General features: G+C 42.8%; 104 protein-coding genes, 1 rRNA gene and 1 pseudogene. 17 read left to right on the top strand and 89 right to left on the bottom strand.

Annotation, left to right across the window (positions count from 1 at the left end; translation table 11 throughout):
* Positions 1 to 72 precede the first annotated feature (72 nt).
* From OCV47_RS10720 to pcrA, 12 genes are all read right to left on the bottom strand, one after another.
* Positions 73 to 468 (bottom strand): recombinase family protein, encoded by a 396-nt coding sequence (locus OCV47_RS10720; RefSeq protein ID WP_331481293.1) that lies wholly within the window; start codon positions 466 to 468, stop codon positions 73 to 75.
* 449 nt (positions 469 to 917) lie between these two features.
* Positions 918 to 2,159 (bottom strand): relaxase/mobilization nuclease domain-containing protein, encoded by a 1,242-nt coding sequence (locus tag OCV47_RS10715; protein WP_262655083.1) that lies wholly within the window; start codon positions 2,157 to 2,159, stop codon positions 918 to 920.
* A complete protein-coding gene (locus OCV47_RS10710; protein ID WP_262655082.1) occupies positions 2,108 to 2,488 on the bottom strand; it encodes a MobC family plasmid mobilization relaxosome protein in 381 nt (126 codons plus the stop codon). The genes OCV47_RS10715 and OCV47_RS10710 overlap by 52 nt, the downstream gene beginning before the upstream one ends.
* A 509-nt stretch (positions 2,489 to 2,997) precedes the next feature.
* Entirely contained in the window at positions 2,998 to 3,198 is a 201-nt protein-coding gene (locus tag OCV47_RS10705) for a hypothetical protein (protein WP_262655081.1), read from the bottom strand.
* 81 nt (positions 3,199 to 3,279) lie between these two features.
* A complete protein-coding gene (locus OCV47_RS10700; protein WP_262655079.1) occupies positions 3,280 to 3,732 on the bottom strand; it encodes a hypothetical protein in 453 nt (150 codons plus the stop codon).
* Positions 3,729 to 4,673, bottom strand: a complete 945-nt coding sequence (locus OCV47_RS10695; RefSeq protein WP_262655078.1) for a ParM/StbA family protein — start codon at positions 4,671 to 4,673, stop codon at positions 3,729 to 3,731. Before OCV47_RS10695 ends, OCV47_RS10700 begins: the two co-directional genes overlap by 4 nt.
* Positions 4,674 to 4,924: 251 nt before the next feature.
* Positions 4,925 to 5,248, bottom strand: a complete 324-nt coding sequence (locus OCV47_RS10690; protein WP_262655077.1) for a helix-turn-helix domain-containing protein — start codon at positions 5,246 to 5,248, stop codon at positions 4,925 to 4,927.
* Positions 5,249 to 5,327: 79 nt separating this feature from the next.
* Positions 5,328 to 5,675, bottom strand: coding sequence for a TnpV protein (locus OCV47_RS10685; RefSeq protein ID WP_262655076.1), 348 nt, complete (start codon positions 5,673 to 5,675; stop codon positions 5,328 to 5,330).
* A gap of 97 nt (positions 5,676 to 5,772) precedes the next feature.
* Complete coding sequence (locus tag OCV47_RS10680) at positions 5,773 to 6,678, bottom strand: ParB/RepB/Spo0J family partition protein (protein ID WP_262655075.1); 906 nt, start codon at positions 6,676 to 6,678, stop codon at positions 5,773 to 5,775.
* A 252-nt stretch (positions 6,679 to 6,930) separates the two neighbouring features.
* Positions 6,931 to 8,316 carry a 23S rRNA (uracil(1939)-C(5))-methyltransferase RlmD gene (rlmD, locus tag OCV47_RS10675; RefSeq protein WP_262655073.1) on the bottom strand — a complete coding sequence of 462 codons (1,386 nt, stop codon included), beginning with the start codon at positions 8,314 to 8,316 and terminating at the stop codon, positions 6,931 to 6,933.
* A gap of 90 nt (positions 8,317 to 8,406) precedes the next feature.
* Positions 8,407 to 8,688: a hypothetical protein gene (locus OCV47_RS10670; protein ID WP_117449082.1), complete on the bottom strand. Its 282-nt coding sequence runs from the start codon at positions 8,686 to 8,688 to the stop codon at positions 8,407 to 8,409.
* 75 nt (positions 8,689 to 8,763) lie between these two features.
* Positions 8,764 to 10,983 (bottom strand): DNA helicase PcrA, encoded by a 2,220-nt coding sequence (pcrA, locus tag OCV47_RS10665; RefSeq protein WP_262655071.1) that lies wholly within the window; start codon positions 10,981 to 10,983, stop codon positions 8,764 to 8,766.
* Positions 10,984 to 11,058: 75 nt separating this feature from the next.
* On the opposite strand from pcrA, the gene OCV47_RS10660 reads away from it, so the two are divergent.
* Positions 11,059 to 11,649: a DUF1836 domain-containing protein gene (locus OCV47_RS10660; protein ID WP_117449084.1), complete on the top strand. Its 591-nt coding sequence runs from the start codon at positions 11,059 to 11,061 to the stop codon at positions 11,647 to 11,649.
* Here the strand turns inward: OCV47_RS10660 and OCV47_RS10655 are convergent.
* The 5 genes from OCV47_RS10655 to OCV47_RS10635 all read right to left on the bottom strand — a co-directional run bounded on the left by OCV47_RS10655 (position 11,624) and on the right by OCV47_RS10635 (position 13,973).
* Positions 11,624 to 11,917, bottom strand: coding sequence for a YerC/YecD family TrpR-related protein (locus OCV47_RS10655; RefSeq protein WP_117449085.1), 294 nt, complete (start codon positions 11,915 to 11,917; stop codon positions 11,624 to 11,626). The two genes, OCV47_RS10660 and OCV47_RS10655, sit on opposite strands and share 26 nt — an antisense overlap.
* 43 nt (positions 11,918 to 11,960) lie before the next feature.
* Positions 11,961 to 12,671, bottom strand: a complete 711-nt coding sequence (locus OCV47_RS10650) for a phosphatase (protein ID WP_262655069.1) — start codon at positions 12,669 to 12,671, stop codon at positions 11,961 to 11,963.
* Positions 12,672 to 13,067: 396 nt separating this feature from the next.
* Positions 13,068 to 13,337 carry a TIGR03905 family TSCPD domain-containing protein gene (locus tag OCV47_RS10645; protein WP_117449087.1) on the bottom strand — a complete coding sequence of 90 codons (270 nt, stop codon included), beginning with the start codon at positions 13,335 to 13,337 and terminating at the stop codon, positions 13,068 to 13,070.
* Between the two features lie 52 nt (positions 13,338 to 13,389).
* Complete coding sequence (locus OCV47_RS10640; RefSeq protein ID WP_262655068.1) at positions 13,390 to 13,572, bottom strand: hypothetical protein; 183 nt, start codon at positions 13,570 to 13,572, stop codon at positions 13,390 to 13,392.
* 89 nt (positions 13,573 to 13,661) lie between these two features.
* Positions 13,662 to 13,973 (bottom strand): hypothetical protein, encoded by a 312-nt coding sequence (locus OCV47_RS10635; protein WP_262655066.1) that lies wholly within the window; start codon positions 13,971 to 13,973, stop codon positions 13,662 to 13,664.
* Between the two features lie 66 nt (positions 13,974 to 14,039).
* Between OCV47_RS10635 and OCV47_RS10630 the strand changes: the two genes are divergently transcribed.
* Positions 14,040 to 14,426 carry a helix-turn-helix domain-containing protein gene (locus tag OCV47_RS10630; protein ID WP_262655065.1) on the top strand — a complete coding sequence of 129 codons (387 nt, stop codon included), beginning with the start codon at positions 14,040 to 14,042 and terminating at the stop codon, positions 14,424 to 14,426.
* 151 nt (positions 14,427 to 14,577) lie between these two features.
* Positions 14,578 to 15,579 carry an ABC transporter substrate-binding protein gene (locus OCV47_RS10625; protein ID WP_262655064.1) on the top strand — a complete coding sequence of 334 codons (1,002 nt, stop codon included), beginning with the start codon at positions 14,578 to 14,580 and terminating at the stop codon, positions 15,577 to 15,579.
* On the opposite strand, the gene OCV47_RS10620 is transcribed toward OCV47_RS10625, so the two are convergent.
* The 3 genes from OCV47_RS10620 to OCV47_RS10610 all read right to left on the bottom strand — a co-directional run bounded on the left by OCV47_RS10620 (position 15,567) and on the right by OCV47_RS10610 (position 18,858).
* Complete coding sequence (locus OCV47_RS10620; protein ID WP_262655062.1) at positions 15,567 to 16,733, bottom strand: FtsW/RodA/SpoVE family cell cycle protein; 1,167 nt, start codon at positions 16,731 to 16,733, stop codon at positions 15,567 to 15,569. The genes OCV47_RS10625 and OCV47_RS10620 overlap by 13 nt on opposite strands.
* A gap of 179 nt (positions 16,734 to 16,912) precedes the next feature.
* Entirely contained in the window at positions 16,913 to 17,599 is a 687-nt protein-coding gene (locus OCV47_RS10615) for a D-lyxose/D-mannose family sugar isomerase (RefSeq protein ID WP_117449089.1), read from the bottom strand.
* 89 nt (positions 17,600 to 17,688) lie between these two features.
* Complete coding sequence (locus tag OCV47_RS10610) at positions 17,689 to 18,858, bottom strand: ROK family transcriptional regulator (protein WP_262655061.1); 1,170 nt, start codon at positions 18,856 to 18,858, stop codon at positions 17,689 to 17,691.
* Between the two features lie 140 nt (positions 18,859 to 18,998).
* Here OCV47_RS10610 and OCV47_RS10605 point away from each other — a divergent pair, with 140 nt between their 5' ends.
* The 3 genes and pseudogenes from OCV47_RS10605 to OCV47_RS10595 all read left to right on the top strand — a co-directional run.
* Positions 18,999 to 19,196 (top strand): spore coat associated protein CotJA, encoded by a 198-nt coding sequence (locus tag OCV47_RS10605; protein ID WP_117449091.1) that lies wholly within the window; start codon positions 18,999 to 19,001, stop codon positions 19,194 to 19,196.
* Positions 19,193 to 19,525 (top strand): spore coat protein CotJB, encoded by a 333-nt coding sequence (locus OCV47_RS10600; protein ID WP_256301329.1) that lies wholly within the window; start codon positions 19,193 to 19,195, stop codon positions 19,523 to 19,525. The genes OCV47_RS10605 and OCV47_RS10600 overlap by 4 nt, the downstream gene beginning before the upstream one ends.
* A pseudogene (locus tag OCV47_RS10595) lies at positions 19,489 to 19,692 on the top strand (manganese catalase family protein); the annotation flags it as partial. The gene OCV47_RS10600 and the pseudogene OCV47_RS10595, both read left to right, overlap by 37 nt.
* 156 nt (positions 19,693 to 19,848) lie before the next feature.
* Here the strand turns inward: OCV47_RS10595 and OCV47_RS10590 are convergent.
* The 27 genes from OCV47_RS10590 to OCV47_RS10465 form a co-directional block, all read right to left on the bottom strand.
* Entirely contained in the window at positions 19,849 to 20,571 is a 723-nt protein-coding gene (locus tag OCV47_RS10590; protein WP_262655084.1) for an ORF6N domain-containing protein, read from the bottom strand.
* A gap of 110 nt (positions 20,572 to 20,681) precedes the next feature.
* Entirely contained in the window at positions 20,682 to 20,858 is a 177-nt protein-coding gene (locus OCV47_RS10585; protein WP_262655059.1) for a hypothetical protein, read from the bottom strand.
* Between the two features lie 710 nt (positions 20,859 to 21,568).
* Entirely contained in the window at positions 21,569 to 22,933 is a 1,365-nt protein-coding gene (locus tag OCV47_RS10580; RefSeq protein ID WP_262655058.1) for a phage tail tip lysozyme, read from the bottom strand.
* On the bottom strand, positions 22,930 to 23,064 hold the full coding sequence (locus tag OCV47_RS10575; RefSeq protein WP_262655057.1) for a hypothetical protein: 135 nt from the start codon (positions 23,062 to 23,064) through the stop codon (positions 22,930 to 22,932). Before OCV47_RS10575 ends, OCV47_RS10580 begins: the two co-directional genes overlap by 4 nt.
* A gap of 19 nt (positions 23,065 to 23,083) precedes the next feature.
* Positions 23,084 to 23,596, bottom strand: a complete 513-nt coding sequence (locus tag OCV47_RS10570) for a phage holin family protein (protein ID WP_262655055.1) — start codon at positions 23,594 to 23,596, stop codon at positions 23,084 to 23,086.
* Between the two features lie 744 nt (positions 23,597 to 24,340).
* Positions 24,341 to 25,333 carry a site-specific tyrosine recombinase/integron integrase gene (gene xerA, locus OCV47_RS10565; RefSeq protein ID WP_262655053.1) on the bottom strand — a complete coding sequence of 331 codons (993 nt, stop codon included), beginning with the start codon at positions 25,331 to 25,333 and terminating at the stop codon, positions 24,341 to 24,343.
* A gap of 389 nt (positions 25,334 to 25,722) precedes the next feature.
* A complete protein-coding gene (locus tag OCV47_RS10560) occupies positions 25,723 to 26,223 on the bottom strand; it encodes a hypothetical protein (protein ID WP_262655052.1) in 501 nt (166 codons plus the stop codon).
* A 1-nt stretch (position 26,224) separates the two neighbouring features.
* Positions 26,225 to 26,404 (bottom strand): hypothetical protein, encoded by a 180-nt coding sequence (locus OCV47_RS10555; protein WP_117449098.1) that lies wholly within the window; start codon positions 26,402 to 26,404, stop codon positions 26,225 to 26,227.
* 4 nt (positions 26,405 to 26,408) lie between these two features.
* Entirely contained in the window at positions 26,409 to 26,717 is a 309-nt protein-coding gene (locus OCV47_RS10550) for a hypothetical protein (RefSeq protein WP_262655051.1), read from the bottom strand.
* A gap of 16 nt (positions 26,718 to 26,733) precedes the next feature.
* Positions 26,734 to 27,063 (bottom strand): PF13754 domain-containing protein, encoded by a 330-nt coding sequence (locus OCV47_RS10545; protein WP_117449100.1) that lies wholly within the window; start codon positions 27,061 to 27,063, stop codon positions 26,734 to 26,736.
* Complete coding sequence (locus OCV47_RS10540) at positions 27,063 to 27,719, bottom strand: Ig-like domain-containing protein (protein ID WP_317244309.1); 657 nt, start codon at positions 27,717 to 27,719, stop codon at positions 27,063 to 27,065. The genes OCV47_RS10545 and OCV47_RS10540 overlap by 1 nt, the downstream gene beginning before the upstream one ends.
* Positions 27,716 to 27,964 carry a hypothetical protein gene (locus OCV47_RS15790; protein ID WP_317244308.1) on the bottom strand — a complete coding sequence of 83 codons (249 nt, stop codon included), beginning with the start codon at positions 27,962 to 27,964 and terminating at the stop codon, positions 27,716 to 27,718. Before OCV47_RS15790 ends, OCV47_RS10540 begins: the two co-directional genes overlap by 4 nt.
* A 16-nt stretch (positions 27,965 to 27,980) precedes the next feature.
* On the bottom strand, positions 27,981 to 28,175 hold the full coding sequence (locus OCV47_RS10535) for a hypothetical protein (protein ID WP_262655050.1): 195 nt from the start codon (positions 28,173 to 28,175) through the stop codon (positions 27,981 to 27,983).
* Positions 28,172 to 31,567, bottom strand: a complete 3,396-nt coding sequence (locus tag OCV47_RS10530) for a hypothetical protein (RefSeq protein ID WP_262655049.1) — start codon at positions 31,565 to 31,567, stop codon at positions 28,172 to 28,174. Before OCV47_RS10530 ends, OCV47_RS10535 begins: the two co-directional genes overlap by 4 nt.
* Positions 31,568 to 31,573: 6 nt before the next feature.
* Positions 31,574 to 31,933: a hypothetical protein gene (locus OCV47_RS10525; protein ID WP_262655048.1), complete on the bottom strand. Its 360-nt coding sequence runs from the start codon at positions 31,931 to 31,933 to the stop codon at positions 31,574 to 31,576.
* An 8-nt stretch (positions 31,934 to 31,941) separates the two neighbouring features.
* The gene (locus tag OCV47_RS10520; RefSeq protein ID WP_262655047.1) at positions 31,942 to 34,758 is read right to left on the bottom strand and encodes a phage tail family protein; all 2,817 of its coding nucleotides are present in this window, start codon (positions 34,756 to 34,758) and stop codon (positions 31,942 to 31,944) included.
* A gap of 194 nt (positions 34,759 to 34,952) precedes the next feature.
* Positions 34,953 to 35,360: a bacteriophage Gp15 family protein gene (locus tag OCV47_RS10515; protein WP_262655046.1), complete on the bottom strand. Its 408-nt coding sequence runs from the start codon at positions 35,358 to 35,360 to the stop codon at positions 34,953 to 34,955.
* Positions 35,305 to 35,613, bottom strand: coding sequence for a hypothetical protein (locus OCV47_RS10510; protein ID WP_262655045.1), 309 nt, complete (start codon positions 35,611 to 35,613; stop codon positions 35,305 to 35,307). Before OCV47_RS10510 ends, OCV47_RS10515 begins: the two co-directional genes overlap by 56 nt.
* Positions 35,614 to 35,631: 18 nt before the next feature.
* Positions 35,632 to 36,066 (bottom strand): phage tail tube protein, encoded by a 435-nt coding sequence (locus OCV47_RS10505; RefSeq protein WP_262655044.1) that lies wholly within the window; start codon positions 36,064 to 36,066, stop codon positions 35,632 to 35,634.
* 1 nt (position 36,067) lies between these two features.
* Positions 36,068 to 36,469, bottom strand: coding sequence for a phage tail terminator protein (locus tag OCV47_RS10500; protein ID WP_117449108.1), 402 nt, complete (start codon positions 36,467 to 36,469; stop codon positions 36,068 to 36,070).
* Positions 36,466 to 36,849, bottom strand: coding sequence for a hypothetical protein (locus OCV47_RS10495; RefSeq protein WP_262655043.1), 384 nt, complete (start codon positions 36,847 to 36,849; stop codon positions 36,466 to 36,468). Before OCV47_RS10495 ends, OCV47_RS10500 begins: the two co-directional genes overlap by 4 nt.
* Positions 36,846 to 37,184, bottom strand: coding sequence for a hypothetical protein (locus OCV47_RS10490; protein WP_262655041.1), 339 nt, complete (start codon positions 37,182 to 37,184; stop codon positions 36,846 to 36,848). Before OCV47_RS10490 ends, OCV47_RS10495 begins: the two co-directional genes overlap by 4 nt.
* Positions 37,185 to 37,188: 4 nt before the next feature.
* Entirely contained in the window at positions 37,189 to 37,575 is a 387-nt protein-coding gene (locus tag OCV47_RS10485) for a head-tail connector protein (RefSeq protein WP_262655040.1), read from the bottom strand.
* Between the two features lie 10 nt (positions 37,576 to 37,585).
* Positions 37,586 to 37,789, bottom strand: a complete 204-nt coding sequence (locus tag OCV47_RS10480) for a hypothetical protein (protein ID WP_262655038.1) — start codon at positions 37,787 to 37,789, stop codon at positions 37,586 to 37,588.
* A 9-nt stretch (positions 37,790 to 37,798) separates the two neighbouring features.
* A complete protein-coding gene (locus OCV47_RS10475; protein WP_262655036.1) occupies positions 37,799 to 38,752 on the bottom strand; it encodes a major capsid protein in 954 nt (317 codons plus the stop codon).
* Positions 38,753 to 38,754: 2 nt separating this feature from the next.
* Positions 38,755 to 39,351, bottom strand: coding sequence for a phage scaffolding protein (locus OCV47_RS10470; RefSeq protein WP_262655035.1), 597 nt, complete (start codon positions 39,349 to 39,351; stop codon positions 38,755 to 38,757).
* 99 nt (positions 39,352 to 39,450) lie between these two features.
* On the bottom strand, positions 39,451 to 39,612 hold the full coding sequence (locus OCV47_RS10465) for a hypothetical protein (RefSeq protein WP_262655034.1): 162 nt from the start codon (positions 39,610 to 39,612) through the stop codon (positions 39,451 to 39,453).
* Positions 39,613 to 39,700: 88 nt separating this feature from the next.
* Here OCV47_RS10465 and OCV47_RS10460 point away from each other — a divergent pair, with 88 nt between their 5' ends.
* Positions 39,701 to 40,066 carry a hypothetical protein gene (locus tag OCV47_RS10460; protein WP_262655033.1) on the top strand — a complete coding sequence of 122 codons (366 nt, stop codon included), beginning with the start codon at positions 39,701 to 39,703 and terminating at the stop codon, positions 40,064 to 40,066.
* A 116-nt stretch (positions 40,067 to 40,182) separates the two neighbouring features.
* On the opposite strand, the gene OCV47_RS10455 is transcribed toward OCV47_RS10460, so the two are convergent.
* The 23 genes from OCV47_RS10455 to OCV47_RS10345 form a co-directional block, all read right to left on the bottom strand.
* Complete coding sequence (locus tag OCV47_RS10455) at positions 40,183 to 40,335, bottom strand: hypothetical protein (protein WP_262655032.1); 153 nt, start codon at positions 40,333 to 40,335, stop codon at positions 40,183 to 40,185.
* On the bottom strand, positions 40,332 to 42,635 hold the full coding sequence (locus OCV47_RS10450) for a phage minor capsid protein (protein WP_262655031.1): 2,304 nt from the start codon (positions 42,633 to 42,635) through the stop codon (positions 40,332 to 40,334). The genes OCV47_RS10455 and OCV47_RS10450 overlap by 4 nt, the downstream gene beginning before the upstream one ends.
* Complete coding sequence (locus tag OCV47_RS10445; RefSeq protein ID WP_262655030.1) at positions 42,622 to 42,846, bottom strand: hypothetical protein; 225 nt, start codon at positions 42,844 to 42,846, stop codon at positions 42,622 to 42,624. Before OCV47_RS10445 ends, OCV47_RS10450 begins: the two co-directional genes overlap by 14 nt.
* Positions 42,803 to 44,338 (bottom strand): phage portal protein, encoded by a 1,536-nt coding sequence (locus tag OCV47_RS10440; RefSeq protein WP_262655029.1) that lies wholly within the window; start codon positions 44,336 to 44,338, stop codon positions 42,803 to 42,805. Before OCV47_RS10440 ends, OCV47_RS10445 begins: the two co-directional genes overlap by 44 nt.
* A 3-nt stretch (positions 44,339 to 44,341) precedes the next feature.
* Positions 44,342 to 45,730 (bottom strand): terminase, encoded by a 1,389-nt coding sequence (locus OCV47_RS10435; RefSeq protein WP_262655027.1) that lies wholly within the window; start codon positions 45,728 to 45,730, stop codon positions 44,342 to 44,344.
* The gene (locus OCV47_RS10430) at positions 45,730 to 46,233 is read right to left on the bottom strand and encodes a terminase small subunit (RefSeq protein WP_262655026.1); all 504 of its coding nucleotides are present in this window, start codon (positions 46,231 to 46,233) and stop codon (positions 45,730 to 45,732) included. Before OCV47_RS10430 ends, OCV47_RS10435 begins: the two co-directional genes overlap by 1 nt.
* A gap of 257 nt (positions 46,234 to 46,490) precedes the next feature.
* Entirely contained in the window at positions 46,491 to 46,901 is a 411-nt protein-coding gene (locus OCV47_RS10425) for a hypothetical protein (RefSeq protein ID WP_262655025.1), read from the bottom strand.
* Positions 46,902 to 46,924: 23 nt separating this feature from the next.
* Entirely contained in the window at positions 46,925 to 47,224 is a 300-nt protein-coding gene (locus OCV47_RS10420) for a hypothetical protein (RefSeq protein ID WP_262655024.1), read from the bottom strand.
* A 2-nt stretch (positions 47,225 to 47,226) separates the two neighbouring features.
* On the bottom strand, positions 47,227 to 47,574 hold the full coding sequence (locus tag OCV47_RS10415; RefSeq protein ID WP_262655022.1) for a hypothetical protein: 348 nt from the start codon (positions 47,572 to 47,574) through the stop codon (positions 47,227 to 47,229).
* Positions 47,571 to 48,143: a hypothetical protein gene (locus OCV47_RS10410; protein WP_262655021.1), complete on the bottom strand. Its 573-nt coding sequence runs from the start codon at positions 48,141 to 48,143 to the stop codon at positions 47,571 to 47,573. The genes OCV47_RS10415 and OCV47_RS10410 overlap by 4 nt, the downstream gene beginning before the upstream one ends.
* 11 nt (positions 48,144 to 48,154) lie before the next feature.
* A complete protein-coding gene (locus tag OCV47_RS10405; RefSeq protein ID WP_262655019.1) occupies positions 48,155 to 48,613 on the bottom strand; it encodes a single-stranded DNA-binding protein in 459 nt (152 codons plus the stop codon).
* Entirely contained in the window at positions 48,610 to 48,831 is a 222-nt protein-coding gene (locus OCV47_RS10400) for a hypothetical protein (RefSeq protein WP_262655018.1), read from the bottom strand. The genes OCV47_RS10405 and OCV47_RS10400 overlap by 4 nt, the downstream gene beginning before the upstream one ends.
* 136 nt (positions 48,832 to 48,967) lie before the next feature.
* Entirely contained in the window at positions 48,968 to 49,123 is a 156-nt protein-coding gene (locus tag OCV47_RS10395) for a hypothetical protein (RefSeq protein ID WP_262655017.1), read from the bottom strand.
* Positions 49,120 to 50,391, bottom strand: coding sequence for a hypothetical protein (locus OCV47_RS10390; protein ID WP_262655016.1), 1,272 nt, complete (start codon positions 50,389 to 50,391; stop codon positions 49,120 to 49,122). Before OCV47_RS10390 ends, OCV47_RS10395 begins: the two co-directional genes overlap by 4 nt.
* Before the next feature lie 10 nt (positions 50,392 to 50,401).
* On the bottom strand, positions 50,402 to 52,528 hold the full coding sequence (locus OCV47_RS10385; RefSeq protein ID WP_262655015.1) for a PcfJ domain-containing protein: 2,127 nt from the start codon (positions 52,526 to 52,528) through the stop codon (positions 50,402 to 50,404).
* Entirely contained in the window at positions 52,525 to 53,091 is a 567-nt protein-coding gene (locus OCV47_RS10380; RefSeq protein WP_262655013.1) for a DUF7666 domain-containing protein, read from the bottom strand. Before OCV47_RS10380 ends, OCV47_RS10385 begins: the two co-directional genes overlap by 4 nt.
* A gap of 16 nt (positions 53,092 to 53,107) precedes the next feature.
* Positions 53,108 to 53,587 (bottom strand): hypothetical protein, encoded by a 480-nt coding sequence (locus OCV47_RS10375; RefSeq protein WP_262655012.1) that lies wholly within the window; start codon positions 53,585 to 53,587, stop codon positions 53,108 to 53,110.
* Positions 53,577 to 54,014: a ribonuclease H family protein gene (locus OCV47_RS10370; protein ID WP_262655011.1), complete on the bottom strand. Its 438-nt coding sequence runs from the start codon at positions 54,012 to 54,014 to the stop codon at positions 53,577 to 53,579. The genes OCV47_RS10375 and OCV47_RS10370 overlap by 11 nt, the downstream gene beginning before the upstream one ends.
* Positions 53,984 to 54,796 carry a rolling circle replication-associated protein gene (locus OCV47_RS10365; protein WP_262655010.1) on the bottom strand — a complete coding sequence of 271 codons (813 nt, stop codon included), beginning with the start codon at positions 54,794 to 54,796 and terminating at the stop codon, positions 53,984 to 53,986. The genes OCV47_RS10370 and OCV47_RS10365 overlap by 31 nt, the downstream gene beginning before the upstream one ends.
* 155 nt (positions 54,797 to 54,951) lie before the next feature.
* The gene (locus tag OCV47_RS10360) at positions 54,952 to 55,173 is read right to left on the bottom strand and encodes a hypothetical protein (RefSeq protein WP_262655009.1); all 222 of its coding nucleotides are present in this window, start codon (positions 55,171 to 55,173) and stop codon (positions 54,952 to 54,954) included.
* A complete protein-coding gene (locus OCV47_RS10355) occupies positions 55,173 to 55,358 on the bottom strand; it encodes a hypothetical protein (protein WP_262655008.1) in 186 nt (61 codons plus the stop codon). Before OCV47_RS10355 ends, OCV47_RS10360 begins: the two co-directional genes overlap by 1 nt.
* Positions 55,359 to 55,374: 16 nt before the next feature.
* On the bottom strand, positions 55,375 to 55,518 hold the full coding sequence (locus OCV47_RS10350; RefSeq protein ID WP_262655007.1) for a hypothetical protein: 144 nt from the start codon (positions 55,516 to 55,518) through the stop codon (positions 55,375 to 55,377).
* A 29-nt stretch (positions 55,519 to 55,547) separates the two neighbouring features.
* Positions 55,548 to 55,859 carry a Rha family transcriptional regulator gene (locus OCV47_RS10345; protein ID WP_262655005.1) on the bottom strand — a complete coding sequence of 104 codons (312 nt, stop codon included), beginning with the start codon at positions 55,857 to 55,859 and terminating at the stop codon, positions 55,548 to 55,550.
* 110 nt (positions 55,860 to 55,969) lie between these two features.
* Between OCV47_RS10345 and OCV47_RS10340 the strand changes: the two genes are divergently transcribed.
* On the top strand, positions 55,970 to 56,179 hold the full coding sequence (locus OCV47_RS10340; protein WP_262655003.1) for a hypothetical protein: 210 nt from the start codon (positions 55,970 to 55,972) through the stop codon (positions 56,177 to 56,179).
* A 163-nt stretch (positions 56,180 to 56,342) separates the two neighbouring features.
* On the opposite strand, the gene OCV47_RS10335 is transcribed toward OCV47_RS10340, so the two are convergent.
* Both OCV47_RS10335 and OCV47_RS10330 read right to left on the bottom strand, forming a co-directional pair.
* Positions 56,343 to 56,867, bottom strand: a complete 525-nt coding sequence (locus OCV47_RS10335; protein WP_262655002.1) for a Rha family transcriptional regulator — start codon at positions 56,865 to 56,867, stop codon at positions 56,343 to 56,345.
* 46 nt (positions 56,868 to 56,913) lie between these two features.
* A complete protein-coding gene (locus tag OCV47_RS10330) occupies positions 56,914 to 57,114 on the bottom strand; it encodes a helix-turn-helix domain-containing protein (RefSeq protein ID WP_117449139.1) in 201 nt (66 codons plus the stop codon).
* 132 nt (positions 57,115 to 57,246) lie between these two features.
* On the opposite strand from OCV47_RS10330, the gene OCV47_RS10325 reads away from it, so the two are divergent.
* From OCV47_RS10325 to OCV47_RS10295, 7 genes are all read left to right on the top strand, one after another.
* Entirely contained in the window at positions 57,247 to 57,786 is a 540-nt protein-coding gene (locus OCV47_RS10325) for a helix-turn-helix domain-containing protein (protein ID WP_262655000.1), read from the top strand.
* A gap of 16 nt (positions 57,787 to 57,802) precedes the next feature.
* Complete coding sequence (locus OCV47_RS10320) at positions 57,803 to 58,075, top strand: hypothetical protein (RefSeq protein ID WP_117449141.1); 273 nt, start codon at positions 57,803 to 57,805, stop codon at positions 58,073 to 58,075.
* The gene (locus tag OCV47_RS10315; protein ID WP_117449142.1) at positions 58,059 to 58,337 is read left to right on the top strand and encodes a DUF4160 domain-containing protein; all 279 of its coding nucleotides are present in this window, start codon (positions 58,059 to 58,061) and stop codon (positions 58,335 to 58,337) included. Before OCV47_RS10320 ends, OCV47_RS10315 begins: the two co-directional genes overlap by 17 nt.
* Before the next feature lie 21 nt (positions 58,338 to 58,358).
* Entirely contained in the window at positions 58,359 to 58,820 is a 462-nt protein-coding gene (locus OCV47_RS10310; RefSeq protein WP_262654999.1) for an ImmA/IrrE family metallo-endopeptidase, read from the top strand.
* A 90-nt stretch (positions 58,821 to 58,910) separates the two neighbouring features.
* Positions 58,911 to 59,384, top strand: a complete 474-nt coding sequence (locus OCV47_RS10305) for a hypothetical protein (RefSeq protein WP_262654998.1) — start codon at positions 58,911 to 58,913, stop codon at positions 59,382 to 59,384.
* Positions 59,385 to 60,242: 858 nt separating this feature from the next.
* Positions 60,243 to 61,829 carry a recombinase family protein gene (locus OCV47_RS10300; protein WP_262654997.1) on the top strand — a complete coding sequence of 529 codons (1,587 nt, stop codon included), beginning with the start codon at positions 60,243 to 60,245 and terminating at the stop codon, positions 61,827 to 61,829.
* An 11-nt stretch (positions 61,830 to 61,840) separates the two neighbouring features.
* A complete protein-coding gene (locus OCV47_RS10295) occupies positions 61,841 to 62,314 on the top strand; it encodes a manganese catalase family protein (protein WP_262654996.1) in 474 nt (157 codons plus the stop codon).
* Positions 62,315 to 62,683: 369 nt separating this feature from the next.
* Here OCV47_RS10295 and tpiA read toward each other — a convergent pair whose 3' ends face one another.
* From tpiA to gap, 3 genes are all read right to left on the bottom strand, one after another.
* On the bottom strand, positions 62,684 to 63,436 hold the full coding sequence (gene tpiA, locus OCV47_RS10290; RefSeq protein ID WP_117449157.1) for a triose-phosphate isomerase: 753 nt from the start codon (positions 63,434 to 63,436) through the stop codon (positions 62,684 to 62,686).
* Between the two features lie 177 nt (positions 63,437 to 63,613).
* Positions 63,614 to 64,837 carry a phosphoglycerate kinase gene (locus tag OCV47_RS10285; RefSeq protein ID WP_117449145.1) on the bottom strand — a complete coding sequence of 408 codons (1,224 nt, stop codon included), beginning with the start codon at positions 64,835 to 64,837 and terminating at the stop codon, positions 63,614 to 63,616.
* 108 nt (positions 64,838 to 64,945) lie between these two features.
* Positions 64,946 to 65,959 (bottom strand): type I glyceraldehyde-3-phosphate dehydrogenase, encoded by a 1,014-nt coding sequence (gene gap, locus OCV47_RS10280; RefSeq protein WP_117449146.1) that lies wholly within the window; start codon positions 65,957 to 65,959, stop codon positions 64,946 to 64,948.
* Between the two features lie 267 nt (positions 65,960 to 66,226).
* Here gap and OCV47_RS10275 point away from each other — a divergent pair, with 267 nt between their 5' ends.
* Positions 66,227 to 67,036 (top strand): histidinol-phosphatase HisJ family protein, encoded by an 810-nt coding sequence (locus OCV47_RS10275; protein WP_262654995.1) that lies wholly within the window; start codon positions 66,227 to 66,229, stop codon positions 67,034 to 67,036.
* 60 nt (positions 67,037 to 67,096) lie between these two features.
* Here OCV47_RS10275 and mnmA read toward each other — a convergent pair whose 3' ends face one another.
* The 4 genes from mnmA to OCV47_RS10255 are packed head-to-tail and all read right to left on the bottom strand — an operon-like array spanning position 67,097 to position 70,324.
* Entirely contained in the window at positions 67,097 to 68,176 is a 1,080-nt protein-coding gene (gene mnmA, locus OCV47_RS10270) for a tRNA 2-thiouridine(34) synthase MnmA (RefSeq protein ID WP_256301338.1), read from the bottom strand.
* A 9-nt stretch (positions 68,177 to 68,185) separates the two neighbouring features.
* Positions 68,186 to 68,623 (bottom strand): Fe-S cluster assembly scaffold protein NifU, encoded by a 438-nt coding sequence (nifU, locus tag OCV47_RS10265; protein ID WP_117449149.1) that lies wholly within the window; start codon positions 68,621 to 68,623, stop codon positions 68,186 to 68,188.
* Between the two features lie 38 nt (positions 68,624 to 68,661).
* Entirely contained in the window at positions 68,662 to 69,855 is a 1,194-nt protein-coding gene (gene nifS, locus OCV47_RS10260) for a cysteine desulfurase NifS (protein ID WP_262654994.1), read from the bottom strand.
* 10 nt (positions 69,856 to 69,865) lie between these two features.
* Positions 69,866 to 70,324, bottom strand: a complete 459-nt coding sequence (locus OCV47_RS10255; protein WP_117449151.1) for an RrF2 family transcriptional regulator — start codon at positions 70,322 to 70,324, stop codon at positions 69,866 to 69,868.
* A gap of 138 nt (positions 70,325 to 70,462) precedes the next feature.
* Here OCV47_RS10255 and OCV47_RS10250 point away from each other — a divergent pair, with 138 nt between their 5' ends.
* Positions 70,463 to 71,833 carry a polysaccharide biosynthesis protein gene (locus OCV47_RS10250; RefSeq protein ID WP_262654993.1) on the top strand — a complete coding sequence of 457 codons (1,371 nt, stop codon included), beginning with the start codon at positions 70,463 to 70,465 and terminating at the stop codon, positions 71,831 to 71,833.
* Positions 71,834 to 71,871: 38 nt separating this feature from the next.
* Here OCV47_RS10250 and OCV47_RS10245 read toward each other — a convergent pair whose 3' ends face one another.
* The 10 genes from OCV47_RS10245 to OCV47_RS10200 form a co-directional block, all read right to left on the bottom strand.
* The gene (locus OCV47_RS10245) at positions 71,872 to 72,537 is read right to left on the bottom strand and encodes a hypothetical protein (RefSeq protein WP_262654992.1); all 666 of its coding nucleotides are present in this window, start codon (positions 72,535 to 72,537) and stop codon (positions 71,872 to 71,874) included.
* A 16-nt stretch (positions 72,538 to 72,553) separates the two neighbouring features.
* Entirely contained in the window at positions 72,554 to 73,990 is a 1,437-nt protein-coding gene (gene glgA / locus OCV47_RS10240) for a glycogen synthase GlgA (protein WP_262654991.1), read from the bottom strand.
* A gap of 81 nt (positions 73,991 to 74,071) precedes the next feature.
* Complete coding sequence (gene spo0A, locus OCV47_RS10235) at positions 74,072 to 74,869, bottom strand: sporulation transcription factor Spo0A (protein WP_117449985.1); 798 nt, start codon at positions 74,867 to 74,869, stop codon at positions 74,072 to 74,074.
* Positions 74,870 to 75,046: 177 nt separating this feature from the next.
* The gene (locus OCV47_RS10230; RefSeq protein WP_117449984.1) at positions 75,047 to 75,589 is read right to left on the bottom strand and encodes a beta-class carbonic anhydrase; all 543 of its coding nucleotides are present in this window, start codon (positions 75,587 to 75,589) and stop codon (positions 75,047 to 75,049) included.
* A gap of 34 nt (positions 75,590 to 75,623) precedes the next feature.
* Entirely contained in the window at positions 75,624 to 76,655 is a 1,032-nt protein-coding gene (locus OCV47_RS10225; RefSeq protein WP_256301350.1) for a threonine aldolase family protein, read from the bottom strand.
* On the bottom strand, positions 76,652 to 79,366 hold the full coding sequence (locus tag OCV47_RS10220; protein WP_256301352.1) for a translation factor GTPase family protein: 2,715 nt from the start codon (positions 79,364 to 79,366) through the stop codon (positions 76,652 to 76,654). Before OCV47_RS10220 ends, OCV47_RS10225 begins: the two co-directional genes overlap by 4 nt.
* 107 nt (positions 79,367 to 79,473) lie before the next feature.
* Positions 79,474 to 79,689: a DUF378 domain-containing protein gene (locus OCV47_RS10215; RefSeq protein WP_256301354.1), complete on the bottom strand. Its 216-nt coding sequence runs from the start codon at positions 79,687 to 79,689 to the stop codon at positions 79,474 to 79,476.
* Positions 79,690 to 79,741: 52 nt separating this feature from the next.
* Complete coding sequence (locus OCV47_RS10210) at positions 79,742 to 82,144, bottom strand: LTA synthase family protein (protein ID WP_262654989.1); 2,403 nt, start codon at positions 82,142 to 82,144, stop codon at positions 79,742 to 79,744.
* A 131-nt stretch (positions 82,145 to 82,275) separates the two neighbouring features.
* On the bottom strand, positions 82,276 to 82,617 hold the full coding sequence (locus OCV47_RS10205) for a hypothetical protein (RefSeq protein WP_262654988.1): 342 nt from the start codon (positions 82,615 to 82,617) through the stop codon (positions 82,276 to 82,278).
* A 155-nt stretch (positions 82,618 to 82,772) separates the two neighbouring features.
* Positions 82,773 to 85,340 (bottom strand): 23S ribosomal RNA (locus OCV47_RS10200); the annotation flags it as partial.

The following is an 85,340-nucleotide window of genomic DNA, read 5'->3' as shown; positions in this document are numbered from 1 at the left end:
AAGAACACCCTCTTCTGTTATCTGATTTATAGAAACTTGTTAATCAAGTAGTCTTCATTGACTACATCATTATTATACTAGGGAGTTGATCTTCTCCCGTTCAAAGTAAACCGCTATTCCCAGATTTTTCAGATGTCTGGTCGTGTTCAGGCAATCAACCGTGTCCCTGGCAAATCGGCTGATGCTCTTTACCAGCACCATGTCGATCTTTCCTGCATTGCAGTCTGCCACCAGGCGATTGAAACCATCTCGGTGTGCTGTACTTGTTCCGGTAATTCCCTGGTCAACATAGACCCCCGCATATTCCCATTCGGGGTTATTCTGAATGAGGGTGCTGTAGTAGCTGACCTGTGCTGACAGGGAATGCAGCAACACCTCACATTCCTCGGAGACACGGGCATAAGCAGCAACTCGCTTCTTGCGCTTTAGCTGCGTCACACCCGGCGTGATTTGTCTGATTCTTGGCATGAAACCACCTCCTTTCGCAGTGACATATTCCCGTAATAACCGCACTGTATCAAGTCTATATTGGAGAATAATGTGCCGAATATCGGACGGTATTTTTCTTGCATCCTCCGCAGCATCCGCACTTGATTCTGTTGGATAAAATACTCACGCCACTATACCGAACATTCTAAAGCACTGGCTTTTCCATAAACTCGTTACCAAATGAAAACAAATATAATGAATAGTAAGCAACAAATTAATAAACCTAACCACCCGAAATCTCGCTGTTTTTCTATCTCCATGGTTTTCTTTTTCATTTGTCTTTTTGTTTTTCAAGTTGACAGGCAGCATCTCTTCTTTCCATTTTCATCAGTAATTCCAATGAACACATCCGCTTTTCTGCTTCCTGTTGCTTTTTCAGTGCCTCTTCAACAGCCTCCACAGAAGACTGTACTACCATTTTCTCCAGTTTAGAGTTCCGGTCCTGTACGTCTCTTATTTTTTCTTCGAGCTGCTCTTGCTCTTTCCTGCTCAGCAGCCCGTTCCTGTTCCGCAGATCGTCGTTGCTTCTCTGCAGCGACAGATTGATATTCTGCGTTCTGGACAATTCGGTTTGCAGTTTCTGATTTTCCTCGGTTAGCTTCTGAAGCTCGTCTTGTAGCTTCTGATTTTCGGATGAGATCTTCTGAAGATTTTCTCGAAGCTCCCGCATCCGTTCCAGACATTTCTGGATATTTTCCTGATCCTTTCTTTGTATTTCCAGAAGTCTGTCCCTTTCTGTATTTACTTTCGACAATGCCTCCGCTTGTTCCTGCAACAGCTTCCTCCACTTGTCGATAGTATCGTGCAAGATCGGCATCTGCTGTGTCGTCTCTGCCGGTAATACACCTTTCTTTTTGCTCATTTCTGATAAATTCATCCTCTAATTCCCCTTTACTGATTTTAAGATGGAAAGTTTTAGAAAGATTACTGTCACGTACTTTCTTCCCTTCCGAATTTTGAAACGTAATATGCTTTCTATTTTCTGTCCAGTTTACGTTCCATCCCAAATTTCCCATTTCTTTGATAAATTGCTCCCGGCTGATGCAGGACTCCATAACAGTTAAAACCACCATTGCACAGTCTGCAACAAAGCTATCCTTTTTCTGTTGCCGGAACAGATTATATTTATCTTTACTCCATGCAATGACTTCCCCCGTCTCAATCTGGCTGCCATCAAAATGTTTTCCTTTTCCAGCAACAGTAAGCCCCCGTTCCCGGCACATCTGGTTCGTCAGCTGCTTCATCCGTTCCAGATCTTTTCTCGAATTATGCAATTTTTTCCCGTTTTCATAGCTCACAGAATTTGTAACCAAGTGACAGTGGATATGGTCTTTATCCTTATGGACACTGACCACCGTCTGGAAACCAGAAAACCATTTCTCCGCAAATGCAATGCCAAATTCCAATGCCTGTTCCGGTGTAATCTTTTCATCCTTATGCCAGGAAATCACATTATGGGCATACATCCTTCCCGAATCCTTTCCCCACAATCGTTTTTCTTCCAGAAATGACTGGTACACCAGATCATAATTCACTTCTTCGTAAGGATATGGACCAATGATATGGACAAGATGCTGATCTGTTTTTCCTTCCCGGAGGACATATTCAATACAGTTTCTCATTGCCCCATGGGAATTTGTCCGCTTATTAATTGTCTTATTGATCGCCATATCTTTTCACACTCCTTCCGATATCCTGATATATTTTCGTTGAGACTGTTAAAAACATCTGCTCTGGGATAAAAACCTCCTGCATTCATATGATGCGCAATCTGGTTAATATTTGTTGTGGCACCACGAAGCAACCGGTTTGTTTCTCCCAATCTCTGACTTAGTACTTTCAGTTCTTCTTCTACCTCCTCTGATACAAGCTCCACATTTTTAATTGCCGCAAGTACCACTGCCTGCTGTGTCTGACCGGATTCTTTTATCTTTTGCTGGAGCAGAGCATATTCTTTCTCATTCATCCGTATAGTAACGGTATGGTTTCTTTTTCTCATAATCATTTCACTCCTTCATTTTTACACTGCTATTTTCATATATATCATTCAGTAATCTTTCGGCTTGTAAGGGATTCCATAAGGGGTACTGATGCCCCTTTGGTGGGTGCAGGGCAAAGCCTATCTGGCCTGTTTCTATTGTTTCAGAATGTCCTGTGAACATTTTGAAACGACAGAAACATGAACAGCGGCTCAGGATTGTAAAGGATGAAATCCTTCCGGGGTCCTAGGGGCGGAGCCCTTTGGCAAGTTTAGGAACAGCCCAAAGGCTGGCTCCGGTGCAGAGTGGCTTGCCACTTTGCGAAACTTGCCTGTCATCTCTCCACCACTTAGCCAGCCCCTGCTAATCAGTTTTCTCCTCCATGCGATACCAAATTTTGATCGAGATGACAGTGGTTTTGTGGTGCAGAAGCAGACTGTAGAGGAAATAGAAAAGCTCCCCTTTCAACAAATTTTCTCTTTCCGAAGCAGGCTGATTATGCACCACTCCGATGCGGAGTATCGGACAATTATGTGCCGTATCCGGCACTCTTATCTTTTTCTCCCATGCTTATGCAGCGTTTCCCGGCTGCCAACGCTTTTCTGTCATAATTTCTCACTATTTCTGCTTCTTTTCTTCCAAACCATTCTCTTTTTCTGATGAAAGACATAAAAATAACAGCCATAAACATTTCCCCGATTCTCACCAACAGAAATGCTATCACTGCCATTGTTTTTTTCTTCTATTTTGTTTTCGCAAAACAATTTTGTACTGTCAGTCGGTTCTCCTGTTACTGCCATTTTGTAATTAGCTAAAAACTGTCTGCAAAATCCAATGCCGCATCCATATCTGCCTCCTGTTCCCAGTCCAGCGTATTATCTGTAGCCTCATTATCTGGTTTCTCCATCGTCATTGCCATATTCGGCAAATTATTATCTCCTACCGATTCCTTCACAAACGGTACAAGCATTTCCAGAAGATTCTTCGCCATAGCCATCGGGACGGATTCCTTCACACCATCCCGGATAGCTGTTTCCACTCTTTCCAGAAACGCATCTTCCTTTTCTCTGGTTTCCAGATACGGATCAGCTTCATTTCGATATATTCTGGAGAAGTAATCATTCAAAGCTACCACAACCGCTCTGGTATAGGACTTATACTTCTGCCTGTCCATTGTCTGCAAATATTCCCATGCCTGTCTGTCCTGTTCATCACAGAGGTTCAAGCGAATATTTGTATTAATGATTTTCCGTTCTTTTCTCATACAAGTACCCCTCCGTTTTTCTGAATTTTTCTTGCTGTCATGGCTTCATAGCCTTTGGCTGTAGCACAAATATCACGCACGATGGTCACTCGGTCTTTATCATAGTCACCAAAGTTCTGAATCATGCAGCCGCCTCCACCGACCACATACAGACGCATCAGTTCCGGGTTGTATTCCCGTTCTCTCAGCTTATGGAAAATCTCTTTTGTATACTCTCCGGCAGCTTTACGAATCACAGAGAGAGATTTTTCTCCAATATCGGCAGTTCCTGCACGGATCACCTGCTCAATCACCAGATCATCCACCACTGTTCCCAGCTCCTTCAGCAATGATTCCCTGACAGCAAGCACACACTGATGTGTTCGATATTTCTCTGTAAAGCATTTTTTCTCTACCGGGCGAGAATTGTTGATATACATAATATTCATAGTTCCATTTCCGATATCAGCCAGCATATTGATTCCTTTAAAGTCCTGTAATCGGTAAAAAGCTGCTGCAAATCCCTGTGGATAAATATCAGCTCCGACAAACTCCACATGATATTCTTTATTGCGGAATGTGAAGTCCACGCTATCATTCTGGAGAAGATACTTCTGGAAGTCTTCTTTCTGTGAAGCCACCCAAGTCAGTGGAAGTCCTGCCGCAAGATGCACCTTCACCTGATTCATTCCCTTTCCGTCTAATTCTCTGGCAATCGCAGCCAGCGTCAGCACATAATAGTCTAGATCCTGTGTTTTCTCTGCACAGAACTCTTTGTGTTCTTCACCGATCTGGTAATACAGCCCATTATAAACAAGAAGGTTATTCTGAAAGATGGGCTCCTTCTCGTATCTGACTACACCAGACGTAAAGCACCTGGTTGCTGTTTTCATGTTTCCATAACCGTGATCAATTCCAATCACCATAATTGTTTCATTTTTGTTGTTTTTCATCATTCTCATAATCATACCTCGTTCTTTCTTTTCTTATCCGATCCTATTAATACTTACGTGAATTGATAAGATGGATATTTTATTTACTGGTTCTTTAATAATTCATATTTGATAATATGGATTATTAATAGTGATGGATTTTCCAATATGGGATTACCCATATCTGGTTTTCCTGTTTTCTGATATCCGGAGATAGGAATTTCCTATGACCTGATTGTCCCAAATTGGACTATCCACCTTTAGGCTCTTCTCATCTCCATTCAATCATTTTCTTCTCCTAATGGAACTTCCCGGATAATATATTCGGTATCTCCATAAAAGCCATATTCGTTACGCAATCTGTGACGTTCCACATATCCATGATGCTCTAATTCCTTAATTGCGGAACGAACAGAATCAATTCCATCTCTGCTCAATGTTGCCAGTCCCTGCATGTTATAATTCCAATCGTCTGGTAGGCTTAACATCAGCGACAATAAGCCTTTCGCTTTCAATGTCAGATTCTTATTCTTGAAATGGTGATTACTCATTACCGTATAATTCTTAGTTCTCTCCACACGAAAAATCTGTGCCAAGCTCCTCACCTCCTTATGAAAAAAGACACAAATCAATTTTCATGACCTGTGCCTTTTCCTTCATTTATTCTGTTTATTTATTATTTCATTAAACGTAAATCAGTTCTTCTAAAATGATTTCCTCTGCGATTGCTCTGTGTTTGTTAGCAGCCCTTACCCAAGCCATCTGGTCAACCCCTTTCTCTGGCAACGGATCACTTTTTTCCATCTCTCTCAGGATAATCTCTTCCCGTTTTCTTGCCGCCTGGTCAATCTCCAGAAGATGTTCTCCTATCGTGTCCTGTAAAAGCATTACCTGATATTTCGCCCGTTTATGATTTTTCAGATAATCTCTGCGTAGGAATCCATATTTTCCAAGTTGTGTCATCTGTTCTCCGGATTTATACTCCAGTTCTGGAAGCAAATATCCGTTTACATTCCTATAATTCAGTTTCATAGCTTCTTCACACTCCATTTCGTAATCATATATTGCGTCACCATCGTCTGACGTTAACTTTCTCCCAAAAATGGGAAAAAGTCTTTCTCTATAATACCTAATGCACATTACTTTTCCTATTCTTCTGTGCCCACCCTTTGAGTAACTTTTCAATCAAGTCTGCCTGTTGAGCCGGCGTATAATCTGCCGGGAAATACTTTCCGATCCGCTCAAGTGGGATTTTGATTTGTTCCCTCTGGTTCGGCTTGATTTCCTCCAAAATTTCGTAAATCATATCCATATCAAGACATTTTTGTTGGCTCATCCGCTTTAACCGGTTCGCCTGCGAAATGTTTGGGACACACTGTTCCAGTTCCATCACAGCATGAAGTTCATACTGTTCTGCTTCCGTCAGGAAGGAAATTTCCACCGCTGAACGAATTGCAAGCAGCTCCCGGTCAACCATATCCAAAATCTTTGGAATCAATTTTGTCAGACGAATATATCTTTTAATCTGTGTCACACTTTCCCCCACCATCCGGGCAAGCTGTTCATTGCTGCGATTGTTTTCCATATACTTCGGTCCCAATGGGTCCGAAGTCATATCATCTACTCTGCCTTGATGTTTCATTGCTTCCAGTCGCATCTTATAGGCAAATGCTTTTTCACTCGGCAGAATTTTTTCTCTTTGGAGATTACTGTCTACCATCGCAATGATTGACTGGTCATCGTCCAAATCACGGATAATGGCTGGCACTTCTTCCATACCTGCCCATATGGCTGCCGCCTTTCTTCTGTGTCCTGCGATAATTTCATAACCGTCACCATCCGTATTATGGCGGATTAACAGCGGAACCAGAACCCCTTCCTTTTCCATGCTTTGGCGTAATTCAAACAATTCCTGATTTTGCTCCACCTTAAAAGGATGGTCTTTAAAATCATGAAGTTCTGAAACCTTTACCAGAACAATACCTTCACCCGACTCGTAATCCTTTGATGAACACACTACTCTTTTCTTTGACATTTCAATTATCCTCCATTTAATCTGAATAAAAGAAAAGGACTCTTACCTCTCAGAAATTCTGAAAAACAAGCGTCCTTTTGACTGTTTTAACGATATTCAAATAAAAATGAAATTTTCTTTTTCATGTGTCCACTCATACCAGATGCAGAACTACCGATACCTCGATTCCGTCCATAATCTGCTTTTTTCGTCCCTGTTTACCTGTAGGTGCGAAACTCATATATCTCGCAAAGTGCCTAAAACAAAGGACTTCTACGAATTCACCCGATGTAGACAACACACCGTCTCCACATGCACCGTTCCAGGAAACATATCTACACAGCATACCTTCTCCGGCACATACCCATGTGCCTGCAAGATCTCCAGGTCTCTGGCCAGTGAAGTTGGCTTGCAGGAGATGTACACCATCTGTTCTACTCCGAAATGGATGATTTTTTCCAGTGCCTTTGGATGAATACCGTCTCTCGGTGGATCCAGTACGATGAAGTCTGGTTTTTCCTCTACTAGATCAATGGCTTTTAACACATCTCCCGCAATGAACGTACAATTATCCAGTCCATTTAATTTTGCATTTTCTTTTGCTGCCTCTACAGCCTCTTCTACGATCTCGATACCGATCACATGCTTTGCCACCGGTGCCAGCATTTGCGCAATGGTTCCGGTTCCAGAATACAGATCAAAAATGGTTTTATCTTTTGTCTCTCCCACATAACTTCTTGCAGTATCATACAGTACTTCTGCCCCCAGCGAATTGGTCTGGAAGAAAGAGAACGGTGAAATGCGGAATTTCAATCCCAGCAATTCCTCAAAAAAATAATCCTGACCAGAAAGGATATCGGTATGATCGTTCTGAACCACATCTGCAAGACTGTCATTCTGAGTATGAAGAGTTCCTGCAATTTTTCCCTTCAGATTCAGGCTCTGAAGCAGTGCAGACAATTCTGTCAGCTGATTAGTTTCTTCCCCACCACAGAATTCTGTCTGAGTCGTTGTTACCAGATCAATCAGAATTTCCTCGGTCTTGACTGCCTTTCTCACCAGAAGGTGACGCAGATACCCCTGGTGACTCAGCTTGTGATAGTACTTTGCTCCCTGCTGCTGATAGAATTCCAGCACTGCTTCCAGAATCTTACGAAAGTCTTCATCAACGATCTGACAATCTTTTACTGTCACAATATCATAAAAGCTGCCACGCTTATGCATTCCCAGAGCCAGTGGTCCGTCCTTATATTCGTCTCCAAAGGAAAATTCCATCTTATTGCGGTATCCAAACTGACATGGACTTGCCTTGATTCCTTCAAATTCATAAGATTCACACACCGGATCCAGAAGTGCCTTCACCTGACTGGCCTTCAGCTCCAGCTGCTTCTCATATGGAAGATTCTGGTAGGTACATCCACCACAGTCCTGAAAATGTGGACATGCACTTTCGATCTCTTCCTGTGACTTTTCCAGCACTTCCAGGAGACGTCCTTCTGCCTTTCCTTTTCGAATCTTATTCACAGAAGCTCTTACCTTCTGTCCTGGAAGGACATTCTTGATAATCACCTTCCGCTCTTCCCCTTCGACTTCTACCATTCCCTTATTTGGGAACTGAATTTCTTTTACAATACCCTCTACTACCTGTCCTTTTTTCATCTATCTTTCTCCTGCTCTTCTTTTCTAAGTACACACTTTAACTTATAAAAGGCAGGTGCCATGTGGCATCTGCCTTATTCCTCTTGTGAATTATTCCTCTGTCTTTCCTTCTGTCTCGTCTACAAAGATCTCATCTTCTGCATCTTTCTCATCTTCCAGATCTTCGTCTTCAAAATAATCATCAAAGTCATCTTCAAAATCGTCTTCGAAATCTTCCAGATAATCAGGAGTTAAATATCTGTAAACGGCATATGCAATACCTGCAACTGCTGTCACAGCACCGATTACTGCCAGAACCCAAAGAATCGCATTTTTATGTTTTTCCTCTTCTTTTTTCTGCATTAATGCTAATAAATCCTCAATTCTATTCATATCGGTTCTTCCTTTCTTTCATGATTCGTATTTTCTCTAGTATATCACTAATGTCCTGTTTTTACCACCCAAAAATTACACTTTCTTGAGTTTTGCAAAAGCTGCAAACATTTTCTTTACACCAGCTTTTTCAAAATTCACTGTCACCTCGTAATCCTTGCCGCCATCGATAATATTCTCCACTGTTCCCACACCAAACTTGATGTGGCGTACCTGGTCTCCTACCCCATAGTCCAGACTGTCTGCCTTTTTCACCCTGAACTGGTCGGGATCAAAGGCTTTCGTCTGAAACGCTTTTCTGGCCTGCATATATGGGCTGTGTGGATCCGGCTTCTTTTTCACCGGTTGCTCCACTTTCACATGCTCGCCTCCTGTCTGTACCAGACGAATAGGGATCTCTCTTAAGAATCTGGAGATCGGATAGTACTGTGTCTCACCACGCATCATACGCTGCTTTGCGCAGGTAATAGTCAGATGCTTCATGGCACGGGTAATTCCCACATAACACAGACGTCTCTCTTCTTCCAGTTCATCAGGATCATCGGCATTGATGCTGGCATATCCCGGGAATACCCCTTCTTCCAGACCTGTCAGATAGACGTTCGGAAACTCCAGCCCTTTGGCACTGTGTAAGGTCATCAACACCACGTGGTTGGCATCTTCTTCCTGCTCATCCAAATCTGCTACCAGTGCCACTTCTTCCAGAAATCCGCTCAAGGAAGGCTCTTTGGTAGATTCTTCATAAGTCACGATTTTGGAAATCAATTCATCAATATTTTCGATACGGGCCTTGGCCTCATCTGTTCCTTCAGCCTGAAGCTCTGCCACATATCCTGTCATATCTATAATAGACTGAAGCAGCTCATGAACACTATAGAATTCAGCCTGACTGCGCAGTGTCTGAATAAAAGTCACAAATGGTTCAATCTTTGCGGCTGCCCTACCCAGCGAAACGATATTCTTTGCGTCCTGCAGTGCGGCATAAAAACTGATCTCCCGGTCTACCGCATAGTTCTGCACTTTCGCCAGTGAAGCTGCTCCGATGCCTCTTTTCGGGATGTTGATAATACGACGTACTGCCAGATCATCCCTTGCATTGTCTACGGTTTTCAGATAACACAGCAGATCCTTGATCTCTTTTCGCGCATAGAAATTGATGCCGCCCACCAGCTTATATGGAATATTCGCCATCAGCAGCTTTTCCTCAAACAGACGGGACTGGGCATTGGTACGATACAGAATTGCACAGTCTTTATAATCAAATTCGCCCTTATTCTTTCTTCTGTGAATATCTTCTGTCACGTAATCTGCTTCTTCAAAAGAAGTCATACACTGACGCACTGTGATCTGATCTCCTCGCTCATTTTCCGTCCACAGAGCTTTTTCCTTTCGTCCAATATTATGACTGATCACACCATTGGCTGCATCCAGAATGTTCTGTGTGGAACGATAATTCTGCTCCAGCTTGATCACTGTGGCATCCTCAAAGTCCTTCTCGAAATTCAGAATATTTCCGATATTGGCACCACGGAACTTGTAAATTGACTGATCATCATCACCGACCACGCAAAGATTTCGGTATTTTTCTGCCAGAATACTGACCAGCTTAAACTGTGCTGAGTTGGTATCCTGATATTCATCTACCATGATATATCGGAACCGATCCTGATAATATTCCAGCACATCCGGGCAGGTACGGAACAATTCTACTGTCTTCACAATCAAATCATCAAAGTCCATAGCATTATTTCGTTTTAAAGCAGCCTGATATTCCTTATATACATCACAAATTTTCCGCTTCGTGAAATCTCCGAATACCTGTGTCTCATATTCTGTCGGTCCTATCAGTTCATCTTTCTGATGAGAAATAGCCGACAGAAACATCTTTTCCTTGTATACCTTGGTATCGATCTCCAGGCGTTTGCAGATATCTTTCATCACCGTCTTCTGATCATCTCCGTCATAAATCGTGAAGTTCGTTCCATATCCCAGACGATCGGCAAATCTTCTTAGAATCCGCACACACATAGAATGAAAGGTAGACACCCACACTCCATCAGAACCGTATCCTACCAGCTGATCCACACGTTCCCGCATCTCCCCTGCTGCTTTATTCGTAAATGTAATCGCCAGAATATTCCATGGATTTACTTCTTTTTCTTCTATCAAATATGCAATTCTGTGGGTCAGTACTCTGGTTTTTCCAGATCCTGCACCTGCCAGCAGCAAAAGTGGTCCATCTGTATGGAATACCGCCTGCTTCTGGCATTCATTTAAGGTATCATAATTGCTCATTTTTTTCCTTTCCAGTAAAAAATACTTGCCACGTAGTTTTGAAAACTGTATAATCTAGTCAGGAGGCGTTAAATTATGAAACTCGATAAAGATGATATACTAAAAAGCATTCTTGAACATATATCTGATCTTGATTATATCAAGACTGCGGATATCCCCAACATTGAATTATACATGGATCAGGTGACTACTTTCATGGACTCTCAGATGGCATCTTCCAAGCGTTATCCAGATGACAAGGTTCTGACTAAGACCATGATCAATAATTACGCAAAAAATCACCTGCTTCCTTCTCCAAATAAAAAGAAATATTCCAAAGAACATGTCTTGATGCTGATTTTTATTTACTACTTCAAGAGTTTTTTGTCCATCTCCGACATTCAGGCTCTGCTCACTCCTCTGGCAGATCGTTACTTCCAGAAAGAGGATGGGCTGAATGTGGAAGATCTCTATAATGAAGTCTTTGGTATGGAAAAAGAACAGGTGGAATATTTAAAAAAAGATCTGATGGAAAAATATCAGACTGCCAGTCAGTCTTTTGCTGAGGCAGAGGAAAAAGACCGTGAATTTCTCACAATGTTTTCCTTTATCTGTCTGCTCAGCTTCGACGTCTATATGAAAAAACAACTGATTGAATCCATTATTGATTCTTTTCCATCCGACTGAATACCATCTGATATCCGTCATTGCCATAATTCAGTGACCGGTTGACCCTGCTTATGGTTGCAGTGGATGCGCCTGTCTGTTCAGCGATCTCCAGATAGGTCTTATTTTCCGTCAGCATCTTTGCAACCTCAAAGCGCTGGGACAGAGATAACAATTCATTGATGGTACACACATCCTCAAAAAACTGATAACATTCTTCTACATTTTCCAGTTGTAACACAGCTTCAAATAGATGCTTCACTGCCTCTGTATGGACGGTCTTGCTCATGTTCTACATCCTCCCTTTACATTCAATATGCCTTTTTCGGGCATTATTTTCTGACATATTTCAAGAATTCCTCAACAGAACGGTTCACCACCAGTTCCTCTGGAAACTTCATTTCTTCCATCAAAGCTATCGCCAGATCATGATTTCGTATATCCCAGATACAGTGTGCATCGCTGCCCATGATAATCGGCTGTTGATACTCCACGCAATACTTCAGCATCTGTATATCGTTTTCTCTGGCTCCCTGTCTGGTACCCGACGGATCCAACGAATGATTGTTCAACTCCAACAGCTTATGTTCTTCCTTTGCAGTATACACAATCTGCTCCATATCCACCGGATATCTGCCATCATCCGGGTGTCCGACAATATTCACATACGGATTCTTCAGTGCTGCTACGATAGCCTGTGTATTCTCTTCTCTGCTACCTGGCTTGATACATGGAATATGGAGACTTGCGATCACCACATCCAGCTTCTGCAATGTAGACTCAGGCAGATCCAGTCTCCCCTCAAAATCGCAAATATTTATTTCTGTACCGAACAGCAGCGGCATCCCGTCTATCTCTCTTGGCATCACCTTCAGATTATCGAAATAGAAACGGTGCGGTCCACCTGGCATCTCCGGTGCATGATCGGTAATTCCCAGCAGTTCCAGGCCCTTTTCTGACGCTGCATGAGCCATCTCCATAATGGTGTTATAAGCATGCCCACTTATTAGTGTGTGGGTATGTATATCCAAAACATCTCTCATTTTTTCACTCCTCATATCGTTCAGTATACCATATTATCATTCTGATAATCAACCACTTTCCTGTTTTAAAGCGTGAATATGTGAAAGCTGCCCGGGTCAAAAAGCCTGAAACCACGATGTGCTTGCACAAGAGTGGTTTTACGGCTTAATGACCCGCCCCAATATGAGCATGAAAGTGGAGCGTAAGCTTCACGATATGCGAATGTGGGGCAGGGTGCTATGTGCCGGTGGCACATGTTTAGCACCGACCGGAGTGAAACGGAGATGTGAGAGTACGAAGTACGAAACAATCCGAAAGGCAGCTTTTGTAGATATATCACAAAAATCCCATACCTGATTTCTCACTGTATGGGATTCCTGTTTCTTCTAAACGGATTTTGCAATCTGTGATCTGATTTACACCTGCTCCAAATATTCCTTTAATGCCTGTGCCAGCTGATCTGGACAGGATGTTGGACGCACACCACACTTGGTTCCTTCCAGACGATGCATCACATCTGCCACATCCATTCCTTCTACCAGGCGTCCGATTCCAGCAGTATTACCACTGCATCCGCCAATGAAATTCACATTTTTCAACTTGTTATCTTCTACTTCAAAGGTCACTGCTGAAGAACAGACACCTTTATTTTTATGAATATAAGTCGTATCTTCTTTTCTTAACATGGTACTTTCATTCCTTTCTGTGTTATTTCGTATTTTATCGCATCTGAGTATATCACAAAACTTTCTTCTCTGCAAATGGCAGCTTCTTCATCATCTGGTAATAACACGGTATCAGCAACACACATGCTCCAAACCATGCCATGGGACTTGCAATACAAACTGCCGTAAATCCTATTATTCTGGCTAATCCCACAGTTGCCGCTATTCGCATCACCAGTTCGATCATGCAGGCCATAAATGGTGCCCTGCCATTTTGCATACTCTGAATGGAAGTTCAATAAACAGCCAGCAACCCCAGTAAAAAGTAAAATGGAGCCTCTATCGTCAGGAACAGATCGGAATAGTGGTAGATCTCTGACGAATTCGTTCTCTTTTTCCTGCTCCAAAGTTCTGTGCCACATAATTAGATATAGCCGTCATCATGGCATTATTGACCAGTACCGATACCTGATCTGCCTTGGATGCTGCCCCTGCTACTCCCATTTGAAATGGAACAATACATAAAATATCCAGGAAAATATTCAGAACAGAAGAAAATACCAAAATCTGAACAATGCTGCTGTACCCTGTATCTTCCTTTCCCCGGATACGGAAAATAGTGCTGCCATTCTTGATCTCCTGAATCAGGTGGAACATAGCTTTGACCAGAAAGCCTACTGTTATGAGTTAAAAATAAAGGGGCTGCTCTGCGAAGCTTTTTCCATGATTCTGAGAGAACATCAGTCCGAGTTTCACACTTTTCTTCCATCCAATCAGGTAGAACTGGAACGCCTGGAACATATGCTGCACTTTTTACATACACATTTTGATTCCGTTTTTACTCTTCAGGCACTTGCTGATGATGTCCATCTCTCCCGTGAAGTATGCTGCCGCCTTTTTAAGAAAATGACCGGAAAAACCATTTCTTCTTATCTGGAAGAATATCGTGTAGCACAAAGTCTTTCACTGGTGCAAAGTGGTCAGTATTCCATGATGCAGATTGCTGATATAACCGGTTTTAGCAATGCGAGTCGATTTGCCAGTGCATTTTGCAGACAATTCGGTTGCAATCCTGGTGAATATCATTCTCAAAAACAGAAACTTTTGTAAGTTTTTTCTGGCCATTGCCTGCTATTATAAAATCGACGCCTGCAAAAAGCGATTCCTATATTGCTTTCGCTGATACAGATATTGATTTATTACACAACTTTTTTATTTTTGCATATAGTAATCTGATCATATTTTTGGAGTTCTTTTCTTTATGAAAAAGCATTTTCCCGTATTTTTTCTCTCTGCCAGTCTGCTGTTATCTTCTCTGACACCAATCAGTGCTCAGGCAGCCAATACCAGCGATCTGAAACCAGTTACCTTAAGTGAAGTAGCCCATTCTATTTTCTACGCCCCACAGTATGTGGCATATGAACAGGGATATTTCATCGATGAGGGGCTGGATGTGACCATCACCACGGCTTTTGGAGCCGATAAAGTCATGGCAGCCCTTCTTTCTGATTCTGCCCAGATTGGGCTGATGGGATGCGAGTCTACCATCTACGCCTACAACGAAGGAGTAACCGATACTGTACTGAACTTTGCTCAGCTGACACAACGTGCCGGTAATTTTCTGATTGCCCGAGAGGCTATGCCAGATTTTCAGTGGGAAGATCTGAAAGGGCAAACCGTACTTGGAGGACGTAAAGGTGGTATGCCTGAAATGGTATTTGAATATATTTTAAAAGAACAAGGGATCGATCCTGTCAATGATCTGACGATTGACCAAAGTATCGATTTTGGATCTACCGGAGCCGCATTTACAGGCGGTCTCGGAGACTTTACTGTTGAATTCGAACCATCCGCAACTGCACTGGAAAAGGAAGGCGTCGGATATGTGGTTGCCTCTCTTGGCATAGATTCCGGCTATGTTCCATACACATCTTACTGCTGCAAATCCAGCTATCTGGATGCACACTCTGATGTAGTACAAAAATTCACGAATGCATTACAAAAGGGTGTGGATTATGTCTTAACCCACACCCCTGAAGAAACTGCTTCTGTCATTGCTCCTCAGTTTTCTGAAAATGACCTGGAAACGATCACCACGATTGTAAATCGTTATCTTATACAAGATACCTGGAAGCCATCTTTGATTTTCGATCCGGATCATTTTTCCACGCTCCAGGATATTCTGGAATCCGCCGGTGAACTGACCAGCCGTGTTCCTTATGATGCACTGATCGTCACAGACTATGCTGATCAGGCTTCCTGATCCTTAAATCGGATCTGTCTTGATACACTGAGTGCCAGTGCCATCTCCGCCATCAGAAACATGATCGATGTTCCTCCATAACTGATGAACGGCAGGGTAATTCCTGTCGTAGGAATGGCATTGGTAACAACTGCAATATTCAATACTACCTGCAATGCAATATGAATAAAGATACCAGATGCTATCAATGAACCTAAAAGATCCGGTGCATTCTGTGCAACAAAGAATAGCCGGTACAACATAAATGCAAACAAGATCGTCAGCATAATTGCTCCAAATAATCCCAATTCTTCACAGATAATCGTAAAAATCATATCATTCTGCGCTTCTGGCACATAGTCCAGCTTTTGAAGGCTGTTTCCCAGCCCCTTTCCAAAAAAGCCACCGGAACCGATCGCATACAGTCCCTGCATAACCTGGTATCCGCCCAGGCTGGAATTCGCCTCCGGGTTCAGCCATACCAGAATACGCTTCAGACGGAAACTGCTTCCACTTGTCAGATTTCCCTTTACATACCATACTACGCCTGCTGCAAGCAGTGCAATCAGTATCACTCCAATCGCAAATGGTCTGCTATCTGGAAATACAATAAACAAAAGACCAACTGTAATCCCTGCAATGATAATTGCTGTACTCAGATTTTCTGTAAACGCAAAGGTCAGGAACGATGTCAGTCCCCCTGATAACAGCACTACCCAGAATGCCGGCCAGGATTTCATGTTCTTTCCCATCTTCACAATCAGGGTCGGAAGGAATAAAATAACTGCCACTTTTGCCATCTCTGCCGGCTGAAAAGACAATGGGCCAAGGTAAATCCATCGCTTTGCACCGTTCAGCTCAGTTCCCAGGAACTTTGTAAGAAACAACAATACATTTGCAATCAGATAAATCCATCCAGAAAACATTGCATAAACATGATAATCTACTCTGGAAGCTACAATCGCAATGATCAGACAACCTGCACTGATCGCTGCCTGCTTCTTGAAATAAAACATATCACTTCCGAATTTAATCTGTGCGGAATATGCACTGGAGCTGTACAGCATAATAAGACCAAAACAAGTCAGCAAAATTACACTTACCAGCAGATTGTAATCATAATACTGAGAACTCTGACGAAGATTTACTTTTATCTTACGCTTTTTTTTCGCCATGTATTGCTCCTTATGTTTTTTCTGTCGCACCCGTTTCTACTCTTTTACGGATGCGATGCCAGAACTCGTCTTCTGTCGCTGAAACATCAGACTTCACATTCTGGTCTACCTGTATAAGAATATCATCAGACCGATATTTATGCAAGTTTTTTGTACAGGAGCATCTACGTTTTCCTTATTTATTCGTCTTTTGCAGCCGGATATTCATTACACAGCAAACGATATGGCGGCTCATCTTCTTCGATTGCCGGGAAACGTCCTACTGCATCATGGAAACGATTATCTGTGGTATCATCATTGCACATGGACACTTCTCCAATCAGAATATCTCCACTTCCCGGTACTACAGCAAAGCTATGATACTGATGTGGCCACAGAGTAATACTTTCACCTGGTTTGATCTCTACTTCTGTTCCAGCCGGTACATAATAAGAGCGTCCATCAGAATTAACAAGTACATCTGTATCTGCATATCCACCATTCCCATCATCGTTATATACTTTTAACAACAGAGTTCCACCACCTCTGTTGATAATATCTTCACTTTTAATCCAGTGAAAATGAGATGGGAATGTCTGTCCGTCTTTCAGATAAATCAGCTTTTCTGCATATACTTTTTTATATTTTTCCAGCTTCTGGTTGCCATTTCGAATTGTGATCAGTGCAAATCCTACCTTATCAAAATTCTCCAGACCACAATCAGTAATATCCCAGCCCAACTGGTTATCACGAATCTCATCATATTCATGATTCTTATGTTCCCATTCTTCCGGTGTCCAGTTGCAGAATGGTGGTAACGATACATGATACTTTTTCAGCATAGCTTCCATTTCACGGATACTCTGATTAATTTTTGATCTTTTCATTTAAAAACCCTCCCCAATTATTATATAGTAAAAGAAAGTTACTATTTATATCTACATAGTAACACTCTTTTACTATTTGTCAATACCTTTTATACGATTCGACCTGCAAAAATTTCTGTCAAAAGACTGCAGGCGCATCCAATGATATGCGCATCTTCTCCAAAATAAGACTTTTCCACTCGGATCTGATGATAATCTGCCAGAAGTTTCTTCTCATTAATATAGTCCTCCAGATGACAGATATATCTATCTGGGATCCAATATCCTTCATGACCTATAATGACTTTCTGTGGGTTAAACAAATTTGTCAGATTCACAATCCCACAAGCCAGTTTTTCCATCATATCTTCCAACACCCGGTCTGTTTCTTTTGCATACTCTGACATATCTATCTGGCAGAACTCCCGAAAGCTTTTCTTCCATCCGGTAATCTGGCATAGCTGTCTGGCTATCACCGGACTGGAAACATAGGTTTCCATACATCCCTTTCGCCCACAGCTGCATCCTCTTCCATTCCAGTCAATACTCACATGTCCCAGTTCACTGGTAAATCCACTGTAATCCCGATATATATTTCCCTGAGAGATGATTCCAGATCCGATTCCATTTGCCAGACCAACAAACACAAAATCCTCCACATCTCTTCCATTTCCAAAAAATTTTTCTGCCAGAGCAGCTCCATCATACTGGCTGTCGAAAAATACCGGCATTTCATATCGTGCTTTCAATACAGATACAATATCAATATTTTTCATTCCATAAAAATTGGGCGGATTCAAAATTCTTCCCTTTCCAACATTCACCGGCCCTAACGCTCCGATTCCAATCCCACAGATCTCCGTTCGTGGTATCCTGTCCAGGATCTCATCAATTCTATGAAAAAGATGCTCCAGCAGTTGCCCGTGATTCTCTTCGGTCACTGGGAAACTTCTACGCTGTATAATATGAAGCTGAAAGTCACAGAGAATCACACTGCACTCTCCCCGGTAGATATGCACGCCAATCATCTTAGGCGCCTTAGAGGACAGACACAACTTAATCGGATTCCGTCCCTTTCCCTGAATACGGACACATTCTTTTTCCTCCACCAGATTCTGTTCCATGAATTCACTGATAATATTCGTGACTGCCATCTTCGATAACCCTGTTCTCTTTGCCAGTTCAATTCTGGATTCACATTCCCCGGTGACAATCAGCTTCAGTATCAGTCCACGGTTCTGCTGTTTTAATGTTGTATTGTTATATCCTGTATTCTGCACTTTTTCTACCTCTCATACGTCAACTGTTTTCATCATAGCACACCCAATCAGAATACTCTATCTTTTTTTCAGATAACACCGTATTCACCATCTTAGATTTTATTCATACTATAATTAATGAAATAACATTTGGAGGATATATGAAGTCAACCTGTAGAAACACCAAATCCACACAGATATGCCGCAGTGATCCACAGGCTTCTTTCCCGATTGCAATGGCCTATGTACCATGGCAGTCTTTTCATAAACTCTATAACTTCCACGAAGGCTTATCCCGGGGAACCATTTTCCCGGAACTGGATAAACCATTCTGTGGAAGAAGAGGAGGCTGTTCATGAATCAGTATAGTTCGTTTGAATCCATGACACAGACACAGCTGATGAATTGTATCAACGAAATAAGTTTTGCTCTGGATGACCTGCTTCTTTATCTGGATACACACCCATATGACTGTAATGCACTTCAATATGTGAATCAGTTTATCCGTCAGCGCAATACCGCTGTAGATATCTATTCCAGAAGATTTGCTCCGCTCACCATCGATCACGCAGAAGTCGCTCAGGATGGTGCCTGGAACTGGATTCTTCAGCCATGGCCATGGGAAATCACGGGAAAAGGAGGATGTTGTTCATGTGGAACTATGAAAAGAGACTGCAATACCCGATAAAAATAACTACGCCTAATGCCAAAATTGCCACCTTTATCATGAGTCAGTATGGTGGACCTGACGGAGAGATCGGTGCATCTATGCGATACCTGTCTCAGCGATTTACCATGGCTGATCGAAGAGTATGTGGTTTGTTGACAGATATTGGTACAGAGGAATCTGTACATGGATGTTAGACATAAGGAAAAAACCTTATTTTATGCGGGTTTCCGGGACATACCACAGTCTCACCTGTTTGTGCAGGCTAACTATATTCAGGATTTGAAAAACTGTTAAAAATGACATTTTTTCAAATGCCATTTTTGCAATTTTGTTCACATTTTTTAACATCTTTGTGCCTTTACATCTAACATATGTATCATCATGACTGCTGCCCGTTCTGCCTGTCCATTATAATCTTTCTCCAATGGGCTGTTTATTAGATTTCCATCTTTATGATGAATGCAATAGTGCGCCAGTTCATAGGCAATCTCATAAGTAACTCTCTCGAAAGACTGATTCTCTCTTACTGCGATCCGTTTATCGTACATCATACTGTTATGATGCTGTAAAGATTTCATTTTGATCTGGATTCCATTCACATCCGCAAATGCCATCAGATTCCGGAACACTGCAATTGGTTCTTTCATTACTGGTAGGATATCTTCCTCTTTGATCTTCTCTGTAGATGTAGTCGTTGGTACTACCTCGTTCTTCTCTTTTTCCTGCTTCTGTTCTCTGGCTCTGAAATAGAAATCAACCAGGTAATCATATGCTTGCCATGCTTTATCCGTATTAAGAGATTTTGCATTAAGGAGTGCTCCTTTTTCAGTCCAAAGATAAAGATGCGCACTAAATTTGTGGCAGTCTGGAATTTCCCGACTTGCTTTAAATTCTTTTAATTCAGTACCTTCAAGTTTAATATAATGTTTTCCCTCTATGTATTTTCGCTTATTATACGAAAAATTATAAGATATTGTTTTTGTATCTGTTTCATACATCTGCGCCACTTGTGCAGATGTTAACACCCTAATTCCATGGTATTCTGTAACTTTTAAATCATGTATTTATTTTTCCTTCAATTTAATTGCAGGAAATCCACATCTATGATAAAATATTTCACAGAGGAATTTCCTCGTTCTTAGAGGTTCGTGGTGCTTGGTCGTGCAGCGAATCTCTATTTTTCATTTTCAGCATAGACTTTTTTTATTCCATCCATAACAACCTCATACTGAGTCTTTCCTGTTATTTTGCAACAATTTTCCAGTAGAGTCTTGTCTTGTTTTGTCGCTCTAATCTTAATTTGTTCTGATTTAGGATTATCACTTTTAGGTCTACCTGTTCTTGGACTCATATTCCTCACCTCACTTTTTGAGTACACAATAAATATATTATGGTGTACCCAAAAAGTCAAGTACATATTTATAAAAATAGGAACGAATTTCTTCGTCCCCATACATATTATCTCTTTTTTCTCTTCTCTTATTCTGAAATAAAAGTCTACCAGATAATCATATACTTCCCAAACCTTATCTGTATTCAGGGACTTGGCATGAAGTAAGGGCACCTTTCTCTGTCCAAAGATGCAGGTTAGAAATCCTTGCATCAACCAGGTCGATATTTTCGACCAGGTAACAATTTGTTACCTGGTTCTTTTAATTCATCTCCAGTAAGAACTTTTATCTTTTCTTTTGATTCTTCTACATCCTTACATCCGTCAAGTATTTTATGCATATTGAAAAATAAAAATACATATGCTATAATGCCATTAGGCAAAGAGAAACAAGTAGTCCATATAGTTCGACTACAAACGAAAACCCCAGGATGGCCGTCCTGGGGTTTTCTATTCCCTGTTTATAAAATGGAAGGGCTTGAATCCATAGGCTGGTTACCGACTATTTATTTCCGTCCAACCATTTGATGATGTAATGGCAAATTACACCATCCATAACGGCAATAATAAGAGAAACAAGATTATCCATATAGTTCACCTCCCTCCTGTCACCAGTTTCGGAGGCGGTAACGTTGATATTTTAGCATAGTTGTCTTCTCTCTTCCAGTCTTTTATCTCAGCAGTATGCTCTTCCAGGTTGCATTACCGGCACAACCATCCACTTCCAGTTTTTTCTTTTTCTGGTACTCTTTAATGGCATACACGGTATTTGCACCGCAGGATCCATCAATAGACAAATTCTTGCCATCCTTGCCCTTGCATCCGTTGCTTTTCAGTAATCTCTGCAATAATTTTACATCATTTCCTGTGGAGCCGCTCTGGACTGTCTTTACTTTAAACATATATCCTGTTCCTCCTGTCTCTGTACTCACATTGTTTTCTTTCTTTGTATTTGTGACCTGACTATCTATATACTTCGGGCAGGCATATCCACGGATATATCCCCAGCCGATCGGGATGGTTCTTTCTCCTACTACTCCACCGGTCATATTGCCTTCGATCACTGTCAACGTTCTGTTCTTACTATCCACATATTCCACTACACCGATGTGATCCGCCCATCCATCATTAGGCTGTGTGCCATCATCCCAGTTATAGCAGATAATGTCTCCTGGCTTCGGTGTAATAGTTCCATCTTCATTCCAGATACCTTTTTTCTTAAACAGATTAATATGTTCTTCCACACCGCATTCTGTGCCACCGATCAGATCCACAGCGCTCAATTTGATAAAAGCTGCAGATACCGTGGTATCGCAATAATCATCTGTGTAACTGACTTTGTATCCTCTTGCCAGAGGATAATGGCTGTTGTACAGGTCGATGATAGGTTTGTGTGTTCCTTTCGCTCTGCTCAGGCCAATCCAGCTTTTCATTACATCAATAATCTGCTGTGCTGTTACTTTCACACTGTCTCCTCCATTCTGACATTTCAAATATTTTTCAAACAAATAGCCTCGATCTGCTCTGCCTTTTCGTACTGCTTCTCCGGTATTGGCCGGGGCTTCGAAATATACCAGGAAGTAATCTGATGCAGCCTTGATTGAGGTGGCTGTGGTCAACATATTCCAGACATTCTGATAGATGTTCTTCAGTTCCCAGATCAGGTATTCCAGCTGCATGGTTTCATCTGCAATCGATACGCCTTTCTGTCTGACCAGGTTATATAACCGCTCCTTCCTGCCCGGGCTTGTCCATTGTGCAAGTCCAAATCCGTACTGACATCCCGGTCTTGGATGGAGGAACTTCTCTTTGCTGATGCTTCCTTTATCAATGGCTGCAGTATAGCTCTCATCTGTATATGTGTAGCCATCTGCCTTCAGTCTGGCTTTCAAAAGATATTCCATTCTATTTGAATAAAAGCCATCCGACTCAGCTTCCAGATTGCCAATGGTCCCGATTGCTCCTGCATGAGTCATTCCCGCTTTTCTGAAATAGTAATATGCTTTCACTTCAGCCGTTCTATTAATTACTGTCATTCTTCGTCTGTCCTTTCTGTAAAATTTTCGGGGGATACATCCCGAATGTAGCCCCTGAACTCATTCCATAACATTCTCACTGCATTTCCGATCATAATAATCGCCACTCCTGCTGCCACAATCTTCTCCACGATGTGATCCCCCTTCGTTTTACATTTTCTTCTCTGCTGTTACTGCGTCTGCCAATGTGATTTCCTCCGACTGCAGGTTGTCCGTGTATTCCTTCAGCTTATCCTGAATCTCGTCAGAATCAGGCAGTTCATCCGTGTAATTACTAAGGAATTTCCGGACGGTACTCCATACCCGTTTCACCGGCAAGCCGCACAGGTACATATTTTTCAAAATGCTGACAATCTCATAGGCTATGTATAAGAGGCCAAAGAACTCAGCAGCTCCGATCGTCTCTACTCCGATCCACATCCTGATTTGCTCCGGCACAAATCCGATCAAATTGATCTTGACCAGATAATCCACGATCAGAAGTCCGCACAGGCTAACGATCATGGAAATCTTTCTGATAGCTCCATCGATGCCGAAGCAACTATTAAATTTTCTTTCCTTTGCCGCCCGGATCACGCCAAAAATCGTATCAAAAATAACTGCTGCCACTACCAGCTGAATAATCTTGTTGTGCATAAATAATTCAATAAGTTTTGCTAACATACCTTTTGTCCTTTCTTTTTCAAATTCTTTGTTTTCTGCTTTCTTCGAATCATGGTTTATCTCTAATCATCTTGGTCTCCCTTCATAAAAATAATGACCTGCGAGCGCCACTGAGTGGTGCTCATAGGTCATTATTCTCAAATTTCTTTTAAACACGAATTCAGTACAGAACCCAAGACTCCTTGATAACCTTTATGGAAAAACGTGGCAAGAAATTATAGATTCTGTTACAAGTTGGCAATATTGTGGTTATGGGTTTAAGGGGTGGAACGATCCAATTCCCCCTCCAAATGGGAATTCTTATATATTATATTCGCGTAGTAATATTATGGCTTTCAGTGACGCTGGTACAATACATATATACACAAGAGATAATCCAAATTGGAAGAAAATTTTTTGATGTTTTACATCTGTATCCAATTTAAGTTTCTACGTTCACATTTATACATTTTTCCACTAAGCGAAATACATATTATAGAATCTTTTGAGCACAAAAAAAATGAGTTATTTCCGTCTGGAACATATCTGCTTTCCCAGCCTCTATATGTGATAGCAAATGATGAATAATTTTCGACTTTATTCATAAGGGACAAATTGTCTATATTATCGGATATAATATATATCTTCGTGTTTATTGGACTTTTTACGCAATCCACTCCCCTGTTACAGAATTGCATAACAATATCTCCGGAGCATTTCCCCGGAGTATTTTCTATACGATATTTTTCCTACTATTTGACTTTATTACGCCGCGAATTTTCCAAATGCTGCTTTTACATTATTACGATCTACATAACAATATATCTGTGTAGTCTTCAGATCTGCGTGACCAAGTATCATTGCCACATCCTGAATATTCATGCCTCTATCCATAAGATTAGTGGCCAGAGTTCGCCTAAATCTATGAGGATGTGCTTTTTCTACTCCCGATTTCTTTCCAATCTTTCTCACCAATGTTTCTATTCCACTTTTGCTGATCCGTCTTCCTTTCCATCCATCAAAAAGATGCTCACCACTATCCTCTCTACTATCGAGATACTCTTGCAGATTCATAGCCGCAACTGGTGTAAGATATACAATTCGTTCTTTATTGCCCTTTCCTAGCACCTTGCACTCCATCCGCTCAAAGTCCACATCCGATATGTCCATCCTGGCTACTTCTGATACACGACATCCTGTACTATAGAGAAAATCCAGAAGTGCAAGATCTCGTATCGTTCTGCAGGACTTTCTCATTTTCTCCAAATCTACTGCTGAAAATGGTAATCGCACCTGTTTTCGTGACTTGATCTGTGCCACAACCGCACATGGATTTTTCTGTATAGCGCCTTCTGCTGCCAGCCATCCGAAAAAGCTACTATAGCATCTTCGTATTCCATCCAATGTACTATTTGACACTTTTTTAGTTTCTCGCCTATACGACAAATAGAATCGGATATCATATGCCGTAATCTCATCCAATGGTTTTCGCAGAAATTGTAATAATTTCAAATTTTGATCAGCATACCTTTCCAATGTGCTCTCTGCAATTCCTTCTATTCGCTTTGTGGCTATATATTTCTGAAGCATTCTCTCTGGTGTATTATCCTGAACAGCTATTTCTGTACATCGTTCCTGCATCTCATAATTATTTAACTCCAATACCAGTGCATCCTGGACTACATCTTGCACTTCCTGTGATGCTTTATTTCTAATTTTCTCCATAACATTTTGTATTATTTGCTCTCTAATATCCATAAAAACACCTCCCATCCTAGTGTAAGGCTAGAAGGTGTTTTCTGCAAAAAATCCAATAAACACGAATATGGAATGGAAATATTATAATCAATACGATTTGCAAATTGGTGGAGAGGTATCTATTCCACAAACCGCAGAAGAATTTTATATCAGAGTCGGAAGATTTGACAGGAATTCCTTTGTAATTTTCTACATACCGGTTAAAATAGATGGTTACATTAACAACAATGGATACTATTATGATTCAGCGAACTATTGTTTAGCATCAATTAAACTAAGTAATAATAAATTAATACTTGATAATTATAAATTAGTCTCTGGTGGAGAAATTTACAATGCTTGTACAATTCAATTTTTTTATCGGTAAGACAACAAAAGAAAAGAATCTACTATCCATTAGTTTTCCAACTCGTATAATTGTAGCCATTGTGTGAGCAATAATATCTTACATTAGATCCGATGTCCCATACTTCTATGGTTGCGTAACCGGCTTCGCATTTATTGACTGTGATTTCTTGTCTTGCTCCGGCTTGTGAAGTTAAATTTGGAAGGGAATCTTTCCATGCCGCGAACTTTACTCCAGATCCTCTAGGCAATGCCGTCAAAATATCATCCCACGATGCATTATTGGTGAGACCTATAGCAGTTATTGAATTATAGTAATGAAATTCACTATCCATATTCGTGTTTAACTCACTTATTGCCCCTTTTACTGTCCCATCCCCGATTCCTGATATATCTTTTGTTCCCAGAAATATTTCTTTCAGTTTTGCCAATGTCATGCGAAACAGTGTCCCTGTTTTTTCAGCTACTGGTACCAGATCTGTGTCTGTTGCTGTTGTTTTTTCTGTCAACTCAGTCAATAATTTTCCAACGTAATTATCTGCCATTTTATTTGTTCTCCTTTACTTTTATTGCCGTGTTCCCAGTTCCAATCAATATTGCATTGGCACTTGCTGCCAGCAATATGTCTTTGTTGATTATCTCTACGGATATCACGAATTTCTTTCCTACAGTGATTGGATTCGGAGTGAGCACTGCCCCTGCGATACGAATATTTGCTTCTGCCATGTGCTCACCCCTTAACTTTAATACTGAAGTTGTCTACCCAGATCTCGTCTGCTATGTGATAGACGTACCGCAGGCAATAAGATCCGGATCTTGTCGGTTCTATCAATGCATCCATTGTATGATTGTTGATATTCAGTTTTCCAGAGTCTTCCAGTATTTCCTGCTCTGTGTCTACGTCTATAAATATTAGTTCATATTCTGCAGATGTAATGGAAAAGGGAATTTCTGCTTCACACACTGGTTTTACTTTACTTCTGAAGCGGATCTTTTCTCCCAGATCCATTTCCACTTTCTCGACATATCTGATTGCCATTTAACCTTTCCCCTTTCTAACATACCTGCTGCCCCTCGTAGCATCTGGTAAACAGTTCTATCATAAGCTGATCTATCTCCAACAATGATTCAAACTCTACATTCTCTCTTCCGCCCTCGTATCCCCTCGGCACAAGTATTCCTTTCAGCTTGTGTCCAGATATCACAAACATAACAGTAGCGGCATAAGTTCCCATGCCGCTGCTGCTGTCTACATATATCTCTACTACAAATGTGCCATCCTCAGAGGCCGGAACGATTGCGTCCCAGATCTCCTGATCTGATCCATCCCGCCTCTGGAATTCTATATTGAATTCATTGCAAGATCCATACACCCTTGTAATCATCAGTCATCTACGATTGTGACAGAAATGATATAGGTCTTATTGGTATCGACTGGATTCGGGGATACGGACGCATCTGTGATCCTTTGCTGGTTAGGATCATACTTGACCGTTCTTGTGATGGTGGTTGTCTGTCCTGCACTGTCTTTAGTAATAATAGTAATACTATTATTACCAACAGTTTTTAACGCAACATCCTTGCTGAATTTTCCATCGGACGCAACTGTGGCAGCTTCTCCATTAATCGTTACCGTTACTGGGGATGATGTGATATCATTTGTTACTCCATATACAGTGATTGTCTGCTTATTCGTTACATATCCATCAATCTGGTTATCTACGCTCAATGATGGCGGTGTGGTATCAATCTTGAATGTCGTGCTTACCTGACTCGCTTCATTACCATCATAGTCGGATGCATCACACTTAATCGTGTGGGATCCATCGGTCAATGCTTTGGTTGGTGTATAGCTGCATGTATATCCGCCAGATACAGCCGTCTTCTTGATTTCGGATCCTGTGATTTTACTTCCTGAGTCTATTGTAAGAACAATTGTATCTGGATTCACACCAGAATCAGCATCCATCACTTTCCATTCAATTATTGGCTGATTATTCTTCAATGTCGCCTGGGATGTTGGATTTGTAATTGTGATCACAGGAGCAACTTTTCCTTAACAATCAGTTTCAACGCCGCTCCCAATGTGGTATCTGTCACATCCACAGTGGTTACATTACCGGCATCATCTGTTACTTTTAATGTGACACCATAATAATGCCCGCTCTGGTTATAACTGGACTTACTTGGTGCTGTAACTTCTGCTTCCCACTTACCAATGGAGCTGTTCAATGTAAGATCTATGGTCTGGCCATTCACAATATCCTGTGCCGATTTTACTGCCATGTTCTTTTTCTCCCCTCTAGTTTAACTTGTTTTCTGTGATATATTTGGAAATTTCATCAATGTGTTCTTTCAATTTTGAATCAACAATAATAAAATTTCCTTTGTTATTCTGTGAGATAAGATTTCCCTCTTTATCAATTTCTGAATATGTGAACGCAATTCTATCTCCCTCTCCAGTTACTAAATGAGCAAAACTTGTAAGTTTTTTCATTCCAAAATATTCTCCTTCGAAGTTATATAATCTTCAATTAATTGTGACATTTCGGTTTCATAATCAATAAATTCTATGTCAGATGAAATCTTGTTTTTTTCCAATCGTTCATATCCATAATCTATTTGTTTGGCCTTTACTTCCCAGTCAAAAGACATATTAGCTGTACCACATACAAGAAACCCTGCATTTTCTTTTTTGGTAACTTGCATCGTACCGCTTTCTGCCTGGATAAAAACATAATATTTTTGAAACGTTGCTATCGTTTCAGCAAAAATTGGATCGAAAGCTACATAGCATTCTCCATTTTCATCTGTTTTTCCTTCGCCAATATCTCCAAACATTGGTGAAGGCATTTCATAGCAGTATAGCAATCTTTCTCCATAAGATGTATCTATGATTCTACTTTTGCTGCCATGTGCATTAATTGTATCAGCTTCTAATCCTCCAATAAGATAATGCGGTCCATGGTGATGATAAGTCAGTCCTGTATCACTGGTATAGTTGCCATGTGAACCTATCTGCACTCCTCTGGTGCAATCTATGATTAACATTCCATCTTTTGATGTTAATGGCTGCACATCAACTGGATCTCCTCCGGTTCCTATCGTAAAAGAAGCCTCCCCTATTGCATTATTTTTTGTACCTTCTACATAGATACTTCCTGGATATATTCTTGTTACGTTTTCCCCTCTTGTATAATTAATGGGAGAACCAGCCATTTTTCCACCAACTCTTATCTGAGACTTTCCGTTATAATAATTATTCCAGATTCCAACACTTCCCATCAGTAACATATACGTATTTATCTGTGTTTCACCGAAAAATGCCGTTCCATCGCCACGCAGTTTAAATGTCTGGCTCCATGTTTCTTCTCCCGCTTTTTTCTTTGCGCAGAAAAGTATATATGTTCCAGCCGGATTATCCTTGTAAGGTGGCCTCAGTTTCACCCGATATGTATTCCCATCCGCATCGTCAATGTCTTTCACAATGCCATCTTCCGTGATGGACCATCCACCGATGGTTGCTCCGATCGCATACAGGTCATCTACACTGATGGCATCTGCTTTTACTGTTTTGGATTTGATATACTCACCGTTTAGATATATCTTGCCATTCATGCGATACAGCCCCTGGACTTCTCCATTGTTGGTGAGGATATTGAACATCTCTTCTCCGGTGAGTTCTTCCATTTTCTGTACATAGGAAATGGTTTTAGTCTGCAGTAATATGGTCTTCTCCTGATCCAGATACAATTCTATATTAATCATCTTGGTGCTTCTGGCTCCAGAAATGACCACATTATCTTTTCCCATGGCTGGATAGGTAGTATCTGCCATCAGAAAATCGTACAGGTGATATCTCAACTCACTTTCCGGTGTCCTGGATTCGTAGACTTTTTCTTTTGCATCGTCTTCTGATACCTCATAGATCATGAAATAGCCGGCATAAGTTTCTCTTGCCCCGTCTTTTCTGCTATAAGCAGAAATCTCAACCGCATTAGGCTCCAGCATTCCATTTTTACTCTTAACTACAATCTCGTTCGATACTTCCAGAAAATAGTTTTCTGCACTTTCTCCTTTCTGGCCTGCATAAAGCTTGGCCACTGTGAACCGTTTCGTAACGATATAGTTTTTTGCGTAGACTGCTTTTACATCCACCCACGCTGAATCTGCCAGAAGTCCCTCCACCGTATAGGCTCTGGAGCTGCTGTTCCACTTTCCAGTTACATAAGATGATGCTGTCACAGTAAAGGTACAGTCTGCAGTTACGTCTATGGCTCCAAAATACACCGTAGGCTGGAACGTAATTTCTGGAAATGTATCATAATTTCCTTCGCTGTCCACATTTACCGTGGCATATTCACAATCAAACTGCATAACCAGTGTTTTTGTATCCTTTAATGCCTCTTCCAGATTCTGATCACCAATTCGGATGCAGTCCCCACTGATTAATACTGTTCCTGTATCTTTGTTAGCACTAAAAATGGTCTTCCCTCTTTCATCCTGAATAACCATCTCTCCTGTATTGATCCAGGATGCACTGATACCTTTGGCTTTCAGTATGGAAATAATTGCTTCCCCATCTACAGTAATTCCAGTTGGCCAAGTCTTGCCCCCATCCGTACTGATAGCCAATGCTTCACTGGTAATCTGCATGATCACCAGTGAATCTTTCAACTGTGGCTTATCATGCAGGAAATATTTATAGCTTCCATCCGTCTGTTTTTCTGTAGTCTCAAACAATCCACTGGCTCCATCCAGGCGTTTTCCAAGCGCATCTACTGCACTGTCAAACCCATACTTGTAATTATCCAGAAGTTCCCGGTATTTTACATAATTCTTGGTACTCTTTGTGAACCTCTCCACGCTATTTCTGAGCGGTGTGGCTGCACATGTTTTTGACTGCTGTGTTCCTCCAAAGGTATAAGTGATACTGTTTAGCAGTGTCTTTTTCATATTCCCTTTTCGGTCAACGATCCTGGCCAGATCACCGGCTTCTATTACCGGATCCGGCTCATGACTGACCGATATTTTCCGAAATGTCAAGCCGATCAGCTTTTCTCCCAGCCACCCGGCCACAGTCTCCCCAGATCCCTGGATCAGTGAATTGTCCTCGACAGCAATCAGGTATCCCTCCTGCCCTGACAGATAGGTCTCATCCCCATCTGTCACTTTTACCCCAGTGATTACCACATCCTCTGTGGATACCGATCCACTCAGGTAATTACTGATTTCTACAAAATCACCTGTATCCTGCTCATATCTGGAAATATCATAAAATGCTATCTCCATCTGGCCAAACCTGTTTATCCTGCACCAGTTACCGCTTATCTGTCCTACCATGGCCAGCATCTCACGGAATGTACTTGCCTCTGGTTTGCTCTGTACCACAAAGTCATCATGTGAAAATGAGGCTGTTGCAAGTCCCACTCCACAGCAATGGCAGGCATCCCTTACAATTGCCCCCAGCGTTGCCGGATAGCCCAGTGTACTTTTGGTATAGTCCCTGTCAAAGTTCCGCATGTAGTCATATGCTTTTACCGTAATGACATCACTTACATCATCTCCGGAATCTGCAATATATGTTCCTTTCTGCAGCCATTCTGTTCCTGTGTCCAGCTCCAATCCAATCTTTATCGATATTTCAGCTCCGTAGAATTCTTTATCATCAAAGAATCCATCCGAATTATCCAGTTTCAATGTCAGCACATTAATGATGGCGGTCCCTACGCTGAACACATCAGCTGAAGATACGTCATCGTTGATGGTCAGACCAAACAGGCTGTTCTCATCCAGTTCCTTTTCTGTTCCGTCTGCGAACTGGATATTCAATTTTGCATGATAGATTCTGTTTTCCTTTTCTTTGTATTCCTTTGATGTCGTTATCATGTTCCATCACCTCTGTACCACATCTACAGATACCGACCTGTAGTAATAATTTCCATCCCCGATAGCTCCCAGCGCTTCTTTCGATAAAGTGCCACGGTAGGATTCTATGGTAAGATCTACACCATCATCATGGAAGGAAAGTGGGAAATATCCTTTGATCAGCTTTTTCTTAATCAGAACAAGCTCCGTTTCTGTGATAAATTCCCACTTGATCCCCAGTGTTTTCTTCTCAGCCACCGGGTTTCCGATCATTTTTCCTGACACTCCTCTGCCGGTACCGGATGTCCAGATAATTTCATCATTTATACTCAATGAAGTCGGGGCTGGAAGTACCGTACTCCCCGCCCACAATATTTTCCTTGCCATATATGCTCCTATTCCACCGATACCGGATTGAATCTGATATCCATCGCCTTTTCTACCGCCTTGATTACCTTAGCCATCTGTTCGCCATCCAGATAGAATCCCATTCCGGTCAGTGCTGCTACAATCCTCATGACCGCATTATTCATCACACGTTCCAGATCCGCTTTCGTGATTCCTGTTCCTCCAGCTTCTCTTACCGCTTCTGCTGCCATCTGCTTCAGTTTCTTTTCTGGTGCTACCACTTCTCCCTGATGACGGTTATCACCGATCATGGCCAGCTGTGGTGTGTTTGGCTTCACATATCCACCTTCTGCCAGCTTCGGGATCTGTGGTGCATTCAACGTAGCAAAGTTAAATCCCAGTGTGTTACCGCCTATTCCAGGCACCCACCTCGGAATGCTGATCCGCAGTTTGTTGAATGCCTGCAGTACGTAATTGATACCGGTTACTACGCCTTTTATCAGACCATTAATCAATCCGATTATTCCATTGATCGGGACTTTGATCAGTTTGAGAATATTCTGGAACGCTCCTACCAGTGCGTTGCTAATCCTGCTTCCTACAGAAGATGCTGTATCTGCAATCTTGTTCAGTATTCCGGAAATTGTATCATGTATTCCATCCCAGATCTTCTTTCCAGTCTCGCTGATAGTGGCCCATACTTCTGATATCTTATCCCTGATTGAACCGAACACCGATTCTACAGTGCTTTTTAGATTGTTCCACACAGTAGACAATGTGGATGTGATCTTCTCCCATACCACAGATAAGACATTCGCAATCGCATCATGAACTTTGCTAATGGTATCTTTGATCCCACCCCAGATTTCTCCTGCAAACTTTTGAATTCCTTCCCAGATCTTCTTTAACTTGGCTGATATCTTATCCCAGTTCTTATATAGTGCAATGCCGCCTGCAATCAGTGCTGTAATAGCTACTATTGCAATTCCTATTGGAGACGTCAGGAAACCAATGGCTGCTCCAAGCCCTGTTATCACTGTATTTGTAATTAAGGCTATCGCATTCCATGCAGACATTGCTGCTGTAACCACTCCCCATGCAGCTGCAAATGACAATGCAACTGTTGTAACAGCCTGTATAATCCCTGGGTTTTCTGCACACCAATCCGAAAATGCCTGCAATTTCTGGTTAATATTATCCCATTCTCCAAGGAAGCTGTTTGCCACCCAATTTGCAATTGGCTGTAATACGCTGTCCCAGAACCACTGGAATAATGGCTGTAATGCAGTAATGATATTGTTGAATGCCTCTATTGCAATCCTTAGTGTGTCTAAAAACCTTGGTACAACCTCATTAGCAGTCCAGGTTCCAAGAGGTACGAGCACATTCTTCCAGAACCACAGCAACCCTTCTCCCACATTGGTAGCAAACGGTGTCAGAACCAACCACAGGTTATGCAGGCCATTCTGGATCACTTCATAATGGACATTGGACAGACCATCATTCAGGGCATTGACAAACTCAGGTATTCCTTTTCCCAGTACCCATTTTCCCACTGGCACCAGAAAACTCTGATAGAAGTCTTTCAGTGCATTTGCTGAAAAATTTCCCAGCTTTGCCAGCCCGTCGCTCCATAATCTCTTTAATGCATCTGTTGCCGGCTGTGCCAGTCTGGTAATGTTCTCGAACATTTTAGTGAACTTGTTGTCCACCTTATCGATCACGTCTTCACCCTGAGCCAGATTTCCAAAATCTACGCTCTGACCAAGCTGCTGTCCAGCTCCGCTTCCAGTCCCTGTATTTCCAGAACTAGTGCCACTTGTGGAAGTGGCCGGTGCATCCAGGCGGTTGATCTTATCGAATCCCATCAGGGATTTCATCTTTTTAGCCGCTTTCTGTGCTGCATCCCCAGCCTTTTTTGTAGAACTATTGAGATTGTCAGCTGCTCCTGCTGCGCTTTCAAGTCCGCTTTCTGCCTCATCAGCTGTATCTGTAAGATCTGCGACCGGAGCCGCTATCTGACTGGTTCCGCTGGACTTCTGACCAGTGATCAATTCTGTAAAGCTCTTGAATGCATTTGCCAGTGTGGCCAGCTTTCCGATCAACGCATTGATCATCTTTAATGCCGGTGTGAACAGATTAATAAGCCCCTGGCCAACAGTAGCCATAAAAGACTCCATCTGCAGCTTCATGATACGGACCTGATTCGCCCAGCTTCCGGATGTTCTTACAAAGTCACCGGTTGCTGCAGATAACTGATCCTGTACAAATGCATAACGCAACGACACTTTCTCAGCCTCTGTCATAGCAGATGTGGTCTTTCCATATCCATTTGCCATAGCATAGGCATCCAGCGCCGTCTGCGTCATAACCACGCCCAGATCTTTTAGTGACTCAGTCTCACCAGTGAATACGGATTTCAGCTTCGTATAGGCTTCATCCTGATTCAGATTGTAAAAGGATGCCACATCACCGGTCAGTCCAGTTAATGTGGATGCCATATCATAGGCCTCTTTTTCCGTGAAGCCAAAGGCTTTTGCCATGGCGCCAAACGTACCAGTGTACTGCTTGGCCATGGTTTCTGAAAGTCCAAAGCTCTGTGCTGCTGACTGGGCGAATTTATCAACCTGAGCCGTCATGTGCGGGAAGGTCACGTCTACAACGTTCTGTACTTCCGCAAGATCTGAGCCAAGTTCCAGGCACTTGGTGCCGAAATCTTTTATACTTTTTACTGCAAAAGCACCTGCCAGAATTTTCCCAGTCTTTTTTGCAATTCTGGTTATGCCCTCCATCTGGGCCTTGAATAAACTATGATTCACTACCAGGTCAAGACCAATCTGGCCTACTGATGTTGTATCATCCATATATACCACCTGCCTCTGTCACGAGGACATCGGCACATGGCACTACTTGTCCTGGTTTATTCTTATCTCAAATTCTTTTCTGCAGTGTCTCGCCTGACACTTTAAAAATACACCCCGGCACTTTGCATCCGGAGTGTACTGTACTTTCTGTTCATGCCCGCAATATGGACACTTTACTTTCACTTTTTCAATCTCTATTCGCCTCCCATTCCTGCCATCCTCATGAAGGCTGCCTTGATCCCGGCCAGATCTGCTTCCATTGCAGTTCGGTCTGTCATCTTTTCCAGTATTCTGGCCCGCTTTCTTTTCCACTCATTACGGATTCTGTGCTGTTCTTGGGTAAAGTTCTTCAGGATGTCCTCATCCTCTTCTGCACGTATGGATACGATTCTCCCCAGTGCTGTGTCCGGGCCAATGCCTACCAGAAGATCCCGGAATTCATCCCACTTCATACCTGTCGGAAGTTCCCTGGATAAACGAATCCCGTACTGTGACTGAAAAGATGATACGATAAGTCCAAAATCATCTATCAGATCATAGTACGGGTCACTGCTCTCCCTCTTCGTCTTCTCCCATAACCAGCTCCATTGCTTTCTGAACAATCGTCATAAGTGACTTTGCCGATAATTTCTTTCCTTTATGTTCTAAGCTACAAATCTTTTCCATATCTTCCGGTGAAAAGATTAGGTTCAATGCCTCGCCTACTGCCTGCATTTCTGAGTTGTTTGCAAAAACTCCCATCAAGCGGAGCATGGTCTCAGCATCCCCCTTTACCTCTACTTCAATATCTTCGATTTTCAGCACTGGATTCTCTGAAAAATCCAGTTTGTCTGTAATGTCAATCTTCTTTGCCATCTTTATCTTCCTCTCTGACTATAATGCCGGTGTAATGGTCGGCTTGCCGTTGCTGATCACATCAAATTCCAATGCGCCTACATTGGTGGAATCACCGCCTCCACAGTTTTTCACATCGTACACGGCATTTTCCCATGAAATAGCCGTACCGTCTGGCATCTCCCACTCGAAGTAGCCTTCCGCATCTCTGCCGTTGCTCCAGGTCTTACCAGCTACAAAATCATTTCCGGTATCTCCAATATTTCTTTTTCCGTTCAGAGTAATGGTAATCGCTTTCGCCGTCATCAATGCCCGCTGCCATCCTTCCTGATCCATTGGTGTCCAGGTCTCTACACCATTGGAAAAGGAAATGCTGAACGTTTCCATATCGGCAATTACTGTAGCGCCATCATTTTTCGCTCCGGACTTGAATTTATTATCAAGTACCGGAAATACGCCTGTTTTTCCTGACATCTTATTCGCTTCCTTTCTTCTCAAATATTACTGCCGCCTCTATCACGCTTTCCCAGATTCCATCGTCATCTGTTCCGATATCCTGCGGTTCATACATCGGCATGAAGAACTTGATCTTCTCTTCATTTACCTCTGCATCCCGCACTTCCCGGATCTTTTCAAACAATTCTGATGCGGCCTTTTCCGTATCACTGTTTCTTTTGTTCCAGTGAATCAGTATGGTGATATGTTTGAGGCCATACTTTTCGTACTGTGCCCCGCCTAATGCTGCATGCCCCGCATACTGATGTTTGCTGTTGTATACCCCTATGGCTTTTTCCATCTTCCCGGGCATTTTTCCATAGTACACATGCTCTGCCATATTCCAGGATGCAATCACATCCCGCACATCTGCTAAAGTCATACTCCTGTCAGCCTCCTGTAAATTTCTTTGTAGGCATTGATGCAGAAATCTGCATGCTTGCCTCCGGCCAGCCAGTCTGTGTACCATTTTCCTCTCGCATGTGGATTCTCATCCGTCTGGAAATGATATTCTGGATGGAAGTACATCCGTCTGGCATATGGGGTACTGGACACGATCGATACTTTTCCTCGTTTGCTTTCCGATGCATCTACAAATGTGCTTTCATTCTGAAGATTACCGGTATCCCTCGGAAATACCTGTGCCTGTACCACTTCAGTGTGCAACGCCTCCGCTGTTTGCTCCAGCGCAATTACCTGGGATTCTTCCAGTCTTCTGATTCTTGGAAGATTCAGTTTTATTGTAGAGCTTACATTGATCATATCAGCAGCACCTCCGTGTAATTCACTGTGCCATCCGCATTCCTGGCTTTTCTGGCTTCCAGGATCCGTCTCTGCACGCCAAAGACTGTTGCGCTTCCGCCGGAGATCACCGGCAGCTCCGGGCAGATATCTCCCGGAAACAATGCCGTTCCTGTGATCTGTACCAGTTTCTTTTCTGTTGTCAGGACTGTTTTTGCCTTATCCTGGTAGTTGCATTTTCCGAAATATATGACCGGATCCAGCGGATCTCCCCGCTCGTCCAGTCCCTCACGGTCCATCTGCAAGCTGATATTCGTCTTGCAGAGACGTTTTGGTATTAAGCATGGATATTTCATAGTCTCACCCCATTAAACGGCAGCACAGTCCTGTCTGGGACAGCAGAGCGTACGCATCCCGCTTCATTGCTACCCCTTTATCGGCAAATACATTCCAGCTGCTGCCAAACTGTGCAGATACCCCATTGATACTGTATGAGGACAGGATCATGTTGATCTCGTCCTCATTCTCATATTCAAATTGTGCCTGCTGACAGGTGACTTCCTGTAGTACTTCCTGCTGCCATGGAGTCAGCCTTTCCTTTCCGCTGCCTACTAATCGGTTATAAGTCAGGGAATCAATATGTCTGGATGCCGTTTTCAATCTCTGACTGATCTCATCTTCATCCAGTTCTATACTGGGATACATTTTCTGAAACGTTCCCACTGATGCATAAGGTACATAGGTCATGTAAACCACCTCACGCTTCCATAAGTGCAGGTCCTGCCGCATCTGCCTCTTCCTTTTTGCCCTGCTTTCCTTTTTTTGGTGTTTTCTCCAACTCATATCCATGTTCTTTGAACCATTCAATGAGATGTGGGTCTTCTGTTTCCCCTACACCATTGCAGAATGGAACAGAAGCGGATACACCTGTGTAGTTTTTATTTGGACTATAGATCTTCATGTCTGCCTCCTACTTTACCTTGATTTTTCTGAACACGCCTGCTGCCTTGGATGCTTTCAGGGCAATCGCCGCATTCATTTCTACTTCGCCTTTCTTTACTGCTCCGGCTGTAGAATAATCTGGAAGCCATGTCTGTACCGGGGATACTCCTGCAAAAGATACCGCATGAAGTCCATCCATGGCCAGACGTGCCACATACAGGGACGTAGTGCCATCTACAGCAATTGGGACAACTTCGTCATTTGTTCCAGGCTTTGTCTTCATATCCACAAATGGGATTCCCGCATAACTTTCTACCTGATTTCCCCAGCTGTCCAGTGTTGTCTGATACATACTGGCACGTCTTGCGCATGCTCTCAGCTTAGAAATCAGTTTGTTATTCCCGGCAATAAAGGATGGCTTGCCATCCAGACCACCAAGGAACTCATCCAACATATCCAGAAAATACTGATAGTTTGCAGTAACCAGTTCTGATGTGGACAGATCGATTGCGTTCTCTGTATTGTACTCAGTAGAGCTTCCTGTCAGTGCTTTGTCGATACCATCGAAGCACTTTGAATCTGTGGCACTGTCACCATTGATGAAAGTATCGTTAAACAGTGCCTGTGCTGCTTTGATCTTCTGGGACTGCTGCAGTTCCACCTCACTGACAATACCGCCCATATTTGCAATGACACGGTCGATCTCATAAGCGCCACCAAATACTTTGATCTCTACTGTGTGAGATTCCTTTGTTACTTCCTGTGGCGTGTATTCCTTGTTAATCTCACGGAACTGTGCAGTCGGCTGTGTTTTCAGTCTTGTATAAGTATAAGCCGGTGTTGCACCGCCTCCTGTCGGGGATACCGCATCATCAAACGGAATATGTTCCAGAATATAATTGGACTTCTGGAATTCATCAATGACTCCCATCTGCAGGTCATCCTGCACGTTTTTCTTTGCTTCCTCTAATGTAATCGCCATTCTTATTCACCTTTCCCTTCTGTACCAAAATTCAGTCTTGCGGCAATTGCTTCTTTCATGGTTACCTGTTTTTCTCCCTCTCCTCCCTGGTTCTCTTTTGGCCTCATAGGGAAGAATCCTCTTTTCGCACCTGGTTTCTGTTCCTGTTTAAAGAGGAATGGTTTGCTTTCTTTCAGTGTTTTTACCTGCTCATCCAGACCGGTTACTTTTCCGTCCTCTCCAAGAATCAGCTTACTACGGTCTACCAGACCTGCCACCAGATCACTGTCCTGAGCTGATGCGGAAATAGCTACCTTAATGGCATTGGTCAGCTTCAGGTCTTTCATTTCCTGCTGGTGTTCCTGATCTTTCTGCCTGTTCTGCTCCTGAAGATCTGCGATCTGCTGTTTCAGTGTCTCATTATCCCCTGCTGCTGTCTTCAGCGTCTCAAGCTGAGTCTTGTAATCATTTACGGTTGTCTCAAACTGTTTGCGTTCCTGTTCCTTTGCATCAAAGGTATCTTTATCCACATAGCCTTTCAGTTCTTTTTCAGATTCCTCTGCTGCCTTCTTTGCCAGTGATTTCTCAATACCCAGTGCTTCAAACTGTTCCTGTGTCATGTTCTACTGCTCCTTTCTGATAGTTTTACGTCATTTCCGGACATAAGAAAAAGACGCTTCACCCTGCGTCTCAAAGGGAGATACCGGATCACCGCCTCTCTACTGCTCTGTCTTCTTTTCCTTGGTTTCTACGATCTCAACCGCTTTCATCTTTGCCAGATACTCTGCTCTTTCCTTGTTGGTCTCAAATGTTTCCCCTACCTGTCTGAGTTTCAGATCTGCCTCTTTATCCTTGAAATCATGAATCACTTTTACCTTCATTCTGTTCACCTCCTTCCCTTGCACCGGTGCAATTTTCTTCACTCACCTCTATCTTTCTCTGCTATACTGAAATTCAGGAGGTGATGTTATGCTTGATAAAATATCAAAGCAAGTACTGCAATATATTTTAAATTGTCCTGATGAAACATTTTCTGTAAATAAAGGCTATCCCAAACACATTCCACAACATGAATTTCTTTCCTCCGTGGATTTTCTGGAACAGGAAGGATATCTCACTACCAGGCGTGTTTCCAATGGCATCCTTCTTTCTGCGACACTTACCCATAAAGGGAAACACCCAAAAGAATTCTCTTCTATTGCCCTAAAAAGATATCTACTGGACAAATGGGTTGATATCCTTGCCTTGCTTATATCCATCCTTGCTTTTATCGGTGCCTACCGCCATGAAATCAATGCAGTATTACAGATATTAAAGCAAGTATTGACAAAATAAATGATACCCGTGACATCAGTGAAAAATCTGACCAACGATACCATAACTTTTCTTTTTTCATGATTGCTCCTTTCTGGGTACAAAAATACCACCGGTCATTTTCTGACTGGTGGTATCTATACCAAGCCTTTAATCTCATCATTTTTTACAAAAATTGTGTCCCAGTCTTTCGGGGAACTTCCTACATCAATCATGTAGCCATCGTCAAAAACTTCTACGATAACGCCTGTTCTTCCATCTTTTAGCTCTACTGTATCGTATTGTTTCATTTTCCCTCCTTCTCTGTCACATAAACAGATACCAGTCTTGGTTCTGATGACTCATTCTCTTTAATCCATGCTGTTAAAACATTTGCTGTTTTTCCATTCGGTCCGGTAATTTTCATTATCTGCTCATACTGTTTTCCATATTTTCCTTCACGTTTAAGAACCAGATCTTTTTCATCAAATAGCTCTAGTATCTTTTCCCGGAGTTCTTCACTGTTCTCCTTTGTATACCCAAGAGCTGCTTTGAATGCCCTAGCTTTTTCTTTTCCCACTGGGTGATCAGGGTTCAATGCATAGCCAATCAGTTTCTCTTTCGGGACATTTGCAAATGTCTGTAAGTTCATCTCTATTATATCAGCTTTAGAGGTATTTTCAATCTGTCTCTTAAAATTCTGGTCCAGAATTTTCATTACTTTCTTTGAGTATTCGCTCTGACTGGTGCCAAGCTTCGCCTGCGCAAATGCTTCTGCCATGAACTCATCCGCATTCTCCATGGAATATGTGCTTATCTTAATCTTTTTCAGCTTATTCTGTGCATCCGCCATACGTTTAAAGCCTTCCATAAGTTCTTCACTGCTTGCAGTCGGGTCTGTGAATACCCGGTCTTTTTTTATAAGTTTCAGGTTTTCTTCCGTGGCTCTAACGCTTTCTTTATATTCTTCAAACAGGTTCTTTATTTCCTTACGTATTTTCTTTTGTGGCTTTGTATCCATCCCAATGTAGTTTTTCAGTGGTGACTCCATATCTATCAGGCCATGTGCAAATTCATGTGTTGCTATGTACCTATCCGCTGTTCCATCTGCCAGATCTACACAATATCCTTTTTTAGATAATTCCTCAATCCTTCCAACCATGCTGTCATAATCCCCCATTTTCAGTGGATTCAATATCAGTTCTTTCTGTCCAACTACATTGTTATGACTTGTTGTTGCAAAGTTCTGTACACCAAGCATTTTTTTCTTATCCTCTACTCTGATTTTCGTAATGCCCGAATAGTATTCATCCGATAGATCCTGTATTGTCTGATTAAATTTCTGTGCAGTTTTTTCAGATATGCCCGTGTAATTTGCAGTAACGGGATTGTATGTTGTCTTTCTCAGTTTCTCTGCCGGCGTCTCATTTAAATTAAAGTGTTCTCTTCTGGCATCATATGCTTTCAATATGCTTTCCTGTGCAGCTTCATTGATTCTATCCATAGAAACTGGTGTGTTTTCTGATTTCCATGCTTTCTGCTTGGCTACATATCTCTGCCTGTTCTCCGGATCCAGAGAATATTCTGCCATTCTTTCGTACTTCTTTTCCTGGCGTCTGGCATATTGTTCCCTGTTTTCTTCTCTCTGCCTGTCTACCAGTTCCTGCAATTCTTCTCTCGTGTAGACACGGCCAGATTTTGCCTGGGCTGAAGCTGTGTTGATGCCTTCAAAGTATGTAGTATGTGCATCACGGCATCTTGGATGATAAAGCCCGGCTTCTACTGCTTTGCTCATCAGCGGGTATTTCACACCTGTCAGACGTGAGATTCCGTCTTTCGGTCCACCGCTCCACACATCATCCATCATGACCTTTCCTACAAACGGCAAGCACAATGGGCACGGATTCCCACGTTTATTCATAATGACCGTGGCTATACCCCATTCCTGACGTTTCTCGCCTTCTCCCTGAAGATAGGCCCTTTTGCTGGCTGTTCTTATGGCCATATCTGCATAATCCGCCAGTGTGTGTCTGGCTCCATTGGCATATTCTACACAGTTCAGTCCTGCTGCCAGAAAGTCTCTGGTAGCCATATCCACAGCCTTCTCATAGGTTCCTGCTCCTGTATTGGCATACACCTGTGCGTTAAAGATGATCTTCCGGTACTGGTCATTGGCCATACGGAGCACTGCCGTCTCTGCTTTCTCCATATCATTCATAGCCGCTTTTATCAGTGCATCCAGCTTTCGTTCATTCAGCTTGAAGAATTCTGCTGTTCCTCCCGGATCCACCTTTCTGGCCGGGAAGCCACGCTTGATCTCCTGCAGGATCTTAATCTCCTGATCCATATTTCCCTGATCCTTCGCCGCCCGGATCATTTCTTCGATCTGGCCATTGATATCTTTGAACTGCTTTCCATATTTGACAGCATTCTTTTTCTTGTACCGTTCAAGCGCTTTCAACTGCTCGGTCTGCCACATAGACCACCGTTTCTTCTCATCCTCTTCCTCATCCTGGTGGCGGTCCATGTTCCGCATCATAGAGGCAATCAGTTCATTTTCTATGGTTTCAAACGCCAGGCCAATATCATATTCATCATTAATCTTTGCCATTTGTGTATACCCTAAAGCCCTGTTTCTTGAATTCTCGGCTCAGTTCTTTTACCTTGGTGATGCTTTCACATTTATCACAGCGCAGCTCTGCATAGCCTTTCTTCTCTATGGCATAGATACCAAGTGGTACCTGTTCCCTGGCGATCTCCAGCAAGCCCTGATATTCCCTATGGCTCATCCGCCACATTCGGTTGTTTATTTTTACCTTCACCGCTATCATCTCCTTCCAGACCTGCCTGGAATTCTCCAGCTTCCAGATTTACTGCTGGTTCTTCCAGATCAGCAATACCCTGTTCCAGTTTCAGGCGTTCCACCTCAGCCTCTTTTTCTTCCTCAGTCCAGGTATCTCCATACATCTGATCTACAGATGTCTCAAGGCTCATCACACCATATTGTTTTGCCTTGCCTACTGTATCCACAGTGGTTCCAAAGTCTGGTGCTGCATATTCTCCAAACTTCACGGTCGGTTCATATTCCCCTGGTGCTTTTCCACACATCAGGTCATAACACTGGAGAATGATGGTGCATAACTGTGGAAGCACCTCATTCAGTGTATCCACAATCTTATTTCTTACATGGATCGTGGCTTTTTCCTTTTCACGTTGTGCATCCGCATTATCCTGTTTTTTCAGATCAATTCCCAGTGTAGCCGGTGACATTACGCCCTGAAGGGCTATGTCCAGAAAACTGATATAACTGTTTACATAGGCTTCATAGGATATCTGGGGCTGTGAAATCTCCACCTGATGGTTTGCCTTCTCTGACATGTCATCACCGATGGCTATAAAGTCGTTATCAAATGGATTGGCCGGAAGCAGTTTTCCATTCTCCGGATCTCTTGGAATCAGGCTGTCCGGTATGTATCTCTTGATCCTTCCCATCCGGATAGCATCCAGCCACTGGCTGATTACTTCATCCAGACCATCCAATACGTCCGTCTTACTGTCAAACAGGGCTTTACCCCGGTTCTTGTATTTTGTAGATGTCAGGATCCTGATCGGCACTGCCAACATAAGATCCCCTTCAATGCCAATATCTACCAGATGTTCCGTCTCAGGAAGAAGCTTCAGATCTGCTTCTTTCCCATAGTCATCATAGAGCTTATATTTGATATATCCATGGCCATAAGTTTCTTCCAGGCGGTATTCTTTACTTCCGCTTTTGTACGTGGTGTAAAACTTGATCTCACGGAGTCTGGAATGGATATACACATAATCCACATCTTCCGCATCATAAAACTCTACGATCGGATATGGACTGCATTCATCTGCAGTTAACTTAAAAGCTCCGTCTCCTGCTGCCAGTGTCGATGTGATTGCTTCCCCGATCACATCATTGAGCTTGCCTTTTTCATAGATATCATCCCACAATTCCTTTATGGTATCTATCCCCTCTCCAAAGTCAAATGCATCCAGATCCGCCAGAACGATGTCCTTATACCGGTCTATGACCATTGACGGCACCCCGCTGTGGATCTTCCGTACACTTCCTTGTGCCTTTGCAGCCCAGAACCTTGCTTTCTCCACATCCCATTTTGCAGTTTTCCGGAAATACTGCTCCAGCATGACACTGTCACCTTGATACCACAGTTTATTTCTGATCACATTTTCCCGGAATGTATGTGGCTCCCTTATTACAATCGTCCGGTCCGTTGTCTGTTCGATCCTGAACAGCCGGACAATGAAATTCTGAATCCAGTTCATGTGTTACCTCCTGAATATTTTACTCTGATACGGAATCCAGCCATACTGCACGGAGTTTACCATGTGGTCGTGTCCGTCTTCCGGTGTATTGTCTTTATCCTCTTTCCAGCTGTAGGTTTCCAATTCACTGACGTAGTTCGTGCAGTGATCCAGTACATAGAAACACGGTTCTATACCCTCCCCGTCATCAAAGGCCAGCCATCCAAGCTGTGTATTGATTCGGTCGATGATCTCCATCTTTTTCCAGGCATCATTCAGTACATAAATGCAGCCGTTCCTGCGCTTGTACTTATTCCACTCCTGCATGGTTGCCTGATCTGCATTATCCAGGAATGCATTTCTGGCCAGCCCCCACTCTTTTCGGTTTCTTTCCAGGAATTCCACCAGATTCTTTACCGTATCTGATGGGGCCAGCGGTATATTTAGATCTGCATTGCTGTATACCTTCTCATCCAGAACAATACACTTGCCAAGGTTCGTGATTCCAAGGAATGAAAACGCTATTGTGTCCGGTGATTTCTGTGAATAGGACGTATCTACTGCAGCTGAAAAATACATAAAGAATTCTTTCTTTATTTCTCCTGGCTTCTGGACAAATTGTTTCGCCCAGGCTTTATTCTTTACATGATGCTTCCTGTCAAAATTGGAGAATACCAGCCCAGTAGCCTTTCCTCTCAGGCCTTCGATCTTATTCTTCCAGATCTTAGTGCCTTTGGGAGTATTTTGTATGATCTGCTGCTTCTTTTCTTCCGAAAGCCCCGCATTATCATCAAAAGAGAAGAACCAATGCACCCATCCAGGCTTTGGTTCTTCCTTTAACTCATCTTTGATTTCCTTCGGTGTGCTTCCCGCCCACTCTGAAAGCGGTCTGCTACAGTTAATATATTCCTTGTATACATCCAGCCCCGGATCATCCGGATTCAGTGTAGCCATGAGATAGTCACATCTCATGGATGCCTCACGGACAAAATCAATATCTGCTGTATTGATCTCGTCAATATAAAGGCATCCATACTGGCCACCAAGGGCTTTCTTCCACTTTTTCTTATTGCCATACCCAAGAACATAAATGGTTTTGTCACCGCCTGGAGCATGGAACAGAATATGTGGGATCTTGTCATCCTTGGTTCCGGATCCGTTGTATTCCACAAGGATTCCAAAATCATCCAGAATACCAAGATCTTTGTTGATAATGTTCTTCTCTGCTGTACCTGTATCATCTGCTGCCAGAATATGCAGTTTCTTCGGTGATTCAGCCACCTTGCACATGAACTTAAACAGCCCTACTGTTGTTTTTCCTGCTGCCGTAGTGCCTTCAAGGAACTCTGCTGGTGCGTTGCATTTCAGGAATGCCTTATACTTTTCTGATAAAACCAGTCTTTCCGTGCTCACTATCCATCACCACGCAATTGCTGCAGGATATCTGCCAGTTTTTTCTTTTCATCCTCCAGCCCCGATACTTCCACCTTATCTTTAAACATTCCCAGGTGGCGTCCCAGAAGCTCCAGGGCTTTCTCTTTATCATTTAATTTGATTTCTATTCCATATTTTCCATCCTTTATCCCTGCGATAGCCCGAATCTGCTGCTCGTTCAAATTTTCTGTATTCTTAAGAAGAACTCTTCCATCTTTCACTTCTGCATAGTCAGTTGTTCTTGCAAATGCAATTGCTGCCAACTCTTCCAGAACACGATCCTGTGTGATTTCAGTGCGCTCTTGTCTGGCTTGCATCCGTTCCTGAATATATCTTTCAACCTTGACATTTCTCAACATCCTGCTGCCGGCCTGTGCAGCGGTTTTATCCTTCTTTACTTTAGGATAAGCCACTTTGTAAGCCCTGGTGGCATTGAGGTCTATCAGATATTCATCTGCAAAAATCTTCTGTTTTTCCGTCATCAGAGCTCACCTTCTTTCTGATCTATGTAAAATACAGTCCTGCCAGTGCCATACACGACAGCCGATTGCCACCGTGAAAGGAGGTTTTCCACTTTTAGGCTGGCACTGTGCACGCTGTACGAAAATTGGCATCACAAAAGCGCCCCACTTATGTGGAGCGCCAAGGGAAGAAATATATGAGATTTCGATTCGGAAACCGTATCGCCTGTCCGATCTGGTTTCTCTATTTTTGATTGTAACACACTTTTTTATCCTTTTTATCCCGATTGCAAATATTTTGAAATTTTTTCACTGACTTTTGACTGCGCCAGATGAACCTGCTTTGCAATCTTGTTCTGGCCAATTCCATCTATGTAGTACATCCGGAAGATTCTGCGAGTCAGGCTGTCTGGTATGGCTTCTACCCATTCCTCGATCTCTGTACATTCTTTCTGCAGTTTCTCGATCCGTGTTTCATACAAGACACGCAATCGTTCTTCCCGCTTATGATCATATCCAACCACTGACTGAGGCCGTGGGTATCCCGTCTTATAATCGAATACTGTATCATTGCCTATCATGCTGTCCCCTTCTCCGAGATGATCCAGTTTATATTGCAGCTCCCGGATCTCTTCCTTACAGCTCCGGTAGCTCTCCAGCCGTTCTTTTGTCATCTCCTGCTTTTTCATTCTATCCACCACCTCAAATCAGTTTATAACCATCTTGTTCCTTTGCTGTATTCATCCCATGGAATCAGGATGTTCCTCTGTGTCTCCTGCTGCCGCAGCTGTTGTCTCTCCTGGTACTGCCGGTACCATTTATACACCCATTCCCACTCTTTCATGAATTTCTGTCTGGTGATACAAGAATTATTATAATGCTTTATCACCTTACGTACATAAACGGAATCCAGCCCCAGTTCTCTTGCAATCACATCTGTCCGGTATCCCTGCTCCACTTTCAGCCGGATAATCTCTTCTCTTAATGCTTTCCTTTCTCCTTTTATCTGCATACTCAATCCTCCAGATAATTGCGCCCGAACAATTTCATGAACTGCTGCCGGCTGTGGTTCTCTTCATAGGCTTTCTGTGCATCCCTCTGGATTTCCCGTAAGATCTCATAGTTCCTGTGGACTGCATCTGTACCAAATTCATGATGGTCAGGACAGAGGAACACATATAGCCCCTCTGTCTCTGCTATCTTCCTGTTTGCTCCCAGGAATGCATGATGCTTATGTAAGATTGGCCAGAGCCGATCGGAACCATTCTTCATACAGATATAGCATCTGCCGTCCCTGGCCTGTAAAATGCTGTCCTTATGCGTCTGGTGTTTCTTCTTACTGGGCTTCTTGGTGTACATCATTCTGGATCCTCTGACAGATCGATCATGGACAGTTCCCTCAGAAGCCTTTCATGCTTCTTATCCTCTTTCTTCCATGCCCGGAAGCGTGCCTGATTGGTCTCCCACAAAATACTTACGCCTTCGAAGAACGGGCCGCTTATACTGCTTTCATTCTCCTGATCAACAAATGCCGGATCTGCGATCAGAATGAATGCATTGTTCATGATTTCCAGATGATCAACTACCTGCAGAACCCTGTTGGCTATGCCAAATGCGTCTATCAATAACAGGTTCGTCACTTCCGCTTCTACATACTCTCTTGGCTCAATAGTTAATGCTCCATCACTGTTGCAACATTCATCTTTCCCATTCAGTCTGTAATATTTCTTTCTGGTTCCTATTTCCGGAACCTCTCCTGCAAGATCAATGATCTGTGCCATGATCTGCTTTGGTATATATTTTTTCTTTACATCCATTTCCCAACGGCTTCCGGCTATGTAATATCTGTCTTCTGTCTGGGCCAGAATTAATCCAGCACTTTTATATGTTGTTTTCATCAGCTGCTTTAAAATCTTGATATTAATAAACATCTTTTCCCTCCTTAGTTGAATGGCAGTTCTTCATCGATACCATCCGGTATATGCATGAACCCATCGTCTCCTGTAGTCATACTACTCTGCTTATATCCTGACTGCTTCAGTGCTGCCTCATCCCTTGCTTCCCGGTCAGCGCCGGATGCATTCTTGCTTTCGGCAAATTCCTGTTCTTCAATTACCACATCTGTGGTATACACCTTCTGGCCTTCCTTGTTGGTGTAGCTTCCTGTCTGGATCCGGCCTGTAATGGCTATCTTCATTCCTTTCCGGAAATACTTCTCAGCAAATTCTGCACTCTTTCCAAAGGCAATGCACTGAATAAAGTCAGCGTTCTGCTGCCCCTCCTGCTTATATTTCCGGTCAACGGCTAGAGTATATCTGGCTATTGCTGTAGCATTCTCTCCTGCTGAATACCGCACTTCCGGATCTCTGGTTAATCGGCCTATTAAAATTACTTTATTCATTCCATATCACTCCAATCTATAGCCTGTCCGCAATTTGGGCAGTAATTATGTTCTTCATAATCTAATTCATATCTAAACTTACATCTCGGGCATAGCCACTCATCCAGAACCAGTGAACCATCTGGCGCATATCCATCACCTTCAAGTGTTGGTTTTTTTGGTGTTTGTTTCGCTAGTGCTTCCATTGCTTTCTGCTCTGTTTTTTCCTTTTTGCTCATTTCTGGTTATTCCTCCATACGGCTCCCTTTTCATCCACTCTTCCGCTTTCTTATCTCTGTGTTTGATAGCCGGCTCTGTATTCTTTATCCTGGCTATTGTGTCCTCGCTTTTTTTCTGATGTCTTTTCCACATTATTTACTCTCTTTTCTTACAATTCTTACATTTTTCACATGTCTGTTTACTGGTTACCAGCTGGCCTTTCAGCAGATGGGAATGTGGACAGTTCGGTTCCACATATACTGCTATCTGACCAATCGTTTTCACATATCTGCACTTTTCATAGTTCTTCATGTTTCCTCCTCATATTCCCAGGTATTGCCTAATACATCCACGTCCTCTGACAGCCATTTTTCCCAGTGTTTATAGGATCCAAGGTCCTGCTGCTCCGCAGTTTCCATCACCTTTCGAATATGCCCTGCAATAATCTCTGCCGCTCCATACTCTGTCAGGCTATCCAAAAACTGCTTTCTGGTACCTACCGACCTCTCCTCTGGTTGTTCCGGTGCAATTTCGTCTGTTTTCCCGTCTTCTCCCACCGGCTTTTCTTCTGACTGTGATACCGTTTCTGCTCCATTTCCTTCAGAATCTGATCTATGCTCTTCTGGCTCATTTTCTTTCCCCTTCTCTTGATCCTGATGTTTCAATGTGTTTTGATCACGTTTTAATGCGTTTTGATCACGTTTCTTCTTTTCTGTTTTCTTAACCACTACAACCTTCTTCTCTTTTTTCTTTGGTTTACCCCCGCCGCTTCCAGTATTTACTGATGCTGGCGGTTCTTCCATTTCTTCCCCATACACCTGCTGCCAGGATTCCTGTAAGGTTCCCGACTCGATCAAATCAGAGGACAGATGCATAAGGGTATCCCAGGCAACCTGTTCTTTTTCATTCGTCCGAACATTAATCAGAACAGCTTGTTCTTCTTTCTCTTTCACAGATAACAGAAACTTTCCTAGACCTCTGATTCGAACACTGTATAACGTGGATCCGTTTGGATCCATGAGCCATTTGAACTTCTGCAGGTCTTTCTCTCCCTGAGCCCAGTCATATACCTTTTTGTACCATTCCTGATTATCATGTCCCAGCTGGATGATGACCTGCTGCAGAACCGAGATCTCCCCGTCCCAGTCCTTTGGCTCCATCATCACTTCCAGATCCGTGATCTTCTGTTCCTCTTCCACTTCGCTTCTGATTTCTTTGATCTCTTCTCTTGTAAAATCTGGTGTCAGTTCCTGTGCTATGACCATCGGAAGCTGCAGCATTTCTACCAGCTTGGTGTAACCCATTCCCTTGTAGGCATCCTGCAGTGTTTCCCCGTATCCTCCTTCACTATACCGGTCATTGATCTGCATGAACCGTGTCACCTGATCCGGTCTGAGATTGTACTCTGCTTCTGCAAACTGTGTCACGGTCTCATATCCGCTTTCATAAAGAATATTGGTGTCTCTGGCCACCTTCAGCAGATAACCGATCCTGACAAAGCTCTCCGCTGACCTGCTCAGTTCCTGGTCCAGGCTTTCCTTGTACTGCTTATAGTTACTGAATCCAATTACCCCGTCCATCTCTTTCTCCTTATCCTGCTGCCATGAAGTCTTCTTTTAACTTCTCCAAAACAAACGTATTCCTTTTTGCTTCCAGTTCCTGCAAATTCTGTTCCCGGAGCACAGCACTCTTCCTGGCATATTCCAGGTCTTTCCTGTTCAGACGTTTCTTAATCTCCCGCTGCCATTCCTTCAGGAATCCCCTGATGGTATCAATATCTGGTTCTTCGTCATAGTAAGATCGGTTCTGTCGGATCGTGCCATCCGGTTCAAATTCAATGGTATAGAACGGAATGTTCTCTTCCCCGACCTTCCTGCAGAATCCTATGTAGGTCTCCCTGTTGCAGATCCGGTTAAAATACCGGTCACTGGATCCACCGCAGTGATGCAATGCGTATCCCTCTTCCACAATCTCTACCAGGTCCTTTGGAATACGTATGATGTATTCTTCTCCCTGATAGGAATACTTTTCCCTGACGTCCTGTAGGATCACTTCTGCCTCCGGAAACTTATCCCGCATTGCCTTAGCTTCCTCTTCCCGTTCTTCTGGATCCTCATTCATCCGTTTCACGGCTTCCAGCTTCTGCCTATTGTTTACCAGTGCATCGTGGCGAGCTTTCAGGTTTTTCGGCTTATAAAACAGTTCGTCATCTAACTTCTGATCTGTGGCAACCATCATACTCAGATAATCTCCCCAGTGTTCCAAAGTGTCTTTCACATTTCCGGCATAATGCCGACTCTGTTTCTCCAAATAGTTCCTGAATTTTTCTGCACTTACTTTTTGGGTGATTGGAAGTAATGCTTTCCCCATCTCGGTTACTGTGATATGGTGGTCTGTCAGCCATTGCAAAGTATCCTGGGAAATCCTGTCATTCTGTTCATCTGAGTATTTCATCCACTCCATAACCATTTCTCCGCCATTCATCTGGCGGATCCTGTTTATTTTCTGCCGGTCTTTAATCCGGAAGACTTCTTCGATAGTTTTTCCATCCAGATCCAGCCTCCCGATATACATTTCTCTGTAAGTCCAGCAGTTTTTTATCGTATCTTTCAGCAGCTGTGTGAACTGCCCTTTCAGAAGATATTCCAGTGTATTTCCCAGTCCTCTTTCCTTTGCCCCGACAGCCATGGCAGCATTGTAATCTATCACAATCCCTTCATTTGCCATTGCTTCAAATGCCCTGATTAAAGATTCGTAGTCTGTACCTTTCAATGCTTCCGAAATTCCCTCAGGATACAGGCTGCACTCTGCCACTCTCTGATTACACGGATTGCTGTCATTCCACTCCGGTATGCACAGTTTTGTGTACCAATTCCGATGTTCCCCATCCTGGCTGTAATAAATCTTATAACCATGAGGGCGATACATCATGATCCGGATCGTCTCGCCCAACACACAGGTTCTATACTCATATCTGCTATAAACAGTCCATTTGAACCGCCTTGCCACACTCACTTCTTTGTCAATGTTCTGTAACAACAATATCTGTCCATACTGTTCCATGTGGTTTCTTCTGATTTTCAGCAGTCCTTCTCTGGAACAGTTCGGGCATTCCACCCAGTCATTGTGTTTTGCTTTTCCTTCCCCATAAACATTGATCAGATCCTTTCTCGGAAATTCTTCCCTACAAATTGGGCACTTGCAAAGTTTCTTGGTTTTATCCAGGAAAAAGAAGATAATTTCCTGATCATCCAGGATCTTTTCCTTCATACCATCTTCCGGTTCCGGCGGTATTCGTCCCATCAGTTCCCTGATCCGGTCGTATTTCAGTTCCAAACTCCGTTCTCGTTTATTCCTAAGCCAGTCCTCTTCCTTACTGCATATCTTGTATCCAAAATCTCCACCGCCCAGGCTTTTTGTAGCTGTTATACGGTCTTTTTCTGTATCCCATACCAGTTGATTACTCACATTTGGTTTATATTGCCAATAATCGGATTTTCCTTCGATTACCGTTGCCATCTTCCACTTATGGGTTACTTTTCCTTTCCTGAATTCATATTCCCCGGTATCCAGATCCATTGCATAACGGCCATAATGCCCGCCGTCTCTGTAGACATCGATCACCAGACAGTTCTTGTATTTATGCGCTTTCGCAATCAATCCCTTTTTCTTTTTCGGTGAGATTATTTCTACTGCCTCCAGGCTTTTCCACTTCACTTATCCACCACCTCCAGTTCATTCTTCTCATTTATTGTGTATATCCCGTCTTTTTCTGCTTTCACTGGCATCGCATATACGATCATTCCACGCTCATTCTCCCGCACCAACCCAAGATAACTGCCTTTTACTGCTGTCACTTTCGGATGTACACCTCTGGCGATCGCGATGGCGCCCTTCTGCTCTGCTGTCGCTCTGTCCCTGGCTATCTGACACATAGTTATGTTCCTTTCCCAGTCCATACGTGTGTTTCTGACCATATATTCCATGGTCTTGATCACAAACTGTTCCATGTTCAGTTCCTTCAAAAGCGTCATTTCTGTGCAAGAGCACACTTGTCCCTGTTCTTCATTGATGTCACCGCCGGCATTGATCAGGAAATACCGGTTGCCTTTGCCAAGTCCATAGTAGTCCAGACAGTCTGGTGCATACTCCACAAAATGGAATCCATTGCGTCTTGCCTTGCATTCCGGTTCAATGTAAGTGCCACTGGTAGCGTACTGATATACGCCTTTCCCCAGCGTGGCACACATATTTTTGTTGAAACCTCTGATTCCTTCCACTGTTTTTCTCCTTTGTTTAGTCTTTGTTATAATAATTGCTGATTGTTTCAGCTACCTGCTGCCGTGTTGGAATGCCTGTGTAGACGTTGTCATTCAATCCAGCTTCCTTGCAGATCCGCTTGTCTACACGCTGCTTACTGTCAAATCCCAGCTTCAGCAGTTTCCCAAACAGGCCTAACAGACTTCTGTTCTTCCGGCAGACTGCACAGGCCAGATCTTCCTCCTGCATACACATCTCCAGGACACAGCCTTTCCACTCTTCCCAGATTCCGCTTACTTCCAGATCTTTAGCCTCCATCTCAACTCTTGCCACAGCTGCCTCTCTCGGTGTGCAGAGTACTTCTGTCAGATCATCCATGTAATCTTCCGCATCTTCCTGATCCAGCCCATTCTCTTGCGCCAGCGCAATTAAGGCTTCCTCGTCTCCCTCTTCCTTTTCTGCTTTCGCTGTGCGGATCAGCTCGTCATAGCTCATCTTTCCAAACTTATCGAACATCCAGTTCTCCTTTCCCCATCTCTTCTTTCATCCAGTTACTGTATTCATGTTTCCCTCTTACTGCGATCAGTTCATGCTCTGCAGTCAGCTCAGCGATTCTCTGCCACAGGCCGACATTTGCGATCTGGTTTCCCTTGCTGTTCCGGAAGTCTTTCCCGATCCAGACCGGCATCTGATGTACCAGCATATTCAGCATCCAGTCATTCCGGCAGTGAATGTAAATGATACATGGCCGCCGGATCCGTTCCAGTGCCTTGATCAGAGCTGTCATGGTTGCCATGTTATAGGTTCCCGTCAGCTGATCCCCGCCGCTTCTAGTATTTCCTGGAAGCGAACGGCATTCCAACAGGTACCGGTACTGCCTGTTCATCTCTTTCGGAGACGTACTGTCGCACTCTATGTAGATGTCGATTTCTTCTTTTTGCAACCTTTTTGCCCCCTCTTCTTTTTCTTCGGTGGATCCGTCATCCGGACCATGGTGTAGCGCCTGTATGGATAACCGGTTACCGGATTGGTGCCTTCATGGATGTTGGCTATGTAGTATCCCTTTACCGGCTTGACCTCCATCTTCCATCTGACCAGTTCTTTCTCTTTCGGTTCCGGAAGTGGCATATTGCGAGATGTATTGTAGCTGGATTCTTTGATCCGTGACTTTTCCACAGTTCCGTCCGCTTTCTTCTCTCCGGTGCCGGCCGTCTTGGTCATGTAGGAAGACAGCTTCGTGAAGTCCTCATCATAGGTCTTGTCATTATGCCGGATGTCATTGCTCCAGGTGCCACCTTTCTTCCAGGCCTTCTGCAAGATACTGGCTGTATCTCCGATCTCGTTCACCACCAGATGAATATGCCAGGCTCCCTTCGTGCCTCTTTCAATATTGCGGATCCAGAACAATTCTCTGCCCCGCTTCCGGTATTGCCTTCTCACGTACCTCATAGCATCCTGGAAATCTTTCAGTGCTGCTTTCATATCCGGCGGTCTCTCTTTTGGGCTGTAAGTCCATGTGGCAAAGATGTCTCCCTCATTGAAATACTCCAGGAGACGCAGTCTGCAGTTTCTCTGCTTCACCATCCGGTTCACTACTTTCACCTGCTCTTCTGTTGGTTTCTCTTTTTTCTGCCTCTTCTTTCCCGGTGCTCCATAGTTCCCCTGGTGATACTCTTCTCTGTATAAAATCTTTCCATTTCTCAGCTTGTATGTAGTCCTTAGCATCCCTCTATATGTCCTATCTTTAATATCTTAATCAAGTTGGAAACAGTGGCTGAAACCACTGTTTTTCTTGACCTTTTCGGCCTCTTGGGATACTATAAACATGAGATTATTTATGAGCCCCAAAGGCTTGCCGATGCTTTTATGCATCGGCTTTTTTAATATTCATTTGCAGCCGCTTCCGCAGCCTCTTCGGTCAGGTCTTTCAGTTTCTTCTGGTCTGCTCTCGCCCTACTCACAGCCACAGTACTAAGGGCATAGGGTTCTGATTCCTTCTGCATGAGATATTCCCTCACCCCTGCAATGGCCAGTGCCAGTTCTGCGCCCAACAGCTGATGTGATCCGCTGATCCTGATCTGGCCTCCATGAATCTCGATCATCAGCCTACCTCTTTCCATTCATCCGGTTTCAGATCGTAGATCTCCATTGGCTGGAATACCAGTCTCTTCGCCCGGATGCTGTTTTTCTCTCTTGCCTCCTGCAGATCACGCAGCTTCAGGCTCACGATTAAGCCTGATACCATGCCAGCCATAAACACACAGGCAATTATCATTAACAAATCCATCTTCCCTCTCCCCCGCTTAAGCGGTTTTCTCCGCTGTCTGGAATGCTGCCAGTGCCCTGGCAGCTATCATCTGTAATATCTTCTCTGTCTGATCCGGCTGTACACTATCATCATGGAGCCGGATGACGGCTTTCTCCGTTTTTATCTCACTTACTAACATAGTTACCTCCCCATGTTCTTTACTGCATGTTATGCAGGACCGTTTGTACCACTTGCGTCTCCGTAAATGATCTGGATCAGATCCTGCTTCTGCTCTGCGCTAATTGCTCCTGCTACCTCAGATAGAATAGCCATCCTGTAAATCTTCCTGGACCACTCTTCACTCCCTCTGGCCAGTTCCGCAAGTTCCTTTAATTCATTGAAAAATGCATTATCCATCTTTCCTCCTTGAAAATCGGTGAACGCAATTTTGCTTTCTCCTAATTGTTCGGTATATTTTCTAATGTTCCTCAGCAAATCACAGTGTTTCTTTCCTACCATTTCTGCAATCATAAATGCCATCTATCTCACCTCCTCCGGCTATGCCGGTTATTGACTTTCCTTTCTCTTTTCCGTATCCTATTAGTACAGGTTGCGCTCACAACCAAGTCTTTTGGAAAGGAGAAAATATTATGGCAATTTACAAAATTTCCGAAATCTTAGAATCATTGCAAAGTGCAAAATCAGACGGATATGAATATGTTTCTATTAATGAATCTGATGATGATGATCCTGATCCGGCTGTGCTGTTCCTCGATTATCTTGAAACTCCTAATGATTCTGAGTCGGACATGATCGATGCAGTTGATCTTCCAGACAACTATATTGCTCATTTGAAATAATCTGATACTCGTAACTTAACTCGCCATTCAGAAGACGTTTAAATCTTCGAAGCGTTTTCTGGATGGCTTTCTTGATCTCTTTCACATCTTCATGCTCTCCAATGCAGATTGTTACCTCTATGTGGTTCTCTGATCTGTTTCTACTCACACTGTGCTTTATCACCTATCTCACCTCCTCCGGCTGTATCTTCAACTGTAATTCCATTTGTTCATATTCCGGAGTCTTCACAAAATCCTCCGGAAGTGAAATACCAAACTGCTCACACTCTCTTTTAAATACTTCAGCAATCTTATGTGGTGCTGATCCTTGCTTTGTCATAATTCGGTCTGTAACTCTACCAAGTTCTGCAACACTAGATGCAATAATTGGGTTCAATGGACACGGAAGTTTTTTATCTTCCATTTCATGAAAACGATTTACGTATCTTGCCGTGAATTCCGTTCCTTTCTGCCCCGTCAGTTTATGTGCGATAAATTCGCAGCCTTTCTTTGTAACCTGAAAGCATGGAAGGATCTTATTCTGCTCTGTTATGTATGTTGCTTCCTTAAAGAAATCGGTAAAGCCAATTTTGGCTTCTCCTAATTGTGTGATATAATTTCTAATATCTCTAAGTAATTTGCAATGTTCTTTCCCTACCATTTCTGCTACTTCCATTGAAGTAATTGTGTTTCGTGTTAAGTTGTTCATTTTTGTCTCCTAGTATTAACTTATCTACTTTCAGTATCTTTATAAGTTACTCTTGTGCAAAAAAAATGGCCATCGGATCTTTTATATTCAATTTATCAATCATAATCTGAATTTCATCGCTTCCAAAAACGCCTATTTTCATTTTTTCGTAAAATGTTTTTGGTGTAATTCCTATCATTCCTGCCACATCTGTCTGCGAATAGCCATTTTTGGCTATTACACCTCGTAATTCATCTGTTTTAATCAAAATATCGCCTCCGTATCTTTTTAAGTTACTATTAGAATATCACATTTTTGTAACTTGTCAAGATATTTTTTATTGCATTTATAACATTTTTGTGCTATTATCAAGTTACCACAAAGAAAGGAGCTCTTTCTAATGACTGTTGGCGAACGAATTAAAGAATTACGAACAAATCTTGGTTTAAGTCAAGTTGACTTTGCCGATAGAATCAATGTCTCAAAACAAACTTTATATAAATATGAAAATAATATCATTACCAATATTCCTTCTGATAAGATAGAGGCTGCTGCTCGTCTTGGCAACGTTTCTCCTGCCTATTTAATGGGATGGGATTCTTGGGATTCTGCTATAAAATTAATCTCCAATGAAATAAAGCGAGCTTCTGACCAAACAAGACTTTATATCCAATTGTTTGAATCATATGGTTATAAAATAAACTTAAAGCTAAATACAGTAGATGTACAAACTAAAGATGAAAAGACTTACTCTTTTGATCGCAAAGAATTTATGAGTATGATCCAGCGCTGTTATAAAGACATTACCTATAATATTGAACGATTAATTGATGAGCAGGAAGAACTTCTTGCCGCTCATGCCCGTACCGATATGGAGCAGTCTTCAGAAGCTATTAAGCAGGATCTGGATCTTATGAATGATGATACTAAATGGGAATAAAGGAGGAAATGATATTATGATGTATCCATTTATGACTCTCAATGACGATACTGAAATTACACATTCTGAAATGAAACCAGATGGACGCGTAAAGGTTTATATTGAAACCCCTGATGAAAAATATTGTTTTAAACATGCCACCTGCTGGCTCCCGGATTATTCCTGGGAAGATGTTTTTCAATATTCTGATGATGATATCAATCGTTTTACAGAAATTATCCGTTCTATGGCTCACTTAATCATGGAATTTTCGCAGGAGGGAGGATTTGATAATGCCTCAAATTTTTAGATTTGGCGAATATTGGATTTACTTCTGGACGAATGAAAACAAACCTCTTGAGCCAATCCACATCCATGTTGCAAAAGGTGCACCTACTGCTAATGCTACAAAAATATGGATCACCAGTACTGGTAATTGCTTACTTGCCAATAATAATTCTCGTATTCCAAATCACACACTTCGCAATATCATGCGAATGATTGAAGCACGACATAATGATGTTATACAAGCATGGCTGAATTATTTTGGTGAAATACGTTACTTCTGTTAATCCTGAATTGAGGTGAGACACTTGAACTATGAACAGCTTTTGACTGTGGCCGATCGAGATGGTCTTCTTGTCAAGGAACAACCGCTTCAAGTCCATGATGGTCTGATCTCCGGTAAACGGATCGCTATCCGTAAAGGCATCCAGACTCAGACCGAAAAGTCCTGTGTACTTGCTGAAGAGATCGGCCACTACCGTACCAGTACCGGTGATATTCTTGATCAGAGCAAAGCAGAAAACCGTAAGCAGGAGCTCCATGCCAGAATCTGGGCCTATAATGAACTGATCGGGTTAAAGGGAATCATCCGTTGCTACGAACACCGATTCCATTCTTTCAGTGAGATGGCTGAACTCTTAGAAGTGACAGAAGAATTCCTGTCAGAAGCATTAAAATACTACCGATCTAAGTATGGCATTTACACTATATACCATCAATACGTTATTTATTTTGAGCCACATTTATTAGTAATGAAGAAGATTTGTTAAAAATCTTATGTCAAGTTTAATACCTAAAATTATTTTATGGTTAATTCGCTTCGGCGTTTTAATAAATTCATACAATAGGGAGGAATTGTTATGTCAATGTTAACTTGCAGAGAATGTGGAAAGGAATTTTCCGATAAAGCAGACAAATGTCCGAATTGTGGTGCACCAGCTAGCTATTCGTATAAAGTTGGTGAGGTCTATGAGGTGCCTCAGTCCACCACCAAGAAAAAAATGAGTAAATGTCTGCTCATTTCATTCATCATTGGTGTTCTGTACATACTTTACAGTATCTCTTACTGGTCTGGTACTGCCGGAAGCGGTGCTGATACTGCTGAGCAGATCGGATCCGGTATTGCAACCGCTTTGGTTATGCCGCATTTGATCTGCACAGCCCTTGCCGTACTCTTCAATGGATTTGGCTTGTTCATGAAAAAGCGTGGCTTCGCATTAACTGGCGCAATCTTGTATACCGTTGCACTTGTATTATTTCCAATGTACTTCATGTTTGTCATTATCGAAGTAATTTTATCATTCATTGGATATGCAAAAACACCAAAAGACTGATCCTATCCCCATCCCAGTACATTTGCTGGGATGGAAGAAATAATATGTTTACCAATGTATCCGATGAACGGATGCTTTGGTAAGGGTATTATATTTCTGATCGTGTTGTTGGCCTCAACAAAATGATCTGATTTTAACTTGACTTTCACTGTTTCGGCATATACTATGAAAACATAGTATATCCCTAGCAGTAATCCTCCCACTATCCGGGAATTGATGAGACTAGGGATATTTTTGAACCCAAACTTAAAATTTAAATTGAATACTTGACAAAATCTCTGCATATGCTATGCTATCACTAATTAGTGAATTGGCTGGTATCCGGTCACAGAAAGGGCTTGAGATTTTGTCTCAGGCTCTTTTTGTTTATGTTTAAGGAGATTTTTATGAGTGCTTCTTTAGTATATTTAACAAAGGTTCAAAATACTTAAACGGAAACTCAGAACTGAAACATTTGATCAGAATATATGACTGGTTAAGATATAAATAAATATATCCCGTCCAAATCATTCAATAGTGCGAACACCTGAAATCAGTGGTGGGATATATCCATTTTAGGTATAGTATTTAAATATCTTACGCAATCCATACCATCATGTATAGTGCGAACACCACAATCAAGTACATTGATAGTATAGCAACGTTTTTTATGGATTGCAACAATTGTTTATATTTTTTCAAATGTAAAAACCGCCCAGTGTTACCAGCACCGAACGGCTTTACATAGATTACTGTACGGTTCCGGAAGAACCGTGATATAACCTCATGGCATTAAGATTATATCACAATCCTCCGGCACCTGTACAGGTGTATTTTTTATACTCTTTTTTCATACTTTTGATAAGGAGGATTGATGGTATGGAACAATATTGTATGTATTTACGTAAGTCCCGTGCGGATCGGGAAGCGGAACAGCGTGGTGAAATGGAGACTCTGTCCAGGCATGAAGCTGCTCTTCTGGCTCTGGCTGCCCGGAATCACCATCCGATCACGAAGATCTACCGTGAGGTAGTCTCTGGTGAGACGATTGCCGCACGTCCCTGTATGCAGGAACTGCTCTCTGAAGTAGAAGCCGGCATCTGGACCGGTGTCTATGTCATGGAAGTGGAACGTCTGGCCAGAGGTGATACCATAGATCAGGGTGTGGTGTCCAGAGCATTCCGACTGAGCAGTACCCTTATTATCACTCCGATCAAAACCTATCATCCGGACAATGAATTTGATGAAGAATATTTCGAATTTGGTCTGTTCATGAGCCGCCGGGAATATGCCACCATCAAGCGCCGCCTGCAACGTGGCCGGGATGCTTCCGTCCGGGAAGGAAAATATATCGGAAATAGGACACCTTATGGATATTATCGTGAGAAGATTCCTCATGACAAAGGTTTCCGCCTTGTTCCTGATCCTGATCAGGCTGATGTAGTACGTAACATCTATAAATGGTATTGTAACGGAATTCCTGCAGATGGTGTTTCTCCCACTACCTTTGGTATGGCAAAAATTCGTGACAGATTGAATGGCCTTGGTATTCCTGCTGCCACTGGTGGTCCATGGACGATCTCTTCTGTCAGCGGAATCCTGCAGAATCCAGTGTATACTGGAAAGATCCGTCACAACTACCGCCCTGCCGAAAAGAGCCTGTCAGGTGGCGTGATCACTGTCAGACGCCCACGTAACGGATCCGGAGATCTTTACGATGGACTTCACGAAGCAATCATCAGTCAGGAATCCTTTGATATGGTTCAGGATTTTATGAAAAACCGTAAGCTGCCGTCTATTCCTTACAAGAAAAAAATGGCTAATCCGCTTTCCGGAATCGTTCGCTGCAGTGTCTGTGGGAAAGTCATGATTCGCCGACCATATCAGAGTGGCCGTCAATGTACTCTCATGTGCCAGACCGCACATTGCGCCACGGTTGCTTCTGATCTGGATGACGTAGAACGAGAGATTCTGAACGGTCTGGCCGAATGGCTAAAAGATTATAAACTGCAATGGAATATCCCTGATTCTGCTGACTCCTCTCCTGCCGTATCCATGCTGCAGACTCAGCTGGTACAGAAACGTAAAGAAGAAGAACGGCTCCAGTCTCAGCTGGACAATACCTATGATCTTCTGGAACAGGGTATCTATACAAAAGATGTCTTCCTGACCCGTAATAAAATGGTTGTGGAAAAATTAGAAGATGTTCATATTTCAATTAATTCTCTTGAAAAAGAAATTGTGCTGGAGCAAAAACGCCTCCAGGCAAAAATAGATGTAATCCCTAAAGTAGAAAATATCCTGGATGTGTACTGGACACTTCCGGATGCGAAATCGAAAAATGATCTGTTAAAATCTGTGCTGGATAAAGTCATCTACACCAAATCGGGACGAAATGGTCCACATCGGAAAGTACATTATACTTTCGCTCTCGACCTTTATCCCAGGTTGCCAAAAAGCCCGTAAATACGGGCTTTTTGCATAATGTCCAACATCCATGTACTGACGAACTGGCCCATCTGGAGATGGTTTCCACCATTGTCCACCAGCTTACCTGCAATCTTTCTATGGATGAAATTGAAAAATCTGGTTTTGGGCCATATTATATTGACCATACAGTAGCCGTATGGCCACAGGCGGCTGGTGGCGTTCCGTTTAATGCCTGTGAATTTCAGTCTAAGGGCGATCCGATTACCGATCTTCATGAAGATCTCGCTGCCGAACAAAAAGCTCGAAGCACCTACGATAATATTCTCCGTGTAGTAGGCAATATGCCGGAAATTGCAGATCCGATACGCTTTCTGAGAGCAAGAGAAGTGGTACACTATCAGCGCTTCGGAGAAGCACTGCGTATGATTCAGGATGATCTGGATTCCAGAAACTTCTACGGTTACAATCCTGCGTTTGACAAACCTGCTGCCTGTCTGCCAGCCACAGATACTTGCCAGTAGCAATAATATTTTTTTCTATGAAAGAACCGGTTCCTGAATATACGGGAACCGGTTGTATAGATTCCGACAAAGAAATCATCCCAGCGGATATGTAAGTAAAGTATTCAAAATTCAAAGCCAGAGAAGAACTGGCAATTGCTGCTTCTCCAAAACTGTTGATACCACTCTGAATAAATACATTCGATACTGAAAAGATCGCTCCCCATATTACTGCTGGTATCCCAATTATCAGTTTTTGATATCAAAAGATGATATTAACAACACTATAAAACACCCCCAAACGCTTTTCACTTAGTAGATATAACTAATTTTCAAGGCACTTAGGGGTGTTTTGATGTGTTTTATTTGTCAATTCTCAACAAATTCTGCTTATTTGTTGTAGTTTACGATCTTTCCGAAGTCTGGCTTCAGAGCTGCTCCACCGATCAGACCACCATCGATGTCCGGCTTGGAAAGAAGTTCAGCTGCGTTACCTGCATTCATGGATCCGCCGTACTGGATACGAACTGCTTCTGCAGTAGCTTCATCGTACATCTCAGCGATTGTGTGACGAATCATTGCACAAACTTCCTGCGCCTGGTCAGCTGTTGCTGTCTTACCTGTTCCGATTGCCCAGATTGGTTCGTAAGCGATTACCATTGTCTTAACCTGGTCTGCTGTTACGCCTTCCAGATCAGCTTTGATCTGAAGATTAATCCAGTCTTTGTATGCATTTCTTTCGCGAAGTTCAAGAGATTCTCCGCAGCAAAGGATTGGTGTCAGGCCTGATGCAAATGCCTTGAGCACTTTCTTGTTTAAAAGAGCATCATCTTCTTTGAAGTAATCACGACGTTCTGAATGGCCGATAATTACATATTTTACACCTGCATCCAAAAGCATTGGTGCAGAAATTTCTCCTGTGTATGCTCCCTTGTCTTCGATGTAGAAGTTTTCAGCTCCAACAGCTACGTTAGAGCCTTTTACAGCTTCTACAACTGGTACGATATCAATTGCTGGTACGCAATATACAACATCTACATCTGGATTTACTACCAGGTCTTTCAGTGTATTTACTAATTCTACTGCCTGACTTGGAGTCATGTTCATTTTCCAGTTTCCTGCGATAATTTTCTTTCTTGCCATCGTCTTATCCTCGATTCTGATTTTATTTTTATCACAACTGTTCAAAGCCGCCCTCCAGAATGCTGCACATTTCGTCGGTGTGGCGTATTCGCCAAATAAATTTTCAAAAACAGGATTAAAACGTAAGCATTTTATACCTGTTTTGTGAAATTTTGCCTGGTTCTGAACAGTTACATTTTATTTGTCGTCAGCTGCCATAACACCTGGGAGTTCTTTTCCTTCCAGGAATTCCAGGGATGCTCCACCACCTGTAGAGATGTGACTCATCTTGTCACCAAATCCCAGCTGATTTACTGCTGCTGCAGAGTCACCACCACCAATAATAGTTGTAGCATCTGTCTCAGCCAGTGCTTTTGCAACTGCGATGGTACCTTTTGCAAGAATAGGGTTCTCAAATACACCCATAGGTCCGTTCCATACAACAGTCTTTGCAGTCTTTACAGCATCTGCATACAGAGCCTGTGTCTTAGGTCCGATATCCATGCCCATCTTATCTGCCGGAATCTTATCAGAATCTACTTCTACTGTAGCGATCTCAGCATCAATTGGGTTCGGGAATTCGCCTGTGCATACAGTATCGATTGGAAGAAGAAGTTTTTTGCCAAGCTTTTCTGCTTTTTCCATCATTTCTTTGCAGTAATCCAGTTTTGTTTCATCGCAAAGAGATGTTCCGATTTCATATCCTTTTGCTTTCAGGAATGTGTAAGCCATACCACCACCAATAATCAGGGTATCACATTTTTCCAGAAGGTTAGAGATAACATTCAGTTTATCAGCTACTTTTGCACCGCCCAGGATTGCTACGAAAGGTCTTACCGGATTCTCTACTGCATTACCAAGGAATGCAATTTCTTTTTCCATCAGATATCCAACTGCATTTTCTCCGCCTTTTGCTTTGATGAACTTTGTAACGCCAGCTACAGAAGCATGTGCTCTGTGAGAAGATCCGAATGCATCGCAAACATAAATGTCTGCCAAATCAGCCAGTTCTTTGCTGAATTCTTCACCATTCTTTGTTTCTTCTGCGCCACGGAAACGGGTATTCTGAAGAAGTACTACATCTCCTTCTTTCATCTCTTCCACTGCTTTGGTAGCAGCTTCACCTGTTACATGATAATCAGATACGAATACAACTTCTTTGCCAAGCTTTTCGGAAAGTCTCTTTGCAACTGGTGCAAGAGATTCACCTTCGTTCGGGCCATTCTTTACTTTTCCAAGGTGAGAGCAAAGAATTACTTTCGCTCCATCTTTGATCAGTTTGTTGATGGTTGGCAGTGCTGCTACAATACGTGTCTCATCTGTGATTTCACCATTCTTTAATGGTACATTGAAGTCACATCTTACCAGAACGCGTTTTCCCTTTGCATTGATATCATCTACTGTTTTTTTACTTAATCCCATTGTCGTAACCTCCGTTATATCTTCAGACTGAGTTTGTCTGAAAGATCATGATAATAAAATGAGGCCCGGTCCATATAAGACCGGACCTCTGATAGGTCTTGATAATACTTATGCTAATTCGCTGAAGTATTTGATTGTACGAACCATCTGGCTTACATAGCTGTTTTCGTTGTCATACCAAGAAACAACCTGTACCTGAGATGTTCCATCTTCAAGGTTAACTACCATTGTCTGTGTAGCATCAAACAGAGAACCGAATCTCATACCAACGATATCGCTGGATACAATTTCATCTGTGTTGTAACCGAAAGATTCTGTAGCTGCTGCTTTCATAGCTGCATTGATTTCTTCTACAGTAGCTTTTCCTTTTACTACTGCGTTCAGGATTGTTGTAGATCCTGTAGGGGTCGGTACACGCTGAGCAGCACCGATCAGTTTGCCATTCAGTTCTGGGATAACCAGACCGATTGCTTTTGCAGCACCTGTGCTGTTAGGAACGATGTTGATTGCACCTGCACGAGATCTTCTGAGGTCACCTTTTCTCTGTGGTCCGTCAAGGATCATCTGGTCACCTGTGTAAGCGTGAATTGTGCACATGATACCGGACTGAATTGGCATATAGTCATTAAGAGCTTTGGCCATAGGAGCCAGGCAGTTTGTTGTACAAGAAGCTGCAGAAATTACTGTATCTTCTGGCTTCAGTGTTTCATGGTTTACATTGTAAACGATGGTAGGAAGGTCATTTCCTGCTGGAGCAGAGATAACAACTTTACGAGCACCAGCTTTGATGTGTGCTTCTGCTTTTGCTTTGGATGTATAGAAACCTGTACATTCCAGAACTACGTCTACGCCGATTTCTCCCCATGGAAGGTTAGCAGCATCTGCTTCTTTGTAGATCTTGATTTCTTTTCCATCAACTGTGATAGAATCTTCACCTGCTGTTACTGTATCAGCCAGAGCATATTTACCCTGAGATGAATCATACTTTAACAGATGTGCAAGCATTTTAGGGCTTGTTAAATCGTTGATTGCTACTACTTCATAACCTTCTGCACCAAACATCTGTCTGAATGCAAGACGACCGATACGGCCGAATCCATTGATCGCTACTTTTACTGCCATAATCGTAATTCCTCCTGAGAATTTAATTAAAAAATTTTATCTGACAAAGCAGATCGTTTCTGTTCCTATTTAGGAACATCAACCCACTTGTTATTCTACTCAATTTAGGCAAAAAATTCAAGGTCTTTTTCATGTTTTTGGTTTGATTTGGAAATATGTATATTTGACATCCCATATTTTTTCTTATATTATAAAAAATGACAAATTTTAAACAGACTTTTATTTTGTTCTATATTAAAAACATTTTTATAAAGGAGTAACTCCGTCATGAAATGTGATTTTCATATACATTCTTCTTTTTCCGGTGACTCGGACACCCCTATGCCGGCTATGATTGAACGTGCCATTACTCTTGGACTTGATACGATCTGCTTCACTGAACATTATGATGAAGATTATCCGGAAGGTGAGGAAAATTTTTCTCTTGCTGTTTCTGATTACTACGAAACGCTCTGTACTTTGAAAAAACAATATTGTTCCAAAATCAACATTTGTTTTGGTGTGGAACTTGGTATGCAATCTCATCTTGGTAATCTGTATACAAAGTACGTACAATCCTGGCCATTTGATTTTGTCATTGCATCTCAGCATCTTCTGGATCATACAGACCCTTATTATCCAGCTTATTGGAAAAATAAAAATCCATCAGATGTCATACGCCATTATTTTAAAGAAACTCTTCAGAACCTGAAGTCTATGCAGGGCGAATACGATACCCTGGCTCACCTGGACTATATTGTGCGTTATGCAGGTTTCGGATTTACTTCTTATCATTACGATGAATATGCTGATGTAATTGATCCAATTTTAAGATATCTGATCGAGCAGGACAAATGTCTGGAAGTGAATACTGCCGGATTTAAATATGGACTTGGGCATCCGAATCCATGCGAAGAAGTTCTGAAGCGTTATCGTCAGCTGGGTGGTGAGAAGATCACCATTGGTTCAGACGGACACCGGCCGGAACATATCGCCTATAACTTTGACCACCTTCAGGATCTGCTTAACCATATTGGTTTTCAGTACTACTGCATCTTCCAGAAGCGAAAATCGGAGTTTCGCAGACTTGACAGATAAAAAACAGGAAAGAGACATTCTATATTTCCCCGTCTCTTTCCTGTTTTTGTGCTTCTAGCTCTATCTGGAACTTTTTATTGTTCCACCACCCAGAACATTCTCTCCGTCATAAAATACAACGGCCTGGCCTGGTGTCATAGCTCTCTGTGGTTCTTCAAATACACATTCCACCAGATCCTCTTCTATCATCCGGATCACAGCCGGCGCTCCTTTATGATTGTAGCGTATCTTTGCCATAACCTTCTGATCACCTTTGATTCCGGCTACAGACATAAAGTTCACATGATCTGCGTACAGAATATGATGCATCAGATCATGGTTCTCTCCAATCACCACTTCATTGGTCTCTGTTTTCAGATCAGTGACGAAGACCCGATGCCCCATTGGGAGTTCCAGTCCACGTCTTTGTCCGATGGTATAATGGGTAATTCCCTTATGTGTTCCAAGAATGATTCCATCTTTGGTTACAAAATTTCCTTTCGGAACTTTTTTTCCTGTATACTCTTCCAGGAATGATGCATAATCTCCATCTTTCACAAAACAGATATCCTGACTGTCTGGCTTATGTGCTACACGCAGCCCAATATCCGATGCAATTTTACGGATCTGATCCTTGGAATACTCACCTACCGGCATCAGAGTCCGCTTCAGCTGATCCTGTGTCAGATTGTACAATGCATAGGTCTGATCCTTCGTTGCCGTTACAGAATTGCAAATGGTATATCTTCCATTCTCCAGCTGGCGAATTCTTGCATAATGACCGGTTGCTATATAATCTGCACCGATATCCATACTTCTCTTCAGCAGTGATTCCCATTTCACATATCTGTTACAGGCTATACATGGATTTGGTGTTCTGCCACACAGATATTCCCTGGCGAAATAGTCCATTACTTTATCTTTGAACTCCGCTTTAAAGTTCATAACATAATATGGAATTCCCAGATCATGAGCAACTCTTCTGGCATCTTCTACCGCACTGAGTCCGCAGCATCCGCCATTTTCCTGCTGCACTGTTTCGTCCTCATCCTGCCAGATCTGCATGGTCACACCAACCACATCGTATCCCTGTTCCTTAAGAAGATATGCCGCTACCGAAGAGTCCACTCCTCCTGACATTCCTACTACTACTTTTTTCATAACTGCTTCCTAGTATTCGTCCTCTTCTTCACCTTCACTGATATCGTTCTTAGGCTTAGAAAGTCCTTCAATCTTGATATGATGCTTCTCTGCGTAATCCCAGAGTGCTGCATGAATTGCTTCTTCTGCCAGCAGTGAACAATGCACTTTTACTGGTGGAAGTCCATCCAGAGCTTCCATAACAGCTTTGTTCGTCACTTCCAGAGCCTGCTGGATCGTTTTTCCCTTTACCAGCTCGGTTGCCATACTGCTGGTTGCTACTGCTGCACCGCATCCAAATGTCTTGAACTTACAGTCCTGAATCACACCGTTATCATCAATATCCAGATACATTCTCATGATGTCTCCACATTTTGCATTACCAACTGTGCCGACACCACTTGCATTTTCGATTTCTCCTACATTTCTTGGATGCTGAAAATGATCCATTACTTTTTCACTGTACATTATCTATTCCTCCAGTATCTATATTTTCGTATTTATAATTATTTCTCTCCACCTTTTGATTTTCTGACAAAATCTTCATACAGTGGAGACATGCTTCTCAGTCTTTCGATAATACTCTTCAGCTTTTCAATTACAAAATCAATATCTTCTTTTGTAATCTCTTCACTTAATGTCAGTCTCAGAGAACCATGTGCGATCTCATGAGGCAGACCAATGGCAAGCAGTACATGGGATGGATCCAGGGAACCGGATGTGCAGGCAGATCCACTGGAACCGCAGATACCATCCATATCCAGCATAATCAGCATAGACTCACCTTCGATGAACTGGAAACTGAAGTTTGCATTATTTGGCAGACGATTGGTACGATGTCCATTCAGTCTGGTGTATGGAATCTCTTTTAAAACACGGTCAATCAGATAATCACGCAGTTCGATCTCTTTTGCTGTTCTTTCCTGCATGGATGCAATTGCTCTTTTCGTAGCTACACCAAGACCTACGATGCCAGGAATATTTTCAGTACCGGCACGACGTTTTCTCTCCTGTGCTCCACCATGTACAAAGGAGCGAATCTTAACACCTTTACGGATATATAAGAAGCCAATTCCTTTTGGTCCGTTCAGCTTATGTCCGCTGGCACTGAGCATATCAATATGACACTCATCTACATTGATTGGCACCTGTCCAAATGCCTGAACTGCATCTGTATGGAATAAGATGCCATGTTCTTTTGCGATCTCACCGATTTCTTTAATTGGCTGAATAGTTCCGATCTCATTATTGGCAAACATAACAGAAATCAGAATTGTCGTAGGACGGATGGCTTTTTTCAGTTCATTCAGTTTGATCACACCATTCTCATCTACATCCACATAAGTCACTTCAAATCCCTGCTTCTCCAGCCATTCACAGGTATGAAGAATTGCATGATGTTCAATCTTTGATGTAATGATATGATTTCCCTTGCTCTTGTAAGCTTCTGCTGTAGCCTTCAGCGCCCAGTTATCTGACTCAGAACCGCCTGCGGTAAAGTAAATCTCTTCTCCCCTGGCACCAAGTGCATCTGCAATAATATCTCTTGCTTCATTCATGGCATTCTTGGAATGATTACCAAGATCATATATCGTAGATGCATTTCCGTAAAATTCTGTAAAATATGGAAGCATTGCATCTACAACTTCCGGAGCAGTCTTTGTTGTTGCCGCATTGTCCAGATAAATTATCTTCTTCATGATTTTTACCTCAATTCTCACATTTTATGGTAGCATTGCCATTTAGCTTCTGCGCTTTTTTACTTTCTGTCACTAACTGATCCAGCTTAATCTCATCCACAGCCTGTGTAATGCTGTCATTTACTCTCTGCCAGACATACTTTGTCACACAAAGCTCTGCTCCTTCACAGCCCTTGTCTTCCTGCAATCCAGGACATTCTACTGCGTTCAGATTGCCTTCCAGAGCTCGCAGGATGTCTCCCACAGAAATCTCTGCTGCATCCTTTGCCAGTCGGTATCCCCCCTGAGCTCCCCGCACACTTACGATCAGTCCTGCTTTTCGAAGCTTTCCCATAAGCTGTTCCAGATAACTCTCGGAAATTCCCTGACGCATGGCTATGCAGCTGATGGATACTGCCTCTGTCTCACAATGCATGGCCAGATCAATCAATGCGCGCAGCCCATATCTTCCTTTTGTGGATAGTTTCATGCTGCCACCTCTTTTGCTTCTTTTAATTCCCACTAAATTACTCGGGTTTTTTCATTCATGAATATAACACCTCTTTTCCGTTCTGTCAAGCATCTGTCGGGAATATACTGGTAGAAATCTTTTCTCGCAGGTAGATTTATGTTTGTGAAACATCCACTTTTTAAAGGAACCATTATTTTAACTCTTTCCGGCATTCTGAGCCGTTTTATGGGTTTCTTCTATAGGGTATTCCTTTCCAGGGCAATTGGTGCAGAAGGCATGGGACTTTATCAACTGGTTTTTCCTGTCTATATTCTTGCCAGCAGCATTACTGTTTCCGGTATCCAGACCGCCATTTCCAGGCTGGTGTCTGCACGCACCGCCTCGGTTTCCTCTGAGAGTGGCAAAACCATTCTCCTGACAGGCATTCTGATCTCAGCAGGTCTCTCCATTCCTGTCTCTGCTCTGCTTTTTTTCCTTGCTTCCCCCATTGCCATCTGGTATCTGAAAAGCCCTGCTGCCACTGACCTTCTTCGTCTGGTTGCTCTGGCCATTCCTTTTGGAGCTTTTCATGCCTGTGCAGATGGTTATTATCTTGGCATTCGCAATACTGTTGTTCCTGCTATACGACAGCTTCTGGAACAGGCCGTCCGTTTTCTTCTGCTCCTGCCGCTGTATTATGGGTTTTTCCCACACTCTGTTCCTCTTACTCCACTGATAGCTGTTCTGATCCTGGTTCTGGAAGAATGTGCGGCGGCTCTGTTTTCCTTTTTCACCTTGTTTTTTTCACTTTCCAGGCCAGGAAATACCCTGTTTCTGCAAAAAATACGCCTCTTTCTGCAATACCACCATACTGTTCTGTATTCTGACTCGGCAGAATTATTATCCGTTGCTCTTCCCCTTACCGGCAACCGGGTAGTCGTCTGCCTGCTCCAGAGTCTGGAGGCCAGCCTTCTTCCGGTTCGCCTGTGTTGCTATGGATACACTGCTGCGCAGGCTTTGCGTATCTATGGGATCCTGACCGGTATGTCACTTCCCATGATTCTCTTTCCTACTGCCGTTACTTCTGCCCTTTGTGCCATGCTTCTTCCTTCCGTTTCTGCTGCATGGGCTTCAGGATTCATAGTGACCGTACACCGACTGATTCAGAAAAGCATATTATCCTGCCTATCCATCGGTCTTGTATTCTCTCTTTCCTTTCTGCTTCTTGGCAAACCGGTTACCGTTCTTCTGTTTCAAAATGAACTGGCCGGCTGCTACGTACAGGCCTTTGCTTTTGTATGTCCTCTTCTCTACCTGAATCCGGTTCTTTTTTCCATTCTCAATGGACTGGGAAAAAGTTCTGCTGTTTTCTTCTACAGTCTGGGAAGTCTTGTCCTGCGTCTTGTATTTCTCTTTTTTGTGGTACCCTTTTGGGGCATTACCGGGTATTTTATGGGACTTTTTCTGAGCCAGCTTCTGTGCTGCTTCCTGTCTCTTCGTTCACTTGGAAAACAATGTCGGTTACGAGAAAAAAATACTCCCGTATGAGAACTCTTCTCATACAGGAGCAGTCTTTCCTTTCTGTTCTATTTTATCTTCTTTTTTCCCGGAATCCATCTTCCATTCTTATCAACATAATGGGTTCCAACCCAGGTCTTCTTCGCCATATATCCATTGCTTTTAAAATAATACCAATATGCTTTTTTCGTCTTCGGATCTCGAATACACATCCAGGTCTTTGCTGCATAATTTTCCCAGGTTATCTGATAACGCATTCCCTTTTTGCTCTTTACCCAGCCTGCTGCTGACTTCGGCGGAGTCGTCTGGCGACCATCCATTCCATAGTAATGTCCATATTTGTCATAATCATTCACCATTCGACCATTGCCCAGAAAATAATGGCCATTCTTTTGGGTATTTTTCATCATCTGGCCATTTTTGTTGAAGTAATAGCAGCCAAGGCTGCTTTCTCCGTTCTGGTCTCTGGTATACAGCACCTGCCAGCCAGTGAGCATATAGCCATTCTCGTCAAAGGCATACGTAAATTTTTTCCCTTTATATGTCAGATTCTTCAGAGCCGGGATCCGAACTTCTCCATTCTTCTGGCCTTTCAGATAACTGTTCTTCGTCACATAATAACGGTATCTGCCACCAGGTATCTTCTGAAATCCTGCGCTGGCCGTGATGCCAAATGCCAGCAGCATCACCGTCAGCAGTAAAAGTGTGATGGTTCTTTTTCTTCTTCCTGTCATTCTTTTTCCTCTTTTTCTACAGCCAGTTGTACAATTCTACATATTTCTGTGCAGATGCGTTCCATGAGAAATCTTCTCTCATGCCTCTTTCTGCGATCTGATCCCAGACCGCTCTTTGCTCTACATATACTGAATGTGCAAACCGGATGGTATCAAACATCTCATGGGCATTGTAGTTTGCAAAACTGAATCCGGTACCGGTGCCTTCATATTGGTTATATGGTTTTACTGTGTCTTTCAGACCACCGGTTTCTCTTACTATTGGTACTGTTCCATATCTAAGGCTCATCAGCTGACTCAGTCCACACGGTTCAAACAGGGACGGCATCAGAAATGCATCACAGGCTGCATAAATCTTATGGGAAATATCCTCAGAATAGTAGATATTAGCAGATACTTTTTCCGGATACTTCCATGCAAAATGCCGGAACATATTTTCATATCGTTCTTCTCCTGTTCCCAGTACTACAATCTGATAATCCTGCTGGCACATTTCATCCATCATATAATCGATCAGATCCATCCCCTTCTGATCAGTCAGTCTGGACACAATGCCGATCATAAATGCATCCTTTTTCTGCGGCAGTCCCAGTTCTTTTTGCAGTGCTTCTTTGTTTTTTGCCTTTCCATTGCAGAAGCCGTCTGCCGTATAGGTCTGATAGATTCGTCCGTCTGTTTCAGGATTCCACTCCTGATAATCCAGTCCATTTACGATTCCTCTCAGATCATTGGCTCTGGCACACATCAGTCCGTCCAGATTCTCTCCATAGAATGGTGTCTTAATCTCCTCTGCATAAGTCGGACTGACCGTTGTCAGTGCATCTGCATAGACCAGACCACCCTTCAGATAATTGGCATCTCCATAAAGCTCCATCTTATCCGGCGTAAAATAATAATCTGGAAGCCCGGTAATATTCTTAATGGACTGCATATCCCATACTCCCTGAAACTTCAGATTGTGTATCGTCATAATACATTTCATATTGGCATAAAACGCATTCTCATGGAACTTGCCCTTCAGAAATACCGGTACCAGACCTGTCTGCCAGTCATGGCAGTGAATAATATCTGGCTGGAATCCAATCACAGGCAATACAGAAAGTGCTGCCTTGGAAAAGAAAGCAAACTTCTCCACATCCTCATAAATATTCCCATATGGTTTGAATCCTGCAAAGTAATATTCATTATCAATAAAATAAAAATGTATTCCATCATAGATCGTCTCAAGCACACCTACATACTGGCTTCTCCAGCCAAGATCCATATAGAAATGGGTAATATAAGTCAACTGCTTCCGGTATTCTTCCTTCATGCACATATACTTTGGAAGAATCACTCTTACATCAAACTGATTTTTATCCAGATACTTGGGAAGGGATCCAACAACATCAGCTAGTCCCCCGGTCTTGATAAAAGGCACTCCTTCTGAAGCTACAAATAAAATCTTCTTCATTATGAACCTCCTGGCATTTTCTTCCAGTTCAGTATACCTCTTTTCTGCCAAAAGAGCAATCTTTTCAGAGTGCCATCCCACTTATCGGTTCTTATATTCCAGACGCACTTTATCTGCAATCAGTGCAATAAATTCTGAATTCGTTGGTTTTCCCTTTCCTCCATTTACCGTATATCCAAACAATTCATCAATGGTATCCATCTTTCCCCTGCTCCAGGCCACCTCGATGGCATGGCGAATGGCACGTTCCACACGACTTGGCGTCGTCTGATGCATTTTGGCAATTGTTGGATACAGAAGTTTGGTAATAGAATTCAACATCTCCATATCGTTGACCGACATCATGATAGAATCTCTCAGATACTGGTAGCCCTTAATATGTGCCGGCACACCGATTTCATGAATAATATTGGTCACATCCGTCTCCAGATTTCGTTCCATATATTCCCTTTTACTTTCATATGCCTTTACTCGTTTGGCCTCTGCAAAATTCTTTTCTCCGGTCTGTTTTACATGTTTGATCCGGTTTATAACCATATCATTATCAAATGGTTTTAATATGTAATAATCAGCCCCCAGTTCAAATGCATTTTCCGTGATCTTTTCCTGTCCGATTGCAGTAATCACGATGAATGCAGGTCTTTTTTTGATCTCAGCATCCTCATTTACTTTTTCCATCACGCTGAGTCCATCCATCTTCGGCATGACAATATCCAGAAGAACTACATCTGGCTCTTTCTGTTTGATGATGCTGACAATCTCTTCTCCATTTCCGGCTTTTCCCACCACTTCCAGTTCTTTATCACTCTTTACGATATTCTCCAATAATTGTACGATTCTTTCATTATCATCTGCAATTGCCACATTTAATTTTCCCAAAGATCTATCCTCCAAATATATCATTTTCTCGTCATGTTTTTATTATAGGCAGCCAGTTGCAAAGATAGCAAGAAATTTCCATCGTATTTATTCGACAAAATTCGACATCGGATAATAAAAGAAAAAGGTCATGCTACCACTACTGTAACAGCACGACCTCCAAATCTTACGCTTCTTTTAACATACCGGATACAGTTCACCTGTCTTCGTATCCATAATATATCCGGTAATTCCCACATCCTTTGGAATCAGTGGATGCTCTTTTAAAGTCTTTACCGTATCTTCTACAGATTCACGAATGGTATTAAATCCACAAAGCCATTTTTCAAAATCCACACCTGCATACTTCAGCATCTCCACACTCTCCATGTTAATGCCACGCTCCTTCAGATGCCCCAGGATCATCTCTGCATCTATATGCTGTACACCACAATCTGTATGGCCAATAACCATAACATCCTCTACTCCAAGTTCTACGATGGCTACCAGAAGACTTCTTACCACACTTCCAAACGGATGTGTAATCACTGCTCCTGCATTCTTGATAATTTTAGCATCTCCATCTTTGATTCCCAGGGCTGCCGGAAGCAGTTCTGTCAGACGCGTATCCATACAGGATAAAATTGCCAGCTTCTTTTCCGGATATTTTCCAGCCTGATAACACTCGTACTCTTTATTCTCTACAAATTTCTTATTGTACTCCAGAATGTCCTGTATCATGTTTGTTCCTCCCATACTTGTTGCTAACACCGGTTTACAGTATCTCAATCAGTCGATCCACATCTTCTTCTCTGGTTGCCCAGCTGGTTACAAAACGCATAACCGTATGCTCAGAATCATAATTCTCAAAGAAATCAAAATCTACCTGTTCCAACAATTCTTTTTTCTTTTTATTGTCCAGCAACACAAACTGCTGATTGGTCGGAGAATCCAGATACATGGTATATCCCTTTTCCATAAGCGCTTTTTTCAGCTTTTCCGCCATGCGGATGGCATGTGCTGAAATCTCCTGATACAGTCCGTCTGTGAACAGGGTATCAAACTGGATTCCGATCAGTCTTCCTTTCGCCAGCAGGGCTCCATGCTGTTTGATCGTGGTAAAAAACTTTGGTATCAGGCCTTTCTTCGGAATAACCACTGCTTCGCCACAAAAGGCTCCTACCTTTGTTCCTCCGATATAAAATATATCACAATTCTGTGCCAGAACCGGAAGGGTCACATCCGTTTCTCTCGCAGCCAGTGCATATCCCAGTCTTGCCCCATCTACATACAATGGAATTGCATACCTCTGACAGATTCCATGAATCGCTTTTAATTCTTCCGCTGTATACAGCGTTCCATACTCCGTTGGATGTGTAAGATAGACCATTCCAGGCTGTACCATATGTTCATGATTCTCATCAGCATAGAACCATTTTAAATAATTTTCAACTGATTCTGCACTAATTTTCCCATCTTTCTGAGGCAATGTCAATACTTTATGGCCAGTGTATTCAATGGCTCCCGCCTCGTGTACATTTACATGTCCTGTCTCCGCAGCCAGTACTCCGTCATACATATGTAGCAGCGCTGCGATCACAGTTGCATTAGTCTGCGTACCACCCACCAGGAAGTGAACTTCTCCGTCCGGGCACTGGCACGCTTCCAGAATTTTTTTCTTTGCGGACACACAATACGGATCATTTCCATACCCCGCAGTCTGCTCCAGATTTGTCTCTACCAAACGCTCCAGGATCCTTGGATGAACCCCTTCCATGTAGTCACAGTTAAACTTCATTTTTTTCATTTACCTGAATCTCCTTCTATCACTTTTCGTCCAAGGCGGATATCCTCCAGATATTCTGCCAGTTCTTCATCCAGATTATGGAACAGCTTCTGTCCGCCCTTTCCTGATTTCTCCAGATATTGTTCTTTTATTTCTTCACGTACCTGCTGCATTTCCTCCCACAGACCTTTTGCAGACATACGATCTGCGCCGGCTCCCCAGATAATCTTCTGCTCCAGGGCATCGGATGTAGCAACGGTAACATGATATTTTTTTCCAATCTCATGTACAGTTTTCTCAATGTACTGATCCGCAGTCTCTGCTTCTTTTGTATACACCACATAAATATTGTGATATTTTTCCACCGATCCCAGCCCACCTTCTACTTTATAGGCATCGTATACCAGAATCAGTGTATTCTTCCTGTATCCCTGATAATTACAGAGAAGATCCATCAGCTTATCTCTGGCACTGTCAATATTCAGATTTGCCAGTTCTTTTAACTGGGGAATCGCAAAAATGATATTATATCCATCTACCAGCAGATACTCTTTTTCTGGATCCTTTTGTGATATCGTTACTGTAGACGCTGAAACAGTCCTTGCCCCGTTCTCTGCCGTCTTTTTCCTTCTCCATCCGATTCTTTCTCCGCTTCCGCCGCCATAGGTTCGATTGAATATTTCTTCCAGTTCACTGTCATCTCCCCATCCTCTGGAAGCCGCATATATCGCTGATGTGGCACGTGCAGGAAGTTCTTCTTCCTCTGCACTTTCCTTTTTCTGACAAAGACTTCCTTCCATGTGCATATAATCATATACCTGATCCCATGGCACAAGAAAGCCTGCTCCATGAGCACAAAATATAGAGCCTGTCGGATTCTCCAGATCCGCTTCTGCATCGTAGCCTATCTGATTGATCACCTCTTCCTGGTTATGACATACTTCATATCCTTTCAGCGTACAGAACAGATGTCCTCTTCCTCTGCTATAGGCTGTCACCTCTTTATGATAATCTCTCATGCAGGCCACCGGAGCACTTCCGTTTAATACTGCCATCTCCCCATCCAGTTCCGGTGATTGGAAAACTCCGTTCATTTTATTGAGATCCGTCATGGCCCGTCCCACATTCTCCATCGGTATTTCCAGCCGAAACTGATATACTGGCTCCAGCAACAGGCTGTCTGCCATCTTCAGCCCCTGACGGATAGCTCGGTAAGTTGCCTGCCTGAAGTCCCCACCTTCGGTATGCTTCAGATGTGCCTTTCCGGCTATCAGTGTTATCCTCATGTCCGTAATCTCAGACCCGGTCAGCACTCCCGGATGCTTCCGTTCCTCCAAATGTGTCATGATCAGCCGCTGCCAGTTCTTATCCAGCAGATCCTCACTGCAATCTGTATCGAACTGCAGACCACTTCCTCTTTCCAATGGTTCCAACAACAAATGTACTTCAGCATAATGACGAAGTGGTTCAAAATGCCCTACTCCTTCTACCGGTGCTGCAATCGTCTCTTTATAGGTAATACTTCCTGCTCCAAATTCTACCTCCATCTGAAATCGCTCATAAATCAGATTTTTCAGCACTTCGATCTGAACCTCTCCCATGACTTTTGCAGAAATCTCCTGCGTCCGCTCATCCCACACCATATGCAGCTGCGGCTCTTCTTCTTCAAGCTGACACAACTTTAAAAATGTGCCATGAACATCGCTGCCTTCCGGAAGCAAAATCTGATAGGACAATACCGGCTCCAGCACAGGCGCCTCTGCTTCGGTCTCAAATCCGTATCCCATACCAGCCAGACTTTTCTGCAACCCAGTCACTGCACAGACTTCACCAGCCTGTACTTCGTCTGTCATCTGACAGGCAGCTCCAGAATACAGCCGAATCTGATCCAATTTTTCTTTTTCCTCAAGACTGCTGCTCTCCAGAATCTGTTTTACCCGTAATCTTCCCCCGGTGATCTTCATATGTGTCAGCCGGTTTCCCTGGGCATCTCTGGATATTTTAAAAACTCTTGCTCCAAACTGCTGTGGATACATCGGCAATTCTGCCATATTATGTATCCCGTCTAAAAATTTCTCCACTCCAAGAAGCTTCAGGGCTGAACCAAAATAACATGGAAAAACTTCCCGCTTCCTGATCGCCCTTTTTACAATTTCCTGTCGGATCTCCTGCCGCTCAAGATACTCCAGCATCAGTTCTTCACTGCACATGGCGAGTTCTTCCTCTATCTCCTCTTTTCGTTTCACGGCATCGGAAAAATCAATACATCCGCTGTCCAGATATTTCTGCAATTCCTTCAAAATCTTTGTTCGATCCATACCTGGCATATCCATCTTATTTATAAATAAAAATACAGGAATCTGATACCGACGAAGAAGCTTCCACAATGTCATATCATGCCCCTGCACCCCATCTGGTGCGCTGATCACCAGGATTGCATAATCTAATATCTGAAGCGTCCTCTCCATCTCTGCCGAGAAGTCCACATGTCCTGGCGTATCCAGCAATGTATATTGACGTCCCTTCCAGTTCATTCTTGCCTGCTTGGAGAAAATCGTAATTCCACGTGAACGCTCCATCTCAAAAGTATCGAGAAACGCATTTTTATGATCTACTCTTCCTGGTTTTTTTATTGTTCCACTATGATAAAGCATACTTTCTGCCATAGTGGTTTTTCCTGCATCCACATGGGCCAATATGCCTAAAATCAAATGTTCTGTTTTTTCTGCCATACTTTTTTCCATCCTTTTCCCCATTGTACACGATCCTATTTATTCCGTCAAACAGGTATGTAAGAGAAAAACAGCAGTCAGATTCTGTTCTGACTGCTGTTTTGTCTTTATGCATGATTGAAATTGCTGCCAGTCCTTCCGATAAAGGAAAGAAGATACAAACCACAGATTCCCACAATGACATAAATGATTCTGCTTATCCAGGACATGTCACCAAAAATCCAGGAAACAAGGTTAAATTTAAATAATCCGATCAGTCCCCAGTTCAATGCTCCGATCATGGAAATGATCAGTGCTGTATAGTCCAATCCACGATTTTCCATTTTGCTACCTCCTTTTTTATAAGTATTCCAGAAAGTGAGCAAAATATACCTGTTACTGTGCGAGCTGATAAAAATCAGCTACTCGATTGGATGAATCAAACAGATTATTATACTGAATCATCTGATACTCCCTGATCTTATCACTATATTCTGAGATTTCATCCAATCCATGAAGCACTCCGTCTTTTCCCTGATATGCATTAGCTGTAATCACAGGCACCTGTTCATAAAGATCCAGCAGATACTTCTGATAACCGGTCATTTTTCCACCGATTACTTTCATAAGATAAGCAGACAGATAATTGGCACTCATATCGATTTCTTCTTCCTGAATATCATAGTTGGCCCAGATAAGATAAGGTACTGTATATCTGTTTTTGGTATCCTCCAATGTAAAATCCTCTGCTTTCTTTCCAATCAGTTTCTCATAAAAAGATGTTGACAAAGATGGCTGATGATCTCCAAACATAATGATTACAGTAGGTTCTTCTACGTTTTTGAAATAGGATACCAGATTTTCAAATGCCAAATCTGTTGTTCGAATCAGATTAATATACTGTTCTGCTGCTTCATCCTTTTGTTCCGCACTGGTGATCTGAATCGGTGTATCAATCAATCCCTGAGAGGCCGAATAGCCACCATGATTCTGAATTGTCACCGTAAAGACATAAAAAGGATCCCGGGTCTGTTTTCTGGCTGACTCATATTCCGAAATCAACAAATCAAAATCTGTTTGATCCGATGCAAAGTTCCGAATGTATGCTATCTGATCAATGTCAGCAGCTCCAATAAATTTCTGAAACCCAAGCAGTGGATATATCTTATCCCGGCTCCATGAGCTCTTTGTTGCAAGATGAATGGCTTCATTTCCTGTATAGCCGTCTGCCACCAGATTATGTGTAAGCGATGGAAATGTATCTTTTATATAACTGTTATATGGAATTGCCCGATATGGCAAAAAAGCCATTGAACAGCCCGTAAGAAATTCAAATTCGGTATTGGCAGTATTTCCTGCAAATACGGACACATACAGATTTCCTTTTACTGTATCTTCCGAAAGATTATGTACAAATGGCATATAGTCTTCTGTAGTTTCCAGTTTTCCATCTATATTCAGATCAGAATACGCCTCATTCATAATCGCAATGATGTTCGGTCTCACTTCTGCATTCTGCCCCGACACGGAATCTGATGTATAGGATGCTGTTATCTGTTCCACTTTCGAAACTGAATAATTGTCGGGTTCTTCTACTACGTAGTAAGTATAACTTAAAAAGAAAGATAACAGTGAGCCATTCGTTGCATAGTTTCTGGATGGTTCCCAGACACTCACTGTGATTCCATGTTTTTTCATCAGATCACCATGAAGCATCTGTGTGTAAAATATTCCATATGGAATACAAAAACCCAAAAGAGCACAAATTCTTTTTTTCCAATTTAGCCCTTTATAACTTTTCAAACTTAATGTGACACTAATGAAAGCAACTGTATAAACCAATGCCCACAAAGCTGATCGATTCAGCTCATAAGTATAGTGCTTTGCTACGTCCATTGCTGTTCCTAATGAAGCTATATCTGCCACCATAACAGGAATTCCACGAAACTGCCATACAAAATAATTCGCCAATCCTGCAATAGAAGCCAGCAAGGTCAATAAAGCTGCTGTATATTTCGTACGATTGCAGATCAGATAAAGCCCCCACCAGATCAAACCATATAACAAATAGTTTGCTAATCCTTTGAACTTAAATGACAAACGTATAAATTTTCCAATTCCATATCCTGAATACCGCTGTACAATAAAAAATGCCATTGGTACGGAGAGGATAAAAAGAATTCTGGCCAGTAATTTATTCACATCCAGTTCTTTTTTTTCTTTTCCGGGTAAATTTATGCAAAATTTATCCAACGGAAGACCTACCAGAATTGCAGTTGCTCCAAGTACCATAAACATCAGAATCATGCTGTTATATGCCATATGCATCATACCGAATTTCAGCTTTATATGCCCCTCTGCCTCTGCTCCATTCACTGTCAGAGCGTTAAAAAGATCTCCATTTTTGCCAATTTCATAAAGATATACACCTTTTTCACTTTTCACATTCTGACTTCGAATTACCAGATTGTAAACTTCATCTTTCACCAATTCCACAGGTATTGCAAAAGTGGTTGTGACAGATGTCTTGGATTGTTTCAGTTTTCTTACCTCTTTTTGTGCTGTGGCCAGCACCATTCCATCTTTATTCTGTATTTCTACTACAATAGTTCCAGAACCATTTTTCTGTTCCCAGGCCTTGAAATCGAGCATTACTTTTGTGATTTCTTTTTCTTTCGCCACAAACTCCTGACAGATCTCCTGTGTTCCATTTAGGCTGATTTCTTTTTCACTCTGGCCACTATAAGCACTTCCGTACTCTTTTTCTTCATAAAATGCATTTCTGTTTACAATCAGCATGATCCCCATTACCAATAACAGACAGAATAAACATTTCTTTTTTAACTGATATATGAAAATCCCTTCTTTCTACTTTCTTTTGAACTCCACCTATCAGCATATCTTTTGTTTTTGATAGAAATATGATATTTCTATTGTTTCATTTTTCCGATTTTAATACTGCTTTGTACTTTTTCCAGCCATTCAAGACACTTTTTTCCATACTCTGGCCGATCGAGATGAAGTTCATGTTCATTTCCGTCTAAGTCCTCCAAAACAAGGCTATACTCATCTACCGGAAATTCTCCAAACTCTCCTCCCGCAACACGCATATAGGCACGCCTGATATCCGAATACGCAATATAGGATGTCTGAAAAAAATATCTGTGAATCAACCACTCTTCTCCCAAGATCACTTCCCCTATCCTTTTGCCTTTTTTACATTGCTCCTTTATCACTCTTCGTTCCAGTGCTTCACCATATAATGCCTTCATTATTTTCCTCTATACGCTAAGAGAACCAGCTGTCATGACAAGCTGGTTCTCACTCTCTTTTGTATCTTTATTATCTTTTGTAAAAGTTGTAATCTTTTGTACCTTCAAAACCGCATACGGTAAATACTTTTTTCATCCGTGTTTCCCAGACTATTTAGGTCAAGCCTTCGACCTATTAGTGACAGTCAGCTCCATACATTACTGCACTTCCACCTCTGCCCTATCTACCTCGTCGTCTTCAAGGGGTCTTATTGCTTTCGCATGGGATATCTCATCTTGAGGGGGGCTTCACGCTTAGATGCCTTCAGCGTTTATCCCTTCCCGACTTGGCTACCCGGCCATGCACCTGGCGGTGCAACCGGTACACCAGAGGTCAGTCCATCCCGGTCCTCTCGTACTAAGGACAGCTCCTCTCAAATATCCTACGCCCACGCCGGATAGGGACCGAACTGTCTCACGACGTTCTGAACCCAGCTCGCGTACCGCTTTAATGGGCGAACAGCCCAACCCTTGGGACCTACTACAGCCCCAGGATGCGATGAGCCGACATCGAGGTGCCAAACCACTCCGTCGATGTGAACTCTTGGGAGTGATAAGCCTGTTATCCCCAGGGTAGCTTTTATCCGTTGAGCGATGGCATTCCCACTTAATACCACCGGATCACTAAGTCCTACTTTCGTACCTGCTCCACCCGTCGGTGTCGCAGTCAAGCTCCCTTCTGCCTTTGCACTCTTCGAATGGTTTCCAACCATTCTGAGGGAACCTTTGAGCGCCTCCGATACCCTTTCGGAGGCGACCGCCCCAGTCAAACTCCCCGCCTGGCATTGTCCCACCGCCGGGTCACGGCGGCTGGTTAGAAACCCAATACTGCAAGGGTGGTATCCCAACATTGGCTCCGCGGCTACTGGCGTAACCGTTTCTCTGCCTCCCACCTATCCTGTACATGCAATACCGGATCCCAGTACCAAACTGGAGTAAAGCTCCATGGGGTCTTTCCGTCCTGGCGCAGGTAACCAGCATCTTCACTGGTACTTCAATTTCACCGGATGCATTGTCGAGACAGTGCTCAAATCATTACGCCTTTCGTGCGGGTCGGAACTTACCCGACAAGGAATTTCGCTACCTTAGGACCGTTATAGTTACGGCCGCCGTTTACTGGGGCTTAAATTCAAAGCTTCGCTTTCGCTAACCTCTCCTCTTAACCTTCCAGCACCGGGCAGGCGTCAGCCCATATACCTCACCTTACGGTTTTGCATAGACCTGTGTTTTTGCTAAACAGTTGCTTGAGCCTATTCTCTGCGGCCCTCTTACGAGGGCACCCTTTCTCCCGAAGTTACAGGGTCATTTTGCCGAGTTCCTTAACAATGCTTCTTCCGCCGGCCTTAGGATTCTCTCCTCATCCACCTGTGTCGGTTTACGGTACGGGTACAGTAAGAACAATAGCAGCTTTTCTTGACGCATGGCTCACACTCTTCCCTACTCTTTTTCGGTCCGCATCACGTCTTCGGATTGATGTACGGATTTTCCTATACATCTCCTACCCCGCTTGCACGCGGCTTTCCATTCCGCGCCTGTGCTCTCCACACGTGTCCCTACAGTTCTGTCTTACTGCAGTACAGGAATTTCTACCTGTTGTCCATCGGATACGCTTTTCAGCCTCTCCTTAGGCCCCGACTTACCCGGAGCAGATCAGCTTTACTCCGGAAACCTTGGATATTCGGCCACAGGGATTCCCACCCTGTTCTCGCTACTCATTCCAGCATTCTCTCTTCCTGTCCCTCCACCGCTCCTTTCGGTACGGCTTCGCCGGTCAGGAATGCTCCTCTACCAATCACTAACGTGATTCCTGAGCTTCGGTGTCGTGTTTCAGCCCCGGACATTTTCGGCGCAGGAACTCTCGACCAGTGAGCTATTACGCACTCTTTGAATGTATGGCTGCTTCTGAGCCAACATCCTGGTTGTCTTTGAATTCCCACATCCTTTTCCACTTAACACGCACTTTGGGACCTTAGCTGCAGGTCTGGGCTCTTTCCCTTTTGACTGCCCAACTTATCTCGTGCAGTCTGACTCCCGCGCATCATCTGTATGGCATTCGGAGTTTGATATTCTTCGGTAAGCTTTGACGCCCCCTAGGAAATTCAGTGCTCTACCTCCATCAGATTAACACGAGGCTAGCCCTAAAGCTATTTCGAGGAGAACCAGCTATCTCCGGGTTCGATTGGAATTTCTCCCCTATCCACACCTCATCGCCACCCTTTTCAACGGATGTGCGTTCGGACCTCCACTACCTCTTACGGCAGCTTCATCCTGGACATGGATAGATCACCCGGTTTCGGGTCTGCTCCGACTGACTATGGCGCCCTCTTAAGACTTGGTTTCCCTCCGGCTCCGGACCTTTAGTCCTTAACCTTGCCAGCCAGCGCAACTCGCTGGACCGTTCTACAAAAAGTACGCGGTCGCACATATAGAGTGCTCCCACAGTTTGTAAACACAGGGTTTCAGGTTCTCTTTCACTCCCCTCCCGGGGTCCTTTTCACCTTTCCTTCACAGTACTATGCGCTATCGGTCACTGAGTAGTATTTAGCCTTGGGGGGTGGTCCCCCCGACTTCCCACAAGGTTCCACGTGTCTCGTGGTACTCCGGATACTGCTGTCTCAGTTTCGATTTCAGGTACGGGGCTTTCACCCTCTCCGGCCGGCTTTCCCAAAACCGTTCCCTTATCG

It is taken from the genome of Muricoprocola aceti (genome assembly GCF_025567005.1).
In the GTDB taxonomy this organism is placed as follows: Bacteria; Bacillota; Clostridia; order Lachnospirales; family Lachnospiraceae; genus Marvinbryantia; species Marvinbryantia aceti.
The sequence above is the reverse complement of the archived record's forward strand: the minus strand, read 5'-3'. Positions and strand labels throughout refer to the sequence as shown.

Bases quoted from the DNA above. Each gene is read 5' to 3' on its own strand.
- OCV47_RS10285 (WP_117449145.1), bottom strand. From the start codon at position 64,837: ATGGGATTAAGTAAAAAAACAGTAGATGATATCAATGCAAAGGGAAAA.
- OCV47_RS10525 (WP_262655048.1), bottom strand. From the start codon at position 31,933: ATGGCAAGGAAAATATTGTGGGCGGGGAGTACGGTACTTCCAGCCCCG.
- OCV47_RS10215 (WP_256301354.1), bottom strand. From the start codon at position 79,689: ATGGAAAATCGTGGATTGGACTATACAGCACTGATCATTTCCATGATC.
- OCV47_RS10695 (WP_262655078.1), bottom strand. From the start codon at position 4,673: ATGAGAATGATGAAAAACAACAAAAATGAAACAATTATGGTGATTGGA.
- OCV47_RS10585 (WP_262655059.1), bottom strand. From the start codon at position 20,858: ATGAGTCCAAGAACAGGTAGACCTAAAAGTGATAATCCTAAATCAGAA.
- OCV47_RS10415 (WP_262655022.1), bottom strand. From the start codon at position 47,574: ATGATGTACACCAAGAAGCCCAGTAAGAAGAAACACCAGACGCATAAG.
- OCV47_RS10455 (WP_262655032.1), bottom strand. From the start codon at position 40,335: ATGAAACAATACGATACAGTAGAGCTAAAAGATGGAAGAACAGGCGTT.
- OCV47_RS10395 (WP_262655017.1), bottom strand. From the start codon at position 49,123: ATGAAGAACTATGAAAAGTGCAGATATGTGAAAACGATTGGTCAGATA.
- OCV47_RS10520 (WP_262655047.1), bottom strand. From the start codon at position 34,758: ATGGATGATACAACATCAGTAGGCCAGATTGGTCTTGACCTGGTAGTG.
- OCV47_RS10680 (WP_262655075.1), bottom strand. From the start codon at position 6,678: ATGTCAAAGAAAAGAGTAGTGTGTTCATCAAAGGATTACGAGTCGGGT.
- OCV47_RS10580 (WP_262655058.1), bottom strand. From the start codon at position 22,933: ATGACAGTAATTAATAGAACGGCTGAAGTGAAAGCATATTACTATTTC.
- xerA (WP_262655053.1), bottom strand. From the start codon at position 25,333: ATGGATATTAGAGAGCAAATAATACAAAATGTTATGGAGAAAATTAGA.
- OCV47_RS10440 (WP_262655029.1), bottom strand. From the start codon at position 44,338: ATGAACTGGATTCAGAATTTCATTGTCCGGCTGTTCAGGATCGAACAG.
- OCV47_RS10220 (WP_256301352.1), bottom strand. From the start codon at position 79,366: ATGGCAGAAAAAACAGAACATTTGATTTTAGGCATATTGGCCCATGTG.
- OCV47_RS10655 (WP_117449085.1), bottom strand. From the start codon at position 11,917: ATGAGCAAGACCGTCCATACAGAGGCAGTGAAGCATCTATTTGAAGCT.
- OCV47_RS10535 (WP_262655050.1), bottom strand. From the start codon at position 28,175: ATGAAAAAACTTACAAGTTTTGCTCATTTAGTAACTGGAGAGGGAGAT.
- OCV47_RS10390 (WP_262655016.1), bottom strand. From the start codon at position 50,391: ATGGACGGGGTAATTGGATTCAGTAACTATAAGCAGTACAAGGAAAGC.
- OCV47_RS15790 (WP_317244308.1), bottom strand. From the start codon at position 27,964: ATGGCAGTAAAATCGGCACAGGATATTGTGAATGGCCAGACCATAGAT.
- OCV47_RS10685 (WP_262655076.1), bottom strand. From the start codon at position 5,675: ATGAAACTGAATTATAGGAATGTAAACGGATATTTGCTTCCAGAACTG.
- OCV47_RS10530 (WP_262655049.1), bottom strand. From the start codon at position 31,567: ATGATAACGACATCAAAGGAATACAAAGAAAAGGAAAACAGAATCTAT.
- OCV47_RS10425 (WP_262655025.1), bottom strand. From the start codon at position 46,901: ATGAAAAAGCAGGAGATGACAAAAGAACGGCTGGAGAGCTACCGGAGC.
- OCV47_RS10315 (WP_117449142.1), top strand. From the start codon at position 58,059: ATGCCTCAAATTTTTAGATTTGGCGAATATTGGATTTACTTCTGGACG.
- OCV47_RS10615 (WP_117449089.1), bottom strand. From the start codon at position 17,599: ATGAAAAGATCAAAAATTAATCAGAGTATCCGTGAAATGGAAGCTATG.
- OCV47_RS10710 (WP_262655082.1), bottom strand. From the start codon at position 2,488: ATGAGAAAAAGAAACCATACCGTTACTATACGGATGAATGAGAAAGAA.
- OCV47_RS10255 (WP_117449151.1), bottom strand. From the start codon at position 70,324: ATGAAACTATCCACAAAAGGAAGATATGGGCTGCGCGCATTGATTGAT.
- OCV47_RS10450 (WP_262655031.1), bottom strand. From the start codon at position 42,635: ATGGCAAAGATTAATGATGAATATGATATTGGCCTGGCGTTTGAAACC.
- OCV47_RS10470 (WP_262655035.1), bottom strand. From the start codon at position 39,351: ATGACACAGGAACAGTTTGAAGCACTGGGTATTGAGAAATCACTGGCA.
- nifU (WP_117449149.1), bottom strand. From the start codon at position 68,623: ATGTACAGTGAAAAAGTAATGGATCATTTTCAGCATCCAAGAAATGTA.
- OCV47_RS10510 (WP_262655045.1), bottom strand. From the start codon at position 35,613: ATGGCAAAGAAGATTGACATTACAGACAAACTGGATTTTTCAGAGAAT.
- OCV47_RS10670 (WP_117449082.1), bottom strand. From the start codon at position 8,688: ATGAATAGAATTGAGGATTTATTAGCATTAATGCAGAAAAAAGAAGAG.
- OCV47_RS10715 (WP_262655083.1), bottom strand. From the start codon at position 2,159: ATGGCGATCAATAAGACAATTAATAAGCGGACAAATTCCCATGGGGCA.
- OCV47_RS10550 (WP_262655051.1), bottom strand. From the start codon at position 26,717: ATGGCAATCAGATATGTCGAGAAAGTGGAAATGGATCTGGGAGAAAAG.
- OCV47_RS10320 (WP_117449141.1), top strand. From the start codon at position 57,803: ATGATGTATCCATTTATGACTCTCAATGACGATACTGAAATTACACAT.
- OCV47_RS10360 (WP_262655009.1), bottom strand. From the start codon at position 55,173: ATGATCGAGATTCATGGAGGCCAGATCAGGATCAGCGGATCACATCAG.
- OCV47_RS10345 (WP_262655005.1), bottom strand. From the start codon at position 55,859: ATGGCATTTATGATTGCAGAAATGGTAGGAAAGAAACACTGTGATTTG.
- pcrA (WP_262655071.1), bottom strand. From the start codon at position 10,983: ATGAGCAATTATGATACCTTAAATGAATGCCAGAAGCAGGCGGTATTC.
- OCV47_RS10475 (WP_262655036.1), bottom strand. From the start codon at position 38,752: ATGGCGATTACATTAGAGGAAGCAAAGAAAAACGTGCAGGATGACCTG.
- OCV47_RS10350 (WP_262655007.1), bottom strand. From the start codon at position 55,518: ATGTTAGTAAGTGAGATAAAAACGGAGAAAGCCGTCATCCGGCTCCAT.
- OCV47_RS10465 (WP_262655034.1), bottom strand. From the start codon at position 39,612: ATGAAGGTAAAAGTGATTCATGATTTCAAGGATAAAGAGGCAGATCTG.
- OCV47_RS10600 (WP_256301329.1), top strand. From the start codon at position 19,193: ATGAATCAGTATAGTTCGTTTGAATCCATGACACAGACACAGCTGATG.
- OCV47_RS10505 (WP_262655044.1), bottom strand. From the start codon at position 36,066: ATGTCAGGAAAAACAGGCGTATTTCCGGTACTTGATAATAAATTCAAG.
- OCV47_RS10400 (WP_262655018.1), bottom strand. From the start codon at position 48,831: ATGAGCAAAAAGGAAAAAACAGAGCAGAAAGCAATGGAAGCACTAGCG.
- OCV47_RS10335 (WP_262655002.1), bottom strand. From the start codon at position 56,867: ATGAACAACTTAACACGAAACACAATTACTTCAATGGAAGTAGCAGAA.
- OCV47_RS10640 (WP_262655068.1), bottom strand. From the start codon at position 13,572: ATGGCCTGCATGATCGAACTGGTGATGCGAATAGCGGCAACTGTGGGA.
- OCV47_RS10205 (WP_262654988.1), bottom strand. From the start codon at position 82,617: ATGAAGGCATTATATGGTGAAGCACTGGAACGAAGAGTGATAAAGGAG.
- nifS (WP_262654994.1), bottom strand. From the start codon at position 69,855: ATGAAGAAGATAATTTATCTGGACAATGCGGCAACAACAAAGACTGCT.
- OCV47_RS10630 (WP_262655065.1), top strand. From the start codon at position 14,040: ATGATTCTGAGAGAACATCAGTCCGAGTTTCACACTTTTCTTCCATCC.
- OCV47_RS10720 (WP_331481293.1), bottom strand. From the start codon at position 468: ATGCCAAGAATCAGACAAATCACGCCGGGTGTGACGCAGCTAAAGCGC.
- glgA (WP_262654991.1), bottom strand. From the start codon at position 73,990: ATGAAGAAGATTTTATTTGTAGCTTCAGAAGGAGTGCCTTTTATCAAG.
- OCV47_RS10420 (WP_262655024.1), bottom strand. From the start codon at position 47,224: ATGCAGATAAAAGGAGAAAGGAAAGCATTAAGAGAAGAGATTATCCGG.
- OCV47_RS10480 (WP_262655038.1), bottom strand. From the start codon at position 37,789: ATGAAGATCTATAGTCCAAATAAAAACTACACAGGTGTATCCGCTTCT.
- OCV47_RS10355 (WP_262655008.1), bottom strand. From the start codon at position 55,358: ATGGATTTGTTAATGATAATTGCCTGTGTGTTTATGGCTGGCATGGTA.
- OCV47_RS10620 (WP_262655062.1), bottom strand. From the start codon at position 16,733: ATGGCGAAAAAAAAGCGTAAGATAAAAGTAAATCTTCGTCAGAGTTCT.
- OCV47_RS10275 (WP_262654995.1), top strand. From the start codon at position 66,227: ATGAAATGTGATTTTCATATACATTCTTCTTTTTCCGGTGACTCGGAC.
- OCV47_RS10230 (WP_117449984.1), bottom strand. From the start codon at position 75,589: ATGATACAGGACATTCTGGAGTACAATAAGAAATTTGTAGAGAATAAA.
- OCV47_RS10605 (WP_117449091.1), top strand. From the start codon at position 18,999: ATGAAGTCAACCTGTAGAAACACCAAATCCACACAGATATGCCGCAGT.
- OCV47_RS10325 (WP_262655000.1), top strand. From the start codon at position 57,247: ATGACTGTTGGCGAACGAATTAAAGAATTACGAACAAATCTTGGTTTA.
- OCV47_RS10555 (WP_117449098.1), bottom strand. From the start codon at position 26,404: ATGGCAGAAGCAAATATTCGTATCGCAGGGGCAGTGCTCACTCCGAAT.
- tpiA (WP_117449157.1), bottom strand. From the start codon at position 63,436: ATGGCAAGAAAGAAAATTATCGCAGGAAACTGGAAAATGAACATGACT.
- OCV47_RS10410 (WP_262655021.1), bottom strand. From the start codon at position 48,143: ATGTTTATTAATATCAAGATTTTAAAGCAGCTGATGAAAACAACATAT.
- gap (WP_117449146.1), bottom strand. From the start codon at position 65,959: ATGGCAGTAAAAGTAGCGATCAATGGATTCGGCCGTATCGGTCGTCTT.
- OCV47_RS10305 (WP_262654998.1), top strand. From the start codon at position 58,911: ATGTCAATGTTAACTTGCAGAGAATGTGGAAAGGAATTTTCCGATAAA.
- OCV47_RS10225 (WP_256301350.1), bottom strand. From the start codon at position 76,655: ATGAAAAAAATGAAGTTTAACTGTGACTACATGGAAGGGGTTCATCCA.
- OCV47_RS10375 (WP_262655012.1), bottom strand. From the start codon at position 53,587: ATGTTCGATAAGTTTGGAAAGATGAGCTATGACGAGCTGATCCGCACA.
- OCV47_RS10650 (WP_262655069.1), bottom strand. From the start codon at position 12,671: ATGAGAGATGTTTTGGATATACATACCCACACACTAATAAGTGGGCAT.
- OCV47_RS10210 (WP_262654989.1), bottom strand. From the start codon at position 82,144: ATGCTGATTGTAAACAGAAATGCATTTTATGAAGAAAAAGAGTACGGA.
- OCV47_RS10700 (WP_262655079.1), bottom strand. From the start codon at position 3,732: ATGAGAAAAGAACGGAAAATCATTAATACAAATATTCGCTTGAACCTC.
- OCV47_RS10570 (WP_262655055.1), bottom strand. From the start codon at position 23,596: ATGTTAGCAAAACTTATTGAATTATTTATGCACAACAAGATTATTCAG.
- OCV47_RS10485 (WP_262655040.1), bottom strand. From the start codon at position 37,575: ATGACCTATGTACCTTATGCATCAGTGGGAACGTTTCAGAAAATGTAT.
- OCV47_RS10250 (WP_262654993.1), top strand. From the start codon at position 70,463: ATGTTTGTGAAACATCCACTTTTTAAAGGAACCATTATTTTAACTCTT.
- OCV47_RS10660 (WP_117449084.1), top strand. From the start codon at position 11,059: ATGAAACTCGATAAAGATGATATACTAAAAAGCATTCTTGAACATATA.
- mnmA (WP_256301338.1), bottom strand. From the start codon at position 68,176: ATGAAAAAAGTAGTAGTAGGAATGTCAGGAGGAGTGGACTCTTCGGTA.
- OCV47_RS10460 (WP_262655033.1), top strand. From the start codon at position 39,701: ATGCTTGATAAAATATCAAAGCAAGTACTGCAATATATTTTAAATTGT.
- rlmD (WP_262655073.1), bottom strand. From the start codon at position 8,316: ATGAAAAAAGGACAGGTAGTAGAGGGTATTGTAAAAGAAATTCAGTTC.
- OCV47_RS10705 (WP_262655081.1), bottom strand. From the start codon at position 3,198: ATGGCAGTGATAGCATTTCTGTTGGTGAGAATCGGGGAAATGTTTATG.
- OCV47_RS10365 (WP_262655010.1), bottom strand. From the start codon at position 54,796: ATGCTAAGGACTACATACAAGCTGAGAAATGGAAAGATTTTATACAGA.
- OCV47_RS10490 (WP_262655041.1), bottom strand. From the start codon at position 37,184: ATGAAATATCCATGCTTAATACCAAAACGTCTCTGCAAGACGAATATC.
- OCV47_RS10430 (WP_262655026.1), bottom strand. From the start codon at position 46,233: ATGACGGAAAAACAGAAGATTTTTGCAGATGAATATCTGATAGACCTC.
- OCV47_RS10340 (WP_262655003.1), top strand. From the start codon at position 55,970: ATGGCAATTTACAAAATTTCCGAAATCTTAGAATCATTGCAAAGTGCA.
- OCV47_RS10495 (WP_262655043.1), bottom strand. From the start codon at position 36,849: ATGATCAATGTAAGCTCTACAATAAAACTGAATCTTCCAAGAATCAGA.
- OCV47_RS10645 (WP_117449087.1), bottom strand. From the start codon at position 13,337: ATGTTAAGAAAAGAAGATACGACTTATATTCATAAAAATAAAGGTGTC.
- OCV47_RS10500 (WP_117449108.1), bottom strand. From the start codon at position 36,469: ATGACTTTAGCAGATGTGCGGGATGTGATTGCATCCTGGAATATGGCA.
- OCV47_RS10405 (WP_262655019.1), bottom strand. From the start codon at position 48,613: ATGAATAAAGTAATTTTAATAGGCCGATTAACCAGAGATCCGGAAGTG.
- OCV47_RS10245 (WP_262654992.1), bottom strand. From the start codon at position 72,537: ATGACAGGAAGAAGAAAAAGAACCATCACACTTTTACTGCTGACGGTG.
- OCV47_RS10560 (WP_262655052.1), bottom strand. From the start codon at position 26,223: ATGGCAGATAATTACGTTGGAAAATTATTGACTGAGTTGACAGAAAAA.
- OCV47_RS10300 (WP_262654997.1), top strand. From the start codon at position 60,243: ATGGAACAATATTGTATGTATTTACGTAAGTCCCGTGCGGATCGGGAA.
- OCV47_RS10635 (WP_262655066.1), bottom strand. From the start codon at position 13,973: ATGTTCCACCTGATTCAGGAGATCAAGAATGGCAGCACTATTTTCCGT.
- OCV47_RS10545 (WP_117449100.1), bottom strand. From the start codon at position 27,063: ATGATTACAAGGGTGTATGGATCTTGCAATGAATTCAATATAGAATTC.
- OCV47_RS10625 (WP_262655064.1), top strand. From the start codon at position 14,578: ATGAAAAAGCATTTTCCCGTATTTTTTCTCTCTGCCAGTCTGCTGTTA.